The 115,343-nt window shown below is 41.0% G+C and carries 63 protein-coding genes and 5 pseudogenes (2 of these 68 running past the window's edge); 56 read left to right on the top strand and 12 right to left on the bottom strand.

Annotated features, from left to right (window positions below):
* From B1L02_RS18460 to B1L02_RS18455, 4 genes are all read left to right on the top strand, one after another.
* Positions 1-22, top strand: partial view of a peptidase domain-containing ABC transporter gene (locus B1L02_RS18460; protein ID WP_088532204.1) — the 3' end only. The gene continues 2,207 nt to the left of window position 1, outside the view; only the last 22 of its 2,229 coding nucleotides appear in the window; the start codon falls outside the window, past its left edge; its stop codon occupies positions 20-22.
* A gap of 57 nt (positions 23-79) precedes the next feature.
* Positions 80-247 carry a hypothetical protein gene (locus B1L02_RS23860; RefSeq protein ID WP_157757265.1) on the top strand — a complete coding sequence of 56 codons (168 nt, stop codon included), beginning with the start codon at positions 80-82 and terminating at the stop codon, positions 245-247.
* A gap of 315 nt (positions 248-562) precedes the next feature.
* Positions 563-703, top strand: a complete 141-nt coding sequence (locus B1L02_RS23855) for a hypothetical protein (protein ID WP_157757264.1) — start codon at positions 563-565, stop codon at positions 701-703.
* 25 nt (positions 704-728) lie between these two features.
* On the top strand, positions 729-929 hold the full coding sequence (locus tag B1L02_RS18455; protein ID WP_088532203.1) for a hypothetical protein: 201 nt from the start codon (positions 729-731) through the stop codon (positions 927-929).
* A gap of 445 nt (positions 930-1,374) precedes the next feature.
* Here B1L02_RS18455 and B1L02_RS18450 read toward each other — a convergent pair whose 3' ends face one another.
* Entirely contained in the window at positions 1,375-2,472 is a 1,098-nt protein-coding gene (locus B1L02_RS18450; RefSeq protein ID WP_088530854.1) for an ISAs1 family transposase, read from the bottom strand.
* Between the two features lie 541 nt (positions 2,473-3,013).
* Here B1L02_RS18450 and B1L02_RS18445 point away from each other — a divergent pair.
* From B1L02_RS18445 to B1L02_RS18435, 3 genes are all read left to right on the top strand, one after another.
* Positions 3,014-3,217: a bacteriocin-like peptide gene (locus B1L02_RS18445; protein ID WP_088532202.1), complete on the top strand. Its 204-nt coding sequence runs from the start codon at positions 3,014-3,016 to the stop codon at positions 3,215-3,217.
* A gap of 14 nt (positions 3,218-3,231) precedes the next feature.
* Complete coding sequence (locus tag B1L02_RS18440) at positions 3,232-3,444, top strand: hypothetical protein (RefSeq protein WP_088532201.1); 213 nt, start codon at positions 3,232-3,234, stop codon at positions 3,442-3,444.
* A gap of 220 nt (positions 3,445-3,664) precedes the next feature.
* Positions 3,665-3,901, top strand: coding sequence for a hypothetical protein (locus B1L02_RS18435; RefSeq protein WP_088532200.1), 237 nt, complete (start codon positions 3,665-3,667; stop codon positions 3,899-3,901).
* A 408-nt stretch (positions 3,902-4,309) separates the two neighbouring features.
* On the opposite strand, the gene B1L02_RS18430 is transcribed toward B1L02_RS18435, so the two are convergent.
* Together B1L02_RS18430 and B1L02_RS23850 are read right to left on the bottom strand one after the other, a co-directional pair.
* Positions 4,310-4,555: a hypothetical protein gene (locus B1L02_RS18430; RefSeq protein WP_088532199.1), complete on the bottom strand. Its 246-nt coding sequence runs from the start codon at positions 4,553-4,555 to the stop codon at positions 4,310-4,312.
* 35 nt (positions 4,556-4,590) lie between these two features.
* A complete protein-coding gene (locus tag B1L02_RS23850) occupies positions 4,591-4,752 on the bottom strand; it encodes a transposase (RefSeq protein ID WP_117333100.1) in 162 nt (53 codons plus the stop codon).
* Positions 4,753-5,041: 289 nt separating this feature from the next.
* On the opposite strand from B1L02_RS23850, the gene B1L02_RS18425 reads away from it, so the two are divergent.
* From B1L02_RS18425 to B1L02_RS18410, 3 genes are all read left to right on the top strand, one after another.
* Complete coding sequence (locus B1L02_RS18425; protein ID WP_010604129.1) at positions 5,042-5,230, top strand: hypothetical protein; 189 nt, start codon at positions 5,042-5,044, stop codon at positions 5,228-5,230.
* A gap of 31 nt (positions 5,231-5,261) precedes the next feature.
* Positions 5,262-5,453: a hypothetical protein gene (locus B1L02_RS18420; protein ID WP_010604128.1), complete on the top strand. Its 192-nt coding sequence runs from the start codon at positions 5,262-5,264 to the stop codon at positions 5,451-5,453.
* Positions 5,454-5,730: 277 nt separating this feature from the next.
* Positions 5,731-6,468, top strand: a complete 738-nt coding sequence (locus B1L02_RS18410) for a nucleotidyltransferase domain-containing protein (protein ID WP_088532197.1) — start codon at positions 5,731-5,733, stop codon at positions 6,466-6,468.
* Between the two features lie 4 nt (positions 6,469-6,472).
* Here B1L02_RS18410 and B1L02_RS23845 read toward each other — a convergent pair whose 3' ends face one another.
* Complete coding sequence (locus B1L02_RS23845; RefSeq protein ID WP_157757262.1) at positions 6,473-6,619, bottom strand: hypothetical protein; 147 nt, start codon at positions 6,617-6,619, stop codon at positions 6,473-6,475.
* 706 nt (positions 6,620-7,325) lie between these two features.
* Between B1L02_RS23845 and B1L02_RS18405 the strand changes: the two genes are divergently transcribed.
* The 3 genes from B1L02_RS18405 (at position 7,326) to B1L02_RS18395 (ending at position 12,255) form a co-directional block, all read left to right on the top strand.
* Positions 7,326-8,681: a radical SAM/SPASM domain-containing protein gene (locus tag B1L02_RS18405; RefSeq protein ID WP_010607032.1), complete on the top strand. Its 1,356-nt coding sequence runs from the start codon at positions 7,326-7,328 to the stop codon at positions 8,679-8,681.
* A 127-nt stretch (positions 8,682-8,808) separates the two neighbouring features.
* Complete coding sequence (locus B1L02_RS18400) at positions 8,809-9,027, top strand: hypothetical protein (protein WP_010607031.1); 219 nt, start codon at positions 8,809-8,811, stop codon at positions 9,025-9,027.
* A 291-nt stretch (positions 9,028-9,318) separates the two neighbouring features.
* Positions 9,319-12,255: a S8 family peptidase gene (locus tag B1L02_RS18395; protein ID WP_088532196.1), complete on the top strand. Its 2,937-nt coding sequence runs from the start codon at positions 9,319-9,321 to the stop codon at positions 12,253-12,255.
* A 171-nt stretch (positions 12,256-12,426) separates the two neighbouring features.
* On the opposite strand, the gene B1L02_RS23840 is transcribed toward B1L02_RS18395, so the two are convergent.
* Positions 12,427-12,597 carry a hypothetical protein gene (locus B1L02_RS23840; RefSeq protein ID WP_157757261.1) on the bottom strand — a complete coding sequence of 57 codons (171 nt, stop codon included), beginning with the start codon at positions 12,595-12,597 and terminating at the stop codon, positions 12,427-12,429.
* A 941-nt stretch (positions 12,598-13,538) separates the two neighbouring features.
* Between B1L02_RS23840 and B1L02_RS18385 the strand changes: the two genes are divergently transcribed.
* From B1L02_RS18385 to B1L02_RS25220, 17 genes and pseudogenes are all read left to right on the top strand, one after another.
* Positions 13,539-13,721: a hypothetical protein gene (locus B1L02_RS18385; protein WP_010607028.1), complete on the top strand. Its 183-nt coding sequence runs from the start codon at positions 13,539-13,541 to the stop codon at positions 13,719-13,721.
* 81 nt (positions 13,722-13,802) lie between these two features.
* Positions 13,803-15,218 (top strand): radical SAM/SPASM domain-containing protein, encoded by a 1,416-nt coding sequence (locus tag B1L02_RS18380; protein ID WP_100215558.1) that lies wholly within the window; start codon positions 13,803-13,805, stop codon positions 15,216-15,218.
* 39 nt (positions 15,219-15,257) lie between these two features.
* On the top strand, positions 15,258-18,107 hold the full coding sequence (locus B1L02_RS18375; RefSeq protein WP_088532194.1) for an insulinase family protein: 2,850 nt from the start codon (positions 15,258-15,260) through the stop codon (positions 18,105-18,107).
* A 44-nt stretch (positions 18,108-18,151) separates the two neighbouring features.
* The gene (locus B1L02_RS18370; RefSeq protein WP_088532193.1) at positions 18,152-19,078 is read left to right on the top strand and encodes an ATP-grasp domain-containing protein; all 927 of its coding nucleotides are present in this window, start codon (positions 18,152-18,154) and stop codon (positions 19,076-19,078) included.
* A 78-nt stretch (positions 19,079-19,156) separates the two neighbouring features.
* Positions 19,157-19,300, top strand: a complete 144-nt coding sequence (locus B1L02_RS23835; RefSeq protein ID WP_157757260.1) for a hypothetical protein — start codon at positions 19,157-19,159, stop codon at positions 19,298-19,300.
* A gap of 1,111 nt (positions 19,301-20,411) precedes the next feature.
* Entirely contained in the window at positions 20,412-21,773 is a 1,362-nt protein-coding gene (glmU, locus tag B1L02_RS18365) for a bifunctional UDP-N-acetylglucosamine diphosphorylase/glucosamine-1-phosphate N-acetyltransferase GlmU (protein WP_088532192.1), read from the top strand.
* 159 nt (positions 21,774-21,932) lie between these two features.
* Positions 21,933-23,177, top strand: a complete 1,245-nt coding sequence (locus tag B1L02_RS18360) for an HlyD family secretion protein (RefSeq protein ID WP_088532191.1) — start codon at positions 21,933-21,935, stop codon at positions 23,175-23,177.
* 17 nt (positions 23,178-23,194) lie between these two features.
* The gene (locus B1L02_RS18355; protein ID WP_088532190.1) at positions 23,195-25,333 is read left to right on the top strand and encodes a peptidase domain-containing ABC transporter; all 2,139 of its coding nucleotides are present in this window, start codon (positions 23,195-23,197) and stop codon (positions 25,331-25,333) included.
* A gap of 167 nt (positions 25,334-25,500) precedes the next feature.
* Positions 25,501-26,688, top strand: a complete 1,188-nt coding sequence (locus B1L02_RS18350; RefSeq protein ID WP_088532189.1) for a hypothetical protein — start codon at positions 25,501-25,503, stop codon at positions 26,686-26,688.
* A gap of 1 nt (position 26,689) precedes the next feature.
* The gene (locus B1L02_RS18345) at positions 26,690-27,757 is read left to right on the top strand and encodes a sensor histidine kinase (RefSeq protein WP_088532188.1); all 1,068 of its coding nucleotides are present in this window, start codon (positions 26,690-26,692) and stop codon (positions 27,755-27,757) included.
* Complete coding sequence (locus tag B1L02_RS18340) at positions 27,726-28,514, top strand: LytR/AlgR family response regulator transcription factor (RefSeq protein WP_088532187.1); 789 nt, start codon at positions 27,726-27,728, stop codon at positions 28,512-28,514. Before B1L02_RS18345 ends, B1L02_RS18340 begins: the two co-directional genes overlap by 32 nt.
* A 346-nt stretch (positions 28,515-28,860) precedes the next feature.
* Positions 28,861-29,445, top strand: coding sequence for a hypothetical protein (locus B1L02_RS18335; protein ID WP_088532186.1), 585 nt, complete (start codon positions 28,861-28,863; stop codon positions 29,443-29,445).
* Between the two features lie 16 nt (positions 29,446-29,461).
* Complete coding sequence (locus B1L02_RS18330) at positions 29,462-30,157, top strand: ABC transporter ATP-binding protein (RefSeq protein ID WP_088532185.1); 696 nt, start codon at positions 29,462-29,464, stop codon at positions 30,155-30,157.
* Positions 30,157-31,374 carry an ABC transporter permease gene (locus tag B1L02_RS18325; RefSeq protein ID WP_088532184.1) on the top strand — a complete coding sequence of 406 codons (1,218 nt, stop codon included), beginning with the start codon at positions 30,157-30,159 and terminating at the stop codon, positions 31,372-31,374. Before B1L02_RS18330 ends, B1L02_RS18325 begins: the two co-directional genes overlap by 1 nt.
* On the top strand, positions 31,367-32,128 hold the full coding sequence (locus B1L02_RS18320; protein WP_088532183.1) for an outer membrane lipoprotein-sorting protein: 762 nt from the start codon (positions 31,367-31,369) through the stop codon (positions 32,126-32,128). Before B1L02_RS18325 ends, B1L02_RS18320 begins: the two co-directional genes overlap by 8 nt.
* Positions 32,129-32,137: 9 nt before the next feature.
* Positions 32,138-32,893 carry a 4'-phosphopantetheinyl transferase family protein gene (locus B1L02_RS18315; protein WP_088532182.1) on the top strand — a complete coding sequence of 252 codons (756 nt, stop codon included), beginning with the start codon at positions 32,138-32,140 and terminating at the stop codon, positions 32,891-32,893.
* Between the two features lie 307 nt (positions 32,894-33,200).
* A pseudogene (locus tag B1L02_RS25220) lies at positions 33,201-33,416 on the top strand (colicin V production protein); the annotation flags it as partial.
* A gap of 51 nt (positions 33,417-33,467) precedes the next feature.
* On the opposite strand, the gene B1L02_RS18305 reads toward B1L02_RS25220, so the two are convergent.
* Positions 33,468-33,668: a hypothetical protein gene (locus B1L02_RS18305; RefSeq protein WP_088532180.1), complete on the bottom strand. Its 201-nt coding sequence runs from the start codon at positions 33,666-33,668 to the stop codon at positions 33,468-33,470.
* 230 nt (positions 33,669-33,898) lie between these two features.
* Here B1L02_RS18305 and B1L02_RS18300 point away from each other — a divergent pair, with 230 nt between their 5' ends.
* Together B1L02_RS18300 and B1L02_RS18295 are read left to right on the top strand one after the other, a co-directional pair.
* The gene (locus B1L02_RS18300; protein WP_088532179.1) at positions 33,899-35,104 is read left to right on the top strand and encodes a lanthionine synthetase C family protein; all 1,206 of its coding nucleotides are present in this window, start codon (positions 33,899-33,901) and stop codon (positions 35,102-35,104) included.
* Positions 35,105-35,113: 9 nt separating this feature from the next.
* Positions 35,114-38,242: a lantibiotic dehydratase gene (locus B1L02_RS18295; protein ID WP_088532178.1), complete on the top strand. Its 3,129-nt coding sequence runs from the start codon at positions 35,114-35,116 to the stop codon at positions 38,240-38,242.
* Between the two features lie 45 nt (positions 38,243-38,287).
* On the opposite strand, the gene B1L02_RS18290 is transcribed toward B1L02_RS18295, so the two are convergent.
* Positions 38,288-39,853: an NAD(P)-binding domain-containing protein gene (locus B1L02_RS18290; protein WP_088532177.1), complete on the bottom strand. Its 1,566-nt coding sequence runs from the start codon at positions 39,851-39,853 to the stop codon at positions 38,288-38,290.
* A gap of 844 nt (positions 39,854-40,697) precedes the next feature.
* Between B1L02_RS18290 and B1L02_RS23830 the strand changes: the two genes are divergently transcribed.
* The 3 genes from B1L02_RS23830 (at position 40,698) to B1L02_RS18280 (ending at position 43,639) form a co-directional block, all read left to right on the top strand.
* Entirely contained in the window at positions 40,698-40,856 is a 159-nt protein-coding gene (locus B1L02_RS23830; RefSeq protein WP_157757259.1) for a hypothetical protein, read from the top strand.
* Between the two features lie 11 nt (positions 40,857-40,867).
* Positions 40,868-41,407 (top strand): hypothetical protein, encoded by a 540-nt coding sequence (locus B1L02_RS18285; protein ID WP_151201441.1) that lies wholly within the window; start codon positions 40,868-40,870, stop codon positions 41,405-41,407.
* A 144-nt stretch (positions 41,408-41,551) separates the two neighbouring features.
* On the top strand, positions 41,552-43,639 hold the full coding sequence (locus B1L02_RS18280) for a winged helix-turn-helix domain-containing protein (RefSeq protein ID WP_088532175.1): 2,088 nt from the start codon (positions 41,552-41,554) through the stop codon (positions 43,637-43,639).
* A 223-nt stretch (positions 43,640-43,862) separates the two neighbouring features.
* On the opposite strand, the gene B1L02_RS18275 is transcribed toward B1L02_RS18280, so the two are convergent.
* The 5 genes and pseudogenes from B1L02_RS18275 to B1L02_RS18255 all read right to left on the bottom strand — a co-directional run bounded on the left by B1L02_RS18275 (position 43,863) and on the right by B1L02_RS18255 (position 46,779).
* Positions 43,863-44,941 (bottom strand): IS3 family transposase gene (locus B1L02_RS18275; RefSeq protein ID WP_410477292.1). Its coding sequence is split into 2 segments (ribosomal slippage): positions 43,863-44,689 and positions 44,689-44,941, totalling 1,080 coding nucleotides; the frame shifts between segments, so codons are not numbered across the junction.
* Positions 44,942-45,033: 92 nt separating this feature from the next.
* Positions 45,034-45,219 (bottom strand): annotated as a pseudogene (locus B1L02_RS18270) (transposase); the annotation flags it as partial.
* 64 nt (positions 45,220-45,283) lie between these two features.
* Complete coding sequence (locus B1L02_RS18265; RefSeq protein ID WP_088532172.1) at positions 45,284-45,769, bottom strand: hypothetical protein; 486 nt, start codon at positions 45,767-45,769, stop codon at positions 45,284-45,286.
* Positions 45,770-45,782: 13 nt separating this feature from the next.
* Positions 45,783-46,532: a 4'-phosphopantetheinyl transferase family protein gene (locus B1L02_RS18260; RefSeq protein ID WP_157757258.1), complete on the bottom strand. Its 750-nt coding sequence runs from the start codon at positions 46,530-46,532 to the stop codon at positions 45,783-45,785.
* Positions 46,533-46,560: 28 nt separating this feature from the next.
* On the bottom strand, positions 46,561-46,779 hold the full coding sequence (locus B1L02_RS18255) for a hypothetical protein (RefSeq protein ID WP_088532170.1): 219 nt from the start codon (positions 46,777-46,779) through the stop codon (positions 46,561-46,563).
* Between the two features lie 260 nt (positions 46,780-47,039).
* On the opposite strand from B1L02_RS18255, the gene B1L02_RS18250 reads away from it, so the two are divergent.
* The 21 genes and pseudogenes from B1L02_RS18250 to B1L02_RS18145 all read left to right on the top strand — a co-directional run.
* Positions 47,040-49,130, top strand: coding sequence for a winged helix-turn-helix domain-containing protein (locus B1L02_RS18250; protein WP_088532169.1), 2,091 nt, complete (start codon positions 47,040-47,042; stop codon positions 49,128-49,130).
* Between the two features lie 531 nt (positions 49,131-49,661).
* Entirely contained in the window at positions 49,662-50,993 is a 1,332-nt protein-coding gene (astB, locus tag B1L02_RS18240; protein WP_088532167.1) for an N-succinylarginine dihydrolase, read from the top strand.
* 141 nt (positions 50,994-51,134) lie between these two features.
* The gene (locus B1L02_RS18235) at positions 51,135-56,555 is read left to right on the top strand and encodes a non-ribosomal peptide synthetase (RefSeq protein ID WP_088532166.1); all 5,421 of its coding nucleotides are present in this window, start codon (positions 51,135-51,137) and stop codon (positions 56,553-56,555) included.
* Complete coding sequence (locus tag B1L02_RS18230; RefSeq protein WP_232003118.1) at positions 56,555-59,194, top strand: condensation domain-containing protein; 2,640 nt, start codon at positions 56,555-56,557, stop codon at positions 59,192-59,194. The genes B1L02_RS18235 and B1L02_RS18230 overlap by 1 nt, the downstream gene beginning before the upstream one ends.
* 14 nt (positions 59,195-59,208) lie before the next feature.
* Positions 59,209-60,255, top strand: coding sequence for a TauD/TfdA family dioxygenase (locus B1L02_RS18225; protein WP_088532164.1), 1,047 nt, complete (start codon positions 59,209-59,211; stop codon positions 60,253-60,255).
* Positions 60,256-60,277: 22 nt separating this feature from the next.
* Complete coding sequence (locus tag B1L02_RS18220; RefSeq protein WP_088532163.1) at positions 60,278-68,014, top strand: amino acid adenylation domain-containing protein; 7,737 nt, start codon at positions 60,278-60,280, stop codon at positions 68,012-68,014.
* Positions 68,015-68,067: 53 nt separating this feature from the next.
* Positions 68,068-68,960 (top strand): annotated as a pseudogene (locus B1L02_RS25215) (TauD/TfdA family dioxygenase).
* Positions 68,961-69,057: 97 nt separating this feature from the next.
* Positions 69,058-72,000, top strand: coding sequence for an amino acid adenylation domain-containing protein (locus tag B1L02_RS18205; RefSeq protein ID WP_167651270.1), 2,943 nt, complete (start codon positions 69,058-69,060; stop codon positions 71,998-72,000).
* Positions 72,001-72,040: 40 nt separating this feature from the next.
* The gene (locus tag B1L02_RS24955) at positions 72,041-73,819 is read left to right on the top strand and encodes a condensation domain-containing protein (protein WP_088532159.1); all 1,779 of its coding nucleotides are present in this window, start codon (positions 72,041-72,043) and stop codon (positions 73,817-73,819) included.
* 19 nt (positions 73,820-73,838) lie between these two features.
* Positions 73,839-78,119 (top strand): annotated as a pseudogene (locus B1L02_RS25125) (amino acid adenylation domain-containing protein); the annotation flags it as partial.
* Between the two features lie 63 nt (positions 78,120-78,182).
* Positions 78,183-88,985 (top strand): non-ribosomal peptide synthetase/type I polyketide synthase, encoded by a 10,803-nt coding sequence (locus tag B1L02_RS18195; protein WP_335682210.1) that lies wholly within the window; start codon positions 78,183-78,185, stop codon positions 88,983-88,985.
* A gap of 26 nt (positions 88,986-89,011) precedes the next feature.
* Positions 89,012-92,089 (top strand): annotated as a pseudogene (locus B1L02_RS18190) (AMP-binding protein); the annotation flags it as partial.
* Between the two features lie 92 nt (positions 92,090-92,181).
* Positions 92,182-92,454, top strand: a complete 273-nt coding sequence (locus B1L02_RS25210; protein ID WP_420541216.1) for an acyl carrier protein — start codon at positions 92,182-92,184, stop codon at positions 92,452-92,454.
* Positions 92,451-95,876 (top strand): non-ribosomal peptide synthetase, encoded by a 3,426-nt coding sequence (locus B1L02_RS18180; protein WP_088532155.1) that lies wholly within the window; start codon positions 92,451-92,453, stop codon positions 95,874-95,876. The genes B1L02_RS25210 and B1L02_RS18180 overlap by 4 nt, the downstream gene beginning before the upstream one ends.
* Positions 95,873-99,322 carry a non-ribosomal peptide synthetase gene (locus tag B1L02_RS18175; protein WP_088532154.1) on the top strand — a complete coding sequence of 1,150 codons (3,450 nt, stop codon included), beginning with the start codon at positions 95,873-95,875 and terminating at the stop codon, positions 99,320-99,322. The genes B1L02_RS18180 and B1L02_RS18175 overlap by 4 nt, the downstream gene beginning before the upstream one ends.
* A 1-nt stretch (position 99,323) precedes the next feature.
* Positions 99,324-106,769, top strand: coding sequence for a non-ribosomal peptide synthetase (locus tag B1L02_RS18170; protein ID WP_167651268.1), 7,446 nt, complete (start codon positions 99,324-99,326; stop codon positions 106,767-106,769).
* A gap of 189 nt (positions 106,770-106,958) precedes the next feature.
* A complete protein-coding gene (locus B1L02_RS18165) occupies positions 106,959-107,666 on the top strand; it encodes an ABC transporter ATP-binding protein (RefSeq protein ID WP_410477291.1) in 708 nt (235 codons plus the stop codon).
* Positions 107,663-110,074: an ABC transporter permease gene (locus B1L02_RS18160; RefSeq protein ID WP_088532152.1), complete on the top strand. Its 2,412-nt coding sequence runs from the start codon at positions 107,663-107,665 to the stop codon at positions 110,072-110,074. Before B1L02_RS18165 ends, B1L02_RS18160 begins: the two co-directional genes overlap by 4 nt.
* Positions 110,075-110,162: 88 nt before the next feature.
* Positions 110,163-111,161 carry a phosphotransferase enzyme family protein gene (locus tag B1L02_RS18155; protein WP_088532151.1) on the top strand — a complete coding sequence of 333 codons (999 nt, stop codon included), beginning with the start codon at positions 110,163-110,165 and terminating at the stop codon, positions 111,159-111,161.
* A gap of 66 nt (positions 111,162-111,227) precedes the next feature.
* Complete coding sequence (locus B1L02_RS18150; protein WP_088532150.1) at positions 111,228-113,630, top strand: penicillin acylase family protein; 2,403 nt, start codon at positions 111,228-111,230, stop codon at positions 113,628-113,630.
* 7 nt (positions 113,631-113,637) lie between these two features.
* Positions 113,638-115,343, top strand: the 5' portion of a protein-coding gene (locus tag B1L02_RS18145; RefSeq protein WP_088532149.1) for a cyclic peptide export ABC transporter. It continues 7 nt past the right edge of the window; the window shows 1,706 of its 1,713 coding nt (coding positions 1-1,706); it begins with the start codon at positions 113,638-113,640; its stop codon lies off the right edge, out of view.

Raw genomic sequence — 115,343 nt, 5'->3', positions numbered from 1 at the left:
TGGAGAATTTGTTCTGAGCTAGTAAACGATTTCGGGTAATCACTCCCACTCGGGAGTTTTAGGTAATAAGGAAAATAAAATGAAGAAAAATAATCAAAAGGTACAAGAAATGATTGAATTAACATATCAATTAGAAAAATTTTATGGCGGCAGTACTTCCCAACCTACCACAGCGCCAAGGTATCAAGGGCCAACCTATCCTTCAGAGCCATGCTTAGGGCCTATCGATATCACGACTTATTTTTAAGATATAAATAAAACCCCTTTAAGGGGTTTTATTTATTATTGATGAACTTTTGGATTTTGAAATGTTGATAGTGGTATCAGCGATTATGTATTTTTAGTTGTTTAATATTTTTAATGGAGAGTGTTTTTGTTATTTTCATTGTGTTAATAGTTGTTTTTGGTGGTTGTGTTGTTACGATTTTAAATGTTTTTTTGCTTGATTTTTTTTGTTTGTAAATGTATTTTTATATTTGGGTCTTACTGACCCACTTTTGGAACTTCCACTTCTGGCGGGATGGAAGTTTAATTTTTTAAAACTAAATAATGTGAGAAAAAGATGAGAGAAATTAATGAAGTTCAAGCGAAGTTAGTAAATGGTGGTTTAGCCCCTTTAGCTATTTTTGTTTTGAAAGATATAGCTCTAGTTTATAGTGTTTATCAGTCCGCTAAGTGGGCACATGAAAGAAAGATGAAATAATTAAAACTTAATAAGGAATTAAAACATGAAAGAACTAAAAATTAACGATATTAAAAACGTAGATGGTGGTTTTCTATGGTCTCTCCCTAGGATTGCTGTATCAGGAGTGGCGATGTATAGAACTATAGATCAGTGGAATAGTAATTCCGGCTTTCGCTCACCAATGAGTTATCCTGGAACTTATAGAGGCTCTGACCTGCATTATTATTCAGATCCTCTTCTTTAATATTTGTATTAGGGTGGTCGTTTAGAGCGCCCTAATAAATAGATGGTGTGAAAAACTTTTGGCCGTAAAATTTAATTGATATATTTTTACAAATAAAAATGGAAACTAATCCCTAAATTAACAATCACACTGCCTAAAAATATTAATTATAAAACTTGGGTGGATAAATGTTTTTATAGTTCATCGGTAAGGCTAACAGTTGAGTCTTAATTTGTGTATACGGAACATTCAGTTGACCATTCTAAATGGGTTTATCTAATCCCTTATACCTTGATACTTCCCCGCGAGTTTTCAGTAACTGGTATTAAATATCTTATTCTTCCTACAATTCCTTAGCTGTTTCGGAGGTTCCTCGATCCTGTTTGCAATTCAGGTTTTACTTTAAAATGACTTAAACCTCATTGGCTGCCCGATGTACAGGGTGGGATTCCACTTTGCTTATAGATTAACCAAAGAGTAACTCCGTCCTAAAATCACCGTTCCAAGCTGCTCCTCTTCGTTTCGCTGCTAAACTGTCTTTTTTACCTTGATGTTGCCTAATTATGTTTAAGCATACTCTGTTGAACAAAGCGATGTGTGCCGCCCCGTCTGGGTCTGCTACCTTTAATTTATCTTCTTTGAAAACAACATCTAACACCCAGTGAAGTCGATTCTCTATGTGCCAATGTTTGCGTATTACTTTTGCCACTAACTCTGGCTCTACCGCCAATGAACTGACATAGAAGTGGGAGGTATAACTGGTTTTGTCGCCTAATTTACGACCTCTTGCAACCTCAATCACCGTTTTGACATGAGGCCATTTCTCTTTGAGTTTCTGCGGTAATTTAATCGGTAGTTGCATAACTAGACGACTTTCACCTCGGCCATGAGCATTTCCATTGCTTTGTGTTTCTTCGTGTGGGCCCATGCTGTCATAGTGAGCTGTAAAGTGCTCAGCGATAGCATTGTGTAAATTACGCTGATTGGCTTTGACTTGGATAATAAAGTCGCCCTTATTCTTTACTATCGTCTCCAACGTTTTCGTTTGGCAATGCAGAGCATCAAGCGTCACAATGCAACCTTTACACGCTAATATGTCGATGATATCACGGGCAATTTGACCTTCTTGACCCTTATTTTGCGCAGCTTGTTGATACAAGGCTAGGCCATTATCAACATCAAATGCACTAACCACATTTAGCGCATTGTACACATTGTCTTTCCAACAACCTCGAAGCACTTTTCCATCAATCGCAATGTGTGGCTTTTGAGCTTCTTCACGACGAGAATTAATCCAATCTAGCAGAGCCTTAAGCAAAGCATCGGTATTTAAAGCTTTGATTATGTTTGCAATGCAGTGACGTTTGGGTATGCCATGTTCAAAAGGACGATGCTGCCTTAACCAATCCAGTTGCAACTCACCAAACTCTTGAATTGATTTCCATCCATCAGCGCCACTAAGCACGGCACTCAAAGTTAAAAACAAGACGTCGACAAGATTATGTTTGATATTAACATCGGTTCTAGGATCTTCAATCCACTCTAAATGTGTGATGATGCTCATTGTAACGACCTAAAAAATTGCGATGCGCAATCAGATCATAAAACCCCAATACTCGTCAATTTAAAGTTCGATCCCGCCCTGCCCGATGTATGACTCTATCTTAAATTTTAATAGATATGAGATACAACTCACCATATTTATGCCACATTATTTTCTTTTAACTCAAATATCTATATCAGACACTTTGTCTATGAATTTTTAATATTCCGACAGTGTGTCACTGTAATAAAGGTCATCGTGAAAAATGCCAAAAGTTGAATTTCTCGAGTTTCAGAGAGTTATTAGGAGATTTCCCTAACCCTTTATAGGTACGTTTGGGATCTTATTACTGATTTTTATGATTTAAATGTTACCAATTTATAACTTTAACCTATGCTTATGTTTTTTAAGGTTAAATTATATTTTTATAATTTGACTTATTTATTTTTTATATCTAAAGTTCGATTTGAGTTGAATATTTAATTCTCTCCTTTTTAAGGGCTACCTGCTTTGGCGGAATTGGTAGCTGGAAATTTAAGTTTTAATTAATGCGAGAAGAAAGATGAAAGAAATTAATAAAAATCAGATCATTGAAGTTAAAGGTGCTGGGTTTGCTGAGGCTGCATGTGTTACTGGCTTTGGTGCCTTAGGTACTCTTGGTGGCTTTATTGGCGGTGGTATCTCAGGCCCAGTTGGTATGGCCGGCGGAGCTATGTGGGGATTCAATATCGGTGTAACTTTTGGCACTGCTGTTTGTCTTAAATAATAGGGAAAATGATAATGTTAGAAATTAAACTTAACGAGTGTAAAGAAGTTTCAGGCGGCGACTGCATGGGTAGATTTGCTACTGGTGGCGCGCTTCTTGGTGGTGCTGTTGGTGGTGCTGCTGGATTCTTTGGCGGTTTTGGTTTTGGAGCTGGTCCAGGTGTTGTTGGTGGTAGCACGCTAGGCGGTTCATTTGGCATGATCGTCGGTGCTTATGCTTGCTACTAAAAAGCTGAGTGTTGGGGCTTAATAAGCCCCAACGTTTATAAATTTATGTAGGGGTAGAAATTTGAGCTTTTTCTTGTGTAATTTATTGATAACATCAACAATTTTCTTAATACCAATTTTGAGGCTTTCAGTTTCGGATAGTAGTATCATCAATTACTCTGTTCAATTGTCTCTTTTCATTTTTATATTCTTATTTGTATTTTATAGGGGGAGAGTCCCTATGAAAGTAAAAAATAAGGAGCTATATTGTTATACATTTCCTTTTGTTAGGAGGTTTAAGTGTAGAGAAATAAAATCTTTAGATGTTTCTGATAAGAAAGTTAATATAGAATTTAAAGATGCGGTGGCAGATGTTGATGTTGATTACTTTTTTGGTATTAAAAGTGAAATTAAAAATAGTGAGTTGAATAATGCCTTAGTTGAAAAAGGGTTCTTTGTGACTATTAGTTTTAGTTAATCTTTTTATATTGGTTGTGGATGGAGTTTTTTTGATTCAATAATTGTAAAAAATAACGATTACCTCTTTGGGTCTATGATATCGCTCTAGCTGGCTATTTATCTTAGCAGGCATAGTATTTTCATACATCTACTTAGATCGCTTCAACCCCTCATTAATTTTTCTTGGCGATACATTCAACACCTGGCCCATGTAGGCTATAGAGTTTGTTTTTACACGTTTTTTCTTGCTTTAACAGCCGCTCGGCCTGTTGTAGAGCATGGATAAACTCCTGACTTGGCTGCCCGGTGATTTTCCTCAAGATGTCTTTCATCACCCGTATGAGAGAGTTTTTCTGTTTTTCATCATGCGTTTAAATTGCTTAGCATGGGCATGGCCCGCTACTTTTTGCGCGGTCCTAGGGTCAATTCATTCATAACTTTGCCTAAGCCGAATACCGGCTTGCTTAGCGAAACCAACCAGTTTATCACGGCATTTTTCTAGTAGTTTACTGTCCGTTGGGTGGGCTATATTTTTCTCCATGACGGTGCTGTCTACAACCACCTCTCGTAAGCTTGCAGGCTTGATGGTATTACTTTTAAGGCCAGTATCAACAGTTAACGAAAGCATCAATTCAACCCCATCTTCGCCAATTCGCTTGCGAAAGCGTGTCATTGAACTTGGGCAGCAAGGCGCTCATGAGTGAAAAATTACATGCCACAAAAATATTGCCAATACGGGTTTTCGCACCACATGACCACCGTGTTTTCGTCAGACAATTTGTGAATTTGTTTCAGGTATTCGAGGCCCGCTAGATTGCTTTGGTGATGTTTATGGTTCGTAACCACTGCATCAGCGTAATACATGAGCATAGTCAACACAGCTCCTTGAGTAATAACCCTGCTGGTATTTAAGTGTTTTGAGCTGCGCCTTACTTCTCGTTATCAACGTGTAACCATAAGCAGAGGTGCAACCTTATTTAAGCGGAGAAATTTATTATTCTCACATAATAGTTTGTTCCATATATTTGATTTTTAAGGTGTTGTATATCTTTTGATCGAGTTGAGTTTTTGCATCCTAATTGTAACCTTGTTCCGGCTAGATAAAAGCAGGCTTGAGTACATCGGGCTAAATTGATTATTTAAATATTGAGGAATAGTTATGCAACAACTTAATCTTTCTGATGTTAAGGTCGTTACCGGCGCCAGTGCGTGTACAACCGCTTTTGAAATGAGCTTCTCTGTACTTGGCACTGCACACGGTGCTATTTTAGGTCCAGCTGGTGCTGCTGCTGGTTGGGGCGTTGGTTACTCGGTTGGCAGTATCCTTGGCGGATACTTTTGTTCTTAACCGTAATTAATTGATGTAATAAGGAATTAAAATGTTTGAATTGAATTTGTCTTCGGTGAAGCAGGTTACTGGTGCTGGTGTTTGTGAAGGATCTTTTCGTTTAGCTGGTGCGATCATAGGTGCTGGTATAGGTGGTTATGTTTCTGGTGGCTTTGGTGCTGCGGCTGGGTTTTCTTTTGGACAACAAGTCGGCGTCTGGGCTGGCGATATGTTTTGCTCTTAACCTAGTTGGTGAACTTGTATATCCCTTGTCATGAGGGATATACAAAATAGGGGAATATGTTGAATTTAATAATGATTTTATTACTAATCCTCTCCTTTTATTTGGGGATAACGGATATCAGGTTTAAGCAACGCAAAGCAGGGTTCATGGCTTTTGTTACCCTTATTCCTTTTTTTATTGGTGTGAGCTATCAATGGCTGGGGGCTTATTTCCTTATCTTATTGCTAGTTTTGGTTAATTTGTATTTGATTTATTTGAGAAAATTTAGAGGTGTTAGGTGATATCTAAAGAGCTGGGATTGGCAATAGAGACTTTCTGTGGGAAATATTGTAAAGCAATCGTTAGTGTTATTTTATATGGTTCCCAAGCTAACGGTACTGCCACAGCCAAGTCGGATGTCGATCTAATTGTGATTGATGATTCTTGCATGGAACCTTTTAGGATTCAAAGGACCATCAATGGGTTTCCAATCCAGGCAACCATCATGAACTATAAAGATATGCTAAACGCTTTGTGCGAATCGAGAAAGCAATCGAACCCTTTTTTTCCAATTAGCTTAGAACAATCGAGGCTACTGTACGATACGAAGGGCTTGGGAGCTTATCTGACCGATTTGGCTAAAGAAATTGTTCAGGCTGGTCCTGTAGCGCCAGGCGACAACCGGTTGGAGCTTCAAAGAATCTCTTTGGTGAATATGCTCAGCGATGGGCTTGCTGAGAAATACATAGGAAACTCTTTTGCTGAAAACTGTACGTGGGCTGCATCAATTATTATACGGTGTGAAGCTTATTTACTTCATAAAAGTGGAGATTGGCTCAATTACAACAGGCGGCTTAGGAAGCAAGCACTGATGGAAAGTTTTCCTATTATATATTCAGGACTTAACCGAGCAATGGAAGACTTTCTTAGTGCCAAGGATACAAAGTTATTTGCAGATAATATTAAATCCATTATGAATGAACAAATGAGTTTTGGCTGGGACACTCACGATAATTGTCATGCGTCGGTATTTTAATTATTTACGTCTTTTTTGAGATATGCTGTTTATCAGTGACATTTTCTACTATTCTCAATGTTTCCCATAACGTGTCACTATCGTAGGGGTTGCCGTGCATCGCATGAGAGCAACCTAAAAACAGCTCTTTCAGTGTAGTTGCGACACTCACTTAGATACCAAGCTCTTATGGCTTCGCGCCAGCGCCATTATCGCCATAGCGCTGTTTAAATCCGCTCTCTAAGCGCTGCTAATCAATGAGCTTTGCCAGTTTCACCAGCTCATGATGCGATGAAACGATATCAATAAGCTTGAATTAATTGTGATGTGTGCCTAGTTGATTCTGGTGTCATTTTTACACTCAAATTGCAATGTTTTGGTTGTGTGATTCAAAAAATCTGCAATTTGAGGGTAGTAAGATCGTTTATATCTTCAAGTAATTCAATAAATTAAATTGGTTTCAGGAGCGACTAAGTAATATGCACTTCTTCACTGTTGTGCCCATTATTTTGTTGCTTGCTTTCTGACAAATCGCTTTTTACTCAATGCATTGTTGAAAGATGATGTGATCCCACCGTGGGATTACCTGTAAGCAGTTTGCTTTTTAACCGCTTCATCAGAGGTGGTGTACTATCATCTGAATTCGAGTGCTTAGTCTCCCAAGCGTTAACCTGCTTCATTATTACTTAATGAAAACAGAGCTAAAAATCCCGCTAATTTTTATCAAACTCTTATTTTTTGAAAAGCTATTTTTATCTTTTTGTTTTTAAACAATAAATTTATTTATTGTAATTTGCCATACAAATTTTTGACTGACATCATTGGACCTAAGTTTGAGACGCTATGACATTTGGCGTGTTTGAAATGGGGCATAAGGCATGACAAATACATTAGAAAACGCTGGTGTGAAGGTTCGAGAGTATGATCGGAGCACCTATGCTGTGTGGGAAATTACCTTAAAGTGTAACTTAGCCTGTAGTCATTGTGGTTCTCGTGCGGGTGATAAACGAGCTGATGAGCTGTCGACTACGGAAGCGTTCGATTTAATCAAACAGATGGCTGATCTAGGCGTAAAGGAAGTGACCTTAATAGGTGGCGAAGCTTATCTACGTCCTGATTGGTTGATGATTGCGTCAGAAATAAAAAATAAAGGTATGAGAGTCACCATGACGACTGGAGGTTACGGCATTTCCAGAGGAACCGCAAAGCGCATGGCTCAAGCGGGCATTGAAGCAGTCTCAGTTTCTATTGATGGTCTTGAAGATGAGCATAATAGTATTCGTGGCAAGTCTGATTCGTGGAGCCAATGCTTCACCACATTATCTCAATTTAAAGATTTGGGAGTACATACTGGAGTAAATACTACAGTAACAAGAAAAAGCGCAAAGGACCTTCCTTTATTGTACGAAAAATTAATTGATGTCGGCGTCAAAAACTGGCGAATCCAATTGGCCGTGCCAATGGGGAATGCGGCTGATAATAATGAGATGTTGATGCAACCTTATGAATTACTCGATCTGTATCCATTATTGGGGTTGCTGTCAGTTCGTGGCAGAAAAGACGATCTCATAATTCAACCTGGTAATAATGTTGGTTATTTTGGTCCTTATGAGCGTTTGCTTAGAGGGACTTTTATGCAAGAGAGTAAGTACTCGTTTTATACCGGTTGCGTTGCGGGACAAGGAGCTATCGGCATTGAAGCTGATGGCAAGATCAAGGGATGTCCATCATTGCCGAGCGAAGAATATACAGGGGGTAACATCAGGGAACGTACATTGAAGGATATTTATGAAAATGCACCAGAGCTGAATTTTAATAGTCAAGAAATGGACGATGCGTCGATTGCACATTTGTGGGGTAATTGTAAGGGATGTAAATACGCGAAACTGTGCCGAGCTGGTTGCAATTGGACCGCTCATGTATTTTTTGGAAAGCGAGGAAATAATCCTTATTGCCATCATCGAGCATTAACTTTAGCTGCCAGCGGTTTACGTGAGCGCTTTCAGCAGCGCGTTGCGGCTTCAGGTATCCCGTTTGATCACGGTGTATTCGAAATCTATGAAGAATCAATCTCTGCGACATCTAATGACAACGTAAATCGCTTCACTATTCAGGGTATAAATTTTCCTCCTTCTTGGTTGGCGACAGACTCTAATCTGAGAGAGCGATTAAATAGCGAGAAATTAAATGCAATTCATCAATACAGAGCGTTAGGTTTAGCTAAAGCTGTGTGAGTGAATAAAAGTCTGTGGCGGCAGACTTCTAGGTGTAAATGATAGAGGCACCAAAACTTAGCGGTTTACCGCAAAGTATACTCTCGAAAGTACAAGCTCTATCAATAAATGTAATAAGGAAAATAAAATGAGAAATAAAAACTACGATATGCAAGAGCTGAATAATGCAGCCGAGTTACTTGAGTTAGTCGAAGGTGGCACATTGCATGATAATGGCTTAACACCTGTTCCTTGGGATTTTCCTCGTGTTATTCCTGACCCTATTGACCCAGTAAAGCCTCCGTTTCAAATGTCGTACGGTATCTGGATCCCACCATATGATTTAGCTAAGTACTCTTTGAAATAAGCAATGCATAAGGGCGGAAGAGATTTCTTTTGCCTCTTTGTTACCTCATATCCCAACTGTTTACTAGGGTCACAAATTTTCATCAGCAATAGCATTAGGCTTTCTTAACTAGTTGATAGTGCTCTGGACAAATCGTGCGCTCTAGTCTTTTGATTTAATCACAACGACTACTTAACAAGCTACTGTCCAATAAGCGTCTCTCAATTATTAGCTGAATACTTCATATGGTGGAATAGGAAATAGAATAAACCCTTCAATACTTTGAAAAAGATAATAAAAAAGGAATAGAAGATGAAATTTAGTAAACTTGCACAAAGTTTATTATTGGCACTTTTGCCCGTAGGGCACTTATATGCATCTGGAGCCGATGAGAATACAACACCTATTGTTGTGAGCTACACTCAGGGAAATTTACCCTCAGAATTTGTTGCGCGGTCAACGCTGTTATCTTCAGATGGTGTCCGTACTTATGCTTCTCTCACCGTTACCCAGAATGAACTTGACTCTCTACTTGTAGAATCACTTAATCAAGGTGGTTTACTGCGGATTGAGGGAAATCATAGGTATCATTTCCCTCAATTACTTTCTCATAATGCGGGTGATAAATCGCAAAATCAGCTTAACTGGCAACAGTTAACAAAGCTTTCTAAACTGGAGGTTCAGACCGTTGGTACAACGAAAGTGTGTCTGATCGATTCAGGTGTTCAACTTAATCATTCCCAATTAAACTCAAAGTTATTTTCAGGGCTGAGTAGTGAGTATGCAGGCTTCTGGTATCAAGATGCGATTGGACACGGAACTCACCTCGCTGGACTACTTACCGATCCTGTTTTTGCGAACGGTGAAATATCCGTTGAAGTACGAAAATTATTACGATCGGCTAATGGTGAGAATTCTATTATTCGCGATTCAGACCTAATTAGTGCCATAGAGCAATGTGCAAATTCAGGTGCTCAAGTGATTAATATGTCGCTTAGTAGTCCATACTTTTCATCTGCTACTCGAGATGTGATCGATAGACTTGCCTATGACAGAGACATTATTTTTGTTGCTGCTGCGGGAAATCACGGGATACCTCAATCAGATAAAGGTGACTACCTAGCGTTTCCAGCGGCTTATCGAAATGTGATCTCCGTTGGCGCGATCGATGAAAATACGGATCTTGCATATTTTTCCGCTGAGAATGCCAGTATTGATTTAGTTGCGCCCGGTGTGAATATTCGTTCGACAATGACGAATCGTAATCGAGTGACTGCGGTGAGCAATAATGTAGGAAATAAACTGCACTTTGTTCAGATTGATAATGGTACTCAGGACTTTCCAAATGAATTGAGCTTAGTGGAAAATTGCTTGGTAGCGCTGCCTAAAACGCTATTGGATGAGCATGATGCACAATATACTCTATCCCCTGAAAGCAAGCAGTGGTTAAAAGATGCTACAGACACATGTGCTGATGCTAACGGTAGTGGGATAGTATTTACTTATGATGTTGGTATTGCAGATACTACCATTAGCAAGATCGATTTTAGCACAAGCTTCCCGACTCTACTTATTCCAAACTTGACGTTAACACACGGAAGTTCAGAGACATTCGATTTACAGGTTGATGTAAATCAGTCTGAGTATGCTGTTTTATCCGGCACATCACAAGCAGCAGCCATTGTAAGTGCTGGTATAGCCAAGCTCAAATCAGCTAACCCTAATGCGGATAGAGAAGCGCTAATTCAAGCGTTATTTGGCAGTGCCGAAGACCTGGGGCAACAGGGCAGAGATGGTAAATTTGGTTTTGGATTAGTCGACTTTTATAAAGCAAACCAAGTATTAAATGGCGAGATTGAGTTACCGGAGCAAGGTGTAAATCACTGTCCTGCTTCTTGGTATAGTAATCGCGCGTATACACAAGGGGAGCGTGTTGCTTTTGGCCGCTTTGTTTATGAAGCGAGCTATTGGTCAAAAAATCAAAACCCTTTATTCTCCGATGGTGATTATGAAGCGTGGAGCTATATCGGTGAGTGCGATAAAACTCAACCTAGTTATACCGCAGACTTCGATAGTGACTATGCCGGTTCTGGTTACCAGTTATCAGAAATAGAACGAATCACAGTGGTTTATTCATGTGAAAGCTACACACTAGCTTGTGGTGGAGGTAATTCTGGTGGCGGATTTGGTGGCTTCATTAGCTGGGGTTATGGTGGTGGTTCAGGTTTTTCTGACGGCGGAGGCGGAGGAGGCGGCTCATCATCAAGTAATCAAAATAGTCAAAAAGAGAAAGAAGCTAGACAATTTAAAGAAGATGCAGGCGATATTACTAACGTTGTCGCGCAATTCCAGTTGAAGCTAAAGCAAATATTAAATGGCCTAGACCCAAATAGTTCAGCCTATAAACAAGTCAATGGAATGCTTCAAAACTTAGGTAAACTCGCCGATAGGCTCAACAGTGGCGTACAAGGTTTTAGTCACGCTTGGAATGGTGAGGGTCAAGAAGCGTTAGCTGAGGCACTTGCATTTGTGGTTGCCGCTAAAACTGGTAAAACAATCGATGCAGCTGGCAGAATGTTAGGTAAAAACCCTGTAGTTGCTGTTGGCAAGGCTGCAGTCTCTGTTGGGTTCAGCTACGCGGCTGGTAATAGTGTTGAAACAGCTGTTGAAAATTTTGTTTACGATACGTATGTCAAGGATGCGATGACTGCTGCTAGCTATTATCAAAAAGTCGTGAATAAAGGAAATGAAATACTCAATGACATGCGCTGCGGTTATCAGCGGGTAACTAGGCCCGATATGTTATGTCGAGAGCATCTGAGAAGCATCGATCTGCTTGATAACACGTACATTGTTATGCTTGATCTAGATAACAATGGTGTTCGCTGGCAGTCCGCGCAAGCAGACAGAGAGATTTCCTTAGGTCAAAGTGACGGAATGTTATTCATAGACTTTAACGGAAGCGGCGAGCTCGACAGTGTTAATGAAGTGCATTTTGGTCATGCAGATACTCAGTTGGATACTTTATTGCTATTAGATAGCAATCGCGACTTGAAGATAGACGCATTAGATAGCAATTTTGACCGTCTAATGGTTTGGCAAGATCTTAACGCGGATGGTCGAGTCAATTCGGATGAATCTATCTCTGCGGCTAGTTTAGGGTTGGTAATCCATTTAGAAACTCCAAGCTTACAATTTACAGCGACAACTCATAGCGGTCCGGTAGGACTAATTAAGAGTAAGCAGTAATCGGCAAGCAGCCATGGAATGCTAGTTATTTTGTGGCTGCATATTTTCCATAGTTTGCAGTAATATCAACTTAAAAATAGCAGTAAAGGGAACATCAATCGTGGACGATCACATACAAACCTCTCCCCGAGGGGAGTCTACACTGGTAGATGAAGTAAACACTACGCAATTTTACTTTTCAATTAAAGTATCTCGTCTATTATTTGCATTAGTCGTTTTTTTCGGCATATCAGCTTGGATGTCGGAGGGGATATACTCACCGCAGAGCGCAGCGTCGGCGTTTAAGTCTGAACTTCTCAGTAACCCTAAAATACTTTTTTGGTTTAGCTTATACTGTGTCACTTTTATGGTCTCGGCTGGGTTTTACTTGTTGGTTACGATTCAAAATAAGTTGGTTTTAGATGTCAAGAATTGCACGATTGTGATTTCTTATCTGTTTTTGCGAGACAAAACGATCCATTTTGAAAGCCTTGATAGCTTATTGGTATTTCAAGATGAACATGAGCCATCTTTATTTGGCTTACATTGCCAGGACAAAGACCAACGCAGGGATAAATATCTAAGTAAGGGTATATGTTGGAGACTAGCAGAATCGCAATTGGCAGCATTTCTTCAAGTGATTAAAAAACACCGATTAGATCTCGGAGTTTCGCCTTGGGATTGAAGTGTACCAAACATAGTAAGCATCACTCTTACGAGATTATTCATAAACTTTTCCAAACTCCTTTCGCATCACACGACTGTTGATCTTAGTAGGTCATACTTTTGAATGGCCATCATCATTTTATCTCTCTAGGCCGTACGCTCATGTTATAGACACTGAATGATTAATGGGGGCTCATCAACTGTCTCTCATCTGTCAAAGTGTTTAGTTTGATTTTTACATTAGCTGAATATCAATATCAAACCAATAATATACTCTTATTTGGCCATAATGTTGGTGCTTAAGGTTATGATAGTTATAGTTAAGTTGTTTTTTTCCTTTGTTTGATTTAAAACTTTTTTAGCAACAATATTGAGCCATACCGAATTGAAGAGATGTGTTATTTACCTTTCACACTTTGCAACTTTAAGTCGGTCTGGCAAGTGGCTGTACTCAACTCTACTTCTCCACTTTGTCTGAAAATCGATTACCAAAAAAAGCGAGATAGTATCAATCTCAGCGCCACAAAAGGACAGTGGTTCTGTGTTGGTTGGAAGATCTAGCGATGCCTTCCATTTGAAGCTTCAAACTTGGTAATCAAACTACATGTTATTTGTTAAAAATAAATTAGGATAATAAAATGAAAGACTTACATCAAAATATGCAAGATGTTACCGAAGCAAAAGAACTACTTGTAAAAGTAGAAGGTGGTCTATCACCTATCAAATTCCCTGGTGATGACAAATTACCACCTTGTGACTGGTGGGTTTGCCCTCAGCCGCTATACGGCGTAATCATCGATCCTCCATTTGAAAAGTTCTAAGAACGTTTCGAATAGATCGTGATTGTGTTGGTGGCGCGTTACGCGCCACCAATAAGACTTGAGCTACTAGGGGTTAAAAATATGTCAGTCAATATGGATAGTGCAGGAATAAAAATAAAAAAAGAAGCACGCCAAACTTATGCCGTATGGGAAATTACGTTGAAATGTAATTTAGCGTGTAGTCATTGTGGCTCGCGAGCAGGAGACAGCAGAGTAAATGAACTCTCCACAACAGAAGCATTAGACTTGGTCCATCAAATGGCTGACCTAGGCATTAAGGAAGTTTCACTGATTGGTGGCGAAGCCTTTATGCGCCCAGACTGGTTGATGATAGCTGCTGAAATTACCCGCTTGGGTATGAAAGCATCAATGACAACTGGCGGCTTTGGCATTTCTGAAGGAACAGCTAAACGTATGAAGCAGGCTGGTATTTCAACAGTTTCTGTTTCTATTGATGGATTAGAAAAAGAACATGATTTGCTCCGAGGAAAAGTTGGAGCTTGGAAGCAATGTTTCCTGACTATTGAACGATTGACCAACGTAGGAATTAATGTTGGTTGTAATACTCAGATAAATCGTTATTCGGCAAAGCAACTGCCTTTGCTTTACCAGAAACTTGTAGATGTGGGTGCTAGAGCATGGCAATTGCAGCTAACAGTACCTATGGGTAATGCTGCAGATAATGATGAAATGCTATTACAGCCAAATGAATTACTTGACGTTTTCCCTCTAATTAACTTTCTATCCGTTAGAGGTAGGCGTGATGGCTTAGCTGTGCAAGCTGGCAATAACATTGGTTATTTTGGACCTTATGAACGTCAGCTTCGAGATAATAAATCCACCCATTCTGAATGGGCTTTTTATAGAGGTTGTGGAGCCGGTCAGAATACACTCGGTATAGAAGCTGATGGGAGCATTAAGGGCTGTCCTTCATTACCAACAAATGCATACACTGGCGGTAACATTAGAGAGCGTTCACTACGCGATATCTATGAAAATACTGATGAGCTTAGATTCAACGATATTAATAAACCTGAAGATGCGACCAAACATCTTTGGGGAGAGTGTGCAACCTGCGAATTTGCAAAGGTTTGTCGTGGCGGTTGTAACTGGACCTCTCATGTATTCTTTGGCAAGCGTGGAAATAACCCATATTGCCACCACCGAGCTGTAAAAATGGCAGTTAGAGGTAAACAAGAGAGGTTTTTCATTCGAGAAAAAGCGTCTGGAGACCCATTTGATCATGGGGTATTTGATTTAGTTGTTGAAGATTTCAAACCTTTGGATCCACAGGACACTTCTGTATTCAGCTTAGCACAGGCGCAATTTCCTGAAAATTGGCTTGAAGCGGACCCCAATTTGGTCAGGCGTTTGTTTACTGAAAGGGGCCTTGTTATGAAGCAATACGTTGACTCAGGTATTGTACCTAAAGAGGAATCTCCTTGGTTCGATAAAACCCAACGAGAAGCACTGATGTCTAGTGCTGTGCCAGCCTAAGTAATTATAACACCGATAAATTCTAGAGGTATGTGAGTTATGTTTAACAACAGACTGTCTTTAGTCGCTTTGGCACTAATTTCTCTTAATGCTACAGCACAAAAAAATACTACGATAACGCAACTGACTTCTGCTGTACCATCTGATATTGCACAGTCTCAATTTATCAAAAGTGTGCAAGATGACAGAAGTTATGATGAGCTCGTATTGGAAAATGGCCTACGAGTTGTGGTTGTCTCAGACCCCAGTATTTCAGAAGCTGCTGTAAGTCTGACGGTTGGTGTTGGCCAATATCATGACCCTGAATCTTATCAAGGGCTGGCGCACTTTCTGGAACATATGATCTTTCAGGGATCTAAGGCTTACCCTAAGCCAAATGCATTGAAGGATTTTATTAGCAAGCATGGCGGACAATATAATGCCGCCACTGAATTGCAAATGACGAGTTACTTTTTTAGTTTACCGCAAGATAAATTTGATACTGCATTGACGATGCTTAGTGATGCAATCGTTAATCCTCTTTTTGATAAAGAAAATATTGATAATGAAATCAATGCAGTAGATCAAGAGTGGCAACGATTGAGGCAACAAGATAGCTTCGTGATTAACCGTACGGCCGCTGCAACCGTTAATCCAGAGCATCCAATTAGAAAGTTCGGTGCAGGCAATAAAGCTTCGTTAAAGAGTAAATCAAATAAGAATGACCTCTATGCCGCGATGGCTAACTTTTACAAGCAGTATTACTCTGCAAACTTAATGACAGTGACGCTAGTGGGAGGGGAGTCGACTGGCGAATTAAAATCGTTAGCAAAAAAGCACTTTGCAAAAATAAAAAACTTACAGGTTGAACCCCCAATTATTTCAACACCGGTATTTACAGAAGCTACACTAGGCCAAGAAATCAAGCTCCAAACCAAAGTTGCTACCGATCTATTACTATTACAGTTTCCATTGTCTTCAAACTTTGCTAATTGGCAATTTAAGCCAAATGCGTACATTCAAATGTTATTGGCTTCTCAAGAACCGGGGTCCTTGGCTGCTACGCTGACTGAGCAAGGGTTAATTGAAATGATGCTACCTATGTTGATACCCAATAGCTACGGCCTTGAGGGTACTGCGCTGGTACAATTTATGTTGACTGAAAAAGGCAAGATGCATCAGGAAAAAATAGTCGCAGCATTTTTTGATTACGTTGAACTCATTAAGGAAACTGGGATAACTGAAGGATACGCCGCTGAGCTAAAACAAATGCTTAGTGGTCAATTTGAGAGCTACCAAAAGCCTCCCGCGCTTCATTTGGCAATGCAGTTTAGTCGTATGATGCAAACTGTACCTGCTCGCGATATCCTTCATTTTGATACTTATTTTAAAGGTTTTAATTCAGCAGCCATTCGCGAAAGTTTATCCAATCTCACCATAGAGAAAGCCAGAATATGGCACATTAGCGACGATGAAAAAACGGGCACTTCTTTGCAATATGCACAAGGTAGCTACCATGTTGCTCCTTTGTCCGATTCGGCGAAAAAAAGTTATGCAGATTCAGGGTTGAACTTTAAGTTGCATTCGCCTTCTGTAGAAGAAAAGGTTGCTACACAGCTTGTTAAGCAAAGCAACGAGCTACCTAGCCAAGTTGTTGCATCAAAGGGTATTAGTGCTTGGTTGAAAAATAGTGAACATTTTACACAGCGTCAGGGCGTTTTAGGTATATCCATTGAAAGTGCAGTACTTAATCAAGATGTGAAAAATCACACGATGCTGAACTTGTTAAATGTGATGATGATAAGAGAGCTACAAAGGTTGGGGACACGTGCTCAACAAAGGCATCAGATAAATCTGATGGCGATGCAGAATGCGCAAGGAAATTTAGCGATCACTCTTTCAGGAAAAACAGGAAAGCAAGATTATTATGCAGAGCAGCTTTTTAAAGCAATTACCGGCATGGAAATTTCGGAATCTAGACTTGAAGCTGCGAAAAAGTTGTATTTAGAATCTTTAGAAAATCTAGATAAATTGCCGCTTGCGTATCAGTCGGAACTGCATTTTGGTCGACAAGTTAAGACTGAAGCGATGTTGTGGACAACAGAGCAGGTTATCGCACAACTTAAGCAAGTTAATACCAAGGAATTAGCTAGTTTTCACAATAAGTTAGTAAGTAACACTTACATCGATATATTTGCATTTGGTGGTTATGACCAAGCTGATGTGCAAAGTCTTGCGTATAAAGTAAGAGAAACTTTTGGTCCAACGTCCCAGACCCAAAAGCCACAGATTACAACCAAATATGCTCCTCAAAAAGGTTATATGACGAATGATAAACAGCGCTCTTCACTGGATAACGTTTATTATAGAGAGAGTTATATTTACGCCGAAAAATCCGCGCCCACGTATGCGGCGCTTATGGTGTTGAACCAGTTTTTTAATAGCTCAATATTCAATACTTTGAGAACTGAAAAGCAAATGGCTTATGCGGTAGGGAGTAAAGCGTTTAAGGTACATGATTATCCAGCTTTCAGTTTATTTATTGAAAGTGCAAATACCTCGTTACCAAAGATTAAGTCCGAGTTTGATAATTTCATTATGTCATTTTATCAAGGACTTGAAAAAATGGATGAGAAGGAGTTTGAGGTTGTTAAAGATGGATTGCTTGTCAGTTTAAAAAAGCAGCCTGAAAATGTATTTATTGAATCTCAGCGTTACTTCGAAGACTGGTTGAGTGGTAGGCTCGATTTTAGTTCTCGAGATGAGCTGATACATCATCTGAAGCGTGTGAATAAGTCACAAATTATTCAAGCCTATCAGCAATTATTAATTGACTATCAGGGTGAAGTGCAATTGCTTCAAATTAAAGGCCCGAATTCTAATAGTGAATACTTTGAATTTGAAGAATAAATTCTGCTGTAACGCAGGCCAGTATTGCGAGGCTTAGAGTAAAAATGGCAATTATTGTTATGGGACAAGTTGAAGATGCTCATACCCAGCATATGTTTCAACAGTTAAAGCGCTGTCGAGATGAGGTATACCATTTTCAATCACATGATTTTCCGTCAAAGTGTCAGTTGAGTTTTGATTTCGTAGATAATAAACATTCGATAAGTCTAGCCTGTGGAACACAGATTTCTCTTGATGATATTGAGGCTGTGTACTGGCGAAATTTTTCTGGGGTGAGTGATGAATCGACACGTGAGAATGTGGGCAGTTTGGATAGCTTAGCAGCACAGGACAGCATGGCTACTATCCGCACTTGGATGCAATTAAACAATAGTACTCGCTGGTTTAATAGCTGGGCGGCATATCAATATCATTTGGAGAAACCGAGGCAGTTGGCCAGAGTAAAAGAGCTCGGCTGTCTGGTGCCTAGTACTTATATTGGTAATGAGCTTCAAGCGATCCAAGCGGCATACAAGGCTTTTGATAAAGCGATATTCAAACCAGTTTATGGCGGTGCATATACGGAATGGCTAACTGCTCAGCATATTGACCCAGAGCATGCTCTCGTTGCCCTGCAAAAGTCACCCATCACTGTGCAAGAGTATATTGAAGGCACAAATGTACGTACATTTGTGGTTGATGGCAGAGTTGCTTCAGTTGCAATTGACAGCAACAGTGTTGATTTTAGAGAAGATGATCTTGCAAGTATGCGATTGGTCAATACGCCCTTAAGTATAAAGAACCAAGCGATCGCCGTAACGAAAGCGTTGCAACTTAACTGGACCGCGATTGACTGGAGACGAACGGCGACTGGTGAGTACTATTTCCTTGAAGCTAATCCCTCTCCGATGTTTCTCGGTGTAGAAGAACGCACTGAAGTGCCAATCACAAAATGGCTGATAGATGCGATGACAGAAAGAAAAAAGAAATAATTTTAACCGTTTTGGTATAAATCGGGTGGCGGCCCTCTCGTATCAAAACTTACTTGTAGATGTAATAAGGAGAAAACTATGCATCCATTTTCATTAAATAAAGCGCAGCAAAAGAAAGTAAACGGTGGTTTACCTATTAAAGATCTGAAGAAAGAGACGCAGCCTGCTGGTTGTGTTGAAGGTGGCGGTATCATTCCACCTGATTTCTTTAAAGATATGTAATTAAAAAAGAGCCAGAGTGTACGCTTTGGCTCTTTTTTTATACTTTTTAAGTAAGCAGTCTTTAAAACTATTATTTTTTGGATTTTTAAATGAAACCGTAGTTAGCGTGACTAAAAATGGTAAAGTTTATATAAATCAATAAATTATTGTTATGGCGCAGCAAAATAAAAACCCAAGTCATTCTACAAGTGGAAATTCTGGTGATTGAGACCGTGACCAAGACCAGCAATCATCTGACGACAAACCCCTAGGAGATGCTCATGATGATGGCTATGGCGGTGATCAGGAGTGTTATACAGCTTATACAAACTCTGGTGATGGTGACGTTGAGCAAGTAACCTGTATGTAATAGCTAATGATAACAACAAGGACAGCGATAGTTTTGCTGTCTTTATAACACAAGGGGTTAGATATTGAACTCGAGTTATTTATTAAAGTTTATATTTTCTGTGGTCTCTTTTAATGTTTTCTACTTACTTTTTACTCTTTTCTTTGAAAGAGACTTTGACTTTTATGTCTCAATTTTTGGCAGTTTTGGTATTCTATTCTCGATATTTGTTTTTTCATCCGAAGATGAGTGAGTTAATTGTTTTTAACGAACCTGAGATTAACAAAAACTAAAATTGCCGTTGAGTTGTGAAGTTTATCTTACTCGGTAATGTATTGGCTCTATGCTTTTGGTAACTCTACCTACGAAACCGTTGTATAGCTATTTTTGAGCTCTTTCATTATCTTCAGTGTTTCCGTCAGCTTAGTTGTCATGCATATCATGGGATCACTATAATTGGCGCACAGTGTTGGAGATTCATCTATATGTGGCTGGTGTAGGTTGATGAGCTGTTCGATGCCCATTGAAAGGAACGCTCTCGATACCGGATAAAAAGCTGTGTGCGGATAGACACTCTCATAATCAATAGTTTCTTTTATAGCCGGATACTCTCTTACGTTTCTGAACAATCCCCGCTACAATATTGCAAAATTTGTACTGAGTAAGTACTTATCTGCCTGCTAATTTTAGGTATCGCGATGCACATAGAAGTGATGGCGTTAAAGGCGTAAGTATAGAAAAGTACACCTGTTTAACTGACACAAGAAAAAGGATCCTGTGTTCATGCCATTAAATACAATTATTCTGGCTGCGGGTAAAGGCACCCGCATGCGCTCAAAACTGCCAAAAGTACTTCACCCTATTGCGGGAAAGCCGATGGTTCAGCATGTTATCGATAATGCGGTGTCTCTTGGAGCGCAATCGACCAATTTAGTATTCGGACATGGTGCGCAGCAATTAAAAACTGCTTTGGCACATAATGAAGTAAATTGGGTGCATCAAGCTGAGCAGTTGGGTACTGGTCATGCTGTCGCGGTAGCAAAGGAGCATATCGGTGATGACGATAAAGTACTGATCCTCTATGGTGATGTGCCACTCACAAAGCTGAGCACGCTACAGCGTTTGCTGGATGTGACGCCAGATAATGGCCTTGCTGTACTCACTGTTGATTTAGCAAATCCAACGGGCTACGGCCGTATGTTACGTGAAAACGGCAAATTAGTTGGTATTGTCGAACAAAAAGACGCGTCTGCTGAGCAACTTGCCATTACCGAGATCAATACAGGCATAATGGCGGCAAATGGTGGGCTACTTAAGAAATGGCTTGGACAGTTATCTAATAATAATGCACAAGGTGAATACTATCTCACTGACATCGTTGCGATGGCGCACAGTGAAGGGATAGAGATTACTTCTGCACAGCCTGATGACGAAATGGAAGTTGAAGGTGCGAACAACCGTGTGCAGCTTGCTGCTTTAGAGCGTGCTTATCAGGCTTGGCAAGCAGAAGCTTTGATGATTAACGGTGCAAGTCTAGCGGATCCTGCTCGTATTGATGTGCGTGGACAGGTAACCACAGGCCAAGACGTTTTAATTGACGTAAATGTGGTGTTTGAAGGTAACGTAGAGATCGGTGACGATGTCGTTATTGGTCCAAACTGCGTACTTAAAAACTGTAAAATCGGCAATGGCGTAGTTATTAAAGCCAATACCCTTATCGAAGATGCGTTGGTCGCAGATAAGTGCACTTTAGGTCCATTTGCTCGCTTGCGTCCTGGCGCGATAATGGAAGAAGATTCTCATATCGGTAATTTCGTAGAGATGAAAAAGTCTCGTTTGGGTAAAGGTTCAAAAGCTAATCACTTGACCTACCTTGGAGATGCTGAAATTGGGGAAAAAGTGAATATTGGTGCTGGGACCATCACTTGTAACTACGATGGCGTGAATAAGTCAAAAACCATTATTGGTGATAATGCTTTTATCGGCTCAAATTCATCCCTAGTTGCACCGGTTGAAATTGGCAGTACGGCCACGATTGGGGCAGGTTCAGTGATTACCTCAAGTGTTAAAGATGAGCAGCTGGCAGTCGCGCGAGGAAAACAGCGTAACTTGGATGGCTGGCAGCGTCCAATTAAAAAATCATAAGATTATTTAATTTTTAATATCATAGAGATAGTGATAAATTTCTCTATACTTAAATAAGGCAAGCGTGACTTGCCTTATTTCATTCCTTTCTGTTACCACCCGTGGTACATTGTATTTTCAATAAAAAAATATTAACAATAATATTACCCGATAAGTGCTATGGAAAATTTATTTCGCCGTGAGGTGTTAGAGCATAAACAGCACCGCTTAGAGGGCACAATTAGCTTAATCCAACCGCCCGTATTTAAGACTCTGGGATTACTCATTTTAACGGTTGTGATTTTAAGCATCGTGTTTCTATCAAGTGGTAGCTATACCAGAAAGGAAAGAGTATCTGGCGTTATTGAGCCCAGTGGTGGGCTGTTGCGTGTTGCTGCAATGCAACAAGGTGTGGTGTCTGAAGTGTTGGTCAAAGAGGGCGAACAAGTCGCTGCTGGGCAACCTTTGCTGCGAATTGCATCTGCAAAACATAGCACCGAAGCCACTGAGTTGAATCAAGCATTACTGAATCAATATCGCTTTCAGCAAAAGAATTTACTACAGCAGATAGGGCAGCTGCGAGGTCAGTACCAGATTGATATAGAAGAGCTACAGCAACAAGAAGCAACCGCAAAAGAAAAGCTAAAAGAACTTGAGAGCCAAGCAACCACGTTCCAAGAGCGGCTACTTCTTAATCAAGACTTAGTATCGCAAATTGCGACGCTAAAAGGCACTGGTTACATTTCTGAACTAGAATTGCAGCGCCAAAAAGACACCTTGCTTTCATTAAAGCAGCAAGCTTCTTCAATCCGTTCAGAGCGTATAGCGCTTGAATCGCAGCTTAAAAACATCAAGAGTCAATTGGCGAAACTGCCGATTGAGCATCAAAACCGAATTTCTCAGCTGCAATCACAGCAAGCGGACTTATTGATCCAGATATCATCCATTGAACAGGAACGACTTGGGGAAGTCCGCGCGACGCAGTCAGGAGTGGTGACAGGATTGCTCGCTAAGCTTGGCAAAAATGTCTCCATGGGTCAGCATTTACTGACCCTGATCCCTGAACATAGTGATATGCAAGCAATTGTTTATATCCCAACTTCGGCTTTTGGTTTTATCAAAGAGGGACAGGAAACTAAACTGCGCTATCACGCATTTCCCTACGAAAAGTTTGGCATTTACAAAGGAAAGATTGTAGAGCTCAGCAATAGTGTGATCTTGCCTGAGGAAACCAACATGCCAGGTATCATCCAAGAGCCTGCGTACCGCGTCGTAGTTGCGCTGGATGAACAAGCGGTAAAAGCATATGGTAAAGATACGGCCTTGCGTGCAGGTATGACGCTGGATGCGGATATAGTGGTAGAAGAGCGCTCTTTATTGCGTTGGTTGTTCGACCCAGTATTTAGCATTAAAGGCCAATTATAAGAAGTAAAAGGGTTGATATGGAAATGGAACATGAAGGCGCAGCCAATAAGTTAGAGTTTTGGTCGCGGAAATCTTTACCAGTGATCATCCAATCAGAAGCGGCAGAGTGTGGCCTCGCGAGTCTTGCTATGGTTGCTGGATATCACGGCTATCACACTGATTTAACTCACTTAAGGCAGCGTTTTAGTATTTCAATCGAAGGCTGTACGCTGCTCGACATTATGCACTTTGCTGAAAAGCTCCATTTAACTTCAAGGCCTCTGCGAATTGAGCTTGAAGATCTAGATGCGCTGCAAACACCGGCAATTTTACATTGGGACATGAACCATTTTGTGGTGCTTAAGAAGGCCAACGAAAAGCGCATTGTGATCCATGATCCCGCTGGTGGCGAAAAAACCTTTACGATGGAAGAAGCCTCCAAGCATTTTACTGGCGTGGCTTTGGAGTTAACGCCAACCAAAGACTTCGAAAAGAAAGAACAAAAAGCGAGTCTTAGATTTTCCGATTTTTGGAGCCGTATTACGGGCTTAAAACGCTCGTTGTTACTTATTTTTATGCTTTCCATTTTGCTGCAAGTGTTTACGCTAGCAGCACCCTATTATATTCAGCTGGTTATAGATGATGTCATACTTACTGGTGACACCTCACTCTTGACGGTGCTTGCGATTGGGTTCTTTTTAGTACTGCTTTTTGAAATCGCCACCAATGCACTGCGTGGCTTTACCTTGCTGCACTTTGGTAATCAGATGAATATTCAATTGGGGGCGAACCTATTTCACCACTTAGTGCGCTTACCCATCGCCTATTTTGAGAAGCGCCATATGGGAGATGTCGTGTCTCGCTTCGGCTCTCTTCAGCAAGTAAAGCAGCTCCTTACAACTGGGGTCATTGAGGCGATTATTGATGGCTTAATGGCGATTATTACCTTAGCGATGATTTTCTTTTATAGTCCTATGCTATCCGCTGTGGTGTTGGTGGCTGTGATCACTTACGCGATTATCAGAATGGCCATGTATAAGCCATTTCGCAATATCAGTGAGCAAGAAATCATGGCGCGCGCGGAAGAAAATTCCAACTTTATGGAAACGGTACGCGGGATCCAAACGATTAAATTATTTGGCTCAGAAGTAAAGCGAGAAGGACAGTGGCAAAATCGCTACGCTAGTGCGATTAACCACAATATCCGCTTGGGTAATTTTAAAATTGGCTATGACGCGATTAACCGCGCGCTATTTGGTATTGAGAATATCATTGTGGTTTATTTGGCGGCGCACTTGGTAATTGCAGGTGGATTTAGTACCGGTATGCTGTTTGCTTTTATGTCTTACAAGCGCCAGTTTATGGATAAGACCGCAAATCTTATAGAAAAGCTCATTGAGTTTAAGATGTTAGGCCTCCACTTTGACCGTATCGCTGATATTGCTTTAACGGATAAAGAAGAGTTACAACCAGATCAATATCGCAAACTGAATATCGAAGGCAAAATTGAAGTAAAAAATTTGTCGTTCGCATATTCAGACGCAACACCAAATGTTATTGAAAAACTAAACTTAACAATCAATGCGGGCGAGTCAGTAGCAATTACAGGGCCTTCTGGTTGCGGTAAGTCGACGCTACTTAAGTTAATGCTGGGGCTAAATAAACCATCCAGCGGTGAGATTCTGGTGGATGGTATATCTCTTAGCCAAATTGGCGCGAGACAATACCGCCAGCAGATTGCAGCGGTAATGCAGGATGATGAGCTTCTATCCGGTACTGTGGCCGATAATATCGCCTTTTTTGATTCACCAATCAATATGGAAAAAGTGGTGCATTGTGCTCAATTAGCAGCTATCCATGATGATATCAGCGATATGCCAATGGGGTATGACAGCTTGATTGGTGACATGGGGTCGAGCTTATCTGGAGGACAGAAACAGCGGATCATCTTGGCGCGTGCCCTGTATAAAGATCCGAAAATTCTGTTTATGGATGAAGCAACGAGTCACCTTGATACGGGGTTGGAAGAGGATATCAATGATGCGGTGTCTCGGTTGAAGATAACGCGTATTATCATCGCGCACCGAAAAGAAACCATTGTCTCAGCGGATCGGGAAATCAAGCTCAAAAAGCCTGAAAAGATGAACGCAGAGGTTGAAGAGTCTACCTCGGAATAGAAGTGATGGAGCAAGCCGCTACGATGCTTGCTCCACGCTTACAGTGATTTTGTGTGCTGCAACCGTTTATCACGCTAGTGCACCATTTATCTGAACATGATTCGTTTTGTCGCTTTGTCTCCAATTGGTGTTAGCACGTCGTATGCTACTCATATATGGAGGGCATAATGCAAAAACGAATTAACCGCTATTTATTATCTGCAATTCTCACTGCTGTAAGTTACTCAGCCAATGCAACCGCTGAGTTTGATACAACTTGGCGCATGAATATCCAAGATCTTAGTGCCAGCAATAGTAGAATCTTCAATGAACAAGATACCACTTCTTGGTTTACTGCGTTAGATATTAGCTCTGAATTTAAAGGGATTAGAGTGGCAGCCACAGCAAACTGGATAAAAACAGGCGGGGTGTCTGAACTCGATTTAGAAGTGTCTGAGGCTTACTACGACTTTACAGTTGGGGATTGGTTTGCGTCAGTCGGTAAGAAAAAACTGGATTGGGATGTTGGCTATGGCTTTCGCCCTCTCGATATGTTTTCTCCTACGGATTCTCTTGCGGTGTATACCGCTGTGCCACCCGGAGCCTGGATGGCCGTGGGAGACTATTTTACCGAGACGGGTAATATCAGTCTCGTATGTAATGAAACTACCCCTGATTATTTAGAAAAAGGGGTAAAAGTGGCCGCGAGTTTAGGCTGTGGTGGTCGTTACTATCAATACTTCGATGATTTTGAAGCGCAGGCGGTTGTGCACTATGACGAAAAGCTAGGCGCGAGAGTCGGCGGTAGTGCGCTAACTGTTATCGGTGATAGCTTAGAGATTCACGGCTCATTACTTTGGCAACAAAAACATAGAATGCCGGTGTTTGATCAAGGTGCGTTGCTGTCAGATTACTTTGTTCCTTCCGTTCAAACGCAATGGCAGCGTGGTAGTGTTCAAGCTCTGATGGGCATCAATTACAGTTTTCGTTTTGGGATGACTCTGATTGCTGAATATTGGCACGATGGCCGAGCACCGAGTAATGCACAGTGGCGCAACTTGATTGCGGTTGCAGATGGAAATATGGATCGCCACCAGTTACAGGTAATGCGAGGGCACTTTGCCACCCAAAATCTGTTTAGGGATAACTTGATGCTGCATCTTAGAACCTCATCCACAGCTTGGCAGCCTACCTTAACTTGGGTTGTAAACCCTAGTGATAACAGCATGTTGGTAGATGGGAAGCTGTGCTATAGTGGCTTCAAAAATCACTCGCTGTGTGGCGGTGTTAGGCAGTATGGAGGCGGTGATGAATCCATCTATGAGCAGCTTAGCTTTGACAAGACATGGTACTTTTCTACGGAACTAAAATTTTAATATGGGTCAGACAGTCGGTTCACCATTTAGTGGTGACAATTGGAAGAAAAATGTTCGGTTAGCATGTATATGCATCCTAATCGGATTGGTGATTTACGCAATTGGGTGGGCTAAGTACCCGGTGATCTCGGTACTGATCTCTCTTGGGGTTGGGTTTACCATTCGATTATCTCGATTTTGGTTAGCGACAAATTACCCTAATATGAAGCTGGCTACACAATATGCCGTCGCGCTGATTTTATCATTTTTAGTCTGGGGCTTAACGCCTATTCTGCTGAGTGTAATAAAGAGTTCTGGTGGGTATGTTGATGATCTACAGCAGTATTTAGGGATTTTTTTTGTTGGTGGCTTCATCATGGTGGTAGTAAGTTTTATCTACTACCGCAGTGAACAAACCTCTCAATTAAGACGTTCTCTTTATCAGTTTGAACTCGAGCAAGTGCAGAAAGATAAGCTATTACTCGAAACCCAACTTAGGCTACTTCAATCTCAAATTGAACCGCATTTTCTTTTTAATACACTGGCGAATATCCAAGCGCTGATTGCGGTTGACGCGAAGCAAGCGAGTAAAATGCTATCAGCGTTAACTTCCTTGTTGAGGCAAAGCCTTGATCGAACTCGAACTGAGTGGCTGACACTTGGGCATGAGCTCAGATTTAATAAAGCTTATTTGGCTATACAAAAAATTCGACTAGGCGATCGTCTCCATATTGAGTACGATGTGACAGATAAAATCACTGACGATATTTTGTTTCCACCGATGTTGTTACAACCGATCATAGAAAATGCGGTAACACACGGCATCGAGCAGATTAAATCAGGTGGTACGCTGAAACTAATAATAAAGCGTGCTGAGCAGAATGTGATTATTATCGTGTCGAACGATTGCAATATCGGGGGCAGTAAACGCAAGGGCACTAATGTCGGCCTGAAAAACGTGCAACAGCGAATGGAGCAACTTTACGGGGATCAAGCGAAGCTAGTTTATGACGATAGCCAAGCGGGACAGGTTCGCGTAACTTTGGAGGTACCTATTAATGTCTCAACTCATAAAAGCGGTAATCGCTGACGATGAGCCTATTTTAAGAGCACACTTAAAAATGATGCTGGAGGAAGCTTGGCCAGAGCTGGATATTGTCGGCCAAGCTGCAGATGGTGAAGAAGCATTGACTCTCGTGGAGGCTTTTTCACCTCAGGTTGTGTTTTTGGACATTAACATGCCTGGCATCGATGGCTTAGAGGTATCTAGGCAACTGTGTGAACAAGCGCAGCCACCTTATGTGGTTTTTATCACAGCTTATGATGAACACGCGGTGGTGGCTTTTGAAAACCAAGCCATTGATTATCTATTAAAACCGATTGAAGAACCTCGTTTAGAGCGGACTGTTGAGCGGCTACAAAAGCTATTAAATCAACAATCACCAGAGTTAAATCAAAAAGCTCAGCTGGGTGAAATTTTTGAAGAACTGCTTGAATCAGCTCAGTCAGCCGCGACAGGAAACTACCTGAAGTGGATTAAGGCCAGCAAAAATAATGAACTACACGTCGTTAATGTCTCAGACATTGACTATTTCATTGCGGATAATAAATACACAGAAATTCACACTGCAAAAGGCACTTATTTGATAAAAACAGCAATTACAGCGCTGGAAAATGAGTTAGACCCTGAAATGTTTTGGCGTATTCATCGAAATTGCATTGTTAAAGTAGAAAAAATTCAACGTGTAACTAAAGATGAACTCGGTCATGTCTACGTAGACCTAAAAGATAGCGACGATAGATTGGCGGTTAGCCGCAAATATCAAGCGCTTTTTAAGCAGATGTAATGTTGTCTTCCAATGCTGAGATAGAGGACTCTCAGCATCCTCCCCATAGCTAATCTAGCCCGGATAACTCAGACCCTTCTAACACCCAGATATAGTGATAGCTGTGTTGAATTTACTGTTGTACCGTGTGATTCTATAGCTAACGTGAGTCGCTGAAATTTAAAGTTATCTAGGACGATAAGTTAACTCATTCCTTATTCACACCTGAGGTTAATTAACCCCACTTCACTTTATCTTGAATATTTACCATTTATCCCACTTAAGTGCAGGTTATCACCTCATTTACCGCGAGATACTTTCTTTTCTTATGATGCTCATATCAACAGAAAAACGCAGGGTAAAAGTGATGACAAACAAATCAATCATAACAGTCGCAATAACAGCAATGAGCTTCTTAAACTTAAACGTCGAAGCTGCAAACACCATACCTGAGCAGGTAATCGAAGCCTACCAAGCGGGTTTACAAGGTTCGCAAGAACAGAACCAATTGGCTTTTAATGCGCTAAAAGAAATCAATGACAAATCGCCAAACCCAGTGGTGTTGGCGATGTTAGGCAGTGCTGAGACAACCCAAGCTCGTTATACCAACAAGCCGTGGCAAAAAATGCAATTCGCTGAAAAAGGGATGGCCAAGTTATCTAAAGCCATCAAACAAGCGAAGTCTTTGCCTTATCCATTACAGGCGCGAGTCAATGTGACCGCTGGATGTACTTTTGCTCAGGTTCCAAAGATGATGAACCGTACAGAGCACGGCAGTTATCTGTTGAAAAAAGTGATTAATGAAAGTGAGCAATTTAAACAGCTAGCACCTTCTTTACAGATTAATGCGTATCGTTGTGCAGCCGCCGCTGCTGAAAAACTGGATGATGCAGAGCAAGCAAAAGCGATGGCGGAGCAAGCACAAAAGCTCCAGCAAGCTCAGACTAAATAGCGACAAGGACGTTTCTATGCTTCGTTTTGAAAATATTCGAAAATCGTACACCACAGGTGAGGTAACGGTTGATGCGCTCAAAGGGGTTTCTGCACATATTCATGCCGGCGAAACCGTTTCTTTGTGCGGCCCATCTGGTAGTGGCAAATCTACACTACTCAATATCTGTGGATTACTTGATGAGCAGTATCAAGGAGATATATGGATTAATGACCAGCCTGTACCGAAGAAAAAAAGCTTACTAACACAGATTCGAAGAGAAAAGCTGGGGTTCATATTTCAACGCTACAACTTAATTCCTGTGATGTCAGTGTTCGAGAACATTGAATATCCGCTGTTGATGTTAAATCTTAATAAACAGCAAAGAATGGATAAGGTTGTTGAAATTGTCCATAAAGTTGGCTTGAAAGATCATATATCTAAACGTCCAGATCAGTTATCTGGAGGTCAGCAGCAACGTGTCGCGATAGCCAGAGCACTAGTAAAAAAACCAGAATTAGTGATCGCAGACGAGCCCACCGCAAATTTGGATACGTCTACAGCAAACATGGTAATGGATTTAATGCGTGATCTAGGTAATGACATGGGCACAACTTTTATTGTCGCCACTCATGATCATCGTATGACAGATCGCTGCCACCGAGTGCTAAACCTTGCGGATGGCCACATAACCGAGCAGTTACAACAAGAAGATAACAGGAGAGCAGGATAATGCGTTGGGTAGTATTTGCTTTTTTTAACGTACTGAGAAACGGACGACGTTCACTGTTCACAATTTTGGTTGCTGCGGTAGCGGTGGCCGCGATTTTAACGACCAGTGGATTTGCGCTGTTTACCTATCAATCATTGGCTGAGAAAGCTGCAAGGGATGAAGGTAATTTCATAATCAGCCATAAAAAACTGCTAGAGCAAGAAGAAGATATGCCCTTACAGTACGGGTTGTCAGACACTGAATTACTGCAAAATCAACTATTAGAAGATGAGGGGGTAAAAAATGTTCTTCCTCGGATCAACTTTAACGGCCTGATTTCAAATGGTGAAAAGAGCTCTATTTTCATCGGGTTGGGAGTTGAACCAGAAGAGTTTATGGTTAAAGGACCTTTCTTAACCATGGTATCTGGTCAAGCATTATCGAGCTTTAGTGAGCCAGAAGCTGAGTCGCAAATTGTGCTGGGTAAGGACTTAGCTCGGAGTTTAAAAGTGGCTGTGGGCGACTATGTCACATTAATGTCAACCACCACCGATGGCGCGTTAAATGCCTTTGATTTCCAAGTTCGAGGGATCTACACCACGGGAGTGCCGGATTTAGATAAGCGCCAGCTATACATCAAGCTTAGTGATGCTCAATCTTTACTCTACACAGATAAAGTTAGCTCGCTTTCAGTGTACTTATTTGATTTGGATAGTACCCAAAGTACCGTTGCGCAATATGAATCAAGAGATCCCTCTTTGGTCTTTATTCCTTGGTGGGAGAGAGCATTTTACTATCAATCTGTAAAAGACTTGTATAACCGGATATTTGGCTTACTGGGTGGAATTATGGTGTTACTGGTGTTCTTTTCTATCTCAAACACGATGGCCATGACGGTGACTGAGCGTACAAGGGAAATTGGGACCGTCGCGGCAATGGGATCTTACCAATGGGAAATCATCAGAAACTTTATTCTTGAGTCCAGCATCATTGGCTTTTTAGGTGCCGCAATCGGCATTGCAATCTCAGCCTTTGTCGCTTGGGGTCTCGTTTATCTTGGATTAGAAATGCCACCACCACCAGGCAGTAACCAAGGGTATCCACTGACCATTACATTTTCATGGGAAATAGCACTGAGTGTAATGGCAATAATGATTTTAGTTTGTGTACTTGCGGCATTCAAAGCGGCATACAAGGGTAGCGCAAAACCAATAACGGAGGCCTTAAGCCATGTTTAATAAACTCAGCAAAACTCTACTATCTACAGCGGTATTCGCGGTTGCCTCATTTAGTGTTTGTGCTTCGCAGCTGACCGAAGCTGAGGCACAATCCGCCCTATTACAAGTTGATGCTTTTAGAAGTGAGTCAGCATCAGTGAAGGTATCAGCCACTGTAAAAGCTTTTGATGAAGATGTTCTTAAGCATACAAAACAATATGATGTGTATTCATCATCATCGAAGCGTTCTTTGGTTGTGTTTAAATCTGACTCTGAAAAGGGGCAAAAGGTACTGATGAAAGGCAGTGATTATTGGATGTTTATGCCCAAAAGTCGCCGTCCAATTCGAATTACTCCAATGCAGAAGTTGCTTGGTGAGGCATCGTTAGGAGATATTGCAACGCTGAGCTGGAGTGAAGATTATCAAGTTAAAAGCGTGGCACATGCAGAAGGCGTTATTCAGCTTGAACTACAAGCTAATTCACCCAAGCTAAGCTATCAAAATATTCAGCTAGAAATCGATCAAAACGATTATTTCCCCAAAAAAGCAGCGCTTTATTTGCGCTCAGGTAAACATGCTAAAACAGCCTTTTTTGAACGCGGTATTCGCGATAACAAAGTCAAAGTTGTGGCAATGACTTTACAAGACAAAATGCAAAAAGGACAAAAAACCGTCATTGCTTACGATGCAGTACAGCAGATTGAAGTTCCAGACAAACTATTTAATCCACAGATACTGATCCGTAGTGATTTAGACCAGTTACTTACCGAATAGGAGCAAGGTGTGGAACTGATATTAAAGCAAAACCAAATTGATATATGGCAGACATCTGTCAGCCTATTTCACAGCAACAATGCGATTGACGAGTTAACCGCATTGTTGACTGACGAGGATATGACTCATATTGAATTGATACGGAGACCGTCTGAAAAGCAAGTCAAGATTGTGTCGAGAGCTTTTCTGCGTGCAGTGCTCGCTAAGTACACAGGACTGTCTCCTAAGGCAATTCAATTTGCAAGAGGGTTACATGGCAAACCCAAACTGGCAAACCCAGGTATGCAGTTTGAATTTAACCTTTCTCATAGTGATGATTTATTGGCTTGTGCCGTGAGTCTAGATCAGCCTGTCGGGATTGATGTTGAGCGGATCCGTTACAAGCGAAATCTAAAGCATTTAAGTAAGTCGGTATTTTCGTCTTCTGAGCAATGTGAATTTGAGCTGCTGCCAGAGCAGCACCAAGAGTCATACTTTTTTGATCGCTGGACATTAAAAGAGTCGTTGATCAAAGCCACAGGACAAGGCTTAACGACCAAATTAAGTAAAGTTTCATTTGGCAAAAGCGATGCAATTGCCAGCTTCAGTGTCAGTGGTCAGCAATTGGTCGAAGTATCAGGGGAATATGCAAGTTGGTTGTGGCCTATTTCAGTCGAGCATCGCCTCGCGGTTACTATGCTTGATCGAGCGAGCAAAGCAGAGCCTGTGACTTTTAGAAGCTTTAACTTTTTGCCCCAGCGCGTAGCTTCTTCTGCCGCTGCGTAAACTTAAAGTAGTTGTATAACAAAAAATCAGTGCGTGTGTTGCTTAGGCTAAAGTCGCGAGAAAAGAAATCGCTACCCTAAACCAATATCGTGACTTCTTATCGTACACACGCAAAAGGAATGGAGTATATATGAAGGTAGTTAGTGATAACGCGCTAGTGATGAACTCAACGGAGAAAGTTGCATCGTTCAAGCATGACACTTCTGTAGAGGGGATCCGAGCTGACAGGAAAGCAAAATTGGCGGGCGCTTTTCGTTTATTTGGTAAGTATGGGTTCGATGAGGGAGTTGCGGGACATATTACCGTTCGTGATCCGAAAATTCTGTTTATGGATGAAGCAACGAGTCACCTTGATACGGGGTTGGAAGAGGATATCAATGATGCGGTGTCTCGGTTGAAGATAACGCGTATTATCATCGCGCACCGAAAAGAAACCATTGCCTCGGCTGACAGAGAAATTAAGCTCAAAAAGCCAGTACACCATGAAAGGGAAGAGCAAACCTCGACATCGGGATCTGAATAAATAAAGCGAGCATACAGCTCGCTTTATCTTAAGGCTTACTGCTGTGGCAGTTTATGGGATCTGGCAAGTGTGCTCACGGCAAGAGTGGTTACGACCTGTCCAACAATCGCCATAGCGATCTGTGAATATAGAGCCAGCTGGAGAATTAGCCTGAACATCACCGCCAGCAATTTGAGGCGTCATATTCGCTGGAATAGATTTGCTGTCATTTGAGAGTGCTTTTATACACTTTTTGTTTAGCGTCAATTTCATTCGTTTTTCCTTACTTGTAGTGGTTAATAGCAGTCCTTTATTTCAATCCTTTTGCTACACGCATTGAACGCGTGTGTACAAAAGTTAAGCTACTGTCAGTTTGAATAAATGTCAACACTTTGTTTTTTGATGGCAATCTATATGTCAAAGTTTGAGTTTGGCTAAACAAAAGGTTAACTTACCTATGGTGAGTACAAAAATTACAATTAAGAGTTTAAACAAGGATAAGTATGCTAAAGGCGTTAGATTTAGAAAAAAAAGAACAAATCCTGTCTATAGTGGAAAAGCTAGCCAAGCAGGTTGAATCAAATCTTGAAGCCGTGAACAGTAACGGTTTGCTTAGTGGTTTAGCTGGGCACTTATTGTTTTTATTCCGAGCGGAAAACTTTAATGATGCATGGGTCGATGAGGAAAAATTTCATCAGGCGTTAGAGAAGCTCCAAAATGAATTAGCAGAGCAAACCCCTGAGCTAAGTTCTGGGTTAGCTGGGCAGGCATGGGTGCTTGAGTATTTTAACCAGTATGACGACGAGGAGTATGACCCTGAGCTGCTGGAGGAAATTGATAGCTTTTTTGCTACAGCACTCGACTTTTCTCCTTGGACTGGAGAAATTGAAATGGTGTTAGGCCTTGCCGGCTATTCTCCCTATATCTCACGTCGTGCAAAAAAGACTCAACAAAGTACTTTATTTGATCGTCTTGTTACGGGGTACGAATCGGTTGCGGTAGAGCTAGATGATCAGCTGGTTGCTTGGTCTCAGCCTAAGCAATCGGTATATCGATTCGATAAAGAAGATACTGAAAGTCACGAATTTAATTTAGGTCTGGCACATGGTGTCCCTGGCATTATCGCCGCCCTTATTCCTGCGCTTCAGGATGAAAAAGTAAAGCTGCGGGCGCGAAAGCTGGTTGTTGCGGGCTGTGATTGGTTACTTGAACAGCAAAGTCATGCTGATGATAGGAAGGCTTGCTTTGGCTCATGCGCAGGCGATGAGCACCACTCTCGGCTAGGTTGGTGTTATGGTGATTTAACGATTGCGTTGACACTAGCAAGAGCCGGGCATGCGCTAGACAAGCCTAGCTATGTTGAACAAGCATTAGAAATTGCTTTATTTAATGTTGATAGAGACGCAAAGCAAGGTCATATAAATGATGCTGGACTGTGTCATGGCTTTTTTGGATTGGTAACCATTTATCAACTACTCAACCAAGTTATGCCTCATCCTAAGTTACAGCAAGCTGCCTTAACCTGGCTAGATTATGGCTTAAATCAGTACCAAGAACGTGGATTAGAGGCCTTATATTCATATAATGGTTTGGAAAAGGTGCATCAAGAAGATTTTAGCTTTTTAATGGGTTTTGCAGGTATTGGTTTAGCGCTTATCGGTGTGCTGGATGACAATCTTGATTGGACCGATTGTCTGTTAATGAGTTAAGGAGTAACTATGCCAGCTAAAATAACAACAGACTCCTTTTTTGTTCTACGAACACCAAAATTGCCGATTGAAACCTTGTTCAATCAGCAAGATACTAATGCTATGTTGAGTGCTTGGCTAGCTACACCTGGGGTGGTGGAAGCCTTGTACGTCGCTAGTCCATCTCTGCTAGAGCGATTGGAGCAGTGGCGTGAAAAGCCAAACTCCAAGCAGGGGAAAAAAGTCGCATTGGCGCTATTGCGATATCTCATTCGAATGTCTTCACGACCTACACCCTTTGGTCTTTTTTCTGGTGTCCATACGGGGAAAATTGGCTTAGAAACTCGACTTGTAAGTGATAACGCAGAGCGTGATTCTCGCAAAACTCGCTTAGATATGTTTCTATTGTCCGCAATTCGCTCTCATTTAGCGGAAACTGAAGCAAAATCAGATAATTTGTCTTATTTACCTAATCCATCTCACTACTTTATAGCAGATCAGTGCCGTTACATTGAAACTTACCTCTCTGATGACTCGATGCAGTATCGCCTGAGTGCCGTTGATAGTGATGAATACTTCATCACTATGTTGGAACTGGCGAAGCAGAAGCTAAGTTTTTCTCAGCTCATTGAGCAATTTTGTCACCGCTATAACGAAGCCGAATATGATGAAGTTAGCGCCTATCTAGAAGAACTCATCAGCGAAGGGGTGTTAATTCCAGATATTCCGCTACCTCTTACCGGCGAAAGTCCCGACATCGCGTTAATTAAAGCGTTGAAAAATATTGCGCCAGCAGAGGTTTATACTAAGTTGGAGCAAGCGGTTAATGACCTTGCGGTGATGGATACAGCTGGACAGGCGAAGCCTGAGCAATACCAAGTCATTTTTAATTACCTTTCTGAGTTACCGATTAAAGTTCAAGAAAACAAACTTTTCCAATCAGATACCTACCGCGCTTTTTTACATTGTGAAATGTCACAGCAAGAAGTTGCAAGAGTGAATAAACAACTGCAATTGATTGCGAGCTTAAATCGTAGCGTTAAGCATAACCCACTTGAAAACTTTATTAATAAGTTCAACACGCGGTTTGAAGGTCAATTTGTACCTTTGGATATGGTGTTGGATGATGAGTCAGGTATTAGTGTCTCTACTGAAACCGGTTATGATGCCCCGCTAGTAGGTGGTTTACAGTTAGGTCGAGCGAGTAGCGGACAATCTAGCGCCCCTGAATATACCGAACTGGATCACATTATTGAGCAAGCTGTGACATTGCCAAGTAATTTAGGTAAAAGCTGTGTGGTCCTGAGCAGTAGCGAATTGAAGCAAAAAGTTAAGGATAAAGTAGAACTTAACTTGCCACGTTCAATGGCTGTGATGTTGAGTTTATTTGAGGATGAAAAGTCGAATCCAGTGTTCAAGTTTAATGGCTGTTATGGACCGTCTGCGGCCAATCTTTTGGGTCGCTTCTGTCACCTTGATAAAACATTAAAAGAATCGGTGATTCATCATTTAGAGCAAGAACATATTCACAGTGAAGAGGTTATCTTCGCAGAAATTGTACATATGCCCGAGGGAAGACCTGGTAACGTGATCGCGAGGCCACATTTGCGGCAGTACGAAATCGTTTTTATGGCAGACAGTTCGCTAGATCCTGAATACCAGATCCCGCTAAGTGATTTATATGTTTGGGTTGAAAGCCAGCAGGTGAAACTCTGGAGTAAGCGACTAAATAAACGCATTATTCCCCGTTTGTCGAGTGCACATAACTTTTCTGCTCGAAGCTTGAGCGCTTATAAATTCCTTTGTATGTTGCAGCATCAAGAAAGTGAAACACCCAAGTTTTCACTGCCATCTAGCCTAAGAAACGCGACGTATGTGCCACGCATCATGTTGGATAACCTGATCCTGCATGAGAAAACATGGCGTATTGAACGCAAAGAGCTAGAAGCGTTATTGGTTAATCAACACATTGACGCAAATACGCTTCAACAGCTCAAAGAGAAGTATTTATTAGAAGATTGGGTAAGTTTTGCCGCGGGAGATAATGTTTTAACTTTGAACTTAAGCCAAAGTGCGATGGTAGAAGTGTTGTTGATGGAAACCAAAGGCCGCAATACGGTTGAACTTAGCGAAGTGTTGGCATCTCAACTGACGCCGCGTGTAACGGATGCGCAAGGTCGTCATTATGCGAATGAAATCATTGTTCCTTTGCTTAATGAGAGTGCGACTCCTCATACTCATTTTGCCGAAAAACCGTTAGAGAATATTACCGCTACACCAATCTCTCGGCGCTTCAGTGCAGGCTCTGAGTGGCTTAGCTTAAAAATATATTCAGGTAATACCATTGTTGAGCAGCTACTTTATGAGCAGTTATTGCCGCTTATTGAGGAAAATAGTGCATTATTCGATAAATGGTTCTTTATTCGCTATGGCGATCCGGATTGGCATCTACGCTTGCGCTTCCAAGGCGAGCCAGCGGTACTTTGTGGAGAATTATTGCCAAAACTCAATCAGCTATTGTCACCTATGATAGAGAGCTCTCAGCTGCATAAAGTTGAATTAATGACTTATGAGCGAGAAGTCGAGCGTTATGGCGGTCCGCAATCGATGACTTTGATCGAAAGCTTGTTTATGTTTGATAGTGAGCTGATTGCGAAAAGCTGTCAGCTCGTTGAAGCGTTCGGAGAAGATGTCCGTTGGCGTATCGCATTGGCCTGTACTGATCGGTTGCTGACGCTATTTAATTATGATGCGGAACAAAAGCTATCACTGATCTCTTCATTGCGCGCAGGGTTTGGTAAAGAATTCAATGAGAGTAGCGTGCTGAGAAAGCAGCTCGGTAATCGTTATCGCGATCATCAAACGCAACTCGATGATGACTTTGCGAAGCTTAATATTGCGAGCTTAGCGCAATGTGATGAGGCGCAACAAGCGATGTTAGTGCTGTTAGAGGCGTGGCAGAAGCAGGCTGAGCCAGTGGTGAAGGAAATTTTGACGTTAGAAAAGTCAGGTTCACTAAATCTGAGCATACAATCATTACTTGGCTCTCTTTTGCATATGCATAACAACCGTATGTTTAAAGCCTATGGTCGAGAACAAGAATTTGTTATTCATGACATGTTGAGGCGAAAGTACTTCTCTGCGTCTAAAGTCTCTTAGAGGATGAAAAGGTTGGCTTGGTTGCCAACCTTTTTCACTTATGAGTTAGGCTAACGCTTTATTTTGCATTTTCTCACCAGCAAGTTTTGGTAATACTCGCTCAATGAACTGTTGAAGCGGTTTAACGTGCGCTTCTACGTCAGTCCAATCTGCTTCTAAGTCCTCAATAATATGATGAGTCTCTATCACTTCACCTTGGTAGCAAAGCTCAATGATGGGATGTAAGAATTTACTTAATTCCGCGGCAGTCGCATTGTCTTTATGCACTCGAACCTGATTAAACGGGTCGCCTTCAATTGGCGCACCAAAGTCTAATGCTATCTGCAAATGATAGTGTTCACCTAGATGAGCATGGAGGTACGGACTGGGCAGATGCTTGTAATACTGTGCCATACCGGTCTTAGATACCGTAACCGCATCCACCATGAAGCCATGTTGTTGCCATAGCGCACTGGTCTCGTTGATACGGCTCAGGATAGCACTGCCGATTGCTTCTGACGTTGCATTATGCTGGTCACATGCAAGCGCAGTATCATGATGTTGTTGTTTTAGCATCTCGACTAAAGCGCGGCTGTTGTATCTAAAGCCGTGAATAAAGCCTGAGGTCGACTTACGGTATTTAGTGGATTGTGTCAACGTGCCCGCAAAATAAAGGCCTTTTACGTTGATGGATTCAAAGCTGCAATCTAGAGATGGGAAGCGGTCTTCAATCATGAGATCTGGTTTTGCACTATCGGCAAAAATACTGCAGTCCATTGCAAATCCAGTACAGCAAATAATCTCGTCATATTCTATGGTTTCTTGCTCACCATTAGCATGAGCATAACTAAAGTGCACGATAAAGCGGTTGCCTTGTTTCTCAATACGCTTAATGTCGGCGTCTAAGATAGCGTTTTGGGACTTCAGTTGATAAGTATCTAAAATATTGTTGTTTACGGCACGTAGGTCGCCAACATAGTGGGTCTTCCATGCCATATCTAAAGGGTTTGGACTACAAACGTGGATTAGGCTGGTGGCAGGAATAAGGTGATCAGCTGTCTCGAAAGCAGAGTTGCCTTTACCGATAACAAGTACGCGTTTGTTTTCAAATAGTGCCAAATCAATATTTAAGTCCGAGTATTGTGTAACTAGTTCTATTCCTTCGATCTTTGGAATATAAGGCTTAGGGACGCCCGTGCTGACAATGACGCGGGCTGCTGTATATTGTTCATTATTAGTCGTGGTCACAACGAAGTGCTCGGCAATTTTTTCAACGGATTTAACATGCTGGTTATAAGCAACATTTAGCTGGTTTTGGTCAACATAATGGTTGAGGTATTTGACTAAGTTATCAGCACTTGGGAAAAAGTCTCGGTCAAAACTGGAAAAGTTAAGGCTGTAGTCATCAGTTAAAATGGAGTTCCAGTCGTGTCGTAAGTTGAATTCAGGGTTTGTTGAACCGGTAAATACTTTATTAATTGAAATCAGTTTTCGATGAATTGGGAATGTTTCAAAAAAACACCCTGCGCGCTGACCTGACTCCAACATGAGGTAGGACAAGCCACTTTGTTTTAGGTGGTAAGCGGTTTGAACCCCAGCAGGGCCTGCGCCAATAATAAGATAATCAAGCATGTTCGTTGTTCCTTGTTGGTGTTGGTGCTGCAACAACTACTCTAGACAGGGTAACGTTCCCCGTTTTCCCTATTGCAGTTATGATATTAATTTTGTGTGTAATTGTTGTTTTAAAATGTGTATTAATTGTGTATTTAGAATGTTTTTTTACCAACGGTGGCGATACGACGAATTCAAGTATGTATTTTTAAGGAGGGGATTGTTGTTAGTACAATTAAGGTAAACAATGACTAAAAGCTAATATTCGGTAATAGGTATTAGCTATGTACTATCTTGTGGTGTTCTTCAGTTTAGTAACTTAAGAGTGCTTTCTTTGACTAAGCTGATTTACCTGTGGACAAGGGCAAATGCTAAATACAAGAGAACTTTGATAAGCACATTGATATACTTTGAATTTGTTCCGTAGCGATATGTAGGTAGGGCTTGAAGTAGTATCTGGATTTTCAGGAGCTAAGTAAAACTAAAAGGTTAATTAGAGCGTGTAATTGGAGGGATAACAAATCTGCTATGTCAATCTAATGACCTAGTGGTGTTTAGGTAACAGATTTAGTTCATTACCTCATTTATGGACTAACGCATATACTCTATCCTGCCAATAAAACTAAGAATTAGCATATTTGGTGAAAAAATTTATCAATATTATCGTCTATAGTCAGCTAATAAATCATATTAAATATTATCTTAAACATAGAATAAAGGCATAAACATCATAAGTTTAGTTGTTTCTAAGGATTGGTAATTACTGTTTTTTACACTTTGTTTGTATTCTGGAGTAGGTCTCTTGAGCTGAAAGGTTGCCTGAGGCTAGAACTACGAAAAAATAAACATAAAAGGTGTAGACGTCATGCTTAAATTGAAATTTATAAAAAGAAATTTAAAAGAATTAAATGATAAAGGCCACTTTAGTAAGTCTTTAACCAAAAAAATTGCAGGCGGTAATACGGACGGTATTGTGACTACCACACATAGTGTCGCTGATCCTGATCCAGAACCTAAACTATAGAATTGTCAGTAATGAATGTAAGAAAGACATTATTAGGGTGCTTCACTGCATATTCTTTAATGGCCTCTGCTTCTACTTCACCATCTTTTATCATTGAAGTAGAGCCTCCAAGGATTGAACTCGTGTACGCATATGAAAATGCTATTGCTTTTGAGTTTTTAGCTTCGGAAAATGTAGAAGTTTTTGAAGGAGATATTTTAATTAAGTATCTCAATGAAAAAAAAGAAGAAAAAAAAATAATAGCTACATCGCCGAGTTTAGTTAAATGGGCAAGACAGCATAGCTTTGATCAACAAGGTTTCAGTTCTGGTGATTTACTTATGAAATTGAAGAGCAGGACGATTTATGGTGTTATCAGGATGCCTGACAATGCAGATGAAAGTTTCAAAGTTGGACAATTGGTAACATTATGTAACAGAGGGATATCTGCGAACGTTATTATCCAGAGCAAAGAAAAAGGAAACTATACATTTATAGCTAAAGATGTTTCATTTGAGTGGCAATCAAAGATCGACATCAATATTATGGATGACAACCGTGGTTGTGTGTGACTTTTGTTGCGTTAGTTAGCATATTGTTTCAATAGTTATCTTTTGGTTCTTTTAAACTTTCTTTATTTTGCGCTATGTAACTATTGAGTTATTGAACTTATCGGGTAGAATGACTAAGTGGATATTTATGGCTAAAAGTAAATAATGAACGAAGTTAGTTTTTCAAGGAGAGTTAGAGAAGTTCGATTTGGTGAGTGGGTTTTGGACCCAAAATCACAAAGAATATTTGATGGTGAAGTAGCCAGAGAATTGGAACCTCTTATCTTTAAACTGCTTTGTTATTTTATTGTTAACCACGAGACAATCGTAACACGGCAAGACCTCGTTGAGCGTGTTTGGTGTCAGCGCTATGTAGATGATAATGCAATCAATCGTGCCATGTCTGAACTAAGAAAGATTTTACGTTCAAACAAGCAGCAAGGTCTAGTGGTTAAAACGCACTATAGTAAAGGTTATAGTTTTTTCCTTGAGCCTGAAATCATTTATTTCGAAAGCACATCCGAGTCTTACCCCCACGATAGTACGCCAAAAACCTCTCTCCCTCGCACGACATTTGTTTTCTATTTTGTACTTGCCATGCTAATCGCAAGTCTGGTCTTCTTTTTTATATCGTTTGAAACACGTGATGTAGATGTGAGAGAAGTTAGTGTTGATGAGAAAACGATTTCCTGGCTTGAAGGTAGCTACAACTCGATCATTATACACCCATCTGAACGATTTCTTGCTTTTGAATTTACTCCGAAAGGGGAAGAGTTTTCTAGTGTTATCGTTAGAGACTTAGTGACAAACCAAGAAAATAAGCTTTCACATCCGAATGTTAATCTTTCGCCTTCAGGTTGGTCTTTAAAGTCGAGCGAGCTTTTCGTCAAAAAGATTAGAAACAACCAATGTGAAATTTGGAAAATTGACTTAGAGGATAAGGAAAAGTCTCAAAAGTTTATTATGAATTGTGATGAACGACAGCGTGTAATGGTCGGAATAAGCAATGAAACAGTAATATATTCTAAGTTTGGCTATAGAAATAATAATAACTTATCCACAGTAGTGATTAGAGATATAAAGTCAGGTGAAGAATACCAGATCACTTCTCCGGGTCTTAGTTCATTTGGAGATAACTTTCTTTATTTTGATGAACTGGCCAAAAAGGTATACTTTGAGCGAGTGCAGTTTGGTTTCACGGAGTTAATGGTAACAGACATTGAAGGTACAGAGGTAAAAAGTTTATATAAAACAGAAGGAAGAATATGGAGGGTGAGCTACGACAAAGAGAGTAACTCAATATCGTGGTTTGATAATATCGATCAAGCTATGGTCTACTTCTCTTTGAATAAGCTTTCTGTATCAAAAGTCGAAGAGTTAGAGAAAAAAAGCGCTTACTCGCTCGCGTATAATTTGAGTAATAACAAGATTATAGCGGTGAGTGTTCCATACTCTTTTGATATTTATGATTTCGATTTGCAAGAAAGGAAATTCAGCCCTCTTAACGTGAGTAAAGAAGATGAATTTAAGGCGATCTACAAGGGCGAATTCAATGCTTATCTTGAAAAACACAGCAATGGGTCTAAAGAGTTAATACTCACAGGTTCTGGAGTTGACCGCGGGGAGCCTTGGATGGTAGGAAATGTTTTAGACTTTGATCTTGATGAGAAATCACAAACGGTACTCTTACTATATAAGGGGTCGTTTAAGGTATATGACTTAATAACTCGAGAATTGCGAGCCGAGGTTACACTAAAAAACTATCCAATAAGTATTGGATTTAAATCTAAAAATGTTGTTTTTGGTTTAATAAAGAATGACAAGTTGAGACAAAACCAAGCATTTCTCTATGACCTAAATGCTATGAAAATGATTCTTTTACCCTTAGAAAAGGTGAGTTGGTTTTCCCCCTATAAGAATGGAAGTTATGTATATGTCGATGTCGAAGGAAGTGTCTGGGTCAAAGAGAGTGATGGGAGTACTAAAAATGTAGCCAACATAACAAAAAGCTATTTTAAAGATTCTTTTGCATTAAGGGAAGGTGAACTATTTCACTCGGACGGAAAGAACATATTTAAATATAGATTTGAATTGGGTGATTTTAAACCTGAACTCATCTCATCCGAACTACCTAAGAATATGTTTATTAATGATATATATATACTTCAGGGAAGTTCAAAGCTAATTTTAGATATTGTCAGTGTATCTTCAAATTCACTAATTTATGCAGATACTAGTCGAGGAGGAGACTAATACTTACGGCTGTTCTGGTTGTAACTTTTGTTCCATACCTTTCCTTGATGGCGCAGCCTTTTGAATAGTTTAGGCAAGCCCCACCTAGGGTGACGTTCAACCAACGCGAGCAGTGCGTCGATAACGTCATCATCTGATGGCCGTCTATGTTTGTAATAACAAAACTGAGCGGCTTAGCCCTGCTGTAACTCCACCCAATTTAGTACAGCTATTTCGTAGAATTTTATGCAGCCTCAAGATAGCCAATTGGTGTCATATCGCCAAGTGAATCATGTGGTCGCTCATAATTATAAATATCTAACCACTCATCAGTGATTTCACGTACTTCTTGCAGTGACTCAAACAAGTATAAATCGAGCACTTCTTCACGATAACTTCGGTTAAACCTTTCCACAAAACCATTCTGGTAAGGACTGCCTGGCTCTATAAATTCCAACTTGATGTCATTTTTTATTGCCCAATCTTCGAGTGCCGCTGAAGTAAATTCTGGGCCATTGTCCACTCTAATCTGCTTTGGTTTACCGCGCCAAGCAATAATTTGTTGTAGCGTTCTAATAACTCGTTCAGAAGTTAAGCTTGTATCGACCTCAATCGCCAGTGCTTGTCGGTTGAAATCATCCAGCACATTCAGTGTTCTAAAACGATGTCCATAGCTTAATGCGTCACTCATAAAGTCCATTGACCACGATTCATTATGTTGTGTCGGTGCGCTTAATGGTTCAGGTGTTCTTGTTGGAACACTGCGCTTTCCCTTACGTCTCAAGTTTAGTTTTAGCATGTTGTAAACGCGTTCAACACGCTTTTTATTCCACGGCTTACCTTTATTGCGAAGCCTTTTGAATAGCTTAGGCAGCCCCCACCTAGGATGGCGCTCTACCAGCGCAAGTAATGCGTCGATAACGTCATCATCTAACGGCCGTTTATGTTTGTAGTAAAAAGCTGAGCGGCTTAGCCCTGCCATTTCACAAGCAAATGCGACGCTGACATTAAATTGAGTTCTTAAATGCTCAACCCAAGCCCTGCGCCTACTTGTTTTTACTGCTTTTTTGCGATGATATCCTCAAGCATCGAGTGCTTTAGGCTAAGCGTTGCAAACATATCTTTTAGCTTACGGTTTTCTTCTTCAAGCTCTTTAAGTCGCTTAACGTCTGAAGCTTCCATCCCGCCATATTTTGAGCGCCATTTATAAAACGTACTTTGGCCGATACCATGTTTGCGGCAAATTTCTGGCACAGGAATACCTGACTCAGCTTCCTTGATCATGCTGACAATTTGGGTTTCGGTGAACTTGCTTTTTCTCATCGTAAATTTTCCTATTTTAGTTAATGGAAAATTCTACTTATAAACTGTTTCATTTTTTGGGGGAGTTACACTGCGCCTACTTGTTTTTACAGCTTTTTTGCAATGATATCCTCAAGCATCGTGTGCTTTAAGCTCAGCGTTGCAAACATATCTTTTAGCTTACGGTTTTCTTCTTCAAGCTCTTTAAGTCGCTTAACGTCTGAAGCTTCCATCCCGCCATATTTTGAGCGCCATTTATAAAACGTACTCTGGCCAACACCATGTTTACGACATATCTCATGTTAAGGAAAGTGGGCTTAGTCATAGTACCAATATTTATTGTTTACTTTACCGCGGTTGGAGTTAAGGGCTGTGCAAAGCTTCTTCGCTATCTAAATCACATACTATATGTATGTCACATGGTACAGCCATACCGTTGTTGAATACCCATTCGAAGAGCTTTTCACATCCAGAAATCAATCTATACTTACCATCAGAGTCTGTATCTAGAATAATACCAGTCCCAATTCTTGATGAACTAGATTCTATATTTTTTATTAAACGCATGATCTTCTTGTTGATACTTCTCCAATTGTCGGTATTGCGGTCTGAAGTATTTAGGACAACATCTTTCCCCACAAGGATCCCATTTTGCAAAGGGAAAAGTTTTTTAACCGTATCTATGTTAATTTGATGCTGGATGATTTTCTCTGCAACTTCATCTGGTATTACACCCACTCGGACACCTTGATGATCGCGTTGAATTGACGATATTTGACTCATTTTTATCGCTTCCTTTCTGAGTTTTACGATAACATCCGTATTAGGAAGGTTTTTTTCTTTAAACATACTTATCAAGTGCTTAATTTCCGCATACTATTGTAAAAACATTTTTTTCATGTAGCGAAAAGTGACAAATAAACTTTTTACCAGCTCGGATATTGCTGGATAAATTTTCAACTATTTCTAATTCGAGTAGGCATTTTTTTGTATCTAACATCACTAGTTTTGCTGCTTCAAAACCAAAGTATTTACCAACGTATTTGTAGATAGCTTTAAACAAGCTTTCTTTAGCTGAAAATAACAGTGTAATTGACTCTATGTCGCTAAAATCACTATGTTTCAAGATTGATTCCTCTTCGCTACTTATAATTAAGTCTTTGATTTCATATGATACTTGTCTGGATATCCAATTTTCTATATCGATTCCCAAATATTTATATTCACTTTCTATTGCAGCAGCACAAATGGCACTGGTCTCAATGTGAGAGATGGAGCCTAAAAGCCCTTCAGGCCACATAGGTTGCCTGTTTTCTCCAATCGGTATTTGGCCGCTGCTGTTGTTTAGAGACTTTATTGCTTGTGATGCACAAAAACGTCCTGCTAAAAACTCACTTTGGCGGCTCTTTACGGCCGAACGTAGTGAATCAGGAAACTCAATACCCAGTTCATTAAATTGCGTAGAGTTAAACCTATCACTGTTAAACTGGCATTTATAAAAATGTATGTCCTTCAAATGCGGTAAGGTATATGACTCTGTTGCTTCTATAAATGCATTGTTAATACATTTGCTTTCTGATACCTTAGGGTTGTAAAAATGTAACTGTTGCATAAGTATCTCCATATCTTCAAAAGAACTATTAATTCTTCTCTTGTTCAATTGAGATTGCAGATTCGCACTTATCAACGATGCGGCAGTATGACGAAGTGTAGAAGTCAAAAAACTGAGCAGCTTGCTGTTCTTGTTCTTCTATATTCTTTTGGTAGTCGCTAGTAGTGCTGACCTCACTAGAAAATGCATTAAAAGAAAATAAAGTTGTTGCTAAGATAACTGCTAATTTTTTGGTTACGTTTTTCATGTGTTAATCCTTAATAATGGAACATAGTTGAATTGTTTAACTAGGCTTCAGGTTGCTCTCTAAAGCTCCATTTCAAGGTACTCAAAGTAGGATGATTAAAACTCTCTGAATGTTTTTGGTTCTTACTTTTAAATTGTGGGAATAAATATTTATTATCTCGCGGAATTGTCACGGTATTGAATTTAAAGCTTTTTTTCTTTTCCTTAATGAAAAGGTGAGAAAAAAAGAAACAAAATCTTCTGGTAAAGGTATTGTTTGCGATGGAAATTAAGTGTGGGAATTGGGATGTCTTTGTTGATGATCTTGTTGTGCAGCTCCACGATGAGATGTTTAAATTAGAGCCTAAAACTATGGATCTATTGGTTTGTCTGATTAAAAATCAGGGAGCCATTATGTCTAAGGATGCTCTCATTGAAAGTGTGTGGGATGGAATGATCGTTAGTGACCATGCGGTGACATCTTGTATAGCAAAATTAAGGAAGGTGCTTTCTCAAGATCAGAGTATTCCTGTATACATTGAAACTATCTCCAAACGCGGTTACCGTATCCCCAAACAGGTGTATGTTTCAGTTTCAAAACGAGAAGTGGCTGAAGATGTGAGTCATGTACCAGTAGCCAATAACATGAAACTAGTTAAGATACTAGCAGTCCTGATATTAGTACTAATTGTAGTATTAATAGTTTTTTATAGTGCAGATACGTTATCCACTGTTAAAGAAAGCCATGTAGCAGAGAAACCGCTCAAGTTTCAAGGGATGCATCCGATAACGAGTCTGGAAGGGCCTGAAAAGACTCCGAGAGCTTCACCTGATGGTAAGTTTATTAGTTATTTGTCTTTTAACCTTGATGAGAAAAGATGGGATATAAATATATCGTTATCATCTTCCAGAGAAATTGTTTATAGCATATTAGGTGTTTCTGAGTTTACGGCTCCAGCTTGGTCATTTTCAAGTGATAGAATTGTATTCCATAGGGTTGGGGAAGACTATTGTGAAATTTATATAGCGGCTTTGCATGAAGGGACTTGGAGTGAAAAGAGTGTGTATACTTGTGAGCTATTTAGCCATGCAATGGACTTTGCTTGGGATAAAAAGCCCGAACTTATCTATTTCAATGAGAAGCCTTATCTAACGGAGCCTGCGGCGGTCTTTCAACTAAACTTAAATACTGGGCGAAAAGTGCAGGTAACCAATCCAATAGTGAGTGGTTTTGGAGATTATCGTTTAAACTACTCGTATGATTTGGGGTTGTTATACTTTCTTCGTAACGAGCATTGGAAGAAGAGTACCGATTTTTATAGCTTGGATCCACTTAAGCGAGAGATAAAGCACTTATTTAAAAAAGATAGGTTAATCAAGTATTTTACTTTAACGGAAGCTGGTTATCCTCTGTTTTCCAGTAGTAAGTACTCCTTTGATTATTTTGATTTGTTAACAATGAAACAGCATTCTGCATATCGAGCTTCCTTCCCAGTTAAGCACCCACAGATTTTTGCTGGTGACGAGAAGTTGCTATTTATGGTGGAATCTATAAAAGGAAGAGATCTAGAAATCTTCTCACATAATAAGGATGTGCCAAGTTCCCTGCTTAAAGCCCTGAACACATCTAGGGATGATTATAGTCCTAGGTTTGCTAACAATACTGGGTTACTAGCATTCATATCCAATCGAAATGGCTCACCGCAAGTGTTTATTGTCGATATGCAAGGTAAATTGATTTCTAAGAGTAAGTTGATTGAAGGAGTCCATCCAACAGACTTAGTTTGGTCTGCGGATGATTCAAAGGTTTTATTTTTATTCGAACAAGATATATACTCGATTGATGTAAACACTGGTGAGCATAAAGTTACGAAACTATACCAACCTTATTATGCATTTAGTGATGTAACCCAAGATGGCCATTCATATTATCTTTCCTCCGATCATCGGTTGGATTGGCAGATATATAAAATATACGGTGGCAAAGTTGAGCAAGTGACTGATAAGGGCGGGTACTATGGTATCGAAAGTGATGATGGAAAATATTTATACTTTAGTAAGTTTAGGACTAAGGGGTTGTGGAGAAAAGATATAGAAGCAGATAAAGAGGAGTTGGTGATCCCTGATATTGATCTGTTAAATACTGGTGGATTTCAGATACTAGGGAAATACATTTACTATAAAGAGAACACTAAAGACGGATTTATCGTGTTTCAGTTTGATACTGAGAATGATGGGCTAATGCAATTCGCTAATATCAAAGGTGAGATCGATAAAGGGTTTAGTGTTTCATTTGATGGGAAATATATTATTTATACAAATAACATGACTGAGGTTGAGTCTGACATCGTGATGGCTGAAAGGTTACGCTAGTATGTACGGGTTTCCTCTTTTGTTAATTGCTGAACAAGATAGATGAATGTCTCACGTGTGAGATGTGTAGTTCACGTAACATGGTGACGCATCATATCATTTTCATTTAATGTGCAATAAATTTGAGAAACTAAGGCTGACGCCAAAAAAGATAAAATCTCGCACCTGACCTGAGGTTTATGTAAGGAATGAGCTAATTGAATGCTTTTATCGCTCACCTTAATTATTTACCTTGTTAGAAAGTTTTAGGGATGACGAGGAAAATTCATGGGCCAATAACTCGGCTATTGGAAGTGAATTTAACGCCTCTAGCGCTACAGTTGGATACCAAAGAGGCAATAGTTAGCAAAAGTGCAGGTATTAAGCGTAATCAAAAAGAAAAGTTGTGCTTTATGTGCACGGACGAGGAAACCTTAGTGGTTTCAGTGTTATTAACAAAATTTCACTGTCTGCGGATAGATCACTTGGTTAAGTAAGTCGGTAACAAAATGAACAGTAGGCTGTATCAGTTCACTATTTACAGGAAAAATAATGAAAACAATAGAAGTAAATTTTGACGGCTTGGTCGGCCCAAGTCACAACTTTTCGGGTTTATCATCAGGAAATCGCGCTTCACAATTTAACAAAGGACGCATATCCAACCCAAAGTTAGCTGCCTTACAAGGGTTAGAAAAAATGAAGTTGTTGATGGATAGTGGTTTAACACAAGGGATACTTCCGCCTCAGGTGAGGCCTGATATTAGCATGCTAAGACGGTGTGGCTTTACGGGAAGTGAGCGCTATATCATTGATAAAGTTTCCAAAGTAGAGCCGCATCTACTGAGCTTGTGTTATTCATCGTCATCAATGTGGGCCGCTAATAGCGCTACAATTTCTCCCAGCTCTGACACGAGTGATGGCAAACTACATATTACGGCTGCTAACCTTACATCTAAGTTTCATCGGAGTTTAGAAGTGGAAGGTACAGAGTTAGCACTAAAGAAAATTTTTAAAGATAGTGATAAATTCGTGCATCATCCTGCATTGCCTCCTGCTGAGTTATTTAAAGATGAAGGCGCTGCAAACCAACTGCGATTTTGCAATGAGTATGGTGACGCAGGTTTTAACGTATTCGTTCATAATCAATGTGCAACACTTGCGGAGAATGAAAGTAGACAGTCGCGTCAAGCGCATGAAAGTATCGTGAGATTACATCAGTTAAACTCAGATACAACCATCCACCTAATGCAAAACCCTGAAGTTGTGTCAAAAGGCTTTTTCCACAACGATACTATTGCTGTAAATAATAAAAATGTTTTTCTCTATCATGAAATGGCTTATATACACCATGATGAATTGACAGCAAAGATAGCCGAATATTTTGGGGGTAGGTCAAACTTTTACCCTATCTGTGTACCTTCAGAAGTGATCAGCCTAGACTTGGCTTTGAAAACGTACATGTTTAATTCTCAGCTTATTTCTATAAATAGTGAACATATGGTATTAATCGCTCCGATTGAATGCAGTATGGAACCAACAGTTAAACAATTTTTGGATAGCATTATCACCTCTGATAACCCTGTGAAGTCGATACATTATGTCGATCTTAGGCAAAGCATGTTAAATGGAGGTGGGCCAGCTTGTCTACGTTTACGTGTACAGCTAACAGAAAGAGAGCTCGCGGCGGTGCACTCAGGGGTTATCCTGACACCTGAACTGTATGCACAGCTTCGTCAGTGGATTGAAAAATACTATAGAGATCAGCTTCGTGTAGAAGATTTAGCTGACCCTAATCTATATGTAGAAAGCTGTGAAGCATTGGATAACCTGTCGCAAATTTTAGATTTAAACTCGCTTTATTTTTTTCAGCAGAGCGAAATATAAAAAGACATGGCACTCATTGGGGAGTGCTATATCACATACAAATTTAATTAATCATTATTTGTCAATGAGTAGTGTTTAAAGTGTAACAAAAGAATTACAACCTACGCTTTAATACTAAGATTGTCATAGAGTTAAGAGGAAATGAAGTTGATTGAACAACAGAATAAACTACTTCCCAAAGTGCTAATAAAGTTGATCGAGAATAGTCAAAATAATCCTGATAAGGTGGCTTTCACGTTTATCGAAGCGCAAGGTGAAGTAGAAATTACTTTTAAAGAGTTGGAGCATCAAGCGAGAGTAATGGCCAAGCAGCTCTTAGATAACGGAAATAAAGGCGATAGAGTTGCGCTTCTACTTCCTAATGGAGCGGCATATATTATCTCGATGTATGCTTGTATGTTTGCTGGCTTAGTATCAGTACCTCTTTATCCTGCTAGAGCAAAAGATAAGCACTCTAGAATAGATGCTGTTGTTGATAACTGTAATTCAACCATCATAATAACATTGAGCGATAACCTAGAAAATACAAAAGCTTACTTTGATAGTAGCAGCTATGATTTTCACAGTAATATCTTAACGTTTGAAGAACTGTTGGATGGTGATGCGATAGAAGTCGACACCAAGATTGATACTGACGATATTTCATATCTACAGTATACCTCAGGTTCTACAGGGATCCCTAAGGGAGCAATTATTACCTATGGAAACATTGCGGCAAACTTAGATGCGTTAATCGCAGCGAGTGATAGCAGTGAAAAAGATGTTTTTGTAAATTGGTTGCCTCTTTTTCATGACTTAGGATTAGTAAATACGCTATTCCTGCCCGCATATATCGGTGCCCAGTCAGTCATTATGTCTCCTTCTGACTTTATTAGAAACCCACTTACGTGGTTGTCCGCCATTGATGAATATAAAGGAACGATATGTGGTGGTCCAAACTTCTCTTTTGATCATTGTTGTAAGCATATTACTGATGAGCAGGTATCTCAGCTAGACCTCAGTAGTTGGCAAGTTGCATTCAATGCGGGGGAGCCTATCAGGGCGAAGACATTTGAGAAGTTTCACGATAAATTCAAATTAGCACACTTTTCAAAAGAAGCTTACTATCCCAGTTATGGGATGGCTGAAATCACCGTATTCTTAAGTGCACCTCTACGCGCTAATTCTGCAGTAACAACACATTTTTGTACAGAGTCCCTTGGCGCGGGAATTGCGAAGGCTTTAGATACTGGTGAAACAAAAGTAAACTCGACAACTCTTTTGGGGTGTGGTCAAACTTATACAGACCATCGCGCTATCATTGTTGATCCAGCAACATTTGAAATCTTACCTGACAATCAAGTTGGTGAAATCTGGGCTAGTGGTAGTAGTGTTGCGTTAGGTTATTGGGGTCGAGAGGAAGAGACTGCAAAGACATTCGGTGCACAGCCTAAGGGGAGCGACGAAAAATATCTAAGAACAGGTGACTTAGGTTTTATCTACAATGGTGAAATATATATCGCAGGTAGAATAAAAGATACCATCATCATTAACGGAACTAATTACTACCCACAAGATATAGAGTTTGTCGCAGAGCAAGCGATAGAGGGATTACCACTTGGAAATGCTGCTGCATTTTCAATAGAAGATGAAGCAACTGAAAAGTTAGTGCTTGTTCAAGAGTTACGGCCAAGCAAAGATATCAAAGAAGAATTAGATTCGATAATTCACAAAATAAGTGAGGCTATCAGTACGCGTATAGGGCTGGATATTTATAGTATCAAGCTTGTACGCAAAGGTAAGTTGTTAAAAACTTCCAGTGGCAAAGTCAAAAGGCAAGCTACAAAAGAGTCATTCTTAAATGGAGATCTTGGAGAGTACCATGGTGTAACATTTAGGGACGAGCCAAGTGAATTGGTTGATAATCGTGAATTAACTTGTCAGATACAAGATAACGCTGTACAGCGCACTACGCTATTTGAATACTTACAGGCTGAGATATCATCCGTTACTAAACAGCCTATTGATAAAATTAGTTACGATAGTTCTTTGTTATCATTAGTGATGAATTCACTGCGAGCGTCACAATTACAAGCCAGATTAGAAAAAACACTTTCAGTCTCTTTGCCACTTGCAGAGTTGCTCGCAGTTGCTAAGGTCAAAGACTTAATTGATACCATTTTATTAAAATTAAATAACGTTGAAACTGGGCAATCCATTGAACCTCAACAGATCATTGAAGGTAAGCTCTATCCCGCAAGCGCAAATCAAAGGTCTTTATGGTCGCTACATCAAAGAGAGCCATTACAAACAGCCTACAATATCCACTATGCCTTTAAGTTGGAGTCATCTAGCTTTGATATTAATCGGATAAGGTGTGCTTGGGATAAGGTGATTGCCAAACATGCAGCATTACGTACGCAATTTCAATTTGCTGATGGCATCCTAAATCAAAAGATTTCTTCTGATCTAGGTGAATATTTTACGCACAAACACTGTAATAACTCTGTTGCAATAGAGGACGCATTACGGCAAGCCGCTTCGTATCATTTTGATTTGGAGAATGGCCCTTTAATTAGAATTGAACTTATCAGTTCCAGTGAAGACAATTATTTAGCGATTACACTTCATCACATTGTGACGGATATGCACTCAATGATGATCTTAATCGAAGACTTTAAGCGCTTTTATGCAGCTAATACACTAGAGGCGCATGAACAAGCGAATGCATTTTCTTATGTTGACTTTACACTGTGGCAAAGCAAAGTGGAGCGCTCTGAACCGTATCAAGCGCAACACGAATTTTGGCAAGATAGATTAAGTAACGTAAACCCTAACCTAGAGCTAGTTACAGATTTTGCTCGCCCTAAGTCATATCGTTATGATGGTGAAGTTGCCTCACTGCTGTTAAATAGCGATGAAAAAGACGCAGTTAAGCAGTTTGCCGCTAGTAATAACATCACGATGAACCAGCTGCTTCTATCCATTTATTTTCTTTTCCTATATAGATATACGGGTCAAGATGACATTGTAGTTGGCACTCCGAGTATGGGCAGGCACCTTAGCTGTTTTAACTCAACAGTTGGGTATTTTGTTAACCCTCTTCCTATTCGAAGCAGTTTAAGTCAAGATCTGACTTTCCAACAGCTACTCACAGATATAAAACAAAACCTATTGTCTGCAATGGCAAATAGTCAGGTACCGTTTGAACATATTGTAAATAGTACCTTAAGTACTCGGCTTGAAAACTTTGCACCCTTGTTTCAAACCATGTTTGTGTACCAAACAACTGATGCAAAAGACTATGAAGTACTTGATATACTGCTCAATAATAGTGGCGCACTTGCCTTGAGTGAAAATGAAAGACTGATCCCGGTACAAAGCGATAAGTCGACTGCTCAGTTTGACTTAATGTTAGAAGCAACAGAATTCGATCAGAGCATAAAATTAGAAATTAACTATAACACTTCGTTATTTGAGCGTGCGACAGCTGAGAATATGCTCAACAGTATTAAAGAGTTGCTATTTGCAGTAATACAAAACCAGCATGAGACCTTAGATAAAGTCGCTATACTAAGTGAATCACAGGAGCATAAAGTGGCAGCTATGCTGGCTCCTCGTACACGCTTCAACAACGCATCAAATACCATTCAATCTTTATTTGAAGCACAAGTAGAAAGGGGTGCTGAGCAAATTGCTGTAGAGTCAACAAATGGCGATAAACTCACGTATCTTGAGCTCAATAAGCGAGCGAACCAGCTCGCTCGCCACTTGCAAGCGCAAGGCATTCGAGCTGGAGATAAGATTGCGCTGTTGATTGATAGAAATATTAATACCGTTGTTGCTATTCTTGCGGTATTAAAAGCTGGAGCTGCTTATGTCCCGCTCAATACGACTAATCCATCATCTCGTTTGGAGGGGATATTATTAGATGCTCAAGTTGATTTTATGATTTGTGAATCTAATACAGAACATACGATATTTGATGGTAAAAAATTCATTATTGATGCAAGTGCTGAGTCACAAAAATTGGCAGAGTATAGTAGCCAAAACTTACAAGTTGATATTGAGAGTAATGCATTAGCTTATGTAATTTATACATCTGGCTCTACCGGTAAGCCTAAAGGCGTGATGGTAACGCATAATAATGTCATGAGACTTATCGACTCAGCTTGTGAACTCTACTCTTTTTCAGATCAGGATGTATGGACTTTATTCCACTCTTATAGCTTTGACGTCTCAGTGTGGGAAATGTGGGGAGCCTTGTTTACAGGAGCTAAATTAATAGTGATGCCGCTTGAGATTGCTCGAGACTCCTTTGCAATGCGTAATTTAGTGCAACACTATGGGGTAACTGTACTTTCTCAAACGCCATCGGCTTTTTATCCTTTCATGGCTGTTGAAGGGCTCGAAAGTTATCATCATGAACTCCGTTACGTGGTTTTTGGAGGAGAAAAATTAGAGCTACAGAAATTACAACCTTGGTTCGAAGCAAACTCAAACTCTCAAACCAAACTAATAAACATGTATGGCATTACAGAAACTTGCGTCCACTCTACTTTTAAAGAAATTGGAGCTTCCGCATTAAAATCTACAGGTAACTTAATCGGCCAGCCTTTGGGTGATATTGGGATTTACATCTGTAATGACAGTATGCAAATACAGCCTTTTGGGGTGATCGGGGAGATGTACCTCACTGGGGATTGTGTCGCAAAAGGTTACTTAAATAATGAAACACTGACGAGTGAGCGATTCTTTAATCACCAGTTCCCTGGTCAACAAAGTTTACCAGTATACAAGTCAGGAGATTTAGCGTACTTGCGACATGATGGTGAACTTTGTTATGTGTCTCGTGCAGACGATCAGGTCAAAGTACGCGGCTTTAGAATAGAATTAGGAGAAATTGAAGGCTGTATTCAAGCGCTAGATGGTGTGAAGGAAGCTGCTGTTTTGTGCGTGACACATGACGAAAGCAAAAAGCTTGTTGGTTATGTCGTGGCAGAACAAGGGGTTGACTCTAAAGGTGTATTTACACATCTGAAAACGCATCTACCGGATTATATGGTTCCTGCATCAATCATGATGCTCGATAACCTACCACTTACTGCCAATGGCAAGTTAAATAAAAGCGCATTGCCTAAACCTATTTATCATCATGCCAATGATGTTCAGTCTGCTACTGTACCAGTCACGCCATTGGAGCTTGAGTTACTGGATATTTGGGCCAGACTGTTGAGCGTGCCGAAAGAGAAAATTTCAAAAAATGATAGCTTTTTCTCTTTGGGTGGTGATTCAATCTTGGCTATTCAACTGTCTTCTCAGGCTAAATTGGCTGGCCTATCACTTACACCAAATGATATTTTCAAGCACCCAACGATTGAAATGCAAGCGGTAGTAGGTGATAAGGAAAGTGAGGTCTTAATAGAATGTGAAACAGAATCCCGTAGTGCTCCACTCACAGCCATTCAAAAGTGGTTTTTCTCGTTGGATTTGGTTGACCATTCTCGTTGGACACAGTCACTAAGACTAGAAGTGAAAGAGGGGTCTCAACAGAGGTATATCAAGACGCATTTGGACAGCTGATGCAAGCACATCGCATATTCAAAACAGGGTTTTCTGGTGGCGCTCAACACCTCCTTGATGAAAAAGCGCTGGCTTCTTTAGAATATAGCATTGTTGACTCTACACAGGAGGCCAGAAGTCTTGAAGCTAAATTGCAAAGTAGCTTAAATATTGAGACAGGTAATACTGTTGCTGCAAGTTATATTTGTTCACCAGATGCTCCTGATTATATTTTTATTACTATTCATCATTTAATCGTAGATGCTGTTTCATGGCGCATCCTGATTGATGACTTTTCTCATGCAATCTTAGATCGTGTCAATAACATAGTGTCGGAACGAAAAAATACGACCTCTTATTTTCAGTGGGCAGCGGAATTACACGCTTACAGTGACTTAGACTCGGTTGCCAAAGAGATCCCATATTGGCAAGGTGTTATTGATAAGCACTACACTGCTTTACCACTTGGCTCCGAAATGCAAGCAACCTATGAAGAGCAGAAGAAAGTTACGGTTGAGTTAGGACAAAGTGAAACGCAAACATTGCTCAAAAAAGCAAAGGACGTTTTCAACACAGAGATGCAAGATATATTGCTTGGCGCACTTGGGCTTGCATTACATTCATGGTCCGGTGGTTCAGACTTTATGATTGATTTAGAAGGACATGGTCGCGCTAGTCTCAATGAACGTATCGATTTAAGTCGCACAATAGGCTGGTTCACAAGCATTTATCCATTCAGTTTAAGTATCTCTGATCCTAGTGCGCTAGAGCAAACGGTAATAGAGACGAAGGAACGATTAAGAAGCGTGCCTGAAGCTGGATTTAATTACTCTGTGATTAATTATCTAGTTAATGACATGCAACAAAATCATCGCGCTAACATTTTATTTAATTATCTTGGTCAGCTGGATTACTCACTGCAACAAAGTGATGCGTTTAATAACGTGCAGCTTGTTGAGGAAGGTGATAGAAATCTTGCCGACAAGAGGCTATACCCAATAGAAGTGCTGTCTAGGGTACAAGGCGGTCAGTTGTGTATTGAGTTACTTTATGATGAATTAACATTGAGTGAAACAACTGCTAGACAGTTGGTAAACGATATTCACACTCAGTTACAGCAGTTTACTCGTGTTTGTCTAGATCAAGATACGCGTTTTTATACGCAGAGCGATTTCCCGTTGATTGATCTGTCTGAGCATAAGTTTAATTCACTAATACAGGATTTAAAGCTAAGCACTAATAATAAAATTAGCAATATATTGCCGACGACTGAAACGCAAGAGTCTATTTTATTTCATTGCCTGTCATCTACGAGTAAGAGTTTATACTTTGAGCAGGTTAAGTTTAATTTTACAAAGAAACTGAATGCACAATATTGGACAGAAGCATGGGAAGAGGTCATTGAGAGACACCAGATACTGAGGTCGGGTTTTGTCTATAAAAACTGTGCAAACCCATTACTTGTTGTATATGAGGATCAACCATTCTCAATGGTGGAGTATGACTATACTCACTTGGATGCGTCTACGAAAGTTACCTATCTTGCAAATGAATTAAGCGCGCAAAGACAAAAAGGGTTTAATTTAGGTGATGCGCCTTTGAGCCAATACCATTTATACAAAATGAGTGATTCATCATTTGTATTTGTCTGGAATTTCCACCATAGTATTCTTGATGGCTGGTCTATGGCTAACATTATCAAAGAGGTGCTTACTATATATGAGCAGCGCCTTGGCCGAGAAGTGCAGGAGTTGCCTGCTGCTGCAAAGCTAGAAGATTACGTTGAGTTTAAACTTACGAATACATCTACAGAGAAGGAAACAGAGCGTTTTTGGTCTAATTATCTGAAAGGCATTTCCACGGCAACAACACTGCTCGCTGATAGGTACAATGACCCTAAATTAGATGAAACTCTTGAAGAAAAAGAGAACTTTTCTAAAGATTTCTCACTTTCTCAAAGTGAAAAAATATATCGCTTCTTGACGAAGGAAAAGTTAACACTCAATCACTTTATGCACACCCTGTACACTTTACTCATTGCCAGTCATAGTGGCAGTAAGGATATCATGTATGGCGAAACATACTCAGGTCGACCTGCTGAAGTTAAAGGGATTGAACAGTTGGCGGGTCTATTTGTTAAGTCTCTGCCAGTTAGGCAACGACTAGAGATAGGTGAGACAATAAACTCCCTGTTGCAGAAGCAAAAAAGTGAGCAAAGCAGTAAAAATGGTCATTTAGATATTGAGCAAGATAGGCTATATAAATTGACTAACTTTAGTAGCTCACAGTTATTTGAAATTCTGTTGAACGTTAATAATTATCCAATCGATAATAAAACACTTGAGCAGTCTACGTTGATAGATCTTCAGGATATTGAACACCATGGTGAAAGTCCGGCAGCATTAACACTGATAGTAATACCACGAGATAATATACAGCTTTATTTCTGTTACGACGTTCGTCGCTTTTCTCGAGTAGCGATTACAAACTTACTTGATGATATTCATTATCTTGCAGAATTGATATGCGATCAGCCTGACACATCAGTGACAGAAGTATTGCAAAATCTAGATGAGCGTAAACGGAATCTGCGCTCAGCAACAAGCCGAAAACGAGTCATTAGAACGGGAATTTCTAGACGCGAACCTAGTAATATTTAGTAGAGAAATTGTATATGATTGAATTAAAAAGTAGCCCTAAGAAGGCAAAAAGAACAATAACAAGAAGTCGTCAAGCTCCTATTTCTAGTTTAGATCTAGTGGCTTGCACTGAACTGTTTCAAGGTGATTCTTATGCACTGTTAATCACCCCCCAGGTTCCTGGCGTTAGCCTTAAAGATTGGACTCGTACGAACCAAAGTTTTATTGATCAAAAGCTTTTACAGCATGGCGCAATATTGTTTAGAGGCTTTGATGTTTATGGCGATAAGGAGTTTGTTGAATATGTTCGAGACTCACAGTATCAATTAATTGAATATGTAGAGCGTTCTTCACCAAGAAAGACGATCGCGAATAATGTGTTTACTTCAACACTATACCCAGATGATGAAACTATCGCGTTACACAATGAAAATACGGCGTCAATTTCATTCGCTTTGAAAGTATGGTTCTTCTGTGAAGAAGAGCCGATCACTGGGGGAGCGACTCCGATAGGTTGCAGCAAGCGCATATTGCAACATATAGACCCAGATGTATTAGATAAGTTTAGAAAAGTTGGCTGGACACTGCATCGAAATTATGGAAAGTATTTGGCATATGACTGGAAAGATGCTTTTGCTGGACGTTCTAAAAGTGAAGTTGAAGAGTACTGCCGTGTGAATCAAATTGACTTTCGATGGAAAGAAGACGACGGCCTCTTCACTAGCCAAACTCGTTCTGCCACTATTATTCACCCGCAGACTAATGAAGAATGTTGGTTCAATCACATCGCCTTCTGGCATCGTGCAAATTTACCACCATTTGTACTTGAAAGCATGTTAAGTCAAGTGGGTGAAGAAGGGTTACCATTTGATACCTTGTACGGTGACGGTACAAGGATCCCAGATGATGTAGCGAGACACTTGAAAGAAGCATATTTAAAAGAAAAGAAAATGTTTGATTGGCAAAAAGGGGATGTACTACTTATTGATAATGTGCTCTCCGTTCACGGAAGGGAGGCATTTACAGGCCCAAGAAAAGTACGTGTAGCCATGGCTGACCTTTATTCAAGACCTGAATTTTAATAATAATAATTAGGAGAAAATTATGTCTGATGGATTTCTGACTTCACCACAGCAGAGGGATCTTTTTCAAATACTTGAGCATGATCGCTCTGGTGCACAAATTGTAGTAGAGCTTAAAGGTAGTGTAGATATTGCTGCTTTAAAAGAATCTTTAAGCACTGTCGTGGAAAGGCATGAGATCTTTCAGACAGATTACACTGTTATTCCAGGGATGAAGCACCCACTGCAAGTGCTAGCGGGAGTAAGTCTCGAATGGAGCGAGCATGAATTGAGTGAATCGTCGCTAACAGCGCTTGCTAAAGCACAAAACGAAGAGTTCCAAAAAGGTGGTAATAGCAGCACTGTATATATCTCTTTAGTAAAAGAAGCCGAAAACAAGCATCATATCATTCTTTGTTGTCATGCCTTGGGTATGGACTACCAAGCGGTAATGACTATGCTAAAAGAGTGGTCCTATTACTACGATGCTATACACGGCTCAGGATGTCCTGAACTGGAGGAGCCATTACAGTATATCGACTATGCGGCATGGTTAGATGAGCTTCAAATGTCAGATGATGCTTTTGAAGGAAACAAGTTCTGGAGCAATTACTGCAAAGACTTTTCCCCACGTTTTAGCTTTGCGCTTGAAGAGCCAACAACAGAGCGTGCGTACACTCAACGCTGTCAAGTCGTTAGCTTACCCAGTACGTTGACCGAGCAACTTAATACGTATTGTTCACAACATGATTTGCGGGCTCAAGACGTGCTTTGTTCGATGTGGCTTTTAATTGTCTCACGCATGAGTGGGCAATCCAATCAAGCTGTCTCACTCAGGTTTGGGGGGAGAGATGATGAGCAACTACAAAGTGTCATGGGTATAGTTCAAAAAGACATACCAATTTGTATGGACATCACTGAGTTTGAATCATTTGTGCCACTTGTTGAGCAGCTTTCTAGGCAGTTAACTTCAATTCAAAGTTGGCAAGACTTTTATAAATGGCCCGAGTGTTGGAGAGAGGAAGCATCGGAATCATTAGATATTGGTTTCGCTTTTTATAACAGTGCCTCTATACTTACTTGTTCCAACAGCGAGTTAAGTTGGGCCCCTAAACATATCCAGCTGGCTCCTTCTCCACACAAGCTAGCTTTGCATGCCGAAGTAAACATCGACAATAATATCGAGCTACGTTGGCACTTTGATAGTAATGCTTATACTGAACAAGTAATCCAACAAATAAACAATGCGTTTATTACCCAAATGCGTTATTTGTTATCGGCACAAGTTGATGGGTTGCGCAATATACCGATATTCGAGTTAGAAGAAGCGGCGCTAGATAATACCAAAGTTAAAACATCGACAGGCAATACAGTAAACAAAGCGATCCACCAACTAGTTGCAGAGCAAATCAAACAATGCCCCGACAAAGTGGCACTAGAGCTTGATTCGGATACGCTTAGCTATCAAGAATTGGGTAATTGGGCGAATGCTATTGCGCAAAAGTTAGATGACAATGGGGTAGAAAAAGGGGAAGTGGTTGCCGTTTTTGCACCGCGTTCATTTTTACTGATCGCTGCTATGTTAGGGATCTCAAAAGCAAATGCGGTTTATTTACCACTGGATACTGAGTACCCAGAAGAACGCATCAAATACATGATTGAAGATTCAAAGGTTAGCAAGGTTATTTGTTTAGCAGAAGATCAAAAGCAGCTAGAAATATATGACTTACAACTGATTACGGTTAATCAGCCCAGTGAATCAATAGCATACAATAAAAGTCATGAGTATTATCAAGATGACGATGCCTATATGATTTATACGTCTGGCTCGACAGGGAATCCTAAGGGGACTTTAATACCACATCAATCAGTGATAGCACATACATTGTCCATGATTGAATACTATCAAATGAGCGGATCTGATCGTTCTCTCTTATTCGCACCAGCAAACTTTGATCCATCTATTGAACAAATTTATGTTGCGTTAGCGAGTGGAGCGACACTGTGTATTAGAGGTCCAGTCGTTTGGAGCCCTGCTGAGCTAGCTGAAAAGATTGAACAGTATCAGTTGAGCGTCGTCAATATACCTACGGCATATTGGAATCATGTGGTTGATGATTGGCAGAACTTACCATCGATAGAGCAGTTAAGTAGCTTGAGGCTCATGATTGTCGGTGGAGATCGCATGGTAGCTGACAAAGCGAATAGTTGGAACAAGCTATTCGAAAACAGGGTCAGATTAATAAATGCTTATGGGCCAACGGAAGCAACTGTAACTGCACTTGCGCATGAAGTTGGTAGTAACCAAAAGAACGCCGTCCCAATCGGCCAGCCGTTACTGGGAAGGGAAGCTTATATCTTAGATGAAAAAATGAACCCTTTACCTCCGGGCTTTGTTGGAGAGCTGTATCTAGGTGGGATGAGCCTTGCTAAAGGCTATATAAATCGCGATGAAGAAACATACGCTAAGTTTGTAACCTGTGAAGTTGGTTCACAACCGAAGCGATTATATCGTACAGGTGACAGAGCGTATTACGACACAGATGGTTTATTCTACTTTACAGGTCGAAATGATGCGCAGTTGAAAGTTCAGGGCTACCGTGTTGAGCTTGGTGAAATTGAATCACAGATACATGCTATTGCCGAGGTTACAGAAGCGATTGTTATAGGACACCCATCGAACGGTGACACAGATAGTGTTGAGCTTATGGCATTCTTCACAGCTGAACCCACAGCAATAGATGTAGATCAGCTAAAGAGTTCGCTAAAGGACAAAATACCGGACTATATGATACCTAACGCACTATTTCAGGTTGAAAGCTTTCCGATGACCCCGAGTGGAAAAGTGGACAGAAAAGCTTTGGTAAGCGAAATAGATAAGTATCAGAAAGAAGAAAGTCGCCCCTACCTTGCACCTACAACAGAAACAGAAGCTGTATTAGCTAAGGTATGGGAAGGTGTCTTTTTACAAGAAAAAGTGAGTATCAATAGTAGCTTTTTTGGACTGTATGGTAACTCTCTCAAAGCAATGAGGATGATTGCAAATATTCGTGACGCATTGGGAATTAAGCTGACAATTAAAGAAGTGTATGATTCAGAAAGCTTAGCGTCGATGGCCGCACTTATTGATGAGAAGAAAGGTAAAGAGACGAGTCAACAAACCCAGTTGCCTGAGATTAAGTCGCTCAACAACACTGGCGATATTCCTTTATCTTATGGCCAAGAGCGAATGTACTTTCTTGATAAGATTGGTGAAAGCACAAAGTATCATATGACAGGCTTCGTTAAGATTAGTGGACAGATTGATACTAAGGCTTTGGAAAAAGCAATCGCTTATACGATAGCAAGACACGATTCGTTGCGAACTAAGTTTAGTGAGTTAGGCGAGCGACTTTGCCAAATTGTGGAGCCACATATTCAGCTTCCATTACAACAGCTAGATATGTCTACAGAGGCTGATATTGCTGATCTATCAAGCTATAGAACGACATTAGAAAGCTGGGTTGAAAAACCATTTAACCTTGGTGAGTTGCCCTTGATCCGTGCACTACTTGTCCGTTTTGCAGAAGATAAATGGGTATTGGGACTATGTATGCACCATATTGTGGCAGATGGGGTATCTCTGAATATTATTCTTGATGATATCACGTCTAGCTATAGAGATTTTGTACAACAAAAAGATGTGGAGATCGTGCATCCTGCTATTCAATATACTGACTATGCGAAGTGGCAACGCGACTTTATCAACGAGAAGACGCTAGCTAATGAAGTGAAGTTTTGGAATAAGGAATTAAGTGGCTATCAAAACTTAGAAATGCTAACAGATCACCCGAGACCTAAAGTACTTTCAGGTAAAGGGGAGCGAGTACTTTTCAATCTAGACAAAGGGCAATTTGATTCCTTAAAATCTCTATGTGATAGCCGTCAATTAACCGTATTTAGTATGTTAATCAGTGCAGTTCATCTCCTCTTACAACGATATTCAAATCAAACGGATTTTTGTCTGGGTATTCCGGTTGCAAATAGAGAACAATCTCAAATCCAAGATACTGTCGGACTATTTTTAAATACAGTCGCATTTAATTTAAAAGATATTTCTCAAGACTGTTCGGTTGGCCGTTTTCTTGAAACAACACAGGAGAAGATGCTAGAGGTGCAGTCCAACCAAGCTCTGCCTTTTGAAAAGGTTGTAGAGCTCGTTGAACCTGACAGAGACCTTAGCAGAAACCCCCTATTCCAAGTATTAGTTAACTATCTTGACCTAAATAATAATATTGAATTTGCAGGGTGTGATGCTGAGCTGATAGAGCCATTACAAATATCGGCTAAATTTGATTTAACTTTTGACTTTGCCAACACGGATGCTGGTGGGCTTGAACTACAAGTCGAGTATTCTCAGGACTTATATAACAGAAGCACAATTGACAAAATTGGTGAGCAACTATTATACCTATTAGAATCGCTACAAGCGCAGTGGCTAAGTCCAATAAAGGATATTTCATATCTAAGTGAAGCGGATAAAAACGCTATCTTAAGTCACAGTAGAGGTAAGAAAAGCAATGTAGCGGTTACATCTGTGAGTGACTTATTTGCTCAGCAAGTACAGGCATCTGGCCATAAAACGGCGATCAAATTCGAAGGGATGGAGTTTAGCTATGAAACCCTAGATGCTCGAAGCAACCAAGTGGCAAACATGCTGCTCCAATCTTCTCAGTTTGTACAAGGAGACTTTGTCGGTATTTTGATGGAGCGCTCTGAGAATATATTGATCACCATGTTAGGGATCATCAAAGCGGGAGGTGCGTTTGTTCCTTTAGATCCTACCTATCCAGCTGAGCGATTAGGATATATCGTTGAAAATAGCGACATGCGTTTAGTGATTTGTAGTGACACGCTAAGTGTTCAGGCAAGCCAGTATGGAGATGAGATCACAGTATGCCGTATAAGCGAAACTGAGCATTTCAGTAGAGCTGCTGTCAGTAAAAAGTTAGAGCAAGAGCAACTGGCATACGCAATTTACACATCGGGCAGTACAGGAAAGCCTAAAGGGGTTCAAATATCACATGGAAGCTTTGTAAACTTCTTGATGAGTATGCAAGTAGAGCCTGGGTTTAACCGTGACGACTCCATTCTTGCCATTACTCCATACAGCTTTGATATAGCGCTACTTGAGCTCTTTTTGCCTATTGTATCGGGTGGAACTTGTGTGATCGGCTCAAACGCTCAGTTAGCTAATATTGAGTCATTGGCGAACACCATCTCTGATGTCAAACCCAGCGTATTACAAATGACGCCTTCAACTTGGAGTGCGTTGCTTAACTTCGGTATTGACCTCCCTAGCAGCATTCGTGCGCTCTGTGGTGGTGAAAGCATGCCAACACAACTAAAGCGCCAGTTGTTGGATGTGACGAGTGATGCTTGGAATATGTACGGCCCAACAGAAACGACTATTTGGTCATCTTGCACTAAAGTTAGTCATGACGAGTCTGTTGCGTTAGGTCAGCCTATCTTGAACACAGACCTGTATGTTCTTGATGCGAACCTTTCATTAAGCCCACAAGGTGCGCAGGGAGAAATTTATATTGGTGGTGCCGGCCTCTCAACTGGTTATATTGCTCGTGATGATTTAAATAGCCAGAGCTTTATAGACTCACCTTGGGGTCGATTATTCAAAACAGGAGACATAGGGCGTTGGGTCGGTGAACGAGATAACTTAAGCTTGCAGTATCTTGGTCGAAAGGATACTCAAGTTAAAGTTCGTGGATTTAGGATTGAGCTGAGCGAAATTGAATCAATCCTTGAGCAACAGGCTGATGTTTCTGCAGCAGTCGCTATGATTAGTGGTAAAGGAGATATGACCACGTTAGAAGCGTTTGTGCAGGTAATTGATGGTGGAAGTGTTGATACGCAAAGTTTGCTGACGATATTAAAGCAGCAGCTACCGCATTATATGGTACCTAATTATATTCAGCTGCTTGAGCAACTTCCGAAAACACCAAGTGGTAAAGTGGATAGAAAGGCGTTAGCTAATCAGTTTGTTGTCGCAAACGAGGTGCAAACATACGAGCTACCTAAGTCTAAAACAGAGGAAGAGTTATCGGTAATGTGGTGTGACGTTCTTGGTGTCTCACACGTGAGCAAAACAGACGGATTTTTCAAACTAAAAGGCCACTCATTAAAATTGGCCAGTTTGTATAAACGGATCAAGGCTCACTTTGATGTAACCTTTTCACTGCGAGATCTGTTTGAAGCAGATTCATTAGAGCAGATGGCAAGCTTGATCGATGGGCATACATCAGGGGGGAATAAACAAGAGGCAATAATCCGTAATACATCAGCAACAGAGGGGCCGCTTTCTTTTGCCCAGCAAGGCTTATGGCTAGCAGATCAAATAGATAACCATCACACTAGGTATAATAATGTTGCAGCTATTGCGTTAACTGGCTCGCTCAATACCGAGAAGCTTGAGCAAGCAGTCAATTGTGTGGTGGAAAAACATGCAGTACTGCGCACTGCGATTATGATGGATGTAGAAAAAGGTATCCCTCATCAAAAACTGGCTGCAATTGGAGCTGTTGCATTACCAATTGAGTCGTTGCACCACCTACCTGAGTTTGAACAGCCAAATGCCATCAATAAAGTAGTTACTGAAGAGGAAGCTTACCAATTTAACTTATCTGCTGCGCCTTTATGGCGGGCTCGTTTATTACAGCTCTCACCTGAGAAGTTTATTTTGGTGCTTAACTTCCATCACATTATTACTGATGGTTGGACAACGCGTCTGTTCATCAGTGAGTTGTGTCGCTTCTATGAGCAAGGACAGGGTGAGCAACCTATTACAGATATCTGCGACTCTGTAAGCTATATTGACTACGCCGTTTGGCAAAGAGATACTCGTAAAGATGAGCTACAACAGCTACGCTTTTGGCAACAGTATTTGGCAGATATGCCAAACACTATGCTAGCACTGAGTGATAAGTCTGTACCGCAAGCAGCTGACGTGATTACAGGCTCCCAAAAGTATGAGCTAGGCGCTGATTTGACGTCACAGCTAAGACGATTTAGTGATCAGACACACTTTTCACCATTTATGGCGCTTCAAACCGCATTCAATCTAGCGCTTGCAGCATTAACTGGGGAAAAAGATATTGTTATCGGGACGGATGTGGCAAATCGTGAGCATTATCAACTTGAGAATACAATGGGCTTCTTTGTAAATCAGGTGGCATTGAGAAATGCTGTAGATCATGACAGCAAGGTCTCAGAATTTCTTGATCAGGTTAAATCTAACACCTTAGATGTGTTGAGTAATCAAGAGGTGCCATTTGAAAAAGTTGTCAACCATCTAAGAGGAACACAAGCAAATAGAAAGTCACCGATTTTTCAGATCAAGCTATTTTTAGATCAAGCGCCAGACACTGAAATTGCATTAGAAAACGTGCATTGTGAAGTTTTAGATATCGGTGAGCCCAAAGCTCGTCTTGATTTAACACTAGGTCTATTAGAGTATTCAGATACGATAAAAGGTAAGCTTGTCTATAATGCGAATGTGATAAGCGAAAAGCGAGTTGATGAACTATTGGTAAGCTTTGAAGCTGCATTAAGACAGATTGTGGCAGGCGTAGATACAGTAAAAGTAGGTGAGTTAATTAATTCTCTGCAACAAAATCTCGCGACACAACGCCAGAATCAAGAAAATGCACTACTAGAAAAACAGTCAACACTTAAGATAACAGGGCGCCGCAGGGGGCGGATGATAACGGTTCTGCGATTATATTAACGCCCCCAAGCAAGATCAGTGAGCCAATATCTATCAGTGCTTCACAGCCTGGTGTGAACTTAAGGAGTTGGATAAATAGCAATAAAGCTATTGTAGATTCTTATTATTCACGGTATGGTGCTATTCTATTTAGAAATTTCAATGTTGGATCAGTAGAAAACTTCTCCAGCATAGCTAACCTGCTAATCAGTGATTTAGTTGAAGATAACGGAGAGCACAATCCAGTTGATGGTCACGCGACTGTACAGACTCCAGTTCAGTACTCGAGCGAACATCATTTGTTGTGGCACAATGAAAATACATTTAATAGCACATGGCCTTCTCGAATTATGTTTGGGTGCCAAGTCGCCGCCCTTGAGGGGGAGAAACGCCACTGGTAGACACAAATGCGGTTTACCAAGCTTTACCTGTTGAGGTTGTTGATAAGTTTAAACAGCATGGTGTGATGTATGTTCGAAATTATTCTCGTACTGATGATGTAGGCTTAGGTTGGGAGAGCGTATTCTGTACAACCGATAAAGCAATTGTTGAAAGAAAATGTAAAGAGCAAAACATCCGCTTTGAATGGCTAGAGAAAGACAAGCTGCGGACTTATGCGGTAAGACCTGCTTTTGTAACAGACCAAGAAAATAAATGTTATTGGGTAGCTCAAATTCAGCATTGGCATTTTTCTTGTCTGGATGACAATACTAGGCAATCAATAGCGACTGTTTACAGCGAAAGTGAATATCCTCGTAACTGCTATTTTGGTAATGGGGACAAAATAGAAGATGGGTTTGTATCAGATTTATTAGCGATATATAAAAAGCTTGAATCGTCATTTGCTTGGCAGGCCGGCGATGCTTTATTAGTCGATAATGTCATGATGGCTCATGGGCGAAACCCGTATAAAGGTGACAGAAAGCTTCTTGTATCAATGGGCAACCTAATCACATTTGAAAGCTAAGGGTAATATTTTGAACGAAAATTGTTATGCAATGACAATTCAGCAACGCAACCTCTGGGCTCAACGCCCGGAGGTTGTAACTGAAAAGTATAATTCAGTGTCAATAATCATCAATGGTATTATTGATAGACAGCGGCTTAGAGACAGCTTACATGAGGTGATTAATGAACATGAATCACTGCGTATGGAGCTGGTAAATGATGAGCTGTATCATCAGCCAAGACAGAGTGTCGTATCACCTAAATTAATATGGCAGGAGACGCCAGCGGGTGATGATAATCAAATACCTACAAGTGGAAGCTACGGCGTTCATGCGACACTCACGGCGCTAGCGATTGATAAACATCAGCTAGCTATCCGTGTTCCTGTGTTATTTACAGATAGTCAGAGTTTACAGAATATCTTTAAGCAATTAGTTTCTCGATACAATGGTAAAGCTCCCTCACTGGCTTCAACAGAATATATTGATTATGGACTTTGGCAGCAAGAAATGATTGAACAAGACAATCAAGCTACCGAATTTTGGTCATATCATGAGAGTGAAGTCGAGGATATTCAAGCACCTTCTGAACGTGGTAATTATGAAGTTGGATTACCTGATTCAGTCGAAAGTAATATCGTTCTAGCACAGTGGGCTGGTGTGTTGGCTCAGCACTCAGGGAACAACCCATTATCTATCAATGTAGTACTAGACGGTCGTGTGAACCCAGAGCTTCGAGATGCGGTGGGCTTGTATGCGCGAGCGCTACCTCTGCAGCTAACCATAGGTGAAACTGAATCTGTAAAAGATGTCGCTTTGCAACTCGCCGATAAGCTCAAGGCGAACAGTGCGTATCAATTATATGCACCTGAAGCGATAAGTAGTGCTAAGGCATTTGCTTTTCAAGAGATACAAATTCACAATGTGCAGGCTTCTGAAGGGGCTGAGTTCGTTATTGTAGATCTAGACTGTTGCCTTACTTATCAAAGCATTGTGCTAAAGTTGCTTTGTTTTGAAAATGGCAAAAGAGTGGCCAAGTTTGATTATGCAGAAGATCAATACACGACAGAACAGATTGAAGACTTAGCTAATATGCTCTTATGTGCGTTGTCTCATCGAGATGAAGATAAGGCACTGTTGGCGACTCAGCTTTTAGATGCTGAAAAAGAGCAAAGCTTACTGTCACAGCTCAACCCTACGCCATCTACCACACCTAACTTGACGAGTTTGTTTTCTGACTCTTTTGCTGCATATGCAAAAGATATTGCCGTTACAAGTGGCGATGTTAGTTATGATTATGCCACGCTTGGCTCCGATGTTAGTAAATGTATAACCTTCCTAAAAGCGCATGGCTACGAACGTGGCGATACGATAGGTATGATGTTACCTCGAAGCTATGAATTACTTGTGCTACTCCTTGCATCCATATACTCAGGGGTTAGCTATTGCGCCATTGACCCTAAAACAAAAGGTAAACGTTTAGAGCGTTTGCTGACAGGTCTCAAGTGTACGTTTGTGAAGCGCTCCAGCGTAGAGGTACTAGATAGTGTACATCACGACACTGAGGTCTTTAATATTGATACGGTATGGCAGAGCATTAATGAGTGTTCTGAGGCCTTGCTGCAAGATATCATTGACAACACTGATATCGCATATCGACTTTATACTTCTGGTTCTACAGGTGAACCAAAAGGGGTCGAAGTAACCCGTCAAGGACTCGCAAATTATTTATCCTATGCAGCTAAGCATTACTTATCTCATCAAGGTAACAGCTTAGTTCATACCGCCATAAGCTTCGACCTGACTGTAACCTCGTTGTTTTCTCCTTTACTTGTTGGTGGCAGCGTTCAGCTTGTTGAGGGCGATGAGACTGATGATTTTAAACGTGCGTTGGTTGATATAAAAAATATCAACTTACTTAAAGTTACCCCATCACACCTGAAGCTAGTAAACAGCTGGCTCGCCTCAGGGGAGTTGGAAAGCCTCTGTATCACCCATTTAGTTGTGGGTGGCGAATCCTTACAGCATGAAGATTTGGCTCCTTTGTTCCAGCACAATCCAGATATCAAGGTGTTCAATGAATATGGCCCCACAGAAGCAACCGTAGGTTGCTGTGTAGCTAGATTAGAGCGTGGTGGTAAGGGCAACGCTGCAATTGGTCTGCCAATCGACAATATGCAAATGTATGTGCTAGATAACGCCCTGCGAGTCGCACCTTATGGTATTGCTGGTGAAGTTTATATTGGTGGTACAGGACTTGCTGCTGGCTACTTTGAAAAAGAACAACTCACGCGTGAGCGCTTTTTGACAGTGCGTATAGCCGGCGAGGATAAGCGACTATATAAGTCGGGTGACGTTGCTAAGTTAAATCGCACGAAACAAGGTGCAGAGTTAGTATTTCTAGGGCGTAATGATCGACAAATTAAGATTAATGGCTATAGAATTGAGCTAGATGAGATTGAACGCGTCATTAGTCAAGTTAGCGGTAAGAATACCTTGGTTACTACTCGAGAAAATCAACTGTCTAAATTGTCGATTTGTGCCTTTCTAGAGACTTCAGAGCAGAATCTAGAGGAAACGCTACAGTATCAATTAGAGGAATTTCTTCCACATTATATGATACCCGACAAAGTGATAACCCTAGATGCGTTCTCGCTTAATACCAACGGTAAAGTCGATATTCAAAAGCTGTTGGCTCATGCAGATTCAAAGCTTAGTAACGTTGCGTATGTAGAACCTAATACGCCCCTTGAAGCGCAGTTGGTGCGTATTTGGCAAGAGAGCTTAAAGGTTGCGCGAATAGGGATAAATGATAACTTTTTTTCCTTGGGTGGAGACTCTATTCGAGTAGTACAGATTGTTGGAGGAGCTAAAAAGCAACAATTGGAAATTTCTTCTGAAGATGTTTTTCAAGCGCCTACTATTGCAAAACTGGCCAACTTGATTGAAACGCGACAGAAACGTCAGGCTGCTGATGAAGCACAGCTAACAGAGCAGCTGCTGGCGGAAATAGAAATGCTTTCAGAAGAAGAAGTAGAGAGGCTTTTGGCTGAAGGCTAAAAGGTTTGGTAATCGGACAGGCAGAATAAGTATAACAATTATGAATAATCTTTCGAACAACAAAAAAAAATTACTAGCACTACTAAAGCAAAAAAAACTAAAAGAAAATGCCCAACATAACGTAGAACCGGTAGCTCCTTTTAGCTTAATTAGTGACCATGATAAGAGCTTGCTTGCCGATGATGTTGTAGACGCTTATCCGATCAGTGTCTTACAAATGGGCATGCTTCACCACATGGATATGAGTAATGGTGAAGAAAGTCCTGCTGATTACCATAACCTGACTACCTTTAGAGGGCGCATAAAAGACGCCTTTGATAAAACGCTTTTTCAAGAAAGTATCAATATCATCGTAAAGGAGCATGATAACCTTAGAACTACTTTTGACTTAACGAACTTTAGTATCCCTCTTCAATTAGTGCATCGTGAAGCCTCCTTAGAAATGGGGTATGACGACCTCAGAGGTTTGTCTGAAGCAGAACAAGAAGCTGAAATTGGTAGATATATCGAACTCGAAAATAAAAATATGTTTGATATTACTCAGGCTCCACTGATGCGTTTTCATGTACATCAAATAGAAGATGATGTGATCAGTCTATCCTTTACTGAACCTCATTCTGTATCCGACGGTTGGAGTACACACTTAACCGTCATGGATATTTTTGATATTTATTTCGCGCTGCAAAGAGGACAGACCTTCTCTTTACCAGAACCGGCGCTGAAATATAGTGATTTTATTCACGAAGAATTGAAAGTATTGAAATCTCAAGAAGCCATTGATTTTTGGGATGCAAAGCTTAAAGAATGCGTTAATACAGAGCTACCTTTCTTAGAAAAAGAAGTCGCGACACAAGAAGTAGACATATATAGCCATAAATATCCATTTAAATTACCCCGTGACATCGTTAAGCAACTGCATGAAGTGGTAAAAAAAACAGGGGTGCCATTCAAAGGAATTCTGCTGGCTATTCACTTTAAGTTTTTAAGTATTGTCACAGGTCAGAGCAATGTGACAACTGGTTTAGCATTTAATGGTCGGCTAGAAGCGGAAAATAGTGAGCAAATGCGCGGAATGTTCCTCAACACTTTGCCGGTAAGCATGGATCTATCCGCGGGGAGTTGGCGCGATCTTATTCTTGCTTCGCATCAGTCCGAGCTAGAGCTAGTACCATTTCGTCGATACCCATTTGGTGCGATCCAGAAAAAGTACGGAACTCAGCCTGTTTTCCATACTCATTTAGGGTTTCTTCACTTTCACTCGATGGCAGATAAAATCGCCGAGGGGAATGTAGAAAAAATAAGCAATGTCGACTTGTCAAAAACCAACTTTGATTTATCTACCGTGTTCTGTATGGATCCTAGCGATAAGTACAACATAGAATTTCTTGGTGAAGTAAACCTTAATAAAGTATCTAAGTCGCAATTTGTAAGTTATATGGAAGTCTACGTTCGACTGATGAAGGATTTAGTTGAGAACCTAGATAACCCCCATGCAAGCAGCTGTTTTTTAAGCAATGATGAAAAAGAAAAGCAGTTAGTATTGTGGAATCAACATGAACTGGAGTATGACCGTACTTTACATATTCACACTATGGTTGAGCGTTGTGCTGAGCTTTACCACGATAAAGTTGCTGCAAAATATGACGATGAGTCTATTACTTATGGTGAACTAAATACAAGAGCTAACCAGCTGGCATATTGTCTCGTGGAGTTGGGGCTAAAAAATAACGAACTAGTCGGTATCTGTTTAGAACGCTCCGTTGAGTCTTTAATCGCAATGACCGCGATCCTAAAAGCGGGGGGGCGTATTTACCATTAGATCCTGACTACCCCAAGAACGCTTGGAATATATGTTTGAAGACACACAGTTAAATCTTGTTATTAGTGCCAAAACGTTGCAATCAAAATTACCAGCTAATTCACATACAATGATTTGCTTAGACTCATTTGGAGAAGAAAAGTGGGATCTACAACATTTGTCTTCCCTACCGAGCACTAACCTTCATCACCCAGAGTTACTTCCTAGCGAGCAGCAGCTTGCTTATGTTATCTATACTTCAGGCTCCACGGGTAAACCTAAAGGCGTGGCAGTAACACATAATAATGTCGTTAGCCTTGTCGAAGACAATAAAAATATCGAAGTATTACCATCAGATGTTATGGCTCAGGCATCCAACGCCGCTTTTGATGCCGCGACCTATGAATTTTGGGGAGCATTGACTAAAGGCGCGATGATATGTGGGGTAAACAAAACGACACTACTTTCTCCTGAACTTTTAAAAGCGCAAATTGAACAAGATAAGATTACAGTTATGTTTGTTACTACGGCGTTGTTTAATCGTATTGCAGACGAGCAACCTGATACTTTCCAATCGCTGAGAAAGGTTTTATTTGGTGGAGAAGCGCACTCTCTAAAAGCGATTGGAAACATTCTATTGGGTAAATCGCCACAGCAATTAGTACATGTTTATGGGCCAACAGAGACAACGACATTTGCGACAGCGTTTAATTTCGATTGCAATGAGTTTCGCCGCTACGCGAGTGCGCCAATCGGCAAGCCATTGAGCAATCATAAGTGTTATGTACTAAACCCGCAGTTAGAGCCTGTACCTGTTGGTAGTGTTGGTGAGCTATATATCGGCGGAGATGGTGTTGCGTGTGGATACTGGCAACGCGAAGCCTTAACTGATGAGCGCTTCATTCCTAACCCTTTTAATCACAGTGGTGCAGCAACGCTCTATAAAACAGGGGATACGGTACGTTACCTAAGTGATGGTAATATTGAATTTGTTGGTCGTGTTGATAACCAAGTAAAGATCCGAGGCTTCCGCATAGAGCTAGATGAGCTCAGTACAACACTACAGTCTTGCCCTATATTAAAAGACAGTACTGTCATCGTCAGAGAAGATGAACCTGGTGACAAAAAGTTAGTGGGCTATATTGTTTATCGTGATGATAGTGAAAGTAATTTAGACGAAGTAATCAAATATTTAAAATCCAAACTGCCTAGCTATATGGTACCAACATTGTTTGAGGAGCTTGAAAGTATCCCATTAACAGTGAACGGGAAAGTAGATAAAAAATCGCTGCCGAAGCCAACACTTACAGGACAGAATCAGAGCCACTTTGAAGCACCACGTAACACCAATGAAAAGATACTCTGCGAAATTTGGCAAGAAATTTTGAGTCTTGATAAAGTGGGGATCCATGATAACTTCTTTACTTGTGGCGGTGACTCAATTATTTCAATTCAACTGGTATCTAAAGCAAATCGACAAGGTATTAGCATTAATACAAGGGATATATTTGAAGCACAAACAATCGCTGAACTTGCAAAGAAGTGTGCTGAAAATGATACGGTATCCTCTAGCAAAGTGAGCAGTGGCAAACTGACACTTCACCCAATCCAAGCTAATTTCTTCTCAACACAACATACAGATCATAATCACTTCCATCAATCGGCATGTTTGAGTGTACCAACAGATTTTGATATTAAGTTTATGGATGAATTTGTTTCAGCTTTATACCAACGACATGATGTGTTGAGGTTAACTTTTGCAAAGCAAGATGAGAAGTGGCAGGGCAAGTTTGCACACATGGATACTGCCAAATTAAGTCAGGTAGTTAAGCAGGTAAACTTAGACACACGTGATGGTGAGTTAGCAACGCGTTATGAAGAGATAGGCTTTGAGTTTAAATCATCATTTGATATTTCATCGGGGCCGCTCCTTAATATCGTGTATATTGATAGCCAAGAACCTGAAAACAGACGCTTATTAATTATTATCCATCACCTTATTGTGGATGGTGTCAGCTGGCGGATCTTATTAGAGGATTTGAATTCGGCTTATCAACAGTATTTGGCTGATGGCAGTGTGTCTCTTACAGCTAGTGGCACTTCTTACAAAGATTATGCGGCGATGTTAAGCAATCAAGATAGCCAGCAGCGCTTTGAATCAGAAAAGCAATACTGGCTACATCAATTGCAAAATGGTGATCTAGTACTTCCATATCAAGATACTGATTCCAGTGATACTTATGCAGGAGCTGCAAATCAAGAGGTTGTTGTAGATGCTAAAACAACACAGTCACTATTAGGTCAGAGCAATGCACCATTTAAAACCAAAGTGAACGAGTTGCTCCTAAGTGCGCTTACACTTGCGTTTAACCGCTGGTGTGGTTCTACCGCGATCAATGTCACACTTGAAGGTCATGGGCGAGAAGAGTTTCATGAAAATGTAAGTTTGTCTCAAACAATGGGCTGGTTCACGAGTATGTATCCTGTCCTGCTTAGTCACCAAGATTGTAAAGCCAGTGGTGGTCTTGGAAATCTTATTTGCTCAGTTAAAGAGCAGCTAAGAAAAGTACCAAATAATGGGATAGGTTTTGGTGCGCTTAGCTATATATTTGACGACCAAGATATTAAGCGTGCGAGTGAGCAACATGAAAATAGCATCTTATTTAACTACCTAGGACAATTTGATCAACAAGCTGGTGAGCAAGCATTATTCAAAGGCGCAGGGGATTTTACCGGCGCAGATATTAGTGCCCAACATACTCGTAGTCATTTATTGGATATAAATGGCATGGTGTTTAATGGCAAGTTGAAGTTCCAAGTAAACTATCATGCAGAAAAGTTTGATAATGCAGAAATTAAGAAATTTTGTTCATTTTTCGAATCTGCACTGATGGAAGTCTCGGCGTATTGTGAGCAGCCTAATGTAGAAAGATTAACACCGGCGGATTTCCCTTTATGTCAATTGAGTCAAGGTGAATTAGATACGCTACAGTCTCGTTATACTAATATCGCAGAGTTATATCCTGTGACCAGTATGCAAGCGGGATTGATTTATCATGGACTGTTAAATACTGAGAAAGATTCTTATATCAATCAGCTAACCATTGAGTTTAAAGGCAAGTTTGAGATAGAACTGTTTAAAAAAGCGTGGTTAGCCGTGATCCAGCGGCACAATATCTTAAGAACGGCGTTTGTTGGGTTAGATCGTGAAACACCATTGCAGCTTGTATCTGAGTCAATTCAAATGGATTGGACACACCTAGATTGGAGTACCAAAAGTGCAGCTGAGGTAGAACATGAATTCGCTGATTTGTTGCAAGAAGACAAACAGCAAGGGTTTGACTTTTCAGTTCCTGGACTAATGCGCTTTTTCACAATTAAGGTTAATGCAACCTGCTATAAGTTTGCATGGACTCATCATCACACACTGATTGATGGTTGGTCACAGCCAATTTTATTTGGTGAGGTGTTTAGTGCCTATCAGGCTTTTGCAGCCAATCAACTACCTGAGTTTGTTGGTGAAGCTAACTATAAAGAGTACATCAAGTGGTGTGTTGAGCAACCCCTTGATGAAGCGAAACAGTTTTGGTCTGAACATCTCAAAACACTAGAATCACCAACACAACTGGGCATTGAGAAGAGAGAGGGTGATGATACCTCCGTAGCCATTGCTGAGCAGAGAAAGTCGTTAACCACAGAGCTTACAAGCCAATTAAAGAGGGTTGCGGGCGAGGCACAAGTTACATTGAACACTTTAGTTCAAGCTGCTTGGGGTTATTTACTGCATCGCTATAGTGGTAACGATGACGTTATATTTGGCGAAACGGTTTCTGGGCGCAATGTTGAAGTCGATAACGTTGATAAAATGGTCGGTTTATTTATCAAGACGTTACCTTCAGTTGTGTCGTTCACAAATAACACTCGTGTCGATCAGTGGTTAAAAGAACTGCATGAGAATCAGAACAAACGAGATAAATTCAGTTACCTATCACTCACGCAAATTAAAGAATGTAGCCAATTTGATCCGATTGCACCGCTGTTTGATGTTGCAATGGTATTCGAAAACTATCCTATCGCGGATGCTCCTGAGCTTGGTCAGCAAGAGAGTGAATTTGAAATCTCAGGCTTTAATGCAAAAGCACATGCACACTTTGGTATGAGTTTGATCGTCGCACCAGGCGAGGCTTTGACATTTGAATTAAATTATTCAGAGCAAAAATATGAAGCTCATTATGTTCAGACGTTACTGGATCATCTTGAAACCATTTTAGCTGGCATTGTAAATAACTTAACAGCCAACGTCAGCGAGCTACCATTACTGACCGCAACTGAGCTGGATGCAGCGGTAATATCATCGGATAATGCCGCTGAAACTGTACCAGATATGACGGTACACAGCTGGTTTGAACAACAAGTTGCACGGCACCCAACTCGTCCAGCTCTGCAGTTGCATGATGAGGTCATGAGTTATCAAGCTTTAAATATCGCGGCAAATCGATTTGCCGGGTATCTACAAGCCCATGGCGTTAATGCACAGAGTAAAGTCATTATTCACTGTGAGCGTTCGTTTGAAATGATCGTTGCGGTTTTAGCCGTTTTAAAAGCGGGAGCATCTTATGTTCCTCTTGATGTATCTTACCCTGTTGAGCGCAAAGATTATGTGATTAATGATTCTGGAGCTGCAGTTATTATTACACACTCAGCGCTAGAGGAGACGTTACCGACTCATTCTTGTGATGTCGTTCGTGTCGATAATTTATCTGAATTAACTGCGGCCTATTCCGAGTGTAATACCGTTAGTGAACGCACTGGTGCGACGCCAAATGACCTTGCATATGTTATTTATACTTCTGGCTCGACTGGCAATCCAAAAGGTGTGTTGATTGAGCATGCGTCAATGTTAAATTTAGCTCGCCAACAGACTGGTTTGTTTGCAGTTGATCAGCAAAGTAGAGTGTTGCAGTTTGCATCGCTGAGCTTTGACGCCGCTGCATGGGAATTACTAATGGCATTATGCAATGGTGCTTGCCTGTGCTTGATTGACGCTCACACATTGATGAACCCAGATCTAATGGCTCAATACCTTTGCGACCAAGAGATCACACATGCTACGCTGCCTCCAGCGCTGCTAGTAAACCTAGCATCAGAGCAATTTAGTCAATTAGAAACTTTGATTGTGGCTGGTGAAGCCATATCAAAAGAGCAGGCAATCATTTGGTCAGAAGGACGGAAATTATTTAATGCCTACGGACCAACGGAGAATACAGTGTGTATTTCTGTTGGAGAAATTACCACTGATAATGTGCATATTGGACGCCCAATTGGTAATGTTGAGTGCTTTATTCTTGACGCATACCAAAGGCCAGTGCCGGCCGGTTGTGTCGGAGAGCTATATGTTGGTGGTCGAGGCCTTGCGCGAAGCTATTTAAACTTACCCGAAGTTACTGCTGAGAAATTCCTTCCACTTCCGACTAATGTGAAGGGAAGTAATTCGGAGCGAGTATATCGTACTGGTGATTTAGTTAGGCTCAACTTTGAAGGTAATCTTGAGTTTATAGGAAGAGTTGATAGCCAAGTCAAAATAAGAGGCTTCAGAGTGGAGCTAGGTGAGATAGAGAGTGTCATTAATAGCTTTGACTTCATTGCAAATAGCGCTGTTCTATTGGCACAGGGAGAGTCACATGACAATAGATTGATCGCCTTTATCGAGACGACTGAAGCGCTGACAAATGCAGCAGATGATGTCTTCATCTTGTTGGAAGCTAAGTTACCGCCTTACATGCTGCCTTCAACTATTAATGTGCTTGAAGCATTGCCTTTAAACCATAATGGCAAAGTTGATCGCAAAGCCCTCAGTCAAAAAATACAAAGTGAACCGAGCACGCTGGAGTATGAAGCGCCAAAGTTTGAAATTGAAGCACAATTGATAGCGCTGTGGCAAAGCTTGCTCAATAAGCGCAATATTGGGATAAAAGATAACTTCTTTAAGTTGGGTGGAAACTCTCTGTTAGCCATGCGGTTAAGAGAAAAAATTGTTCAAGAGTTGGAAATTGAGGTTTCAGTCACAGACATCTTTAACTACCCAACGGTGGAGCAATTGGCAGGTTTCATCCTTCATGAACACAAAGATAATCCATTAGTAAATACGGCGCTGATTCAGTTTACTGAAGAAGGTAGCGGCAATGTCCCAATCGCAGTTGTCGGCATGTCCACTCGCTTCGGTAACACACAAAACTTTGAGGAGTTTTGGTCGTTGCTTGAGTCAGGACATGAGGCTATCGAAGAGTTGACTGATGAGCAGCTACGAGCAGCAGGTATTTCAGAGAAGCTAATTGGTAACCCAGAGTATATTAGGAAAACTTTCCGTTTTCAGGGAATGGAGATGTTTGATGCGGAGTTCTTTGAATTTAGCGAACGACAGGCTGAAATGACAGATCCACAACACCGAGTGCTGTTGGAGTGTGCATATGAAGCTATGGAAATGGCTGGATACCCAAGTGAACCTGAATCAGGAAGTGTGGGTGTTTTTGTTGGCAAGAGCGACAATATTGGGTGGATCCAAAAGATGATGTCGCAAAGTCATGGGCATAATGCCGTTGATGGCATGGAAGCGATGAAAGCATCATCGGGCGCTTTCTTATCGACTCAGCTTTCTTACAATCTGAACCTTACTGGACCGAGTGTTAATATCAATACGGCTTGCTCAACGTCACTTGTTGCAGTTCACCAAGCATGTAAAAGTATTCAAAATGGTGAATGCACGATGGCCTTAGCGGGAGGAGTTTCTATCTCGGCTATGGAGCCTGCTGGCTATGTTCATCAAGAAGGCTTTATCACCTCAAAAGATGGACATTGTTGCCCGTTTGATGAGAGCGCTAGCGGGACACGAGTAGGACAAGGTGCTGGTATGGTGTTACTAAAGCGCTTAGATCTTGCTATTGAGGACGGTGATACCATCTTCGCAGTCGTCAAAGGCTCGGCTGTAAATAACGATGGGTCGCTAAAGCCTGGCTATACAGCACCGAGTGTTGAGGGGCAAGCTAAAGCAATTGCGAGTGCAATGACAGTGGCAGGTGTTGAACCTAGCACGATAGGTTTTGTTGAAGCACATGGTACAGGCACTTATTTAGGAGATCCGATAGAGGTTCGAGCGCTTAACCGAGCATATAAGAGTGTAGCTGGCAAAGAACTAGATACACAGTCGATCGCGCTGGGTACGCTCAAAGCCAATATCGGCCATTTGGATACAGCAGCTGGTGTAGCTGGATTTATACATGCCGTTTGTGCACTTAATTATAAGAAAATATCTCCAAATATTAATTTTAACAGCCCGAATCCTGAACTTGATCTACAGTCGACCCCATTCTATTTAGAGAATGAATTACGCGAGTGGAAAGGTGGTGTGGAGCCGAGAAGAGGTGCTGTAAGCTCCTTTGGAATTGGTGGAACGAATGCACATGTCATTTTGGAAGAGTTTGAAGAATCCGGTGAGGACAGAAGCCGCATGAAATATCACGTACTACCTCTATCAGCAAAATCTCCAGAGGCGTTAATTGAAAGTAAGGGGAGATTGTCTGCATACATCAATAGCCATGCGGGTATTGATGTGGCGAATATTGCGTATACTCTGCAGCAAGGCAGAAAACCTTACCAGTATAGGGATGCGTTGATCGTTACGTCGGCATCTGAAGCGACTGAATTATTACAAGCAACAGCTCAAAAAGTACATCGCGCAGCGCCTCGTGAGCTGGCCTTTATGTTCCCAGGGCAAGGTGCACAATATACAGGTATGCTACTGTCTCTATATCAGTCTAGTGATGAGTTTAAACTGCGACTAGATGAGTGTATCGCGCTATTTAATCCATACTTAGACAGTGACTTGTACGAAGTCTGCTTTGATCCCAAAAAAGAAACGTTATTAGATCAGACTAACTACACTCAAGCTGCGTTATTTAGTATTGAATACGCGTTAGCACGTCACCTTATGACTCTTGGTATCAAACCGAGTGCGATGATAGGCCATAGTATAGGGGAGTACGTGGCTGCATGTCTTGCAGGTGTGTTCAGTCTAGAAGATGCGATTCATATCGTGGCGAATCGTGGTAGGTTAATGCAGAGCATGCCAACAGGTAATATGGTGTCGATTAAATGTACGGCTCAGCAAGCTAATGAGATTGCGGCTCAGTTTAATTTATGTGTAGCTGCAACAAATGCAAAAGAGAGTATCGTGCTATCAGGCGACAGCGACTCTATATCTCGTTGTCTAGCGTCTCTTGAAGCAAACTCAATTAAGTACAAGAAATTAAAAGGTGATAGAGCATTCCATTCTCGTCATACTCACTCAATCCTGATGGAGTTTAAGTCTGTTTTTGATGGCGTTTCTCTACAAGCCCCTGTATTACCTTTTATTTCCAATGTGAGCGGCGACTGGATCACACAGGATCAGGCTATGACAGCTCAATACTGGGTTGAGCAACTTGCTGGGGAAGTGCGCTTTGCCAGTGGGATTGAAAGTTTGATGAATCGTTATCCAGAGCATGCACTATTAGAAGTTGGGCCTGGGAAAACGCTAGCGGGTTTGGTCTCAATGCATCTTCCTGAGCTAATAGAAAGTGTAGTACCTTTTGTATCATTAGCGGATAACCACAGTGAAGGCGAAGAGTTAGTCGCGAATGTAATGGCTAAACTTTGGTCAATTGGTGCTCATATCGATTGGTCAGTTTGCTATCGTGGTGAGAAAAGAAGACGCATTCCTTTGCCGACGTATGCGTTCCAGAGAAAGCGGTTTGAACCACAAATACAGCAAGAGATACACAGTGCACACACCAATCAAAACAATAAGTTAGACTTTAGTAAGTGGTTCTATGCACCTAATTGGCTGCGCAAGCCAAACCAGCCTAGCCAAGTAGATGGCCATAGATGCTTATATATTCATGATGCTAAGCATGATCCATCTCTACATATTGCGCAGTTAACAAGGGCAAACGTAGAAGTTGTTCAAGTAATGGGTGCTCAAGCAACGAGGCAAATCGGTGATTCAACATTTGAGGTTAACTTAGCATCTGAGCAAGGAATGGTTGCACTATTCACACTACTAGAAAAACAGCACTTTGATCATATTGTCATGCCTGTGGGCTTTAGTACGCAGGAAAGTAGTGCGATGTTGTCCTATGAAGCACGTTTACAAAACGACTTCTACCCTGCATTTTTCATGTTTAAAGCGCTTGCAGAAATTCACAGGCCAGACTTGAAAGTCACGCTGTTAACAGCTGAAGCATTTGAAGTCGTGGGTTATGAAAATAACAACGCAATTGCTGCGATGCTCCCTGCATTGTGTAAGAGTGCAACTGCTGAACTCGTGAATATTGATGCGGGTGTGGTAGATATAGAAAACACGCAGGCTTCATTCAGTCATAGTTGGGTAGATGAATTAGGCCGCGTGTTCAGTAACGATAGAATTGTCGCGCTTAGAGGAAAAAATCGTTATGTTGAGACCTACTCGCAGGTAGATGTTTCAAGTTCTGCGTCCAATCTTAGCCAAGTAAAAGAGAATGGTACTTATATCATTATCGGTGGATTAGGTGGGATGGGATTGGCGGTTGCAGAAGAGTTAGTTTCCAAGGCAAGTGTAAACCTTGTTCTCACAACAAGAACTCAATCTACAATTGCTGATTTACAGACAAGACTTGAACCACAGGCATATCAGCGCTTACAAGACGTTAATGATAGTGCGATGTCTTGCCAGATTAGCGCACTTGATGTCGCCGACAGTCAAGCATTTGAAGCCTTTGTTGCTGATTGTATTGCGACAACAGGCACGATTGACGGGATTATATACTGTGCGGGGGTGCCTGGCGCTGATAAGCCCATCGCTGAGTTAGATATTGCAGAGTTACAAGCGGTTATGGCAAGTAAGGTCTCAGGGCTAATCAACCTAGAAATGGTAATTAAACGCCATGAATTGCAGCCCAACTTCATTACCTTGATGTCATCATTACAAACCGTGGTGGATACCCATAAAAACCGGGTTGATTATGGTGCTGCAAATAGTTTTGTTGATAACTTTATCGCGCAGCTATCTGAAGCAATACCTACGTGCCAAATCCAAGTAATTAATTGGAACACTTGGAGTGAATCGGGTATGGCAGTGAACGCTGTGTCGGAGCAATCTTTGGAAGTCAACATTGCTGAAAAAGTCGTAAATAGCATTTCAAATAGTGAAGGTCGAAGAGTTTTCGCAACGGCCTTAAATAGTGGCTATCAGCGTATTGCTATCTGCGCTACTGACTTATCAGAATTGAAAAATCTTGAAAAACAAGCTTTGAAAAAAGCACAGTCTAAGCAGGAACAACAACTAACCTCGGATGAGGCTGCCGAAATCTTTGATAGTATATTGTTTGATATTCTTGGCTGTCAGGAAGTAGATTTACGTCAGAATTTCCATGCGTTAGGCGGGGACTCTTTGGCTGCTATTCGCTTAAATGCGCAATTTGCAGAGCGCCTTGGCGTCGATATTTCAATGGCGGAGATCATGGAATCACAAAGCATGTTGTCCTTATTTGACAGCATAAACCAAAAGCTAGGTGACTCTGTACAGAAAAGACAAACCATTGAGAGTGTGGAAAAGTTGTATGGCCCACTTACTTTTGCACAGCAACGCCTCTGGTTCATAGATGAAATGGAAGGTGGAAGCTCTGCATATAACCAAGCTTGGGCTATCAAATTAACAGGTGAGCTAAATACGGTTGCTATGGAAAATGCAATCAAGTCAGTGATTGAACGCCATACAATCCTAAGAACAACGTATCACCAGGGTGATGAAGCCTTTCAACAAATTAATGAAAAGTTCGAATTTGAGTTGGCACTAGTTGATATTAGCAATGTAAACAAAGCGCATAGAGATGATGAAATCGAGCGCATAATTAATGAAGAGCAACGCCTACCATTTGTACTTTCTCAGGATCTCATGGTGAGGTCAAAGTTACTTAGACTGGGACAAACAGAACATGTCTTGCTGTTTTCACAGCATCATATTTGTACTGATGGTTTTTCAATGAGTCGTTTATTTGAGGAGTTAAGCTTCTACTATAACGGCTTCCTGAGTGGTAATAAGCCGGCTTTACCAGCACTTCCTATTCAGTATATGGACTATGCTTACTGGCAGCGTGAACATATGCAAGGTGAGACGTTTGCGGCTGAGCTTGAATCTGTGTGTGAAAGGTTGAGAGGAGCACCTCAGGTACATAGTCTTCCTTTAGATTTCCAGCGACTAAATCAACAGAGTTATCGTGGTGATAAGTGGATCAGTAATCTAGACATTACGCTATCTAAAAAGCTCCATGCCCTGGCAAAATCGACAAATACGACCCTATTTATGGTGATGAATAGTGCGCTTTCTATACTCATTTCAAAACTTGGGACAGAAAATGATGTGGTCATTGGTACTCCTGTAGCTAACAGAGGTGAGCAAGAGACCATGCCATTGATTGGGTTTTTTGTGAACACAATGGCTATTCGTACGCAAGTTGATGTTGAGCAATCATTTACTGAACTACTGACACAGGTTAAAGAGGAATGCCTTCATACATACGAAAATCAACATATTCCTTTTGAGTTAGTAGTTGAAAAAATTAACCCAGAGAGAAGCTTGGGGTACCATCCTTTGGTACAAATTTTATTGGTTGTACAAGATAAGAATGTGGGTGATCTACAGTTAAATAACCTTGATATTGAACGTATGTTACCTAGTGAAGCTTATAGTAAGTTTGACTTAAGTGTAAATGTGACCGATCACGATGATGGCATAGAGGTTTGCTGGGAGTACGCGAAAGATCTGTTTGCTGAGTCTAGTGTGGCACGTTTTACCAAACACTTTATCACTTTGTTAAATAATATTGTGGAAAATCAATCTCTTTCAATAGCTGAGCTGTCTTTGATTAGCCCAGAAGAGCAAGTTGAGTTATTGTCTTTTGCCCAAGGAGAGGTGATAGAGTTATCTAAAGAGCCGACGATCCACGCATTATTTGAACAGCAAGTCCAGAAAACACCAGATGCGACTGCTGTGAGCTACGATGATGACACGCTAACTTATGCAGAACTTAATAACCGAGCGAACCAATTAGCGAGTTACTTGAAGCAAAAAGGAGTTGAGGAAAATAAATATGTAGCGTTGTACATGGATCGCTCCGTCGAGTTGGTGGTAGCAATCTGGGCTGTGTTAAAAGCTGGTGGTGCATATATTCCTTTGGATGTGTCAACGCCAAGTGAGCGCTTAGCTACGATCCTGATTGATAGTCAGCCTGTCTGTATTTTGACTCAGCAGCACCTATATGATTTGGTCGCTCCATGCTCCGATCTTCCAGTGATCGCGCTCAATGAACAAAGGCTACAAGCTGAGCTTATGAGTTATACTACTGTAAATCAGTCAATTAACTCTCAGTCACCGGATAGTTGTGCCTATGTTATTTACACCTCTGGCTCGACAGGCACACCAAAAGGCGTTGTTTGTACTCATAGAGGACTTATTAACCGTATTGATTGGATGCAAAATGAATTTAAATTACATCAAAGCGATGTCGTGTTGCAAAAAACACCTTATAGTTTCGATGTATCTGTTTGGGAGTTTGTATGGCCTCTTACTTCGGGTGCTAAACTTGTCGTGATGCGACCAGAGGAACACAAAGATCCAGAACAAATCCGTCAGTTAATCCAAGCAAAGCAAGTAACTACTTTACACTTTGTGCCCTCAATGCTGAATGCGATGTTAAGTGCTGATGCGTGGCATGGGTGTGATTCTGTTGCCCGTGTAATTTGTAGCGGAGAAGCTTTACCCATAGAGCTGCAAAATACTTTCTATAGCAAAGCAAAACAGGCTTCACTACATAATTTATATGGCCCAACAGAAGCATCGATAGATGTGAGCTTTTGGCACTGCCCGAATGATATATCGGCAAAGACGGTTCCGATTGGTAAACCTATCCAAAATACGCAGCTGATCATTTTAGATGAGCACCAGCGACTTGTTCCTCACGGTGTTGTTGGTGAGCTGTATATTGGTGGTGTTGGTCTTGCGAGAGAGTACCTCAACCGACCAGAGTTAACGGCTTCGACTTTTATTGCTAATCCATATCCTAGCTTGAACACAGAGCGATTATATAAGTCAGGAGATCTTGCATATGTTAATCAACAAGGGCAAATCGAATATGTTGGACGTATCGATGATCAAGTGAAGATCCGAGGGCTTCGTATCGAATTGGGCGAAATTGAGTACCATTTAAACAATATTGAGCAAATATCTAAAACCACAGTGCTTGCGAGACAGGATCTGTCAGGTAACACCCGACTGGTTGCATACTACAGTGTGGTTGGCAACGCAGAACTTACAAATGAACAACTACATCAAGCACTTGTTGCGGTGTTACCTGAATATATGGTGCCAGCAACTTTCGTGCTGATGCAGCAATGGCCGCTAACTGTAAGTGGTAAAGTAGATAAAAAGCAATTGCCCAACCCTGTGATGCAGACAGCATCGGAATATCTTGCTCCGCAGACGGATGTCGAAAAAGTACTTAGCAGTATTTGGGGGGAATTGTTAGGTATTGAAAAGGTAGGTATTAAAGATAACTTTTTCTCGCTGGGCGGAGACTCTATTTTATCCACTCAAGTCGTGGCTAGAGCGAAAAGGGCTGGTTTAACGTTTACAATTAAAGATATGTTTAATTATCAAACGATCCAAGAGCTTGCTCCTGTAGTGATGAGTAATGCTGCAATTGTTATCCCTCAAGAAGCGGTCGTTGGAGAGCAGTTACTCACACCAATTCAAAAACAATTTCTTGAGAAGCATTTAGCTAACCCAAATCACTATAACCAGGCCGTATTATTAAATGCTCCAGAGGGAATGCAGCTATCTGAGCTAGAAACAATTGCAAAAAGTGTAATATCTAGGCATGATGTACTACGTCTGAAGTTTGGATTTGAACAAAATCAATATTGTTATATCCCCGAGTCTGATATTGATATTTCTACTGTTGTACAGGAAGTTAGCTTTACTGAGATTGCTGATTCGGAGCAAGCAAAAGCAATTGAGCTTTTCTGCGGGGGTCTGCAAGAGTCTCTGAATATCAACAGTGGAGAGACATTTAAGCTTGCTTTAATCCATCTTGGAAATGGCCGCTTGAAGCTGTTTATCTTGGGACATCACTTAATTATCGATGGTGTTTCATGGCGGATAATCATGGCGGATCTAGAACAAGCTTGGGAAGATTTGAAATCTGGTAATGATGTGTTATTGTCTGATAAGACAACTTCTTATCAGTTTTGGGGTCAGACGCTATCTGACTATGCATGTAGTGATGATTTGCTAAGCCAACGTGAATATTGGATTGATCAGCTAAGTAAATATGAGCAGCACAATATCGAGTGTTTGGCTGATACGCAGGACAGCAATATTAGTACCGCAAGCTTTGCTGTTTCTGAGGAAGACACTGCACAGCTTGTAGATTCCGCTAATAGTGCATATAGAACAAAAGTGCATGAGTTGATTATAGCGGCTGTATTTAGTGCATTTCGACAATGGTCTGACGCTGAAACCTTACGTGTGGATATTGAAGGCCATGGGCGGGAAAATATTGTCGATGGGATTGACCTAAGTGATACGGTAGGCTGGTTTACGTCAATCTACCCATTAATGTTAAATGCACCGATGAATGAACCTGTTGGTGAGTTGATTAAGTTAGTTAAAGATTCGTATAGAGGTGTGCCTGACAACGGCATTGGGTTTGGTGCCTTGCGTTATCTAGCAAATGACCATGAGATACAAGCGCTTGACGAAAGCACGAGTAGCTATAATGTCGTGTTCAATTATCTTGGGCAGTTTGACAACATTTCTTCGGCGAAATCAGCGTTTTCCTTTGCTGAAGAAAAAACGGGTCTATCTTCGAGTGCAGAAAATAAGATTGACGATTTTATCACTGTGAATGCTCTTATTTATCAAGGTAGGCTCAAGGTTGATGTGTCATCAATTAAAGTCGGTGAAGCACAATTAGCGCAATTGCTGTCATACCTAGAACAAAGTATCGAAACAGTGTTGCTGGCTTGTCATAGCAAACTAGCAGAGCAAGAGATGATTGCCGAATATAACGAGCTTGCACATTCGCTTCCTAAGCAAGTTGAAGCAATTGAAATTTAAAAACGGATAATAGATAAGCTGTTAATATGAATATCTTCAATTTACTAAAACAATTAAAAGAACGAGATGTCTCTGTTGGAGTAGAAGGGGAGAAGCTGAAAGTTTACGACCCTGAAAATAACTTAACACCTGAGTTGTTACAGAGCCTGAAAGAGAAGAAGCAAGAAATTATTCATTTCTTCAGTAACAGTGATGAGCTAACCAAGTCTGACTTTCCTTTAGCTGATCTCACGCGTGAGTTATTTACGGAAATTCATGCAGAGTATACCGATCTGCAGAGCATTATGATTGCTACACCAATGCAATCAGGAATGATTTTCCAAAGTCTAATGGATAAATCTAATGCTGCTTATACGGTTCAGCTATCAGGGGAGCTGGTCGGTGTTATCGATGAAAAGGCCTTTGAAGCAGCATGGGTTCACCTGATTGAGAGACATGAGATATTAAGAACTTGTTTTGTTGGACTTGGAGAAAAGCGTATTCATCAACTGGTCCGTAAAGCGGCTGCTTTTTCAGTCCAATATCATGACTTATCAAGCTATAATCGAGCGCTCGCATATGAGCAGCTTGATGCCATCAAACAGGCAGATAGAGAGCAAGGCTTTGACCTTAAAGTGCCTCCGTTGATGCGGGTGCAACTTGTTAAACTTGATACGGAGTTATATCAGTTTATTTGGTCATATCATCATGCTTTGCTCGATGGTTGGTGTAACCCTATTGTGATCCAAGAAGTTATGGCGTTTTATCAAGGAGTCGTGAATGGGACTCCAGTTATGCTCGGTGAACCTGCTAAATATGAAAACTTTATCCGCTGGTTGAAATCCAGAAATACAGATAAATCAAAACTATTTTGGCGGGAAACTTTATCTGGTTTATCTGAAGCTGCGCCTTTGCCATTTTTGAAACCTGCAAAGGCGCTTACTTCACACTATGAGAAATGTTCTTTTTCGCTGTCTGAAGAGCAAAGTCGTAACCTTGCGCAATTAGCCCAAAGAGAAAAATGCACAGTGAATGTACTGTTGCAATTTGCTTGGGCATACCTATTAAGCCAGTACTCGGCGCGCCAAGATGTGCACTTTGGGGTCACCGTATCAGGCCGTCCAGCGGAGCTGATTGGTGTTGAGAATATGCTAGGGTTATTTATTAACTCTATTCCCCTCTGCGTATCATTAGACAAAGCGTCAACGATTCGAGCTGTGTTAGACAATATTCATCGAACTAACATGGAATGTAACGAACATAGCTATTTGTCATATAGCGATATTCAAAAGCAGTCAGATATTCCTGCGAATAAACCGTTATTTGAAAGTCTCGTTATTTTTGAAAACTATCCTTCTGATGGGGTGACAGGTGATGACAGCTCAGTGAGGCTCACCCAATTAAACAGTGAAGAGGATACTAACTTTGCATTAACCTTATATGCGTCAATGGCTGAGAAATTGGAAGTTGACTTACATTTCCAAACCGCAAGAATATCCCTAGAGAATGTACAGAGTGTAGTGGAGTATCTACGACAGATCTTAATCAGCTTAAGTCAGGTGTCAATGGAGGAGCTAATATCTGAAGTAAGCCTTATCCCGGTACCAAAAACGAAGGCTTTTATTGCTGGGGAAGCGAAAGAGATTAACGCTGAATCAGGGTTGTTGGCACAGTTTGAACATTATGTTGGAATGACACCAGACAAAGTGGCGGTGGTGTGTGATGGTCACGCTTTCACATACAAACAGTTGTCTGAGCGCATCAATAAAATGGCGAATATACTACATGCACAAGGCCTTGGTGCTGGCGATTTGGTTAGCGTTTATTTGCCAAGAAATATTGAACTGTTAACCTCTATGTTGGCAATTCAGAAAGTAGGAGCCGCTTATGTCCCACTTTCGACGAATTATCCAATTGACCGTATAGCCTACATGCTAGAACATTCAAAGGCTAAGCGTGTTATTACGAGCGGTGATTTAGCGCTGGAGCTTGAGATCTGCGCGGATAGGGTTTTAGATTTGTCTGCACCAAACGTAGTGACTGCGTTAGAAGGCAGCTCAATAGCCCTTAACAATGAAATTCAGCTTCCTGCACCTGATGATCTCATGTATGTGATTTATACCTCAGGATCGACAGGCAAGCCAAAAGGGTTTGTATCAGCCATAATAATGTCGCTAACTTTCTCCATGCAATGGAGCAGAGTCCTGGGTTGTCAAGCCAAGACAGGCTACTTGCGATCACCCCTATCAGTTTTGATATTTCAGTACTTGAGCTCTATTTGCCACTGTATGTTGGCGCAACTGTTCATATTGTCGATGAGAAAATAAGTAAAGATAGCGGTAAACTGGTAAGCTATATCGAGCAAAATCAGATCTCTTGTGTACAGGCAACACCAGCTACTTGGACGATGTTAGAAGGGCAATCAAACTGGTCTACAGTCCAGCCTATAAAAGCGCTTTGTGGCGGTGAAGCACTGCCTCCGCAATTAGCAACAAAAATGGTGTCTAGGTACGAGGAAGTTTGGAATATGTACGGTCCAACTGAGGCAACCGTGTGGGTTGGTGCACATCGTATTGACAATACTGATGCTATTTCAATTGGTACGCCAATACTCAATACTAAGTTTCATGTCTTGAATGACAAGCTAAAACCAGTAGTGCCAGGCATGAATGGAGAGTTATATATATCCGGGGCTGGATTAGCGAAGGGCTATTTGAACGAGCCGGAACTGACAACTGAACGATTTTTATCTTCTCCAGAATCTGGAGAGTTGATTTATAAAACTGGAGATGTTGTTCGACAGATCAGCAACAATGCCTATCAATACCTAGGGCGTGTGGATGAGCAAGTCAAAGTGCGTGGTTACAGGATTGAACTGGCAGAAGTGGAATCAGCGCTGATACAAAACGAATTAATTGAGTTCGTTGTGGTTAAAGCCGTATCAAATGGGGATGATTTCTCTCAACTGGTTGCCTATTGTGAATTAACCCCAGCAAGTAATGAGTATGACAACCTAGACTTACTTCAAAAAGTTAAAGCTCATCTCAATGAGGCTTTGCCTGAATATATGCATCCAGCTTACTTTGAAATTATCGAAAATTGGCCGCTTACGCCAAGTGGTAAGGTAGACAAAAAGGCATTACCTAAACCAGAGATCTCGCTTGCTTTAGAAGAGTATGTTGCGCCTAATACAGACACTGAGCATGGCTTGGTCTCTATGTGGTCAAAGTTACTTAAATTAGAGCCTTCAAAGATAAGTGTTACCAGCAGTTTCTTTCTTTTAGGAGGCAACTCTTTGCTACTGATGCGCTTAGTATCACGACTTAGGGAACAATTCTCTGTCGATATTGAACTAGAAGAAGCAATGGAACTATCTAGCATTCGATTATTGGCTGAGAAAGTCGATGACTATCAGAAAAGTAACGCACTTTCAGACATCAGTAAGGTATCGGATGTATTGGCAGAAGATGAAGTGGAAGAAGCTATATGATAGAGAATCTACTACAAAGAGTTAAGGAACAAGGGATAAAGTTATACCTAGATAACGAAGGTGCCTTAAAACTAAGAAGAAAAACGAACGCGACAAACGACCAATTAATTGCAGAAATAAAAGAAAAAAAAGCACAGATTATCGATTGGCTTAAGGTTTCAGCAAAGGCAAATGACAAAATAGCAAGAGCTGAACATATTGATAACGAAGCGCCAGCATCTTTTGCTCAGCAGAGAATGTGGTTGGTTAATCAATTAGAAAGCAGTGATGCACATTATAATATGACTGACGCATTGCATATTAATGGCACCATAGACTTATCTGTGATTGAACAGACCTGTTATGAGATTATTAAACGACACGAACCTCTCAGAACCGTTTTTTTTGAAAGAGATGGGCAGGTGTGGCAAAAGGTATTAGACGAGTTTCATTTTCAAGTTACTCGTTTTGACTTTACTCAAGAAAGTGAAAATGTGGACAACCTAGTTTCTGAGTGTGTGAAGCAGTTTTCGTTACAAGCTTTCTCTCTTGAATCAGACTTGATGTTGAAAGTTGGCTACATTGAGCTGCCAAGGAATAATACCGGTGAAGCGCAAGGAGTATTACTCTTTAATCTGCACCATATTGCTGGAGACGGATGGTCCAGAGGACTACTGCTTAAGGAGTTCAATCATCTCTATCAATCAATTCAGCAAGGAGAGCCAAGTCGGCTGATACCAAATGCACTTCGATACCTAGATTACTCGGTATGGCAAAGAGGGCTGTTCGAGTCATCAACAGTAGACTCTCAGAGGGCGTATTGGTTGAAGCAGCTTAATGAGTTGCCAGATGTGCATGCTTTGCCACTTGATCATCCTCGCCCACCGGTGCAGAGCTTTGATGGTAGTCGTGTTCAATTTGCTCTAGAAGCGCAGTTGAGCACGCAGTTGAAGGCGTTGGCTGTTGAGCAAAATGTAACACTATTTATGTTGCTTCACGCAGCGTTTAGCTTATTGTTATCTCGCTACTCGGATTGCACTGATATTGTGATTGGTACACCTGTGGCAAATCGAAGGCAGCAAGAGTTGGAGGGATTAATAGGCTGTTTTGTAAATACGCTTGTACTGCGTACCAATACATCTGAGAACGGGCGCTTTATTGATTACTTACATGATGTAAAAAAAGTCAATGTAAATGCACAAGCAAATCAAGATATGCCATTTGATTTACTTGTTGATGAGCTAAATCCGCAGAGAAGTCCTGCATACTCACCGTTATTTCAAATTCAGTTTAGTATGAATAATACTGAGTCGGTGAAGCCGAACTTAGCTAGCTCTTCTGTTTCCTCTGCGAATGTATCACGTAGTCTAGTAAAGTATGAACTTGCGCTACATGCCGTGGAGGATCGTGACGGACTGAATTTTAGATTTGAGTATAATACTTCAATATTCAAACAAGATACGATACAGCAACTACAAGCCTGCTTTGTGCAACTGCTTAAAAGTATTGTTGCGACGCCACAACAGGGTATTCATGAATTAACACTAGTTTCTGAATCTAACCAACATCATCTTTTGGTAGAGCTCAATGATACATCAGCACCAATAGCGCACGATGACAATGTCGTTGCAGCATTTACGCAGCAAGTTGCCGATAACCCACAACGTATAGCTGTGACTTATGAGGGAGAGTCGTTAACGTACCAGCAACTCGATGAAAGAGTGAATCAATTAGCAAACCATCTACAAGATAATGGTGTTGGGGCGCATAGTTATGTTGCTTTATATATGGAACGTTCGCTGGAAATGGTTGTTGCTATTTGGGCGATTTTAAAATCTGGTGGGGCCTATATTCCGATCGATCCGACATTACCCGCTGCAAGGGTAAGGGTTATATTGCAAGACGCGTCACCAGTCTTAGTTTTAACACAGAAAAGGTTTTACGGCTCACTGCCCTCATACCATCATAATGTTGTTTCTCTTGATGAGGATTCGGTGATACAAACCCTAAGTAGCTGCTCAGAGTCATTTGAAACTAATTCACTATTTCAGCAAGGGCAGGAAGCTTATATTATCTATACCTCAGGTTCTACCGGCGAACCAAAAGGAGTAATTTGCGAACACAAAGGCTTGTTTAATCGCATTGATTGGATGCAAAAAATGTATCAGCTGAACTCGGCTGATTGTGTGCTACAAAAGACACCATACAGCTTTGATGTATCGGTATGGGAGTTTATATGGCCGCTAATTACTGGGTGCCGTCTAGTCGTAGCAAAACCGGAGGGTCATAAAGAGCCGAGTTACTTGTCATCACTTATTCAATCACAAGAGGTAACGACATTACATTTTGTGCCCTCTATGCTTAATTTGATGCTTCAAGCTGGTGACTGGGAGCAATGCAGTACGGTTCGCCAAGTGTTTTGCAGCGGAGAAGCGCTATCAAGTGAATTACAAGCGCAGTTTTTTGCAACGGAGACAAAGTCTAAATTACATAATTTATATGGTCCAACAGAGGCTTCAATAGATGTTACTTATTGGGAGTGTGATAGCGCTGCTAATAAGGGGGCTAGTGTGCCAATAGGTAGACCTATACAAAATACAAGCTTAGTTGTATTAGATAAAAACGGAAAACTTGTTCCTTATGGTGCTGTTGGAGAGCTTCACATTGGCGGAATGGGATTGGCGGTAGGTTATCTAAACAAACCCGAATTAACAAAAGACAAGTTTATTCCAAACCCATTTCCACAGTTAAATGGTCCTAGACTTTACAAAACGGGTGATTTGGTTCGTTATAGCGAAGGCGGTAAGCTGGAGTATTTGGGTCGAATAGACCACCAAGTGAAACTGCACGGCTTAAGAATCGAACTTGGCGAGATTGAGTATCAGCTGGCTCAACATGACAAGGTTAATCAATGTCTGGTTATGGTTCGCGAGGACATTGTTAATCAGCCAAGATTGGTTGCGTATTTTGATAGTCCACACCCTGATATAGAAACACAATGTACAGAGTATCTAAAACAACAATTACCAAGTTATATGGTACCAGAAGTATTGATCAAGGTAACGCAATGGCCGCTCACTGCGAACGGCAAAATCGACAGAAAAAAGCTACCTGTACCTAACGTACCAGACACATTGAAGTATCTAGCTCCTGAAAACGAAATAGAAAGCCAATTACAACTTTTTGTGATGTCGATATTGCACTTAAATGAAGATCAAGTAAGCGCTAATGCTGACTTCTTTGAGTTGGGTGGTAATTCTTTACTGGCAATAAAGTTGATATCGAAGATTAACGAACAGTGGCAAATAAATATATCTAGTAAAGAAATCTTCAATACTAGAACCATAAGAGGATTGGGCGCAGAGATAGAAAAATATACTCTAGTATTGGCTTCCCAAATAATAACAAATAATACGCAAGTAGAGGAAAGTGGCTGGCTATGAACATTGTACAACTAATTCACCAAGCAAATAGCTCGGGTGTAACACTATTTTGTAAGTCTGGAAAATTAGGGTTTAGATTAAATAAGGGTTGTACTTTCCCACCAGAGCTAAAGCAAAGCATAGCGGATAACAAGCAAGCTATTATTGAATTTTTGACAGCCTATGAATCTTCGCCGAGCGTGGCGTTAAAGCCTATCACCCCAGTAGACAGAAACACAGATAAGCTCCCCCTGTCTTTTGCCCAACAGCGGCTATGGTTTATTGATAGTTTGCAAGGTAGCACTCCAGAGTACAATATGCCGATGGTATTTGAGCTGTCAGGCACGATTAGTCTGACGAGTATTCAGCAAGCCTTTCGTGAAATTATCGCGCGTCATGAAATCTTAAGAACCGTCTATGAAGAGCATGATGGTGAAGCATATCAAAAGATAAAAACAATATCTGAAGTCGAGTTTGCGATTCAGCAAAAAGACATCAGTGAACTCGATGAGCAAGATAAAGAAGCCGCACTTAAAGCATATGTGCGTGAGGAAGTAGGGAGACCGTTTAATCTATCCACAGAAGTGATGTTGCGGGTAAGTTTTATAAAGACCGCAGAAACATCAGGCGTACTGTTATTTAATATGCACCACATAGCGTCAGATGGATGGTCAATGGAAATCCTGATGAAGGAGTTTTTTGCACTGTATCATGCGCAAGAAGCAGGTGAAGCTAACCCCTTACCAGAACTCGCGGTGCAGTATGCCGATTATGCTCATTGGCAGCGTCACTATTTGGCACAAGAGCAGCTTGAAGGTCAGCTGGATTATTGGGAGCAGCAACTTGAAGGGTTACCTGCACTCCACAGTTTGCCATTAGATAAAGCAAGGCCGGCACAAAAGCAATATCAAGGTGAGCGAGTCACAGGAGTCTTACCCAAAGAATTGGCGCAAGCACTTCTGAAGATGGCGCAGCAATTCAAAATCACTCCGTTTATGCTATTGCATGGAGCCTTATCGTTACTACTGTCGAGACATGGAAACAGTAAGGATGTGGTCATAGGCACACCAATAGCGAATCGGGAGCAGCGAGAGCTGGCACCACTGATAGGGTTTTTCGTCAACACCTTAGTGCTAAGAGCGGATACTGGTCATAAGACGGTAGGTGAGTATTTAGCACACATAAGACAAGTTAATCTAGATGCACAAGCAAATCAGTCAGCGCCCTTTGAGCAAATAGTCGAGCGTTTGAAAGTGCCACGCAGTGGCTCACACAGCCCACTATTTCAAATCATGATGACGACCAATAGTGATTACGGTTTATCGAGTGATGCGGATAAAGCAGGGTTTAAGCTACCGGGTGTGACAGTCAAGGCATATAGCGGGGATAGTGTACAGGCGAAGTTTGATTTGGATATAGATATTCAAATTAACGACCAAGGCGTTACAGTACACTGGAACTATGATGTTAGCCTGTTTGATAAAGAACATATAGCCCAACTGAATGCGCATTTTGAGCGGCTACTGACAGGGTTAAGTGAAGCCAGTGCACAAACAGCAGTGAGTAGCTTGCCGTTATTATCGGAAGAAGAAGAGCACAAGCTGCTGTATACACTGAACGACACAGCAGTAGAGTATGATAAGTCGGCTTGTATTCATACGTTGTTTGAGCGTCAAGTAGACTTGATACCAGAGCAGGTAGCGGTAGCATTTGGTGATGAGGTTTTACAATATAAAACACTGGATGAGAAAGCAAATCAGCTAGCACATTACCTGCGCGCAGAGCATGGGATAGGGCCAGAGAGCTTAGTGGGTGTGTGCGCGGATAGGTCACTGGAGATGGTGATAGCGGTTTTAGGTATTTTAAAAGCAGGCGGTGCTTATGTGCCGCTAGACCCGAGTTATCCGCGGAGTCGTTTGGAGTATATGATAGCAGATGCGTCATTATCGGTGATAGTGAGCCATGGAGAGACGGCAGAGGCATTAGTGAGTTTTACCAAAACGCAAGTAAAGTTAGATGGATTTGCCTTAGGGGAGCCGCATCCATGCGATGCGTATCCACGCACTCGGCCACAAGAGGTCGGTGTGAGCGCATCGCATCTGGCGTATGTAATTTATACCTCAGGCTCGACAGGGCAACCAAAAGGCGTGATGATTGAGCATCAAAATACGGTTGCAATGTTGAATTGGGGCAAGCATTTTTATTCACAAGCAGAGTTGCAAACAGTATTAGCGAGTACTTCTTTAAGTTTTGATTTATCTGTTTTTGAATTATTTTTACCACTAAGTGTTGGCACAAAAGTAAGACTCGTTAAAAATGTATTAGAAGTAGTGACAGAGCAGTGTGTTCGGGATGTCACCTTACTTAATACAGTTCCTTCAGCTATCTCGGCCTTGCTAGATAATAATACTTATTTAGAGAAAATCCGGGTCATTAATCTTGCGGGGGAAGCATTACACAGTGAGCTTATCAACAAAATATTTGAACAATATACGGCGATTAGCGTTTGTAATCTATATGGTCCATCTGAAGATACGACCTACTCAACGGGGATCAGGTTTAATAATGCGGTACAGTCAACACCAAGTATTGGCCGCGTGATTTCAAATAGTATTGCGCTGATTTTAAATGAAGATGGCCAGCTATTACCTTACGGCTCTGTAGGAGAATTATATTTGGGAGGTGATGGTGTCTCTAGAGGATATAGGCATCAAGCTGAGCTAACGACAGCTAAGTTTGTTAGTAATCCATACTCCACAGTAGTACAGGGAGTTCAGGCTGCTCGGCTTTACCGTACTGGAGATTTAGTAAAGTACCTTCCTTGTGGTAATTTAGCGTTTCTTGGTCGAATTGATGATCAGGTGAAGATAAGAGGATTTAGGATAGAGCTTGGGGAAATCGAGTTTGAATTATCTCAACTTGCTGAAATCGACTCATGCCTAGTCATTGCGAAGCAGGTTGGAGAAGATAATCGCTTAATCGCATACCTAAAAGGCCACGGTGGCGACATCAATATTGGTGAAGTTAAAAAAGCGCTTCGTTTAGCATTACCTGAATATATGATGCCTAGCTTTTTTGTGGAAGTTGAGGATTGGCCATTAACACCAAATGGAAAAATTGACAAAAAGCAATTACTAGAAATTGAAGGTGTTGGTTTTAATGAAGAATACGTTACACCGCAGAGCCAAACTGAACTGGCACTAGTGGATATTTGTTCTGAATTGTTGGGACTTGAACAAAGTAAAATAAGTATTAAAGCAAACTTTTTTGAACTGGGAGGGCACTCCCTATTAATAATGAAGTTTGTAAGAAAAATTGAGGAAGTCCTGGGTATCACAATCTCAATGAATGCTTTTTTTGATGTGCAGACTCTGCAAGAGCTTGCTTCCCTATGTGAAATTATAGCGGTAAGTCAGTCTATCAACGAGGTAGATGATGTTGCCGAATACGAAGAGTTCGAGTTTTGAGATGAATGCATTAAACCTTATCCAGCAGTTGGCTAGACAAGACATTATTTTGCAAATGACAGAGAATGGATCGTTAACTGCTAAGGCCCCCAAGGGAGCCATCACAGCTGAAATAAGTGATCTTATAAAGCAAAATAAGAGAGAATTTATTGATTGCTTAACGCGCTTAGCGTCACTTCGTTCTCAAGTGGAAAGCAATTCGGTCATCCCAGTAGACAGAAACACAGATAAGCTCCCCCTGTCTTTTGCCCAACAGCGGCTATGGTTTATTGATAGTTTGCAAGGTAGCACTCCAGAGTACAATATGCCGATGGTATTTGAGCTGTCAGGCACGATTAGTCTGACGAGTATTCAGCAAGCCTTTCGTGAAATTATCGCGCGTCATGAAATCTTAAGAACCGTCTATGAAGAGCATGATGGTGAAGCATATCAAAAGATAAAAACAATATCTGAAGTCGAGTTTGCGATTCAGCAAAAAGACATCAGTGAACTCGATGAGCAAGATAAAGAAGCCGCACTTAAAGCATATGTGCGTGAGGAAGTAGGGAGACCGTTTAATCTATCCACAGAAGTGATGTTGCGGGTAAGTTTTATAAAGACCGCAGAAACATCAGGCGTACTGTTATTTAATATGCACCACATAGCGTCAGATGGATGGTCAATGGAAATCCTGATGAAGGAGTTTTTTGCACTGTATCATGCGCAAGAAGCAGGTGAAGCTAACCCCTTACCAGAACTCGCGGTGCAGTATGCCGATTATGCTCATTGGCAGCGTCACTATTTGGCACAAGAGCAGCTTGAAGGTCAGCTGGATTATTGGGAGCAGCAACTTGAAGGGTTACCTGCACTCCACAGTTTGCCATTAGATAAAGCAAGGCCGGCACAAAAGCAATATCAAGGTGAGCGAGTCACAGGAGTCTTACCCAAAGAATTGGCGCAAGCACTTTTGAAGATGGCGCAGCAATTCAAAATCACTCCGTTTATGCTATTGCATGGAGCCTTATCGTTACTACTGTCGAGACATGGAAACAGTAAGGATGTGGTCATAGGCACACCAATAGCGAATCGGGAGCAGCGAGAGCTGACACCACTGATAGGGTTTTTCGTCAACACCTTAGTGCTAAGAGCGGATACTGGTCATAAGACGGTAGGTGAGTATTTAGCACACATAAGACAAGTTAATCTAGATGCACAAGCAAATCAGTCAGCGCCCTTTGAGCAAATAGTCGAGCGTTTGAAAGTGCCACGCAGTGGCTCACACAGCCCACTATTTCAAATCATGATGACGACCAATAGTGATTACGGTTTATCGAGTGATGCGGATAAAGCAGGGTTTAAGCTACCGGGTGTGACAGTCAAGGCATATAGCGGGGATAGTGTACAGGCGAAGTTTGATTTGGATATAGATATTCAAATTAACGACCAAGGCGTTACAGTACACTGGAACTATGATGTTAGCCTGTTTGATAAAGAACATATAGCCCAACTGAATGCGCATTTTGAGCGGCTACTGACAGGGTTAAGTGAAGCCAGTGCACAAACAGCAGTGAGTAGCTTGCCGTTATTATCGGAAGAAGAAGAGCACAAGCTGCTGTATACACTGAACGACACAGCAGTAGAGTATGATAAGTCGGCTTGTATTCATACGTTGTTTGAGCGTCAAGTAGACTTGATACCAGGGCAGGTAGCGGTAGCATTTGGTGATGAGGTTTTACAATATAAAACACTGGATGAGAAAGCAAATCAGCTAGCACATTACCTGCGCGCAGAGCATGGGATAGGGCCAGAGAGCTTAGTGGGTGTGTGCGCGGATAGGTCACTGGAGATGGTGATAGCGGTTTTAGGTATTTTAAAAGCAGGCGGTGCTTATGTACCACTAGACCCGAGTTATCCGCGGAGTCGTTTGGAGTATATGATAGAAGACGCGTCACTGGATGTGGTATTGAGTTATGGGGAGACGGGAGAGGCGCTATCGAACTTTATGGGAGAGGAGGTAGCGTTAGATGGATTTGCGTTAGGGCAAGGACATCCTTGTGACGCCTATCCGCGCGTTAGGCCAAGACAGGTGGGTGTTGGTTCATCAAATTTAGCGTATGTGATTTATACATCGGGCTCGACAGGGCAGCCGAAAGGCGTGATGATTGAGCATCAAAGTTTACACAACAATATGATAACTTCCCTCAAATATACCCAACTATCTCTATGTGCGACGATTTATCACTGTTCATCAGTCGCCTTTGATGCTGCAGTGTGGGTTATGTGGCAGAGTCTTGTAAGTGGAGCTAAATTACGGTTAGCAACAACGCTAGAATATGAAAAAGAATTAGTGCGCCACAATGATGTATCCCATCTATTTATGACTCCCTCTATGCTGCGATGTTTGAAAGTGCAAAAATATGAAAGTCTTACAACTGTAATGGTTGGTGGGGAACATTGTCCTGATTCGCTTGCAAAAGAGTGGGGTTCAGTAGGCGTTGAGTTCTTAAATGCCTATGGTCCAACAGAAATAACAATTTGTAGTTCAATAGGGCGATGTCTGAGAGGCAATCAGGTAACGATCGGCGCTCCTTTTGCCAATATGCAGTACTATGTGTTAGGCCAAGATAAATCTTTGCTGCCATACGGTTCAGTTGGTGAGTTATATGTTGGTGGAGATGGAGTTGCCAGAGGTTATTTGAACAAAGCGACATTGACACAAAATAGCTTTATTCCTAATCCATATTTTTGTCCAAGCAAAGATAATACCTCAAAGCGATTATATAAAACGGGAGATTTAGTAAAATTTAATTCAGACGGTGAACTTGTCTACATCAATCGAGCAGACGATCAAGTGAAAATTCGTGGATTCCGAGTTGAGCTTGGTGAAATTGAGTCACACATAAATCTTTGCACCGAGGTTGAATCTAGTGTGGTGCTCATTACTGAACGTGGTGCGACACAGAACTTAGCGGGTTATATCAAGCTTAGAGAAGGGATAACTAAATCATCAAGAGACGCGGAGCAACAAATCCAGCAATACTTAAAAACCTCATTGCCTGCACATATGATCCCAAGCAAGCTGATTGTAGTGAGTGAATTTCCGAGAACGGCAAATGGCAAGGTTGATAAGGTGGCGTTATCAGCATCAACTCTTGATACGGATACTGTAGCTACGGTTATCGAGGCTAAAGATACTACAGAAAAAGCACTAGTACAGATCTGGTCTGAGCTATTTAGTGTATCTCCTGCATTGATCAGTACCGAAGATGATTTTTTTGAATTAGGTGGTCATTCATTATTGTTGATGAGGCTGTGCTCTGAGATAGAAGAGAAACTAAACGTGCAAATACCACTGCGGGAAATTTACGATAACCCTACCATCGTAGATATCGCTATATTGGTAAAAAATGCAGTTGATGTAGGGTCAAACCTAGTCTCTCGAGTAGACAGAAACACAGATAAGCTCCCCCTGTCTTTTGCCCAACAGCGGCTATGGTTTATTGATAGTTTGCAAGGTAGCACTCCAGAGTACAATATGCCGATGGTATTTGAGCTGTCAGGCACGATTAGTCTGACGAGTATTCAGCAAGCCTTTCGTGAAATTATCGCGCGTCATGAAATCTTAAGAACCGTCTATGAAGAGCATGATGGTGAAGCATATCAAAAGATAAAAACAATATCTGAAGTCGAGTTTGCGATTCAGCAAAAAGACATCAGTGAACTCGATGAGCAAGATAAAGAAGCCGCACTTAAAGCATATGTGCGTGAGGAAGTAGGGAGACCGTTTAATCTATCCACAGAAGTGATGTTGCGGGTAAGTTTTATAAAGACCGCAGAAACATCAGGCGTACTGTTATTTAATATGCACCACATAGCGTCAGATGGATGGTCAATGGAAATCCTGATGAAGGAGTTTTTTGCACTGTATCATGCGCAAGAAGCAGGTGAAGCTAACCCCTTACCAGAACTCGCGGTGCAGTATGCCGATTATGCTCATTGGCAGCGTCACTATTTGGCACAAGAGCAGCTTGAAGGTCAGCTGGATTATTGGGAGCAGCAACTTGAAGGGTTACCTGCACTCCACAGTTTGCCATTAGATAAAGCAAGGCCGGCACAAAAGCAATATCAAGGTGAGCGAGTCACAGGAGTCTTACCCAAAGAATTGGCGCAAGCACTTCTGAAGATGGCGCAGCAATTCAAAATCACTCCGTTTATGCTATTGCATGGAGCCTTATCGTTACTACTGTCGAGACATGGAAACAGTAAGGATGTGGTCATAGGCACACCAATAGCGAATCGGGAGCAGCGAGAGCTGGCACCACTGATAGGGTTTTTCGTCAACACCTTAGTGCTAAGAGCGGATACTGGTCATAAGACGGTAGGTGAGTATTTAGCACACATAAGACAAGTTAATCTAGATGCACAAGCAAATCAGTCAGCGCCCTTTGAGCAAATAGTCGAGCGTTTGAAAGTGCCACGCAGTGGCTCACACAGCCCACTATTTCAAATCATGATGACGACCAATAGTGATTACGGTTTATCGAGTGATGCGGATAAAGCAGGGTTTAAGCTACCGGGTGTGACAGTCAAGGCATATAGCGGGGATAGTGTACAGGCGAAGTTTGATTTGGATATAGATATTCAAATTAACGACCAAGGCGTTACAGTACACTGGAACTATGATGTTAGCCTGTTTGATAAAGAACATATAGCCCAACTGAATGCGCATTTTGAGCGGCTACTGACAGGGTTAAGTGAAGCCAGTGCACAAACAGCAGTGAGTAGCTTGCCGTTATTATCGGAAGAAGAAGAGTACAAGCTGCTGTATACACTGAACGACACAGCAGTAGAGTATGATAAGTCGGCTTGTATTCATACGTTGTTTGAGCGTCAAGTAGACTTGATACCAGAGCAGGTAGCGGTAGCATTTGGTGATGAGGTTTTACAATATAAAACACTGGATGAGAAAGCAAATCAGCTAGCACATTACCTGCGCGCAGAGCATGGGATAGGGCCAGAGAGCTTAGTGGGTGTGTGCGCGGATAGGTCACTGGAGATGGTGATAGCGGTTTTAGGTATTTTAAAAGCAGGCGGTGCTTATGTGCCACTAGACCCGAGTTATCCGCGGAGTCGTTTGGAGTATATGATAGCAGATGCGTCATTATCGGTGATAGTGAGCCATGGAGAGACGGCAGAGGCATTAGTGAGTTTTACCAAAACGCAAGTAAAGTTAGATGGATTTGCCTTAGGGGAGCCGCATCCATGCGATGCGTATCCACGCACTCGGCCACAAGAGGTCGGTGTGAGCGCATCACATCTGGCGTATGTAATTTATACCTCAGGCTCGACAGGGCAACCAAAAGGCGTGATGATTGAGCATAAAGCTATTGTGAACTATCAAAATCATATCACACATAGTTATAATATTTCGTACACAGATTGCGTGTTACAGTTTTCAAACACCTCATTCGATATCTTTATTGAAGAATTCTTCGGGGCGCTTTGTCATGGTGCAAGGTTAGAGCTTAGAAATGAAGACTGCATGTTGGGGCTGGCGCAATTTACTCAATTTTGCGATGAAAAAGGCGTAACAATAGCAAGTTTGCCAACGGCATTTTGGGCGCAACAACTTACTGAGGAAGTGGTAATTGAAGAAACAACACTACGAATGGTTATTGTTGGTGGCGAGGAGCTTACCCATTCGACCGTTAAGAGGCATTACATGCAAATGCCACAAAGTACGATCTTGGTAAATACTTACGGTCCTACGGAAGCGACAATTACTGCAACGACTTATGTTACTTCAGCAGCTGATCTGGTGAATGAGGTTATACCGATAGGTAAGCCTAATAAAAATAATCAATTATACATACTGAATGCGCAACTGGAGTTGTGCTCTGAGCACCATATTGGCGAGTTGTATATCGGAGGGGATGGTTTAGCACGCGGGTATCTAAATAAACCCGAGTTGACACAAAAAGTATTTATTAATAATCCATACTATGACCAGCATAAACAAACCGGATCCCGTGTAATCTATCGTACTGGTGACCTAGTGAAGTACTCCGAGTCTGGGTGTATTGAGTTCTTAGGGAGAAAGGATTCGCAAGTTAAGATTAGGGGATATAGATTAGAGCTAGCTGAAGTTGAAAGCCATCTAATTGGACTTAAAGAGGTTGAGTCAGCTTTGGTATTAACAGAAAATCAACCTCATGGGCCACAACTCATCGCCTTTATCAAACTAGCTGATGCTACGATTAGCGTGGATGGCATCAGAGAGAAGCTGAAAGCTGTGATGCCAAACTATATGCTGCCTCAATACCTTGAGGTTGTTACAGAATGGCCACTAAATGCTAATGGGAAAATAGATAAAGCTGAGTTGTTAGCGGGCTATCACACACCTAGCGTGAGCGATTTGCAGCTTCCCAGTTCTAAAGCGGAGCAAGATCTAATCAATGTGTTAGCCAAAGTGCTAGACAAAGCGCCAAACCAACTAGATATGACAGCTAACTTCTTCCACCTTGGAGGGCACTCATTATTGGTTCCCATGTTGACAAGAGAAATCAACAATAAGTTTGATAGTAATCTGAAACTAAAAGATATATTTGAAAACCCAACAGCGAAAGAGTTGGTCGATGTGTTGGCATCAGAAAATATAAAAGGACATGATGATGGTAACGTACACTTAATTACTTTGTCTGAGGGGTCTAAAGAGGCACCAGCACTAGTGTTAATCCACCCTGTTGGTGGGTCAGTGGCATGTTATGCACCGTTATTATCTAAGTTAAACGTAAAAGGTTCAGTGTATGGGATTAGCACCTCGGAAATAGATGAAGCAAGTTTATCTTTGGTTGCTGAAAAATATAATAAACTGCTTAATAATCATGGTGTTAATTTCTTCTCTTTGGCTGGCTGGTCAATTGGTGGCATGATAGCACTTGAAATGGCTTCCCAATTAGAACAGAATGTGTCAGTGGTGTTAATCGACAGTTATACACCAGAGACAATAAAAAGCCATACAGACTTTGAGCTATCATCCCAGCATAGAGCCTTACATTCTTTAGTATTGGAGCTAAATGTTGACTTGGGGATACTGCCTACAAATGTATTCGAAACAGATGTTGAAGTCTTATGTGAAATGGTTGTGGCTCGAGGAATAGAACAAAATATATTCTCATCGGCAGTATCTGCCACAGATTTACATGAGCGTATAAAGGTAATATCGGCACTTGAGTCACTTACTATGGCATATCAGCTGTCTAATTATCGAGGCCACACTCTATGGGTGAAGGCTTTATCTAGCGACGTGGATCAAGTGAGTGAAGAAGCCAAGTGGTTAGAGCATTGTGAGAGTTTACAAGTTGTCCCTGTTGTAGCCGATCACTTTAGTATATTGCGAGATCCGTCTGTTGACTCGTTAAGCCAAGCTATAGAGTCTTTTTTACTGGAATCAAAGGAAGGTAGTTAATTCAATATCATAGCCACCGTATGAAGGATGGCTTTTTAATAACAGAGCCATGTATTACAGGTTAGCTGATAATACTGTTTTTAATGCATACACAAAATAAATCGCCAGTAGCATTTAGAGCCTATTAACTAGCTAGGGCTTTAAATTGGTCAAGTTTGACATGTATGCACCTTATTGGGAGTCAATATTTTGAGTAATGCAAAGATAACACTAAAAAAAGTTACTAAAGTCTTTGAAATGGAAGATGTAGATACACATGCGCTAAGAGGTGTAGATCTCGTTATTGAACCAGGTGAATTTGTTTCAATATCTGGGCCTTCAGGATGTGGTAAATCAACATTATTATCAATTTTAGGACTGCTTGACACCGCAACAGATGGTGAATACCTAATTGAAGGAGAAAATATAATAGGGTTATCAGATGATGCGTTAGCGGAAATTAGAAACGAAAAAATTGGGTTTATTTTTCAATCTTTTAATCTTATTGATGAATTGACGGTCTTTGATAATGTTGCACTTCCTTTGCGCTATGGCAACACCCAGCTAGATAGTAAAGCTGTGGAACAGCGAGTAAACGAAGTGCTTGCGCTGGTAGATATGAGCCACAGGGTAAATCATAAGCCTAATTATTTGTCAGGTGGTCAACAGCAGCGTGTGGCAATCGCTCGCGCGTTGGTAAAAAAACCTGCCATATTATTGGTGGACGAGCCTACCGGTAACCTAGATTCGAAAAGTGGTGATCTTGTGATGGGACTGTTGGCTGATCTAAACAACAAAGGGACTACAATTTGTATGGTGACTCACGATCCTCGCTATGCTGATATGGCGAAAAGAAGATTGTATCTACTAGATGGTGTGATCCAACAAGCCCCCACAGTAGCGGAGAAAGTCGCGTGAAAAATGGTTTACTCTTGATCAAAGATGCCGTGACGAGTCTAAGACATCGACTTGGTTTTGTATTTACGGTTATCACGACAATGGGGATAACGCTCGGTGCGTTCCTCTGTATCGCTACGCTAAATTATCTACTTCTGGTTAAGCCTCTCAGTTACCCTGAGCAACAAAATATGTTTGTTGCCGAGCACAAGCTGCTAGATCCAGATAAACGCCCAAGAGCGAACGCGTTTACGTACCCAGGCCTAGTCTACTTATACGAAAACCAAAGTTACTTTGATAATGCGACTATCATTGCTTACAAACAAAATGTTATTTCATCAATTCCATCTCAACCTACGGTAAATACGGGTGCTGTTACCCCAGAATTTACAGGTATGTTTGATATGAACATGCATATGGGGCGGAGTTTTAGTGAAACAGAGGCACTGAATAATTATAATCCAGTAACGGTGATAAGCTATCAAACTTGGCAAGGGCTATTTGGTAGTGATCCAGAGATTCTGTCTAAAACCTTAATGTTAGCAGGCATTAAATATCGAATCATTGGTGTGGCTGCAAAGGACTTTAAAGAGCCACAATTGCTAAAAACTGGCCACGAAACGGAAGTGTGGCTACCTTGGGATTTTAACTCTTTTGAGGACGCGCAAAGACAGTACTGGGGCAATGTAAGTGATGCGCTATTCTTTGTGGGTGCAATAAAGCCAAATACTGATATGAAGTTGGCGGAACAACAACTTTCAGCGCTTGTTGACTCGCGTTGGCAGCAAGAGGGGATAGCCACAGGGTGGAGTATCGAAATTGCTTTAGTTGCGCTTAAAGATGTCATTATGGGTGACAGTAGTGTTATGGCGATACTGTTGTTAGGCGGTGTAACTGGCTTGGTATTAATCTCATGTGTAAACCTACTTAATTTATTTATGTCTCGTACAGTTGAACGTCAAACTGTGTTATCTATTCATGCAGCCATCGGAGCTAAAAAGTCTGATCTATTCAAGCTAATGTTTGCAGAGTCTGGTGTTCTCTTAGGGATATCTACGGTTATAGCCTTAGTTATAGCAAGTCTCGGCTTTATGTTGTTGGGACACTATTTGAATGAAGTATTGCCAAGAGCAAATGAACTTAGCCTATCACTATTTACTTTCGTTATTGCAGTTGTTTCTGCTTTGAGCCTTGCACTATTCTTTGCCAAAGTTGGGATTAGTATCGTTAACTATAAAAAGTTAAAAGAAGGGTTACAGTCAAGTGGTAAAGGAACTGGGGTTCAGGTATCTAAAAGAAAAAGAAAGTTGTTGATCATTAGCCAAGTTGGGTTGGTGACTAGTTTAGTATTAGCCAATATCACTTTATTTCAGCTTGCTATCGAAACAATCTATAAAGATAAGGGATTTAATGTAGAGAACAAAGCTCAGCTATCAGTAAAGGCTATGACGTCAGAGCCGCTCAGTAAAGATGCCTCAGTCGCAGTCATGAGAGCATTAAGGGATAGACTTGAAGCACAACCGCAGATTGCATCTGTGAGCCAAGCAAAGTCCCCTGTTAACCCGTTTAGTACTTGGGCAATGAAAGATGTTGAAAATAATGCAAGACTAACTCCGCTAGGTAAAAAAGTTGACCAAAACTATTTTGCAATGATAGAACAAACACTTGTTGCGGGTCGCCTATTTGATAGTTCAGATATTCAGTCGGGTGCTCAGGTGATGATAGTGAATGAAGCATTTGCTGAAATGTATGGCGGCAGCCAAGATGTGATCGGCAAGCGTTTCACTCGTGGAAGTACGCCAATAGAGGTCGTTGGCGTTGTAAAGCCGATCTTTCTTCCTTCTGGTGACACGAATACCGCCAGAGTATATATGCCTGAATCTCAGTCTAGCTATTACCTGATGGTTCAGTTTAAAGCGGAACAACTGATGAGCCGTGCGCAAATTGCAAGTATTGTAAGTGCTGTAGACTCTCGGTTCACTGTATTCAACTTTGATATGTTATCTGAGTTGCATACAAAAATGCTCTTCGGAGACATTACCGCAGCGTTGACTTCAGGGCTCTTAACGGTATTGATATTATTTCTAGCCGCAATAGGCTTGTATGGAACACTGAGTTATAACCTCCAACTTCGAAAGTTAGAGATTGGCACTCGCCGTGCGATTGGTGCAAAAAAGAAAGATTTGTACACCTTAATGATCGGTGACACTAGTCAACCTGTGTTTGTAGGTTTAGCTTTGGGTAGCCTAGGTATTTTCATTCTCTGGCTTACCACCGAGGTTAACAGTATGATTTCGTTTGACTCAATGACGATAGGGATGCTTCTGTTATCAGTCTTAATGATAATACTAATTTCATTATTTGCATGCTGCTACCCACTGAAACGACTCTTAGACAGCCCAATTATATATAAGCTGAAGGGAGAATAATCACAGATATAAGCTGAAATAAGAATGTCTCACACATGAGATGTTCTTTCAATTTCCTCGATAGAGCAAAGTGTGAGAGAAGAAGAGTATGATGAACATACCAAGCACAGAAGTGGTACAGAAAGCTTATGAAATGTGGTTGGGGGTAGGTGATAGTGTTTGTATCAGTCAGTCTGAGAACTTCATTTACTCCTTTACACAGCATGGTAAGGATTATGTACTTCGGCTTACTCCAATGGAAAAAAAACAGTTAGAATTATACGATGCGGAAATGAAGGTGCTAAAACATTTGGCTTCTCATGATGTCAAAATTTGTCAGCCTACTGAATCAAAATCTAATCGCTTAATTGAACTGATTTGCACTAACAAGGGAGAACCAAGCTATATTGCAAGCGCATTTGTTAAGCTATTCGGAGAGCAGATCGATACTGCTGATGTTGATAGTGAGTTTCTTTTCCAGTGGGGAGAGTTGTTAGGCAGCATTCATAAGATTGGAAGTGAGATGAGTCCTGAACAATTCAAAAGGCCAACGGAGGCGAGCGTAGTAACCGATGTGAAAAACTTGCTCAATGATTGTGCAGTGGACATTGATGATGAACTAAGGTTATTTATTCAAAGTGAAATAGAGTGGCTGAGTAATTTGCCAATGAATAGTCGGAATTATGGACTTAACCATGGTGATTTAGCTGTAAATAACTTAATAAAAACAAATAACCAACTATATGCAATCGACTTTGATAGCTGCCATTTCTGTCACTTTATCATTGATGTCGCGTTGACTATACGGGCGAGTGTGGGAAGCATGAGTGACTTAAATAAAGCGCAAAGGGAGCGGTGCCATCAAGCAAATGCTAAGCATTTTCTGAGCGGGTACCATACGCAGCACCCTCTAGACAATATTGAAGTTGAGTCCATTGCAAGAGTAATAAATCTGATTGACTGTTTTGAGTATCTTATTTTGAGGTATCGATACTTTAAGCGGCAATCTCAACAAGAAGCTCACTTTACTATGGGATCTATCAGCAGCGAAAAGTTTGAACAGATAGCCAGTGACATTATTTCAAGTGAGCAATTACTTTGGCTTTAATACCACTGCAGTGGCTAAGCGATATAGGCAGTAATTTATCAGTATCATGATCAGAGAAACTTAAGTATGCACCCTTTTAAAAGAAATATATATTTTCTAATTGTTTTACCTACAGCATTGGTGCTGTTTTTAACCGGTAGTTACATCTTTAAGAATATTGATGTTAAAGAAGCTTACTGGTTATCTGAAGGAATAACAGAACCTGTAAAAATAACAAAAGATAAGCAAGGTTACATTACAATAAATGCTAAATCTGACTATGACGCATTTTTTGCACTTGGCTTTAGTCATGCAAGAGATCGCCTCTGGCAATTGGAGTTACAAAGGCGTCTGGCACAAGGACGGTTAAGTGAAGTTTTGGGAGCCGAAGCATTACAGCGAGATATTTGGATGCGGACTGTTGGGCTTAATAAAGCAGCAGAATTAGCTTTGCATAATTTAAGTAGTGAGGCACGCGCCGTGCTAGAGGCTTATGCCAATGGTATCAATGCCTACATTAAGACAGATATAGCACTCCCGCCAGAATTTCAATTGCTTGATATCACAATGTCCGAATGGCAGCCTCAAGATTCGTTGGTGATCATGAAGCTGTTGTCCCTTAATTTATCAGGCACGATGTGGAGTGAGGTTGTGAATATGACTGCCACTGAAACTTTGGAGCCAAAATTAGCGCAAGCAATTATTGAAAACTATCCAAACGATGCACCTGTGGTTGTGTCTAATCAGGAAATACAGAATCAAGCTGATGGGCTAATACAAACAAAAGCGGCACTTGAAGAAATTGGTGTTGGGGGAAAATATTTAGGTAGCAATGCATGGGTTGTCGCCGATCGTTTTACCGAAGGAACTGGGCCGATTTTAGCAAATGATCCTCACTTAAACTTACAAATTCCTGCCCCCTTCTACTTCACACATTTGAAAGGAAGTAAGCTGGATGTGCGGGGAATGACTTTAGTTGGTTTACCTGTCGTTGTATTTGGCCACAATGATGATGTCACTTGGGGGGTGACAAATATGATGGCTGATACTCAGGATCTATTTTTGGAGCAGATTAATGGCGCAGATGCCAAAATGTATAAAGAGAATGGTGAGTGGAAAGCATTTGACGTAAGACGGGAGAAAATTTATGTGAAGCAGGCTTTTCCAGCTAGTCTAAATCCAGAATTTAAGCCAGTTGAGATTGATGTGCGCTCAACAGTAAGAGGGCCAATCATTTCAGATGCGACTAACTTCGTAGACAACGTAATTTCACTTCGGTGGACGGCGCTTGATGCAAATGATACTAGCTTCGACGGTTTTCTTAAGTTGAATTATGCCAAAAATTGGGAGCAGTTTAGAAGCTCATTAGCAATGGTTGGTAGTCCGAGTCTAAACTTTTTGTATGCCGATAAAAATAATAATATTGGTTATCAAGCGGTTGGGAAAATCCCACAACGTCAAAATGGAGAGGGGCAATTTCCTTTACCAGGATGGAACTCAGCCAATCAATGGCAAGGCTATATTCCTTTCCGTGAGTTACCCATGAGTTTTAACCCTGAAAAAGGGTATATTGTCTCTGCAAATAATAAAATAGTGGGTTCCGAATACCCGTACTTTATCTCCCACGATTGGGCTCCACCCTATAGAGCACAGCGGATCGAAGCACTCATTGCATCAAAGTCATCACCACTCACAATAGAAGATATGATTGATTTTCAAGGAGACACTCTAGATTTAAGTGCGCAGAAGTTAGTGCAATTGCTCAATCAATATGAAGGCGAGAGCGTTGTTCAGAAGCAAGCTGTAAGTATACTTCGTACTTGGGACTTGGACATGGGAGCTGATAGTGTCGGGGCTGCTATTTACTTTAGTTGGTTTCGTCATTTGAAACAAAAAATGTTGGCTCCTCAATTAGAAGCTTCATGGCATCGCACGTCACAAGCCAATGTATTTGACCACTTTATTAACAACACCTCCGCAGATCAGCTAGCAAGCATGATAAGTTCAAAAACAGATAATTGGTGTGCAGCATCGCAGTCCTCTCGATGTCAGCAAGAGCTATCTAGTTCCTTATCTGATGCGATCGATGAATTGTCTCTGCTGTTAGGTAGTGATATGGAGCAGTGGCAATGGGGGAAAGTACACAAAGTAGTTTATCAACACGTCCCATTTAGTAACATGAATATGCTGGATTCTATTTTTGAACGCCGCGTTGGTAATGGCGGATCTCCGAATACAGTAAACGTGGCAAGTGCTGATTTTGTTGAGACGGAAGGTTACATTCAGTCTTCAGGCGCATCATTTAGACAGATCACCCAAATTAATGAAAGTGAGATTAAGCACCTGCATATGAACTCTACAGGGCAGTCGGGCATTGTATTTAGTCCTGCGTATGATGATGCTGTTAAGCCTTTTTTGAATCTTGAATTCCATCGTTCTAGTCGAGACTCAACAGAAGTGTCTGAAACCATAATTAATCTAAAAAAGTGATTGAAGTATGAGTTTATTTAAAAAGTTTACCGATTTTGCACCTAACAAGTTGTTCATATCCATTGTTTTTGGAGCGCTGGCAGGCGTGGTGTATGCCATGTTGCTACCCATTTTTACTTACAGTCTTCCAGTAGAGGGTATTGGGCTTTCAATTGTTTCTGACGATGTAAAGAGAATATGGTTTTTTGATGTAAGTAGGTATAGTTTTGCATTTCTTTTCTTCATGTCTTGCCTGTCAATTTTGGTGCTAAAGACCGTATCACAAATAATTCTGGTGCAGGTTGGTATGGACATGACGACGCAGCAAAGAGTTGATATTTACAACCGAATTATCAAAGCACCAATTTCTTCACTGGATAATGTTGGCTCAGCAAAATTAATGGCCACTATTACCACCGACGTTAGCCGTGTAGTGCAAGGTGCGAAGACCTTTCCCGACCTAGTCATCTCTAGTGTGAGTCTGATTTTCATTTTGGGCTATCTATTTTATTTAAACACGACGGTTTTTGTTTATGCCACATTGGCTATCATCTTTGGCTCTATTTCGTATGTACTTCCTATGTATATTGGTAGTCTTTACTTTAAGAAAGGTCGAAACAACATTGATAGGTTGCACGTTGCGATTCGCAGCCTGTTATATGGAACGAAAGAGCTTAAGATGAATCATGATAAGCAGAAGTACTTTTTTGATAAGTTTCTACTAAAACATGAATATGAGGTGCTCAATAACGACAAAAAAGGAAGTGTTATCATTACAAGTGCAATTAATTATGGTGATTTAATCAGTTTTCTTGTTATCGGCTTCGTTGCTTTCGTTTTTATCAGTTATAACCCGATCACAAATGAAAGGCTAAGTGCTGTTATTATGGCGTTGTTGTTCATTGCATCTCCAGTTAGTAAGCTCCTTAATGCATTACCGCAAATATCAATGGCAAATATATCTTTAAAAGCAATCAACGATATATTTGACAACTTACCAGAAGAGCAAGCAAGTCAAGAGATCATCTCATTGAAAAGTTGGGACACCTTGAAGTTACGAAATCTAGAATACAGTTATGGCTCAAGTGTTGATAGGTTTGCTTTAGGCCCGATTGATCTTGATATACATAAAAATGAAATTACCTTCATTGTGGGTGGTAATGGCTCAGGTAAGTCCACACTGAGCAAAGTTATTTCCCTTCATTATCCTTATGAAAAAGGATCGATATCTTTTGGAAGCAATGAAGTAAATGATGAAAATTTAAATAGTTGCCGTCAATTCATTAGTGCCATTTTCACTGACTTTTATCTTTTTGATACCTTGTTGGGGAATTATTCTGATGACCAACTTAAAAAGTTTGAGGGCTACCTAAACCAGTTGGGACTGGGCGATAAAGTATCAATCAAGGATAAAGTCTTCTCAACAATATCGTTATCTGATGGTCAAAAAAAGCGTTTAGCATTAGCGGTGACGTTTCTTGAAAATAGAGAGTTGTATATTTTTGATGAATGGGCCGCAGACCAAGACCCTCACTTTAAAGAGCTGTTTTATACTCAAATCTTACCAGCTATCAAAAATGAAGGAAAAGCGATTATTGTGATCAGCCATGACGATCGATATTTCGATATTGCGGATCGAGTCGTGACGATGGAAGAAGGTAAGATAAAATCAATCAGCACAAAGACAAAATCGACGATGCAAACAGATGAAAGCTTATGTACATTAACTGTGGA

It is taken from the genome of Pseudoalteromonas piscicida (genome assembly GCF_002208135.1).
Lineage (GTDB): Bacteria > Pseudomonadota > Gammaproteobacteria > Enterobacterales > Alteromonadaceae > Pseudoalteromonas > Pseudoalteromonas piscicida_A.
Note: the sequence above shows the minus strand (reverse complement) of the source record. Positions and strands in the feature narration are given on the sequence as shown.

What these genes read in the sequence shown, in the direction of transcription:
- B1L02_RS23860 (WP_157757265.1), top strand. Translation starts at nt 80, where the DNA reads ATGAAGAAAAATAATCAAAAGGTACAAGAAATGATTGAATTAACATAT.
- B1L02_RS23855 (WP_157757264.1), top strand. Translation starts at nt 563, where the DNA reads ATGAGAGAAATTAATGAAGTTCAAGCGAAGTTAGTAAATGGTGGTTTA.
- B1L02_RS18455 (WP_088532203.1), top strand. Translation starts at nt 729, where the DNA reads ATGAAAGAACTAAAAATTAACGATATTAAAAACGTAGATGGTGGTTTT.
- B1L02_RS18450 (WP_088530854.1), bottom strand. Translation starts at nt 2,472, where the DNA reads ATGAGCATCATCACACATTTAGAGTGGATTGAAGATCCTAGAACCGAT.
- B1L02_RS18445 (WP_088532202.1), top strand. Translation starts at nt 3,014, where the DNA reads ATGAAAGAAATTAATAAAAATCAGATCATTGAAGTTAAAGGTGCTGGG.
- B1L02_RS18440 (WP_088532201.1), top strand. Translation starts at nt 3,232, where the DNA reads ATGTTAGAAATTAAACTTAACGAGTGTAAAGAAGTTTCAGGCGGCGAC.
- B1L02_RS18435 (WP_088532200.1), top strand. Translation starts at nt 3,665, where the DNA reads ATGAAAGTAAAAAATAAGGAGCTATATTGTTATACATTTCCTTTTGTT.
- B1L02_RS18430 (WP_088532199.1), bottom strand. Translation starts at nt 4,555, where the DNA reads ATGACACGCTTTCGCAAGCGAATTGGCGAAGATGGGGTTGAATTGATG.
- B1L02_RS23850 (WP_117333100.1), bottom strand. Translation starts at nt 4,752, where the DNA reads ATGCTCATGTATTACGCTGATGCAGTGGTTACGAACCATAAACATCAC.
- B1L02_RS18425 (WP_010604129.1), top strand. Translation starts at nt 5,042, where the DNA reads ATGCAACAACTTAATCTTTCTGATGTTAAGGTCGTTACCGGCGCCAGT.
- B1L02_RS18420 (WP_010604128.1), top strand. Translation starts at nt 5,262, where the DNA reads ATGTTTGAATTGAATTTGTCTTCGGTGAAGCAGGTTACTGGTGCTGGT.
- B1L02_RS18405 (WP_010607032.1), top strand. Translation starts at nt 7,326, where the DNA reads ATGACAAATACATTAGAAAACGCTGGTGTGAAGGTTCGAGAGTATGAT.
- B1L02_RS18400 (WP_010607031.1), top strand. Translation starts at nt 8,809, where the DNA reads ATGAGAAATAAAAACTACGATATGCAAGAGCTGAATAATGCAGCCGAG.
- B1L02_RS18395 (WP_088532196.1), top strand. Translation starts at nt 9,319, where the DNA reads ATGAAATTTAGTAAACTTGCACAAAGTTTATTATTGGCACTTTTGCCC.
- B1L02_RS18385 (WP_010607028.1), top strand. Translation starts at nt 13,539, where the DNA reads ATGAAAGACTTACATCAAAATATGCAAGATGTTACCGAAGCAAAAGAA.
- B1L02_RS18380 (WP_100215558.1), top strand. Translation starts at nt 13,803, where the DNA reads ATGTCAGTCAATATGGATAGTGCAGGAATAAAAATAAAAAAAGAAGCA.
- B1L02_RS18375 (WP_088532194.1), top strand. Translation starts at nt 15,258, where the DNA reads ATGTTTAACAACAGACTGTCTTTAGTCGCTTTGGCACTAATTTCTCTT.
- B1L02_RS18370 (WP_088532193.1), top strand. Translation starts at nt 18,152, where the DNA reads ATGGCAATTATTGTTATGGGACAAGTTGAAGATGCTCATACCCAGCAT.
- B1L02_RS23835 (WP_157757260.1), top strand. Translation starts at nt 19,157, where the DNA reads ATGCATCCATTTTCATTAAATAAAGCGCAGCAAAAGAAAGTAAACGGT.
- glmU (WP_088532192.1), top strand. Translation starts at nt 20,412, where the DNA reads ATGCCATTAAATACAATTATTCTGGCTGCGGGTAAAGGCACCCGCATG.
- B1L02_RS18360 (WP_088532191.1), top strand. Translation starts at nt 21,933, where the DNA reads ATGGAAAATTTATTTCGCCGTGAGGTGTTAGAGCATAAACAGCACCGC.
- B1L02_RS18355 (WP_088532190.1), top strand. Translation starts at nt 23,195, where the DNA reads ATGGAAATGGAACATGAAGGCGCAGCCAATAAGTTAGAGTTTTGGTCG.
- B1L02_RS18350 (WP_088532189.1), top strand. Translation starts at nt 25,501, where the DNA reads ATGCAAAAACGAATTAACCGCTATTTATTATCTGCAATTCTCACTGCT.
- B1L02_RS18345 (WP_088532188.1), top strand. Translation starts at nt 26,690, where the DNA reads ATGGGTCAGACAGTCGGTTCACCATTTAGTGGTGACAATTGGAAGAAA.
- B1L02_RS18340 (WP_088532187.1), top strand. Translation starts at nt 27,726, where the DNA reads ATGTCTCAACTCATAAAAGCGGTAATCGCTGACGATGAGCCTATTTTA.
- B1L02_RS18335 (WP_088532186.1), top strand. Translation starts at nt 28,861, where the DNA reads ATGACAAACAAATCAATCATAACAGTCGCAATAACAGCAATGAGCTTC.
- B1L02_RS18330 (WP_088532185.1), top strand. Translation starts at nt 29,462, where the DNA reads ATGCTTCGTTTTGAAAATATTCGAAAATCGTACACCACAGGTGAGGTA.
- B1L02_RS18325 (WP_088532184.1), top strand. Translation starts at nt 30,157, where the DNA reads ATGCGTTGGGTAGTATTTGCTTTTTTTAACGTACTGAGAAACGGACGA.
- B1L02_RS18320 (WP_088532183.1), top strand. Translation starts at nt 31,367, where the DNA reads ATGTTTAATAAACTCAGCAAAACTCTACTATCTACAGCGGTATTCGCG.
- B1L02_RS18305 (WP_088532180.1), bottom strand. Translation starts at nt 33,668, where the DNA reads ATGAAATTGACGCTAAACAAAAAGTGTATAAAAGCACTCTCAAATGAC.
- B1L02_RS18300 (WP_088532179.1), top strand. Translation starts at nt 33,899, where the DNA reads ATGCTAAAGGCGTTAGATTTAGAAAAAAAAGAACAAATCCTGTCTATA.
- B1L02_RS18295 (WP_088532178.1), top strand. Translation starts at nt 35,114, where the DNA reads ATGCCAGCTAAAATAACAACAGACTCCTTTTTTGTTCTACGAACACCA.
- B1L02_RS18290 (WP_088532177.1), bottom strand. Translation starts at nt 39,853, where the DNA reads ATGCTTGATTATCTTATTATTGGCGCAGGCCCTGCTGGGGTTCAAACC.
- B1L02_RS23830 (WP_157757259.1), top strand. Translation starts at nt 40,698, where the DNA reads ATGCTTAAATTGAAATTTATAAAAAGAAATTTAAAAGAATTAAATGAT.
- B1L02_RS18285 (WP_151201441.1), top strand. Translation starts at nt 40,868, where the DNA reads ATGAATGTAAGAAAGACATTATTAGGGTGCTTCACTGCATATTCTTTA.
- B1L02_RS18280 (WP_088532175.1), top strand. Translation starts at nt 41,552, where the DNA reads ATGAACGAAGTTAGTTTTTCAAGGAGAGTTAGAGAAGTTCGATTTGGT.
- B1L02_RS18265 (WP_088532172.1), bottom strand. Translation starts at nt 45,769, where the DNA reads ATGTTTAAAGAAAAAAACCTTCCTAATACGGATGTTATCGTAAAACTC.
- B1L02_RS18260 (WP_157757258.1), bottom strand. Translation starts at nt 46,532, where the DNA reads ATGCAACAGTTACATTTTTACAACCCTAAGGTATCAGAAAGCAAATGT.
- B1L02_RS18255 (WP_088532170.1), bottom strand. Translation starts at nt 46,779, where the DNA reads ATGAAAAACGTAACCAAAAAATTAGCAGTTATCTTAGCAACAACTTTA.
- B1L02_RS18250 (WP_088532169.1), top strand. Translation starts at nt 47,040, where the DNA reads ATGGAAATTAAGTGTGGGAATTGGGATGTCTTTGTTGATGATCTTGTT.
- astB (WP_088532167.1), top strand. Translation starts at nt 49,662, where the DNA reads ATGAAAACAATAGAAGTAAATTTTGACGGCTTGGTCGGCCCAAGTCAC.
- B1L02_RS18235 (WP_088532166.1), top strand. Translation starts at nt 51,135, where the DNA reads ATGAAGTTGATTGAACAACAGAATAAACTACTTCCCAAAGTGCTAATA.
- B1L02_RS18230 (WP_232003118.1), top strand. Translation starts at nt 56,555, where the DNA reads ATGCAAGCACATCGCATATTCAAAACAGGGTTTTCTGGTGGCGCTCAA.
- B1L02_RS18225 (WP_088532164.1), top strand. Translation starts at nt 59,209, where the DNA reads ATGATTGAATTAAAAAGTAGCCCTAAGAAGGCAAAAAGAACAATAACA.
- B1L02_RS18220 (WP_088532163.1), top strand. Translation starts at nt 60,278, where the DNA reads ATGTCTGATGGATTTCTGACTTCACCACAGCAGAGGGATCTTTTTCAA.
- B1L02_RS24955 (WP_088532159.1), top strand. Translation starts at nt 72,041, where the DNA reads ATGAATAATCTTTCGAACAACAAAAAAAAATTACTAGCACTACTAAAG.
- B1L02_RS18195 (WP_335682210.1), top strand. Translation starts at nt 78,183, where the DNA reads ATGACGGTACACAGCTGGTTTGAACAACAAGTTGCACGGCACCCAACT.
- B1L02_RS25210 (WP_420541216.1), top strand. Translation starts at nt 92,182, where the DNA reads ATGTGGTCAAAGTTACTTAAATTAGAGCCTTCAAAGATAAGTGTTACC.
- B1L02_RS18180 (WP_088532155.1), top strand. Translation starts at nt 92,451, where the DNA reads ATGATAGAGAATCTACTACAAAGAGTTAAGGAACAAGGGATAAAGTTA.
- B1L02_RS18175 (WP_088532154.1), top strand. Translation starts at nt 95,873, where the DNA reads ATGAACATTGTACAACTAATTCACCAAGCAAATAGCTCGGGTGTAACA.
- B1L02_RS18170 (WP_167651268.1), top strand. Translation starts at nt 99,324, where the DNA reads ATGAATGCATTAAACCTTATCCAGCAGTTGGCTAGACAAGACATTATT.
- B1L02_RS18155 (WP_088532151.1), top strand. Translation starts at nt 110,163, where the DNA reads ATGATGAACATACCAAGCACAGAAGTGGTACAGAAAGCTTATGAAATG.
- B1L02_RS18150 (WP_088532150.1), top strand. Translation starts at nt 111,228, where the DNA reads ATGCACCCTTTTAAAAGAAATATATATTTTCTAATTGTTTTACCTACA.